81 protein-coding genes and 1 tRNA gene (1 of these 82 running past the window's edge) are annotated in these 115,343 nt (G+C 57.6%); 42 read left to right on the forward strand and 40 right to left on the reverse strand.

Features of this window, described 5'->3' with window-relative positions:
* The coding region (locus HDF15_RS25520) for a hypothetical protein (protein WP_221314370.1) at nt 1-198 on the forward strand (198 nt) is incomplete at its 5' end.
* Nucleotides 199-382: 184 nt separating this feature from the next.
* On the opposite strand, the gene HDF15_RS10450 is transcribed toward HDF15_RS25520, so the two are convergent.
* Both HDF15_RS10450 and HDF15_RS10455 read right to left on the reverse strand, forming a co-directional pair.
* A complete protein-coding gene (locus tag HDF15_RS10450) occupies nt 383-832 on the reverse strand; it encodes a hypothetical protein (RefSeq protein WP_184255287.1) in 450 nt (149 codons plus the stop codon).
* Nucleotides 829-2,298, reverse strand: coding sequence for an RHS repeat domain-containing protein (locus tag HDF15_RS10455; RefSeq protein ID WP_184255289.1), 1,470 nt, complete (start codon nt 2,296-2,298; stop codon nt 829-831). The genes HDF15_RS10450 and HDF15_RS10455 overlap by 4 nt, the downstream gene beginning before the upstream one ends.
* 630 nt (nt 2,299-2,928) lie before the next feature.
* On the opposite strand from HDF15_RS10455, the gene HDF15_RS10460 reads away from it, so the two are divergent.
* Nucleotides 2,929-3,786, forward strand: a complete 858-nt coding sequence (locus HDF15_RS10460) for a TIGR03435 family protein (protein ID WP_260331013.1) — start codon at nt 2,929-2,931, stop codon at nt 3,784-3,786.
* 431 nt (nt 3,787-4,217) lie between these two features.
* Here the strand turns inward: HDF15_RS10460 and HDF15_RS10465 are convergent, their stop codons facing one another.
* On the reverse strand, nt 4,218-5,069 hold the full coding sequence (locus HDF15_RS10465; RefSeq protein WP_221314371.1) for a dolichyl-phosphate beta-glucosyltransferase: 852 nt from the start codon (nt 5,067-5,069) through the stop codon (nt 4,218-4,220).
* A 183-nt stretch (nt 5,070-5,252) separates the two neighbouring features.
* On the opposite strand from HDF15_RS10465, the gene sppA reads away from it, so the two are divergent.
* Together sppA and HDF15_RS10475 are read left to right on the forward strand one after the other, a co-directional pair.
* The gene (gene sppA, locus HDF15_RS10470; RefSeq protein WP_184255293.1) at nt 5,253-6,308 is read left to right on the forward strand and encodes a signal peptide peptidase SppA; all 1,056 of its coding nucleotides are present in this window, start codon (nt 5,253-5,255) and stop codon (nt 6,306-6,308) included.
* Nucleotides 6,309-6,373: 65 nt separating this feature from the next.
* Nucleotides 6,374-6,727 (forward strand): HU family DNA-binding protein, encoded by a 354-nt coding sequence (locus tag HDF15_RS10475; protein WP_184255295.1) that lies wholly within the window; start codon nt 6,374-6,376, stop codon nt 6,725-6,727.
* 225 nt (nt 6,728-6,952) lie between these two features.
* Here the strand turns inward: HDF15_RS10475 and HDF15_RS10480 are convergent, their stop codons facing one another.
* On the reverse strand, nt 6,953-7,108 hold the full coding sequence (locus HDF15_RS10480; protein WP_184255297.1) for a hypothetical protein: 156 nt from the start codon (nt 7,106-7,108) through the stop codon (nt 6,953-6,955).
* A 37-nt stretch (nt 7,109-7,145) separates the two neighbouring features.
* On the opposite strand from HDF15_RS10480, the gene HDF15_RS10485 reads away from it, so the two are divergent.
* The 3 genes from HDF15_RS10485 (at nt 7,146) to HDF15_RS10495 (ending at nt 11,478) form a co-directional block, all read left to right on the forward strand.
* On the forward strand, nt 7,146-8,840 hold the full coding sequence (locus HDF15_RS10485) for an NHL repeat-containing protein (RefSeq protein ID WP_184255299.1): 1,695 nt from the start codon (nt 7,146-7,148) through the stop codon (nt 8,838-8,840).
* A gap of 110 nt (nt 8,841-8,950) precedes the next feature.
* On the forward strand, nt 8,951-9,763 hold the full coding sequence (locus HDF15_RS10490; protein ID WP_184255301.1) for an ABC transporter ATP-binding protein: 813 nt from the start codon (nt 8,951-8,953) through the stop codon (nt 9,761-9,763).
* Nucleotides 9,751-11,478, forward strand: a complete 1,728-nt coding sequence (locus HDF15_RS10495) for a hypothetical protein (protein WP_184255303.1) — start codon at nt 9,751-9,753, stop codon at nt 11,476-11,478. Before HDF15_RS10490 ends, HDF15_RS10495 begins: the two co-directional genes overlap by 13 nt.
* Nucleotides 11,479-11,584: 106 nt before the next feature.
* Here the strand turns inward: HDF15_RS10495 and pgeF are convergent, their stop codons facing one another.
* Nucleotides 11,585-12,406 carry a peptidoglycan editing factor PgeF gene (gene pgeF / locus HDF15_RS10500; protein WP_184255305.1) on the reverse strand — a complete coding sequence of 274 codons (822 nt, stop codon included), beginning with the start codon at nt 12,404-12,406 and terminating at the stop codon, nt 11,585-11,587.
* A gap of 423 nt (nt 12,407-12,829) precedes the next feature.
* Between pgeF and aroE the strand changes: the two genes are divergently transcribed.
* The 4 genes from aroE (at nt 12,830) to HDF15_RS10520 (ending at nt 21,080) form a co-directional block, all read left to right on the forward strand.
* The gene (aroE, locus tag HDF15_RS10505) at nt 12,830-14,608 is read left to right on the forward strand and encodes a shikimate dehydrogenase (RefSeq protein WP_184255306.1); all 1,779 of its coding nucleotides are present in this window, start codon (nt 12,830-12,832) and stop codon (nt 14,606-14,608) included.
* Nucleotides 14,609-15,427: 819 nt separating this feature from the next.
* The gene (locus HDF15_RS10510) at nt 15,428-16,591 is read left to right on the forward strand and encodes an efflux RND transporter periplasmic adaptor subunit (RefSeq protein WP_184255308.1); all 1,164 of its coding nucleotides are present in this window, start codon (nt 15,428-15,430) and stop codon (nt 16,589-16,591) included.
* Nucleotides 16,588-19,737: an efflux RND transporter permease subunit gene (locus tag HDF15_RS10515; protein ID WP_184255310.1), complete on the forward strand. Its 3,150-nt coding sequence runs from the start codon at nt 16,588-16,590 to the stop codon at nt 19,735-19,737. Before HDF15_RS10510 ends, HDF15_RS10515 begins: the two co-directional genes overlap by 4 nt.
* 11 nt (nt 19,738-19,748) lie before the next feature.
* Complete coding sequence (locus tag HDF15_RS10520) at nt 19,749-21,080, forward strand: TolC family protein (RefSeq protein ID WP_184255312.1); 1,332 nt, start codon at nt 19,749-19,751, stop codon at nt 21,078-21,080.
* 103 nt (nt 21,081-21,183) lie between these two features.
* On the opposite strand, the gene HDF15_RS10525 is transcribed toward HDF15_RS10520, so the two are convergent.
* The gene (locus HDF15_RS10525) at nt 21,184-23,178 is read right to left on the reverse strand and encodes a M3 family metallopeptidase (RefSeq protein WP_184255314.1); all 1,995 of its coding nucleotides are present in this window, start codon (nt 23,176-23,178) and stop codon (nt 21,184-21,186) included.
* 120 nt (nt 23,179-23,298) lie between these two features.
* Between HDF15_RS10525 and HDF15_RS10530 the strand changes: the two genes are divergently transcribed.
* From HDF15_RS10530 to HDF15_RS10550, 5 genes are all read left to right on the forward strand, one after another.
* Nucleotides 23,299-23,769: a vitamin K epoxide reductase family protein gene (locus tag HDF15_RS10530; RefSeq protein ID WP_014267395.1), complete on the forward strand. Its 471-nt coding sequence runs from the start codon at nt 23,299-23,301 to the stop codon at nt 23,767-23,769.
* A 28-nt stretch (nt 23,770-23,797) separates the two neighbouring features.
* Nucleotides 23,798-24,187: a hypothetical protein gene (locus HDF15_RS10535; RefSeq protein ID WP_184255316.1), complete on the forward strand. Its 390-nt coding sequence runs from the start codon at nt 23,798-23,800 to the stop codon at nt 24,185-24,187.
* A gap of 17 nt (nt 24,188-24,204) precedes the next feature.
* Entirely contained in the window at nt 24,205-25,380 is a 1,176-nt protein-coding gene (locus tag HDF15_RS10540) for a CocE/NonD family hydrolase (RefSeq protein WP_184255318.1), read from the forward strand.
* Nucleotides 25,381-25,659: 279 nt separating this feature from the next.
* The gene (locus HDF15_RS10545) at nt 25,660-26,694 is read left to right on the forward strand and encodes a threonine/serine dehydratase (RefSeq protein ID WP_184255320.1); all 1,035 of its coding nucleotides are present in this window, start codon (nt 25,660-25,662) and stop codon (nt 26,692-26,694) included.
* Between the two features lie 10 nt (nt 26,695-26,704).
* On the forward strand, nt 26,705-27,715 hold the full coding sequence (locus tag HDF15_RS10550; protein WP_184255322.1) for a hypothetical protein: 1,011 nt from the start codon (nt 26,705-26,707) through the stop codon (nt 27,713-27,715).
* Here the strand turns inward: HDF15_RS10550 and HDF15_RS10555 are convergent.
* The 4 genes from HDF15_RS10555 to HDF15_RS10570 form a co-directional block, all read right to left on the reverse strand.
* On the reverse strand, nt 27,712-28,680 hold the full coding sequence (locus tag HDF15_RS10555) for a formylglycine-generating enzyme family protein (RefSeq protein ID WP_184255324.1): 969 nt from the start codon (nt 28,678-28,680) through the stop codon (nt 27,712-27,714). The two genes, HDF15_RS10550 and HDF15_RS10555, sit on opposite strands and share 4 nt — an antisense overlap.
* A gap of 281 nt (nt 28,681-28,961) precedes the next feature.
* Nucleotides 28,962-30,416 (reverse strand): sulfatase-like hydrolase/transferase, encoded by a 1,455-nt coding sequence (locus tag HDF15_RS10560; protein ID WP_184255326.1) that lies wholly within the window; start codon nt 30,414-30,416, stop codon nt 28,962-28,964.
* 9 nt (nt 30,417-30,425) lie between these two features.
* Nucleotides 30,426-34,031, reverse strand: a complete 3,606-nt coding sequence (locus HDF15_RS10565) for a TonB-dependent receptor domain-containing protein (protein ID WP_184255328.1) — start codon at nt 34,029-34,031, stop codon at nt 30,426-30,428.
* Between the two features lie 545 nt (nt 34,032-34,576).
* The gene (locus tag HDF15_RS10570; RefSeq protein WP_184255330.1) at nt 34,577-35,677 is read right to left on the reverse strand and encodes a LacI family DNA-binding transcriptional regulator; all 1,101 of its coding nucleotides are present in this window, start codon (nt 35,675-35,677) and stop codon (nt 34,577-34,579) included.
* 179 nt (nt 35,678-35,856) lie between these two features.
* Here HDF15_RS10570 and HDF15_RS10575 point away from each other — a divergent pair, with 179 nt between their 5' ends.
* The 4 genes from HDF15_RS10575 (at nt 35,857) to HDF15_RS10590 (ending at nt 44,008) form a co-directional block, all read left to right on the forward strand.
* The gene (locus tag HDF15_RS10575; protein WP_184255332.1) at nt 35,857-39,414 is read left to right on the forward strand and encodes a carboxypeptidase regulatory-like domain-containing protein; all 3,558 of its coding nucleotides are present in this window, start codon (nt 35,857-35,859) and stop codon (nt 39,412-39,414) included.
* Between the two features lie 111 nt (nt 39,415-39,525).
* Nucleotides 39,526-41,049 carry a GH39 family glycosyl hydrolase gene (locus HDF15_RS10580; RefSeq protein ID WP_184255334.1) on the forward strand — a complete coding sequence of 508 codons (1,524 nt, stop codon included), beginning with the start codon at nt 39,526-39,528 and terminating at the stop codon, nt 41,047-41,049.
* 93 nt (nt 41,050-41,142) lie between these two features.
* The gene (locus HDF15_RS10585; RefSeq protein WP_260331000.1) at nt 41,143-42,723 is read left to right on the forward strand and encodes a GH39 family glycosyl hydrolase; all 1,581 of its coding nucleotides are present in this window, start codon (nt 41,143-41,145) and stop codon (nt 42,721-42,723) included.
* Between the two features lie 4 nt (nt 42,724-42,727).
* Complete coding sequence (locus tag HDF15_RS10590) at nt 42,728-44,008, forward strand: glucoamylase family protein (RefSeq protein ID WP_184255338.1); 1,281 nt, start codon at nt 42,728-42,730, stop codon at nt 44,006-44,008.
* A gap of 253 nt (nt 44,009-44,261) precedes the next feature.
* Here the strand turns inward: HDF15_RS10590 and HDF15_RS10595 are convergent, their stop codons facing one another.
* Nucleotides 44,262-44,420, reverse strand: coding sequence for a hypothetical protein (locus HDF15_RS10595; protein ID WP_184255340.1), 159 nt, complete (start codon nt 44,418-44,420; stop codon nt 44,262-44,264).
* Between the two features lie 405 nt (nt 44,421-44,825).
* On the opposite strand from HDF15_RS10595, the gene HDF15_RS10600 reads away from it, so the two are divergent.
* Nucleotides 44,826-45,731 (forward strand): class I SAM-dependent methyltransferase, encoded by a 906-nt coding sequence (locus HDF15_RS10600; RefSeq protein ID WP_184255342.1) that lies wholly within the window; start codon nt 44,826-44,828, stop codon nt 45,729-45,731.
* Between the two features lie 174 nt (nt 45,732-45,905).
* On the opposite strand, the gene HDF15_RS10605 is transcribed toward HDF15_RS10600, so the two are convergent.
* Complete coding sequence (locus HDF15_RS10605) at nt 45,906-46,814, reverse strand: LysR family transcriptional regulator (protein WP_184255344.1); 909 nt, start codon at nt 46,812-46,814, stop codon at nt 45,906-45,908.
* A gap of 157 nt (nt 46,815-46,971) precedes the next feature.
* Between HDF15_RS10605 and HDF15_RS10610 the strand changes: the two genes are divergently transcribed.
* From HDF15_RS10610 to HDF15_RS10620, 3 genes are read left to right on the forward strand one after another with little or no spacing between them, the layout of a single operon-like run.
* Nucleotides 46,972-50,142 (forward strand): efflux RND transporter permease subunit, encoded by a 3,171-nt coding sequence (locus HDF15_RS10610; protein ID WP_184255346.1) that lies wholly within the window; start codon nt 46,972-46,974, stop codon nt 50,140-50,142.
* Nucleotides 50,143-50,201: 59 nt separating this feature from the next.
* Nucleotides 50,202-51,464 carry an efflux RND transporter periplasmic adaptor subunit gene (locus HDF15_RS10615; protein ID WP_184255349.1) on the forward strand — a complete coding sequence of 421 codons (1,263 nt, stop codon included), beginning with the start codon at nt 50,202-50,204 and terminating at the stop codon, nt 51,462-51,464.
* Nucleotides 51,461-52,936, forward strand: coding sequence for an efflux transporter outer membrane subunit (locus HDF15_RS10620; protein ID WP_184255351.1), 1,476 nt, complete (start codon nt 51,461-51,463; stop codon nt 52,934-52,936). The genes HDF15_RS10615 and HDF15_RS10620 overlap by 4 nt, the downstream gene beginning before the upstream one ends.
* A 281-nt stretch (nt 52,937-53,217) precedes the next feature.
* On the opposite strand, the gene ligA is transcribed toward HDF15_RS10620, so the two are convergent.
* Entirely contained in the window at nt 53,218-55,389 is a 2,172-nt protein-coding gene (ligA, locus tag HDF15_RS10625; protein ID WP_184255353.1) for an NAD-dependent DNA ligase LigA, read from the reverse strand.
* Nucleotides 55,390-55,494: 105 nt separating this feature from the next.
* Between ligA and HDF15_RS10630 the strand changes: the two genes are divergently transcribed.
* From HDF15_RS10630 to HDF15_RS10650, 5 genes are all read left to right on the forward strand, one after another.
* Nucleotides 55,495-55,767: an oxidative damage protection protein gene (locus HDF15_RS10630; protein ID WP_014267413.1), complete on the forward strand. Its 273-nt coding sequence runs from the start codon at nt 55,495-55,497 to the stop codon at nt 55,765-55,767.
* Between the two features lie 152 nt (nt 55,768-55,919).
* Nucleotides 55,920-55,996: transfer RNA gene (locus HDF15_RS10635), tRNA-Pro, on the forward strand.
* A gap of 750 nt (nt 55,997-56,746) precedes the next feature.
* The gene (locus tag HDF15_RS10640) at nt 56,747-57,796 is read left to right on the forward strand and encodes a hypothetical protein (RefSeq protein WP_184255355.1); all 1,050 of its coding nucleotides are present in this window, start codon (nt 56,747-56,749) and stop codon (nt 57,794-57,796) included.
* 109 nt (nt 57,797-57,905) lie between these two features.
* Nucleotides 57,906-59,123, forward strand: a complete 1,218-nt coding sequence (locus HDF15_RS10645; RefSeq protein WP_184255357.1) for a putative sugar O-methyltransferase — start codon at nt 57,906-57,908, stop codon at nt 59,121-59,123.
* Between the two features lie 112 nt (nt 59,124-59,235).
* Nucleotides 59,236-60,189 (forward strand): transcriptional regulator, encoded by a 954-nt coding sequence (locus tag HDF15_RS10650; RefSeq protein ID WP_184255359.1) that lies wholly within the window; start codon nt 59,236-59,238, stop codon nt 60,187-60,189.
* A 258-nt stretch (nt 60,190-60,447) separates the two neighbouring features.
* Here the strand turns inward: HDF15_RS10650 and HDF15_RS10655 are convergent, their stop codons facing one another.
* The 3 genes from HDF15_RS10655 to HDF15_RS10665 all read right to left on the reverse strand — a co-directional run bounded on the left by HDF15_RS10655 (nt 60,448) and on the right by HDF15_RS10665 (nt 63,079).
* Nucleotides 60,448-62,241, reverse strand: a complete 1,794-nt coding sequence (locus tag HDF15_RS10655; RefSeq protein ID WP_184255361.1) for a DUF6345 domain-containing protein — start codon at nt 62,239-62,241, stop codon at nt 60,448-60,450.
* A 155-nt stretch (nt 62,242-62,396) separates the two neighbouring features.
* Entirely contained in the window at nt 62,397-62,831 is a 435-nt protein-coding gene (locus HDF15_RS10660) for a hypothetical protein (RefSeq protein ID WP_184255363.1), read from the reverse strand.
* A 2-nt stretch (nt 62,832-62,833) separates the two neighbouring features.
* On the reverse strand, nt 62,834-63,079 hold the full coding sequence (locus tag HDF15_RS10665; protein ID WP_184255365.1) for a hypothetical protein: 246 nt from the start codon (nt 63,077-63,079) through the stop codon (nt 62,834-62,836).
* Between the two features lie 575 nt (nt 63,080-63,654).
* On the opposite strand from HDF15_RS10665, the gene HDF15_RS10670 reads away from it, so the two are divergent.
* Nucleotides 63,655-65,700: a YncE family protein gene (locus tag HDF15_RS10670; RefSeq protein ID WP_184255367.1), complete on the forward strand. Its 2,046-nt coding sequence runs from the start codon at nt 63,655-63,657 to the stop codon at nt 65,698-65,700.
* Nucleotides 65,701-65,761: 61 nt separating this feature from the next.
* Here HDF15_RS10670 and HDF15_RS10675 read toward each other — a convergent pair whose 3' ends face one another.
* The 4 genes from HDF15_RS10675 to HDF15_RS10690 all read right to left on the reverse strand — a co-directional run bounded on the left by HDF15_RS10675 (nt 65,762) and on the right by HDF15_RS10690 (nt 70,467).
* Nucleotides 65,762-67,681, reverse strand: a complete 1,920-nt coding sequence (locus HDF15_RS10675; protein WP_184255369.1) for a CHAT domain-containing tetratricopeptide repeat protein — start codon at nt 67,679-67,681, stop codon at nt 65,762-65,764.
* 539 nt (nt 67,682-68,220) lie between these two features.
* Nucleotides 68,221-69,093 carry a hypothetical protein gene (locus HDF15_RS10680; protein WP_184255371.1) on the reverse strand — a complete coding sequence of 291 codons (873 nt, stop codon included), beginning with the start codon at nt 69,091-69,093 and terminating at the stop codon, nt 68,221-68,223.
* 29 nt (nt 69,094-69,122) lie between these two features.
* Nucleotides 69,123-69,833: a zf-HC2 domain-containing protein gene (locus HDF15_RS10685; protein ID WP_184255373.1), complete on the reverse strand. Its 711-nt coding sequence runs from the start codon at nt 69,831-69,833 to the stop codon at nt 69,123-69,125.
* Nucleotides 69,834-69,870: 37 nt separating this feature from the next.
* Nucleotides 69,871-70,467 (reverse strand): RNA polymerase sigma factor, encoded by a 597-nt coding sequence (locus HDF15_RS10690; RefSeq protein WP_184255375.1) that lies wholly within the window; start codon nt 70,465-70,467, stop codon nt 69,871-69,873.
* 184 nt (nt 70,468-70,651) lie between these two features.
* On the opposite strand from HDF15_RS10690, the gene HDF15_RS10695 reads away from it, so the two are divergent.
* A complete protein-coding gene (locus HDF15_RS10695) occupies nt 70,652-71,098 on the forward strand; it encodes a hypothetical protein (protein ID WP_184255377.1) in 447 nt (148 codons plus the stop codon).
* 281 nt (nt 71,099-71,379) lie between these two features.
* Here HDF15_RS10695 and HDF15_RS10700 read toward each other — a convergent pair whose 3' ends face one another.
* A complete protein-coding gene (locus HDF15_RS10700) occupies nt 71,380-73,311 on the reverse strand; it encodes an alpha-amylase family glycosyl hydrolase (RefSeq protein ID WP_184255379.1) in 1,932 nt (643 codons plus the stop codon).
* A 95-nt stretch (nt 73,312-73,406) separates the two neighbouring features.
* Nucleotides 73,407-76,940: a TonB-dependent receptor gene (locus HDF15_RS10705; protein WP_184255381.1), complete on the reverse strand. Its 3,534-nt coding sequence runs from the start codon at nt 76,938-76,940 to the stop codon at nt 73,407-73,409.
* Nucleotides 76,941-77,170: 230 nt separating this feature from the next.
* On the opposite strand from HDF15_RS10705, the gene HDF15_RS10710 reads away from it, so the two are divergent.
* Nucleotides 77,171-79,393, forward strand: coding sequence for a winged helix-turn-helix domain-containing protein (locus tag HDF15_RS10710; RefSeq protein ID WP_260331001.1), 2,223 nt, complete (start codon nt 77,171-77,173; stop codon nt 79,391-79,393).
* A gap of 407 nt (nt 79,394-79,800) precedes the next feature.
* Nucleotides 79,801-82,332 (forward strand): TIM-barrel domain-containing protein, encoded by a 2,532-nt coding sequence (locus HDF15_RS10715; protein WP_184255644.1) that lies wholly within the window; start codon nt 79,801-79,803, stop codon nt 82,330-82,332.
* Between the two features lie 337 nt (nt 82,333-82,669).
* Here HDF15_RS10715 and HDF15_RS10720 read toward each other — a convergent pair whose 3' ends face one another.
* Nucleotides 82,670-83,809 (reverse strand): VWA domain-containing protein, encoded by a 1,140-nt coding sequence (locus HDF15_RS10720; protein WP_184255385.1) that lies wholly within the window; start codon nt 83,807-83,809, stop codon nt 82,670-82,672.
* A 140-nt stretch (nt 83,810-83,949) separates the two neighbouring features.
* Between HDF15_RS10720 and HDF15_RS10725 the strand changes: the two genes are divergently transcribed.
* The 3 genes from HDF15_RS10725 (at nt 83,950) to HDF15_RS10735 (ending at nt 87,098) form a co-directional block, all read left to right on the forward strand.
* Nucleotides 83,950-84,564 (forward strand): GNAT family N-acetyltransferase, encoded by a 615-nt coding sequence (locus HDF15_RS10725; RefSeq protein WP_184255387.1) that lies wholly within the window; start codon nt 83,950-83,952, stop codon nt 84,562-84,564.
* A 108-nt stretch (nt 84,565-84,672) separates the two neighbouring features.
* Nucleotides 84,673-85,722: an L-threonine 3-dehydrogenase gene (gene tdh, locus HDF15_RS10730; RefSeq protein WP_184255389.1), complete on the forward strand. Its 1,050-nt coding sequence runs from the start codon at nt 84,673-84,675 to the stop codon at nt 85,720-85,722.
* A gap of 170 nt (nt 85,723-85,892) precedes the next feature.
* Nucleotides 85,893-87,098 carry an alginate lyase family protein gene (locus tag HDF15_RS10735; protein WP_184255391.1) on the forward strand — a complete coding sequence of 402 codons (1,206 nt, stop codon included), beginning with the start codon at nt 85,893-85,895 and terminating at the stop codon, nt 87,096-87,098.
* A 64-nt stretch (nt 87,099-87,162) separates the two neighbouring features.
* Here HDF15_RS10735 and HDF15_RS10740 read toward each other — a convergent pair whose 3' ends face one another.
* Complete coding sequence (locus HDF15_RS10740) at nt 87,163-88,155, reverse strand: hypothetical protein (protein ID WP_184255393.1); 993 nt, start codon at nt 88,153-88,155, stop codon at nt 87,163-87,165.
* A 151-nt stretch (nt 88,156-88,306) separates the two neighbouring features.
* Here HDF15_RS10740 and HDF15_RS10745 point away from each other — a divergent pair, with 151 nt between their 5' ends.
* A complete protein-coding gene (locus HDF15_RS10745) occupies nt 88,307-89,527 on the forward strand; it encodes a glycine C-acetyltransferase (RefSeq protein WP_184255395.1) in 1,221 nt (406 codons plus the stop codon).
* 73 nt (nt 89,528-89,600) lie between these two features.
* Nucleotides 89,601-89,993, forward strand: coding sequence for a LysM peptidoglycan-binding domain-containing protein (locus HDF15_RS10750; RefSeq protein WP_184255397.1), 393 nt, complete (start codon nt 89,601-89,603; stop codon nt 89,991-89,993).
* Nucleotides 89,994-90,343: 350 nt separating this feature from the next.
* Here HDF15_RS10750 and HDF15_RS10755 read toward each other — a convergent pair whose 3' ends face one another.
* The 5 genes from HDF15_RS10755 to HDF15_RS10775 form a co-directional block, all read right to left on the reverse strand.
* Nucleotides 90,344-92,842: a bifunctional (p)ppGpp synthetase/guanosine-3',5'-bis(diphosphate) 3'-pyrophosphohydrolase gene (locus tag HDF15_RS10755; RefSeq protein ID WP_184255399.1), complete on the reverse strand. Its 2,499-nt coding sequence runs from the start codon at nt 92,840-92,842 to the stop codon at nt 90,344-90,346.
* A 197-nt stretch (nt 92,843-93,039) separates the two neighbouring features.
* Entirely contained in the window at nt 93,040-94,230 is a 1,191-nt protein-coding gene (locus tag HDF15_RS10760; protein WP_184255401.1) for an alpha/beta hydrolase, read from the reverse strand.
* 160 nt (nt 94,231-94,390) lie between these two features.
* Nucleotides 94,391-95,329: a tRNA (adenosine(37)-N6)-dimethylallyltransferase MiaA gene (gene miaA / locus HDF15_RS10765; RefSeq protein ID WP_311733078.1), complete on the reverse strand. Its 939-nt coding sequence runs from the start codon at nt 95,327-95,329 to the stop codon at nt 94,391-94,393.
* The gene (locus HDF15_RS10770; RefSeq protein WP_184255405.1) at nt 95,326-95,553 is read right to left on the reverse strand and encodes a hypothetical protein; all 228 of its coding nucleotides are present in this window, start codon (nt 95,551-95,553) and stop codon (nt 95,326-95,328) included. Before HDF15_RS10770 ends, miaA begins: the two co-directional genes overlap by 4 nt.
* Nucleotides 95,554-95,557: 4 nt before the next feature.
* Nucleotides 95,558-96,667 carry a TonB C-terminal domain-containing protein gene (locus tag HDF15_RS10775; protein ID WP_184255407.1) on the reverse strand — a complete coding sequence of 370 codons (1,110 nt, stop codon included), beginning with the start codon at nt 96,665-96,667 and terminating at the stop codon, nt 95,558-95,560.
* Nucleotides 96,668-96,851: 184 nt separating this feature from the next.
* On the opposite strand from HDF15_RS10775, the gene HDF15_RS10780 reads away from it, so the two are divergent.
* The 3 genes from HDF15_RS10780 (at nt 96,852) to HDF15_RS10790 (ending at nt 99,735) form a co-directional block, all read left to right on the forward strand.
* Entirely contained in the window at nt 96,852-97,391 is a 540-nt protein-coding gene (locus tag HDF15_RS10780; RefSeq protein WP_260331002.1) for a molybdenum cofactor biosynthesis protein B, read from the forward strand.
* 143 nt (nt 97,392-97,534) lie between these two features.
* Entirely contained in the window at nt 97,535-98,194 is a 660-nt protein-coding gene (locus HDF15_RS10785) for a YqaA family protein (RefSeq protein ID WP_014267441.1), read from the forward strand.
* A 170-nt stretch (nt 98,195-98,364) separates the two neighbouring features.
* On the forward strand, nt 98,365-99,735 hold the full coding sequence (locus HDF15_RS10790) for a trypsin-like peptidase domain-containing protein (RefSeq protein ID WP_184255409.1): 1,371 nt from the start codon (nt 98,365-98,367) through the stop codon (nt 99,733-99,735).
* Between the two features lie 273 nt (nt 99,736-100,008).
* On the opposite strand, the gene HDF15_RS10795 is transcribed toward HDF15_RS10790, so the two are convergent.
* Complete coding sequence (locus HDF15_RS10795; RefSeq protein ID WP_260331003.1) at nt 100,009-103,554, reverse strand: carboxypeptidase regulatory-like domain-containing protein; 3,546 nt, start codon at nt 103,552-103,554, stop codon at nt 100,009-100,011.
* Nucleotides 103,555-104,340: 786 nt separating this feature from the next.
* Between HDF15_RS10795 and HDF15_RS10800 the strand changes: the two genes are divergently transcribed.
* Complete coding sequence (locus HDF15_RS10800) at nt 104,341-104,754, forward strand: REP-associated tyrosine transposase (RefSeq protein ID WP_184255413.1); 414 nt, start codon at nt 104,341-104,343, stop codon at nt 104,752-104,754.
* Nucleotides 104,755-105,281: 527 nt separating this feature from the next.
* On the opposite strand, the gene HDF15_RS10805 is transcribed toward HDF15_RS10800, so the two are convergent.
* The 10 genes from HDF15_RS10805 to HDF15_RS10850 form a co-directional block, all read right to left on the reverse strand.
* On the reverse strand, nt 105,282-106,181 hold the full coding sequence (locus HDF15_RS10805; protein ID WP_184255415.1) for a hypothetical protein: 900 nt from the start codon (nt 106,179-106,181) through the stop codon (nt 105,282-105,284).
* Between the two features lie 138 nt (nt 106,182-106,319).
* Entirely contained in the window at nt 106,320-106,604 is a 285-nt protein-coding gene (locus HDF15_RS10810) for a hypothetical protein (RefSeq protein WP_184255417.1), read from the reverse strand.
* Nucleotides 106,605-106,763: 159 nt separating this feature from the next.
* Nucleotides 106,764-106,967, reverse strand: a complete 204-nt coding sequence (locus tag HDF15_RS10815) for a hypothetical protein (protein WP_184255419.1) — start codon at nt 106,965-106,967, stop codon at nt 106,764-106,766.
* Nucleotides 106,960-107,208, reverse strand: coding sequence for a hypothetical protein (locus tag HDF15_RS10820; RefSeq protein ID WP_184255421.1), 249 nt, complete (start codon nt 107,206-107,208; stop codon nt 106,960-106,962). Before HDF15_RS10820 ends, HDF15_RS10815 begins: the two co-directional genes overlap by 8 nt.
* Nucleotides 107,195-107,434, reverse strand: a complete 240-nt coding sequence (locus HDF15_RS10825) for a hypothetical protein (RefSeq protein WP_184255423.1) — start codon at nt 107,432-107,434, stop codon at nt 107,195-107,197. The genes HDF15_RS10820 and HDF15_RS10825 overlap by 14 nt, the downstream gene beginning before the upstream one ends.
* A 223-nt stretch (nt 107,435-107,657) precedes the next feature.
* Nucleotides 107,658-110,930, reverse strand: coding sequence for a vitamin B12-dependent ribonucleotide reductase (locus HDF15_RS10830; RefSeq protein WP_184255425.1), 3,273 nt, complete (start codon nt 110,928-110,930; stop codon nt 107,658-107,660).
* A 712-nt stretch (nt 110,931-111,642) separates the two neighbouring features.
* Nucleotides 111,643-113,178, reverse strand: a complete 1,536-nt coding sequence (locus HDF15_RS10835; protein ID WP_184255427.1) for a hypothetical protein — start codon at nt 113,176-113,178, stop codon at nt 111,643-111,645.
* Nucleotides 113,175-114,110, reverse strand: a complete 936-nt coding sequence (locus tag HDF15_RS10840) for an ABC transporter ATP-binding protein (RefSeq protein WP_184255429.1) — start codon at nt 114,108-114,110, stop codon at nt 113,175-113,177. Before HDF15_RS10840 ends, HDF15_RS10835 begins: the two co-directional genes overlap by 4 nt.
* Nucleotides 114,110-114,535: a GntR family transcriptional regulator gene (locus HDF15_RS10845; protein ID WP_184255431.1), complete on the reverse strand. Its 426-nt coding sequence runs from the start codon at nt 114,533-114,535 to the stop codon at nt 114,110-114,112. Before HDF15_RS10845 ends, HDF15_RS10840 begins: the two co-directional genes overlap by 1 nt.
* Before the next feature lie 59 nt (nt 114,536-114,594).
* Nucleotides 114,595-115,343, reverse strand: partial view of a hypothetical protein gene (locus HDF15_RS10850; RefSeq protein ID WP_184255433.1) — the 3' portion only. It continues 73 nt past the right edge of the window; 749 of the gene's 822 nt are visible here — the last part of the coding sequence; its start codon lies beyond the right edge, outside the window; the stop codon is at nt 114,595-114,597.

Raw genomic sequence — 115,343 nt, forward strand, 5'->3', positions numbered from 1 at the left:
CAACACCTTGCGCCGAAGATCATCGCTATACGCTCGCGCCATCTCCTAACAATCACCCAAACCCAAACAATTGAAAAGTATCTAGATCTATACCCCAAAGTAAAATGGTCTAGGTTTGCTTGGATTGAAGAATCCAGCTCCGATTGCATAGTAGGCGAAGTTCCCCGCAAGTCCCATTTGAACGAAGGTTTAGCCTGATTGGCCCTTTTTGAAATCGATTGGGCCATTCGGTGCGACTATGGAAATGAACGTACCATATCGCCTTCCGATATTTGAGTCTAATAATGTGCTGTAAGTAGTTGCCATCAGCGCCCTTTGTTGCCGAATCACGCTGCCAAGCGTTGTCCCGTTTGGGAGAACGGTATTGCAGTTGATGGGTGTGTTACTTGGGGCTCGGAGTCGAATTCACGTCCGCAATATTCACATACTTGATTGACACGTTGTCGCTGTGGGACTGTTCTCCATTTATCTCATCTTTTGAGATAGTATTTCCTGCGCAAGAGATCTCGAGATGAAGTGGATCTTGCCATTTTAAAGTAATGCAATCATGATCTGTTGAGAAAATGACCGAAGGCCCATGTAAAGCGTACCTAAGTTCAACGGGCGAAAAAATATGGTCTCCCATAACTACAAAGATCTCGTCATTATTGAGCGCGTCATTATCTGAGCGCTTTGCGACCATCGCAAACCTACCCGAGGAAGATCGTTGGGTAGACAAAACACTGAAGTCGCCGTGGTCGAAATAACCATGAAAGAGCCCGTAAAGGGCGAATGCTAATACGATCACCGTTGTACAGGCAGCGATTAGTCCCATTCCTAAGGTCTTGTTCACGAATGGCATCCGGCTGCCCTCATCGCTTGCCCTTGTCGAATCTGAGCGTTATCTGCCGGGGTGTCAAACCCCGTTTTCGGCGTCCCCCTGAAATCTGGCCTTCCAGCCAGAGTCTGGGCTAGGCCTGCCGCAAACTGGCAAAAGGCCGTTCCGAAAGAACAGGTGACCCCGAAGCTGATGTTCCCAGCAGCTACCGCATTCGGAAGCGGTCCGAAGATTGAGTGATTTTGGGAAAGGCTCTTATCGTCTTGTGGACCGCCCGTACGCACAAGGGATGCATATCCAAGTAGCCCAAAAAGTGCGGATGCTTTGTTTGCACTGCTCATTCTCTTCCTTAATTGCGCCGGCCCCACTCCCGCTGATGCTAACGCGCTGTTATAGCAGGGGTCTTTACTTGGGGCGCCGGTAGAAGGCAGAGGTCTTGCGCCTTGGATAAAGCCAGGAACTAATGAAGTAGTCAGAGAGAAGACAGGAGTGCTAACGTGTACTTTCATGCAAAAGGTAGTGGCATCAGTCCCACATGGATTTACTGTAACAAGATTCGGGTCGAGAGCCCAACCTCCACCCGAACTGGTCTGCTCCTCGCCATCAAGTACAGTGAGACCAGATGGATCAACATTACTCAGCGGACTGTTCAACGCATATGCATATCTATTCAAGCTCTGGGGATTGGAAAAATCATAGCTTCCCATGTATGGGTCGGAACTGAACATGCGTCCCTGGATCGAGGAGTATTGGCGGAAGGTAGCGTGTTCGCTGGAAGTTTCGGAGTCATGGTCGAGCATAGCGAAATGGGTTTCGTTGGTATCAGCCCCGCTTGAAGTCAGTGCATCGCCGAACGGCAGCGAGGTAAAAGCGCTTTCCACCGAGCCGTTAAAGCTCGTATGCAGTCGCACTGTGCCGAGCCAGTCCTGATGCACGAAGTGGATATTCCCATCGGAGGATGACCAGTAGGCTACGGGCTGCGAGCCAGCGTAATACTGTGCCTGGTCAAGGTTCGTACTGTTGTCCTGCCAATTCGTTGAACGCCTACCTGCGATATCAAAGCCGTAGCGCTCTGTTATTCCATTGGCCATCACCTTCACACGATGATTCAGAGCGTCGTAGAAATATGTGGCTGTTGCCCCATTGTCGACGCTAATGACGTTGTTCTCGGCACCATACAGCACATTAGCGTTCGGTGTGACCGTTATCGCCGTCGGCGCATTATCAGGCCGGGGAAGCGTTGCAGCGTTTCCACTTGAATCGTAAGCCGTAACAGAGAATGTGTGCGTGCCAGGAGATACATTCCCTATTGAGGTGGTAAAGGTCCAACCGCTATGCAGATAGGCGGAATTATTGTATGCCGCAGCTACATCCGGTCTCTCTCCACCGAGCGTTGCGTTGCCCAGAGGAACGCCATCGAGCGATACAACCACCGAGGCAACCGGAGCACCATCTTGTGTGTCGGCAGCCCAGCCAGCCAAGATACGAAAGCCTCCGATAACAAGAGAAGGTCACAAAATGGAAGTTTCTTGTCTATTAATAGCGACAAGATCCTTTGGTATGTCACTCATCCTACAACCCACATCTCAAAAGCGAGATGTGGGGCACCCTTTTTGCTTCCGATTCAGACCTGGGCCACCCGCCTAGGGGCCTTATATCTGTTTCGTATATGCAACACAGGACTAAAACCGGCACGTGCAACACGTGAAGATTTTAAACGTTAGCATCCATATGTAACTGCCAAGTCTAACTACGTAACAGCACGCGTAATCTACGAAGACATGGATATAGTATTTTTTATCAACAGTATTAACGATTACGTGTAGAGCGCCTTTATTCGCCTGTCGATAGGCATAGCAACGGCCAGCCGTGATCTCTCTATCAGCTAAAGGTAGGTCGCTGATGCTAGGTATAGGAAAAGGTTGACGTACATCTCAAATGCATGAGAGTCTCGGCCTTAGCTGTTTCCGCCATAAATTGATTGCCTCATGTATGAATCCAGCAAATTAATGTAAGGACCTAGCATCATGCAGAACCTTGTCCTAAAGCAGGATTGCCGCAGATTTTTTTCGCTCCTCGCAATCACATGGGCGACTCTTGTCGCTCCGACCATGAGCGCCCAGGTAAGCGCAGCGCCACATACAGCTCTTAGTTCAGCTAGAACTTTGTCGGATGCTAAGACGGTCTCATTTGACGCGGTTTCGATCCGGCCGAGTGAGCACGATGGCCCAGATGAAGGTGGGGGCGGGGTGACGTCCTATGGATACACCGCAACTGGGATAGCGTTGCGGACGGTCATCATGTACGCCTACTATCCGCATCCGTACGGATATTGGAGAGATCGGCTTTTGAGTGTGCCGCCATGGATGGCGAAGGCTCGGTATGACATTAAGGCTAAGGTGGATGATGCCACTGAGAAGGAGTGGAAGGGCCTGTCCACTGCGCAACGGCGAGAGAGAGTAAAACCTATGTTGCGAGCAATGTTAGAAGACCGCTGCAAGCTCGCGCTGCATAGCACCACAACCGAAGCTCCAATCTATGCGCTGATGGTTGGCAGGCATGGGCCGAAACTAAAGATATCGAATCCTGGTGAGCTGCTTCCTGTAGGCCGTGTCAAGTTGCAGCTTGCTGCAACTGGGGAGGGACCCGGGGTAATCGTTCCATTTATCCCTGGCGAAAAGCAACAGGACCTCTTTTTCGGAACACCGATGGCGTCGTTGGCAGCGTTTATGTCGAACTTTTCTGACCGTCCTGTTTTGGATAGAACCGGCCTCACCGGTCAGTACGACTTTGTACTGTCGAAGCGGGAAAATTCGCCTCCTCCGACGGAGCATTCGAATGTATCGGCCAGTGATCCGGACCCCGCAAGTATTTTCGATGTGGAGGGGCTTGGCTTGGTGTTGAAACCCGCAAAGGGCTTGGCGGAAACGCTGGTGATCGATCACATCGAGCAGCCTTCAGAGAATTAGCGGTCAAACGATCGGAAATGAGAGCCACTTGCAAGATTGATTTGCAAGTGGCTCATAAGAGATTGGGCAACAAATACGCGCTGTCCAACCAGGAGTGCCCGTTACAGGCATCTCCTCGGAAACGTCACTCGATATTTTGAACTCGGATGTCAATTATTTACGCAACGCCACAACTGGAAACAGAGGAATAAAGAACCCCGCTCCCTCTCACTCAGATGTTTCCGCGTACGTGTGGGCTATCCACCGATAGATCGCCCTTTCAGGACTCATCTTCTTGTTGGGCATTGTTATCCGGGGTTTTACCCTGGGCTATGATGGCATCGCCTCTGCGGGGCTTAGTTTTGTGCCAAGTCTCCAAGGCGCATGTCATCCAACTGCAGGCGTCGCGTGATTGGATGACATGCCCTACAGAAGTAGGCTGGGACCAGGTTTCACCGTGCTTCGACGTGCTCAGCGTTTTCGACGCGGGCTACCTGCGGGGTCACCATGTTGCTGGTATCCTTCATCGCGGCGATCGCCTCGTCGTAGCGTCCGCGCAGGGAGTTTGCGCGGATCTCTGCCATCTCTTCCAGCATCTTCATGCCGTCCTTGAGATAGCTGATGCGGCTGCGCTCGTCGTGGCCCCAGGTTACGGGGACCTCCGAGATTCTGTACTTCAGCCTTTGAGCAATAAATAAGATCTCTGGATCGAAGCCCCAGCGTTCGATCGTCTGCAGACGGAAGATCGTCTGCGCGGCCTCGCGCTTGAAGGCCTTGAAGCCGCACTGCGTATCCTTGAACGGCAAGCCAATCGCCAGCCTCGTCACCGCGTTGAAGCAGCGTCCGAAGAACCGGCGATACAAGGGCTGATGCACCGTCTGTTTCTGCTTGTCGAGCCAGCGCGAGCCAATGGCTACATCCGCGCCCGCGTCGAGAGCCGCAAATAGCCGCTCCGCCTCTTCTATCGGTGAAGAGAGGTCGGCATCGGTAAACATCACGATGTCACCCGCGGCCTGGAGCAATCCATTGCGCACCGAGTAGCCCTTGCCGCGATTGCCCGGATTCTTTACCAGGTGCAGCCGGGAGTGCGTCTCCATCCAATGCTGCACGATCGCTACCGTCTCGTCGGTCGAGCCATCGTCGACGACCAGCACTTCGGCATCCCATCCGAGTTTCTGCACGCAACTCATCACGCGCTCGAGTGTGCCCTCGATGCGCGCGTGCTCGTTAAAAGCCGGGATGATGATGCTCAAAGCTGGATGCGCCACGTTGTCTCTCTGTCCTTCTTCGCCTGTCGGCTCCATTCGTGCTCTTTCCCAAGCCAGCAGCGGAGGAGACGCCGGAAATACGCGCCCAATCATACGCTATCCATTTGACGCTTTGATATCTCTATCGCTCCAAAATTATCGCAGCCATCAGGCCTTTTGTGCACTTCGGCTCGGTTATTCCCTATCTCCCTCCTTTCGCGCCCTGCTACACTCCACCTCATGCCGGAAGATTTTCCTCAACAGCCGCCGCCATCCGCTCCTTACACCCCTGGAAGCTATGCCCCGCCAGCAGGCCAGCCGGGCGACCCCGCTTTCTATGGACGCGCGGCCTATGGAGCTCCTCCACCGTATGGACGTCCTCCCGCTCTGCGCCGGTCCGGCTGGTTCTGGGTCGCACTGCTCGGGGGCATCGCAGCGGTCGTCATCATCGCGATCTGCGTTACTGTTGCGTCCCTGGCGAAATCCCTCGGCAGCGATTCCGACAGCGCCTCGAGCCTCGATTCCGACTCGATTGCGGTCATCGACGTCTCCGGCGTGATCCTCGACGCCGATAAGGTCGACAAGCAGCTCCAGAAGTTTGGGGACGACGACAACGTAAAGGCCATCATCCTGCATATCGACTCGCCCGGCGGCGGAGCGGCGGCCTCGCAGGAGATCTACCATGAGGTCCTGCGCATCCGGCAGGAGAAGCACAAGAAGATCGTCGCCTCCATCGAGAGCGTCGGCGCCTCCGGTGCGTACTATATTGCCTCTGCCTGCGACAAGATCTATGCCAACCCGGCTTCGGTCGTCGGCTCCGTCGGCGTCATTATGGAGTGGACCAACTACGGTGATCTGCTGCGCTGGGCCAAGATGAAGAACGTCGTCATCCATGCCGGCGAGCTCAAGGACGCCGGCGATCCGACCCGCGACCTTACCCCCAAGGAAGAGGCTTACTTCCAATCGCTGGTCGACAATATGTACGGCCAGTTCATCCATGACGTCGCCATCGGCCGCCATGTAGGCGATGACAAGATCAAGCCGCTGGCCACCGGCCAGGTCTGGACCGGCGAACAGGCGCTTCCCCTCGGGCTGATCGACGCCCAGGGCGGATTCCGGATTGCCCTCATCGATACGGCTCGTTCGGTGGGCATTAAGGATGAACCGCATATCGTCCGCCCCGCAAAAGAAAAGCATGGGCTGGCGGCTCTACTGAGCGACGGCACGGACGAGATCTTCCCAAATCCGTCGAAACTGCTCGATCGCGCTCCCGGTTTTTACTTTCTTTGGAAGTGATGGCATAAACTGAAACCGTCGGCGGGTTTCTGCCAGCCGGCACTTTCATTCCCGGAGTCCTTGCCATGACCAAAGCCGAACTCGTCGACCACGTCATAGCCCTCGGCGATCTGACCCGCCGCGATGGCGAGGTTATCGTCGATACACTCTTCGACTCGATTATTGGAGCCGTCAAATCGGGCGACAAGGTTGAAGTCCGCGGTTTTGGAAGCTTCCGGACGCGCCAGCGCAAGCCGCGCACCGGACGCAATCCGAAGACCGGGGCCTCTGTCTCGGTCCCCGCCAAGCGCGTCCCTTACTTCAAGCCGAGCAAGGACCTGCGCGACCTGATCAATCCAGGAGAGACGAAACCTGTCAGGGCTGCAAAGGCTCAGGAGCCTCACCAGCCTATCGATCCCCACCATCCGCCCGCAATGTAGTTGCGTTGCGCGGCCAGGATCATGAGCGGGCGGCGAAAGTACGTGGAGCCGTGCGTTTAAAGTAAGCGGTAACGCTCAAATTTTCCAGGCAGCACCATCACTCCTCATCACAGTAGGGCAAGCCCTTTGCTATTCTGTCAGCCCCATGCAAATGAGACTGCTCGCTGCCATTTCGCTCTTCGCATTCCTCACTCTGGCCGGATGCAGCAGTGCCCCTATCATTCCTCATGGAACATCCACTCCTCCACCGGTAGTCACTCCACCACCACCACCGCCACCTCCTCCGCCACCTCCTCCGCCGCCACCACCGCCACCGCCACCGCCACCGCCACCGCCGCCGCCGCCGCCTCCATCAGGATCCGGAGTCGGTTTTACCGGCAAGGTCCAAGGGCGTCAGCAGGCGATCGTTGGGGCTTCGGTGCAACTTTACGCGGCGGGCACTTCGGGAAATGGTTCTACCCCACAGGCGTTGCTGTCCGGCGCGGTCACGACTGACGCAACCGGCGGCTTTACCGTGCCGTCCGGGTACACCTGCCCTTCCTCAACCGCTACCACTTATTTACTGGCAGAAGGCGGCCAGGTCGCAGGCGCCTCTTCGGCAAACTCCGATTTGTGGCTGATGGCTCCGATCGGCGCCTGTGGAGATATCACAGCATCGACCACAGCCGTTCTGAACGAGGTGACAACCGTGGCCTCGGCCTGGGCGCTGTCGCAATTTCTCGCGCCCGAAGGCAATCTAGGCGCGACCTCCACCAATGCCCTGGGCCTGGCCAATGCCGTTATCGTTGCGAATAACCTGGTCAATATCGCCACGGGAACCTCACCAGGAGCAGCGGTGCCTGCCAACGTTACGGTTTCCACCGCGAAGCTGAATACGCTGGCTGATGCACTCGCATCGTGCACCACCTCGGCAGGAGAGACAGCCTGCGCAGCGCTGCTCTCCGCTGCGACTCCAACAGGCGGAACTGCCCCCAGCAATACGCTGGACGCGGCGCTCAATATCGCACGCCACCCAGCCAGCAACGTGGGCAGCATCTATACGCTGGCACAGGCGAATGCCATCTTTCCATCCTTGGCCGCCGCTCCGCCGGACTGGCTGCTCTACATGACGATTACCGGGGGAGGCCTTGCCCAGACTCCAGAAGCCATCGCCATCGATTCCGACGGGAATGTCTGGGTATCGACGTACTTTGGTGCGGTTGCGAAGTTTTCGCCGGACGGAACACCTGACGCTGCGTCAGGCTTCACAGGTTACGGCATCAACGAGTCTTACGCCATGGCCCTGGATGCCACTGGCAACGTATGGATCGCCAACCGCGAAACAACACCAAACAACGGTTCCGGCGATGTTACCGAACTTACCTCCTCGGGTTTGTCACTCTCCGGCACAAGCGGCTTTATTGCCGGCGGCATCGATTTTCCCCAAGCCATCGCTACCGATCCGACGGGGAATGTATGGGTAGCAAACGCCGGCGACTCTACTGTCACCCTGCTCAATAACAGCGGGGTGGCTCTCGCTTCCTCGATTGGCGCCGGTTCGGGATTGATCTCGGAACCCGAGGCTATTGCCGTGGACTCCGCCCGTAACGCCTGGATTGGCAACACTGGCGCTGGCCCGACGATCACTCGAATCTCTCCTGACGGCTCCCAGATGATGAACATCACCTGCTGCGACCATCCCGTGGGAATCGCTATCGACCAGAAAGATAATGTTTGGACGGCGAACTTTCTCGACGACAGCATCAGCTTGATTACGAACTCCTCTGCAGCGAGCCCCAGCGTCAACAACTTCACGGACAAGCATAGCGGGCTCTACTCTCCTAATGGCATCGCCGTGGATGGTGCAGGGAACGTATGGGTGACCAACTATTATCAGGACCCCGGCTCTCTCACCGAGCTTGCGGGCGCCACTGCCTCCGTACCCGGCGCGTTTCTATCGCCACCGGATGCTGGTTTCGGAAGCGATGCTTCCATGCTGGATCCCTACGGCATTGCAATCGATGCCAGCGGAAACCTCTGGGTCTCCAATAGCGGAGACTTCTCGGTGACCCAGTTCGTCGGCGCAGCGGTTCCGGTTAAGACTCCCCTGGTCGGACCGTCGCAACTTCCCTGACCAGCCCTTCTCTTGACGTTTGGGTGGCACTAGAAGCAGATTCCCCTTCGGGAATGACAACAAGAAAAGCAAGAGCAAAGGCAAGGGCTTTGCCGTACACTCGAACCCATATGCCCCCCGCGATCGCCGCCCACTCCCTTACTCGCAGCTTCGACGGAGGATTCACCGCCGTCGACCGCATCGATCTGGCCGTTGAGCCAGGACAGTTCTTCGGCTTCCTCGGACCCAACGGCGCGGGCAAGTCGACCACCATCAAGATGCTTACGGGACTGCTGGCGCCGACCTCTGGCAGCATTCAGATCCTGGGCGAAGACATGCTGAACAATCCGGTCGAGGTTAAACGCCACATCGGCGTCGTGCCCGAAGGCATGGCGCTCTTCGGCAAGCTCACCGCAACCGAGTACCTGCACTTCGTCGGCCGTATGTACGGGCTCGACAAGCAGGTAACGCAGCAGCGGACCGCCGAGTTGCTGGAGTTCATGGGGCTGGCCAACGAGCAGAAGAAGCTCCTCACCGACTACTCGCATGGCATGGGTAAGAAGCTCGCCCTGGCCGCCGCCGTCATTCATGGCCCCAAGGTGCTGTTCCTGGACGAACCCTTCGAGGGCGTCGACGCCATCGCCGCGGGGACGCTGAAGAGCATGCTGCAGGGCATGATCGCACGGGGCGCGACGATCTTCCTTACCTCGCATGTGCTGGAGATCGTCGAGCGGCTCTGCTCGCACATCGCCATCATCGATAAAGGCCATATCGTCGCCAAAGGCTCGCTGGATGAGTTGCGTGCCGGCGTTCAGGCGCGCCTGGCGCATGGTGAAGTCGCCGATCCCAATGCCAAGCTCACGCTCGAACAGATCTTTATCAATGTAGTCGGCGGCGAATCGGGCGCCACTCATCCCGAGCAGGAGCTGCAATGGCTGGGGTAGGCCTCACTCCCAACGACGGACGCTGGACTGCCGCGCAGACTCGCGCCCAGTTCGCCGCTATCGCGCAGTTGCGCTGGCGCATCACGGTGAATGCCTTCCGGCGCAAGGGCGGAGCGGGCGAGATGATCGCCCGCATCATCACCTATCCCCTCTTCGCGGGGTTCGCGTTCGGTCCCACCATTCTTGTGGGCATCGGCGCGTATTACTTCGCGCTCAACGGTCATCTCGACCACATCTCCTGGCTGTTGTGGGGGACTTTTGTCCTCTGCCAGTTGCTCAACATCAATCTTGGACAGCCCGGAACGACCTTCGACCCGACGCAGCTCATTCGCTTCCCACTGAGCCTGGGTAACTACGTCGCTGTCCGCCTGTTCTTCGGCCTGCTGACCCCGGCCAACGTGATCGGCTCGCTGATGGCCCTGGCGGTCGCCATCGGAGCCACCGTCGCCCTTCCCGCGCTCTGGTTTTATGCGCTGCTGTCTCTGGCGATCTTTGCGGCAGCCAACGCGCTCTTCTCGCGGATGGTCTTTGCCTGGGTCGATCGCTGGCTCTCGACGCGACGCGCGAGAGAGATCTTTACCGGGCTGATCTTCTTCTTTTCGCTGGGCTTTCAGTATCTAAACTTCACCTTTAATCCCGCCTATAATCACCATCATCAGACCAACGCAGTCTCCGCAGCTCGCCTGAATGCCGGGATCAACTTCTACCACCATGCCCTGCCATTCCTGGCCGCACTTCCACCCGGGCTGACCGGCTCCTCACTCGTCGCCGCCCATCGCGGACAACCGCTCGCTTTTCTCGGATTCACACTCGGATGCGCTGCCTTCGCCGCAGCCTTCTTCGCAGTCTTCGCGTTACGCATGCGCACGGAGTTCCGTGGCGAAGACCTCAGCGACCAGGCCAATGCCGTCTCGCACAAAGCCAAGTCGCCGGCAAAGTCAATCGCCGCTGCGCCTGCGTCTTCTCCAGCACAGCCAGAGAGCCGTTTTCTGGGGCTCTCTTCGGTGACCACAGCCGTACTCGGCAAAGAGCTGCTCTACGTTCGCCGCAATACGGGCATCTTCTATAGCCTGGTGGCGCCGGTCGTCATGGTCTTCCTCTTCGCCGGCAGGCTGGCGACGCACAGCAATGCTACCTGGCTCTTTCCCGCAGCCATGGCCTATACCCTGCTGGGTGTCGCCCCGCTGGCGTATAACTCGTTCGGCCTCGAAGCCGCGGGCTCACAGTTCTACTTCATGGCTCCGGTACGTTTGCGCGATGTGTTCTTCGCCAAGAACCTGATGAACTTCCTTCTTGCCTTTGTCGAGATTGCCGCTGTTTTTATCATTATTACGGTGATCGCCAGGATGCCCTCCCTGCTGAATGCCGCCAGCGGGCTGCTGTGGGCTGCGGCCACTCTGCTGTTCAGCACGACGCTGGGCAATCGCCGCTCGATCACAGCTCCCAAAAAGATCACGGTCGCCAAGATGGGGTCCGGGAAGCAGGCGTCACCCCTGAGCGCGCTCATCAGCATGGGCCTGTTGATGGGATCGGCAGGAATCGGTGCTGGATTGCTGTTTCTGGGGATCTTCTTCGGAATGCCCTGGTTGCCCTTGCCGATCTTTGCGGTACTCGCGGGCGTCGCGGTGTTCGTCTATGTACGCAGCCTGGATTCCATCGATAGGTTTGCCCTGGCGCATCGCGATGAGCTGTTTGAAGAGCTCTGCAAGAAGTAGCGGTAGTGCTCCTGTGTGGTCGAGGCGGGTGGGCTCTGTAGAGCGGAGAGCGAAGGGGAGTTGAGCGGAGAGGGGTTGGGATCGCTTCGAGAGGTCGTTGCGGAAGCTATATCACCCCGATGACGTTCAGCATGCGGCCCGTAAATCCGTGTTCGCTACGGTGAGAGAAGTATTTCCGACGGCCATCGCTCAGCCGCGTGCAAGCCGTGCATTCGCCAACGAGGCTGATCTTCCCGGTCGCAACGCCCGCATCGAGCAACTGCCTTCGATTGGCCTCAAACAGATCGAGATGAATCTGCGAGCCAACTTCGGAAAAGAGCTCCGGCGCATAGGAGAATTCGTTCTCAAACGCTGATCGAACCTCTGGACCTACCTCAAAACAGCAGGGACCAATCGCCGGACCGATTGCCGCAATAAGATCACTGGAACGCGAACCATACCGGAGCTTCATCGCCGCAATGCCCTGTTCTACGATGCGTGCCAGCGTTCCTCGCCAGCCTGCATGGAACGCCGCAACTACCCGGGCCTGCGTATCTGCCACCAGTACCGGCGTGCAGTCCGCGGTCTGTATTCCGAGTAGCACGTCTTTGAGATTGGTGATCAGGCCGTCGCCCTGCAGGGTCGCCTTGCCTTCTTCCGTAGCCAGCGGGCCATGGCCGGCCTCTACCGCGCAGACCACGTTGCCGTGGATCTGGCGAATCGTGACCAGTTCCAGGGAACGATCCCCCGTGACGGCACTCGCAAATCTTCTACGGTTGTCGGCTACCGTCTCCGGATTGTCCTCAGGCGTCCAGCCAAGGTTCAGCTCTCCTTCACCGTAGGGACTGGAGCCGCCGCCCTGCCGGGTGCTGAACCCCGCATGCAGCCATGGAAACATCGCCCACTCTTCGATCCTGACGACACCGGGAGTCTGCTCGAAACCTGCCATCTGGCCATTCTACCCAGCCCCTTAAAGAATCTGGGCCCGCTTTCCGGCGGGCCCGAGAGAGGCATAGGGGGAGGGAGAAACTGAGGAATCGTTGGAAGAGCCCAAAAACGGGCGAATGTGGAATCAACTTCGGTGGGACAGAATGGAATTGCCTCTCAGTTACTGGATTAGACGTGCAAGTTTCAAAATGGACGCACAGTTTAGTAAATAAAATTACAAATCTTTTCATGAAGACTTTCACCCATTCCAACAGCCTTCTTTTCAAGCAATTCCGAGACAGTAAAGAAACGTTCGCGCCGTTCCCGCGTCTAATCTGTCGATTGGCCCATAGCCGGCAGGTTTTTTCCACCATGGACCGGCCAAAGTCACATTAAACCCCTTGCATTTGAAAGGTTTCCGGGTTACGATACCGCGATTGCCTGCATGACAACTGCCAACCAAATCGCCTCCCATCTCCTCCGCTCCCGCATCGGCAAGATCTGTGTTGCCGTTACCGGAGCGACGCCGGACGAACTCATAGAAAAGGCTACAAACGTCCTAAAAGAGACGACCTTTCTGGAATTTCGCCTCGATTACCTGCCAAAACCCATGGCCGCACTTCCGCTTCTTAAAGAGTTCCTTGCGGAAAATGGCGCCGCCACGGTGATCGCCACCTGCCGATGTAAAGAGAATGGCGGACGCTTCGAAGGTTCGAATACCGGTGCACTCGACGTTTTATTGAAGGCTGCTGAAAGCGGATTTCAACTTGTCGACATCGAACTCGAAGCCATCGAGAAGCTTCCCAAGACGACGATGGATCGCCTGCGCGAAGCCGGTGCCGCCGTCATCATCAGCCACCATGACTTTCACGGGACCAAAGACCTCGATGCCGTTTACAACCGCATCGAACCCTTCGCGCCCGACTTCGTCAAGGTCGTTCCGACCGCCAAGTCCCTCTCTGACAACCTGACGCTGATGCGCTTCCTGGAGCGCATGGAAGACCGTTCGAAGTCCAGCATCGTCGGCATCTGCATGGGCGAGGCGGGCATTATCTCGCGTGTTCTCGGACTGCGGGCGGGTTCGGCCTTTACCTTTGCCGCGGCTAATGCGGGTGAAGAGACGGCTCCCGGTCAGATCGCTGCGCGTACCCTCATCGAGGACTACCGCATCGACCAGGTAGACGCCGCGACCAAGGTCTACGGCGTAGCCGGAAACCCGATCCGCTCCTCGCTCTCTCCCCTGATGATGAACACGGCCTTCCGTCGCGAGACGGTGAATGCGGTCTATCTTGCCCTGCAAGCGACCAAGGTCGACGACCTCTTCAAGCTTGTGCGGGAGATTCCGATCCAGGGTCTCAGCGTCACCATGCCGCTGAAGGAAGCCATCATGCCTTTGCTGGAGCGCACAGACCCGCTCTCAGCCAAGATCGGCGCCGTCAACACGGTTCTTCGAGCACAGGACGGCAAGTTCTACGGCTTCAATACCGACGTTGCTGGAATCGTCGGCCCCCTGGAGCGGCGCTTGAGCCTCAAGGGCGCAAAAGTGCTCGTTCTGGGCGCAGGCGGTGCGGCACGGGCTGCCGTCTTCGGTTGCCGCGACAAGGGCGCTGAGGTCTGGATCCTGAATCGCACCCCCGAGACGGCACAGAAGCTCGCCCGTCAGGCCGGAGCCAAGACCATCAAACGCGACGCCGTCGCCAAGATGGGCTTTGACGTGATCATCAATGCGACGCCGGTGGGCATGACCGGGCAAAAAGCGGCTCCGCTGCTCCAGCCCGAAGATCTTGTCGCCCGTATCGTCTTCGATCTGGTCTACAACCCCATCGAGACCCCGCTGCTGCGCCTGGCGCGGCAGAAGGGCCTGACGGCTATCTCCGGAGTGGAGATGTTCGTGCAGCAGGGAGCACGCCAGTTCGAGATATGGACTGGCAAGCCCGCACCCGAGGAAGAGATGCTGCGTGTCGTTCTGCACGCTCTGCGCCAATCCGCAGAGGCTGCAGGGGAGACCGCCGCACCGCAGACCACCGCAACTCCTGAACCGGAAGCGAAGGCAACGCCCAAGGCTCCCGCAAAGGCTGCGGAGGCGCCAGCGAAAGCCGTCGCGAGCACTCCGGCAAAGACTGCCGCCAAGGCACCGGTAAAAGCATCCGCAAAGACCGTGGCCAAGCCAGCCGCAAAACCGGCAGCGAAAACAGCAACCAAGGCCAAGCCGAAGGGTAAGTAACGCCCTTCGGCCTGGCAGCCGCTTGTAGGCAAGGGCGGGCCATTCAACTGTGCTCCAGGCGAAGTCGGTTGGTGCAGTTAGCTTGCTGAGATACGAATCGGAAGGGCACGGTTTCAACCGTGCCGCAAAAGTGGGCACAATTCCCTCTTTCCACTCTGCCGAAGGCTGAGCGGAGGCGTAGCCGGAGCGACTGAATTGCTTTCCTGAATCCCGCCAAGGCTGTACAAGGCTCACAGGGATGTATTCATAACGGGGGGACGGGGTTCGCCACGATTAAAGAAGGCAATTCAGTCGTTGCGGCTGCGCCTCCACTCCGGCGTTACCACCCTGTGAGCAAAAGCGGCTCACAGGGGCCCGGTTCTTCGGCAGAAAGGTATGGCCTTTGGCCTGCTATTTATGGCATGGCTGAAGCCATGCCATAAACGAAACAGTGGCGCAGCAAGCGAATTGCACAGTTCGGCCTCACGCCAAGGGTAGTTTGGTGACACGCCGTAAAGATCTTTCGTTTCAAATGACATCTGTAGCAGAATCATCGCGATAGCCGTCATCTTTTCTGCCTTGTCACTCGTCCAAGGAGTTGTTGAGTCTTTGCTCCTGCCGCTTCTGAAAGTCAAACCTTGTCTCCCTGGAGACTATAACTACAACTACCAGGCAGACGATTAGGCAGACTGCATCTACTACATAACATTTCATCGCCCTGCGTTACACTAACCCTCCGCTGGTGCAACGATCCGGCAAGCCACACGTCTCTCCCCAGGTCTTCCTGCTGCTTGCCGCAGGCGATCACGAGAGGAAGAATGGAAAGGAACAAGTCTGAGGATGCGATCGGCCAATGCGGTACGCTGCCCTATAGCCTGCACATCTGCGCTCCTGCTGCTCTTTGGGCTGGCCGGCTGCAAACATAACGAACCTGACCACACGGCCCAGGAGGCTCCTGTCGCCCAGCCCCAGGTGGTCGATGTAGGAAGCAACGATATTGTCCGGGTAGAGAATCCCGGCCGGTTCCCCCTTCAGTCGTCGGTAGCGCGGCCGGTTGTCAGCACGCTCGAGGTCACAGGCTCCGTCAGTCCGGATGTCTCGCGCGAGATTCCTGTCCTCTCCCTGGCCAATGGCCGCGTAGCTGCCCTGCATGTGGGCCTTGGCGACACCGTCCACAAAGGCCAACTGGTGATGGACGTCCAAAGCCCGGATGTGGCAACGGCCTTCAACGCCTATCTAAAGGCCGTCAACGACGAGCACCTGACCATGATTACCCTGGAGCGCGACAAGCTCCTGTACGACAAGGGAGCGATTCCCCAGACCCAGCTTGAGGGTGCCCAGAACGGTGAGGACGACGCCAAGGCCAACCTTGTCGCCGCGGAACAGCAGTTGAAGATCCTCGGAGTCGACAAGGATCATCCCGGCGATATGGTGAAGGTCTACGCGCCCGCCACGGGTATCATCATCGCGCAGAACGTCACCGCGGCCGGTGCCGCGGGCATTACCTTTGCCGGAGCGGCAGGCTCGTTGACCATCGCCGACCTCTCGCACGTCTGGGTGATCTGCGATGTCTATGAGAATGACCTGGCCAATGTGCACCTCGGCCAGCACGCCGATATCCGGCTGAACGCGTTCCCCGGCAAGGTATTCTCCGGCACCATCAGCGATATTGGAGCGCAGCTCGATCCGAGCCTGCGCACGGCAAAGGTGAGAATCCAGGTGCCGAACCCCGGCAATCAATTGCGTCTCGGCATGTTCGCCACGGCGTCGATCCTGGGTTCGCGGCCCGTCGACAAGACAGCAGTGCCTGCGGAAGCGATCCTGCAACTGCACGACCGCTCCTATGTCTTCGAGCCTGAGGCAAATGGCACCTTCAAGCGGGTGCAGGTAAAAATCGGACGGACTCTCGAGGGCAATCTGATCGAGGTGCAGTCGGGTCTGAACGTCGGACAGCAGGTAGTGCTGCATGCGCTTGACCTGCAGAATACGGCAGACCAGCAATGATCAAGCGTGTGGTTGATTTTGCGCTGAACAATCGCTTCATCATCCTCATCGCCGCCGTGCTGCTTTTTGGCTGGGGAGCGATCTCATTCCATAACCTCCCCGTCGAGGCCTATCCCGACGTCGCCAATAACTACGTCAGCATCATCACGCAATGGCCCGGCCGCTCCGCTGAAGACGTGGAGCAGCAGGTCACCGTGCCGCTGGAGATCGGCATGGCGGGCATTCCGCACATGGCCCACCTGCGCTCGACCACCCTGGCCGGGATCTCCAGCATCATGATGATCTTCGACGATGAGAGCGCGGACGACTGGAACCGCGAGAAGGTTCTGGAAAGGCTCTCCCAGGTCACGCTTCCAACCGGTCTTCAGCCGCAGATCGGAACCGACTGGAGCCCCGTCGGGCAGATCTACTGGTACACCCTGAAGAGCACGAACCCCGAATACGACGACATGGCCCTGAAGGGCCTGGAAGACTGGCAGCTCGAAAAGCAGTTCCGCAGCGTGCCCGGTGTCGTCGATGTCTCGAGCTTTGGCGGCATCACCCGCGAGTACCAGGTAACTGTCGATCCGGAAAAGCTGATCGCCTACGGCCTGACCATCGCGCAGGTGCAGCAGCAGCTCGCCGCCAACAACGTCAACACCGGCGGCAGCTTCATCGAACAAGGCCAGCAGCAGATTAACGTGCAGGAGGTTGGTCTCTTTACCAACGTGCACGATATCGAGCAGACGGTGCTCAAGGCGTCCAACGGCACCGCGCTGCGCGTCAGCGATGTAGCGACCGTCGCGCAGGGGCCGAAGATTCGCCTCGGCCAGATCGGCAAGACCTATCGCAGCGTCGATGGCAAGCTCATCAACGACGGCGACGCGGTGGAGGGCGTTCTTCTGCTCCAGAAGGGCGAAAACTCCGACGCTACGCTCGCGCGTATCCACGAGAAGGTAAAGGAGCTCAACGAGCGCATCCTGCCAAAGGGTGTGACGATCGTTCCCTTCCTCGACAGAAGCACGCTGCTCAAGCTGACGACCACCACGGTTCTGGACAACCTGACCAAGGGCATCCTCCTGGTCGTGATCATCCTGTTCTTCTTCCTCGGCAATCTGCGCGGCGCGCTGATCGTCGCCATTACCATTCCGTTCGCGCTGCTGTTCGCTTCGATCTGCCTCGATCTCAACCACATTCCGGCCAACCTGCTTAGTCTGGGTGCGCTGGACTTCGGCATGGTCGTGGACGGCGCCGTGGTGATGATCGAAAACATCGTCCGCCACCTGAGCCATAAGCGCCAGCCGGACAAAACTCCGATCCAGATCATTCGCGAGGCCGCCCACGAAGTACAGCGCCCTGTCTTCTACGCCATCGCGATCATCATCACGACCTACCTGCCGATCTTCACCCTGCAATCGGTGGAGGGCCGCCTGTTCAAGCCGATGGCCTGGACGGTCGCCTTCGCGCTGCTGGGTGCACTGATCTTCTCGATGATTCTCGCGCCGGTGCTCGCGAGCTTCCTCTTCCCCAAGGGCACGACCGAATGGGAAAATCCGGTGATGCACTGGCTTACCAAGCGGTATCGCCACGATGCCACCTGGGCCATCGAGCATAAGACTGTTCCCATCGTTGCAGGACTCGCGCTGCTGGGCCTGGGGGCGTTTCTTATGTTCAGCGGCGCCATCGGTTCAGAGTTCCTGCCGCATCTCGACGAAGGCGCCATCTGGGTGCGCGGATCGCTGGCACCCAGCACAGGCCCCACGGAGAGCCGCACCATCGCCGATAGAGCCAGGGTTGAGCTGGCGGCCTTCCCTGAGGTTACCCAGGTAGTTAGCCAGATCGGCCGGCCGGATGACGGCTCCGATACTACCGGCTTCTTCAACACGGAGTACTTCGTCGACCTGAAACCCAAGGACGAGTGGCGCCCGGTCTTCCATAAGAACAAGGAAGAGCTGATCGCGGCGATGGACCGCGAACTGGAGAAGATGCCCGGCGTCATCTGGAACTTCTCACAGCCCATCTCGGACAACGTGGAAGAGGCTGTCAGCGGCGTCAAGGGCGAGCTCGCCGTGAAGCTCTACGGCACCGACCTGAAGACGCTGGAACAGAAAGGCGACCAGATCGTCCAGGTGATGGGCTCGGTTCCCGGCGTCGCCGATCTCGGACTCTTCCGGGTCATCGGCCAGCCGAACCTGAACTACGTCGTGGATAGGCAGGCAGCGGCACGTTACGGCATCAACGTCGCCGACATCCAGAATGCAATCGAAGGCGCCGTAGGTGGCACCCTCGGAGGAGCCCCTGTCACGCAGGTGCTGGATGGCGAAGCCCGCTACGATGTGATGGTTCGCTATAGCCAGAAGTATCGGGCGACTCCCGAAGCCATCGGCGACATTCGCCTGCTCGCTCCCTCCGGCGAGCGCGTTTCGCTTTCGCAGCTCACGCAGCCCAAGGTGACCGACGGCGCGGAGGAGATCTACCGCGAGGGCGGCAGCCGCTACGTGGCCATCAAGTACAGCGTTCGCAACCGTGACCTTGGCAGCACGGTGGAAGAGGCGATCGCGAAGGTCAACAAACAGGTCTCCCTGCCGCCCGGCTACAAGCTGGATTGGGCTGGTGAGTATGAGAGCCAGAAGCGCAGCTCGCGGCGCCTGATGCTCGTCCTGCCGATCACCGTCATGGTCATCTTCATGATCCTGTATGGCATGTTCGGCTCGTTCAAGTGGGCGATGCTGGTGATCTGCAACGTCATGATCGCCCCGGTTGGCGGCATGGTCGCGCTGTACCTGACGCATACGCACTTCAGCGTGTCGTCGGGAGTCGGCTTCCTTGCCCTGTTCGGCGTCTCGGTGCAGACCGGCATCATCATGCTGGAGTACATCAACCAGATGCGCGTCAATGGGCACCCGGTCGAAGAGGCCGCGGTCGAAGGGGCAGTGCTGAGGCTTCGCCCCATCGTGATGACGATGCTGGTCGCCATGCTGGGCCTGCTCCCAGCAGCGCTCTCGCACGGCATTGGATCGGACTCACAGCGGCCCTTCGCTATCGTCATCGTCGGCGGCCTGATGGGCGCGCTGCTGTTCGGCATCTTCATTCTGCCCTGCCTGTATGTCTGGCTGGCGCGCAGCACGGATATTCTTCCCAGACCAGACTACGAGTTCGAGAATTGAGGACCTTCGTCATGTTTAAAACTCAATCCGTCCTCCCGATTCTCGCCGGCGTTCTCGTACTCCAGGTGACACAGAGGCCTGCACTGTTTGCGCAGACACCTCAGAGCCCTGCCGCCGCTTACGCAGCGGGAACCGCTCCTACCCCTGATCCGCGCAGACCGCCTGTTTCACGTCCGGGAGCCTATACCCTGGCCCAGATACTCGATCTGGCTCGCTCCAAGAACCCCACGCTGCTGGCCGCCGAACAGAACCTGCGCGCGGTCCGCGCCCAGGAGTTGCAGGCCGGCGTACGCGTGAATCCCTCGCTAACGGCGAACGGAACCGACGTCACCGAAGGGGCGAGCGCCGTCACGCCCTACAACTACACGGTGCAGGTCTCACGCCTCTTCGAGCGTGGCGACAAACGCCACTGGCGCCTCGACGATGCCCGTGCCACCACAGCCCAGACGCAGGCACAGCTGAACGACACCATTCGCCAGACGAATCTGGCCGTCAAACAGGCCTTTACGCACATGCTGATCGCGAAGGAGGCCCTGGAACTGGCGAGCGCCAGCCTGAAGGACTTTCGCCACGAGGTAGACATCGCCTCCGACCGCTACAAAGCAGGCGATCTGGGCAAGCTCGACTACGAGCGCCTCGATCTGCAGTTGGGCAGCCTCGAAAGCGATGAGTCGAACGACATCGTCAATCTGCGCCAGGCCAGCGACCAGTTGCAAACGCTAATCGGCATAGCCACCCCGGGAGCGGACTTCGACGTGACCGGAGACATTATTCCGCCCCTCGTTACGCAGACTCAGGAAGCGCTCGTACAGGCAGGCCTGGACAATCGCCCGGACTATGCAGCGGCTAAGTTTGCGGTGACGGCAGCGGAAGCAAACGCCCGGCTGGCGGTAGCAAACGGCACCACCGACCCGACCCTGGAGGCGGAGTACGACCGCAGCGGAACGGAAAACTCCGCTGGCTTCTCCGTCAACATTCCGTTGCGCATCTTCGATCGCAATCAGGGCAACAAGGAGACGGCGCGCTTTCAGGCGACGGGTTCGCAGTTCGCGCAGACTGCGGCTCGCAACCAGGTGGTCTCCGATATCGACCAGGCCTGGATTGGCTATACGCAGGCCAAGCGCCTCTCCGACCGCTTCGGAGAGCACTACCTCGATGAGTCGCACGACGTGCTCAGCATCGCACAGTTCGCCTTTGAACACGGGGGCATTGCGCTGATCGATTACCTCGATGCACTGCGCGATGCGAGGTCCTCCACGAACGACGCTCTCAACGCGTATCAGCAGACCTGGCTGGCGATTCATCAGTTGAGTGCGGCGAGCGCTACGGAAGTGGTGCCGTAAAGATTCGTGCAGGACGGTAGTGCTTTGAGTCTCGAGATACGAGAGGTGAGTTTCGAGATGTTTTGCTCGTATCTCCGATCTCGTATCTCGTGGCTCAAAGCTGTTATCCCTTTTGAATCCAGCCTCGCAGGGCTTCCATACTTACCTCGCGGCCAAGAAACGCCTGTACCAGCTCCCGAGCAGGCTTTGATCCGCCGGGCTCCAGCACCTGCCGCCGATAACGCATAGCCGTATCGCCAGCCAGCACATCGCCCTTGCCGTCCTTTGCGAACTCGGCGAAGAACTCCAGCGCCATCACCTTGTCGTAGAGATAGGTGTAGTAGTTCGAGGTGTAGCCGACGAGATGCGTGAACGCCGCATACATGCGGTTGCCGTCGACGAACTCGTAGCGGCTGAAGCGGTCGTAGCCTTCGCGCAGCAGCACATCGAGATCGAGCTCCGCAGCGCGGCGGTCGTGTGTCTCCATCGAGTAGGTCGCGTACATCACCTGCGCCAGCGTGCTCAAAGCCCGGCCATGCGCGCTGGCCTTGGTCATGCGGGTGACGGTCTCATAGGGAATCGGCTCGCCCGTCTCGTAGTGCTTCGCAAACGTCCGCAGCAGGTCGGCGTCTTCGAAGAACTCTTCGAGCATCTGTGAGGGCACTTCGACGAAGTCTCCCTCGGTCGCGATGCCGCTCTGCCCTGCCCAGCGCTGCCGTCCGCCAAGGACCTCGTGCATCAGGTGGCCGAACTCATGGAAGTACGTCCCGACGTCGGAGTACTGCAACAAGCCTGGGTCGTTGTCCTTTGGTTGGGGGAAGTTGCACACCAGCGAGGCTTCAGGAACCTGCGCACCGAGCACGCCGCCGACCAGCGAGCACTCGCTGAACCACTTGCTCTTGCCTTCGCGCGGATGCATGTCGAGGTAGATGCGTCCGACGGTCTCACCCTTGTGCGCCGAGGAGCTGTCGTCGTCAAGCACGTCGAATGCTTTGACGGCGGCGTCCCACACTGGGGCATTCGAGACCCGCTCGAAGCGCACGCGGAAGAGCTTGCCAGCCGTCGCAAGGATGCCGGCCTCGACCTGTTCGTACGGGAAGTAAGGCCGCACGCTTTGAGAGTCGAAGTCGTAGTTCGCGCGGCGGAACTGTTCCTCCCAGAAGCGTGCATCGCTCAACGTAAGAGGCAACGCTTTAGGATCGCGCGCACGGACAAATGCCTCCAATTCGACGAACTCATTCTCCCCTGTCTCTCGTGCGGCTTCTTCTACTTCGCCGAGAAACTTCCGCATGTTCGCCGCCGAGCCCATCATCTGGTCAACCGTCGCGATGTCCGCCCAGCTGCGAAAGCCGAGCAGCTCGGCCATCTCTTCGCGTGCGGCGAGCAGATCCAGCAGCACCTGTTTGTTGGCCGGATAGCCACGGTCGTTATAGGCAAGGTACATCCTGCGCCGCAGCTCAGGGTTGATCGCATAGCTCATCACCGGCGACATCTCCGGCGGGTCGGTCGTGAGCACCACGGGCGCGTCGGCCTTCAGTTCAACGCCGTTCTCGCGGATGCCGTGCCGTGCCAGGTAGTCGGCTGGCAGCCCGAGTAGCTGGTTCGGATCGTCGACGGAGATCTTGCGGACGTCGTCCTGCACCGTGCGGCTGAAGCTCATACTCAGTTCAGTCATGCGTTCCGAGAGGGCGCGCACCTTCTCGCGGGTCGCCTCGTCGCGATCTACGCCGGCGAGCCGGTAGCCGAGCAGCGTGCGCTCCAGGTAATAACGGGTTGCCTCGTCCTCAGCGCTGGCATCGACGGCCTCAAGCGCACGGTAGACCGCCTGGTTCAGGCTGAGTTCGACTCCTGCAGCGCTGACCGTCTGCGACAGCTCCTGCGCGGCGTCCCGGACAGCGGCGGCAGGATGCACCATGAACATCACACCGGTCTGGCTTCCGGCCATGCGCAAGTGCCACTGCGCCTTATCGTAGAGCGCCAGCGTATTTTCGACGGTGCGAGTTCCTTCGACAGCCAGTAGCTCGGCTACTTTCTCTCGCGAGGCCGCCAGATGCATCTCCGTCCATTGCTTTGCGGTATCGGCCGTTCCGCCGCCATTCCATAGATGTAATGTGTCCATGTTGCTTCGTTCCTTCCAGCCGCCGTGGAGAGCGGCATCTCTGCATGATCGCATTTCCTGCGATCTGGTTCAGATGCAGCCGAGCCAACAGACGGACCATACCCGTAAAATAAGACAGCCATGCGCTACCTTATCGTTCTGCTCGCCATCGCCGGAATCATCGACTCCTCCCTCGCGCTTCGCATCCACTACCAGGATCCCAGCCAGGCGCCGCCATGCGCAGTCACGGAACGGTTCGACTGCGGCGCGGTCAATCACTCGCGCTTCGCGGTCTTTCCGCCGAGCAGCTTCGATGAGGACCCTGCTTCGAAGAAGGTCCATGTTCCCGTGGCGCTCTTCGGCATCATTGGCTATGCGTTGATTGCCGTTCTGGCGCTCGCCAACCGCCCGTGGCTCACCCTGCAGGCCGCCGAGATCGGCTTCGCCTTTGCCGCCTTCCTCAGCTTCATGGAGGCCTACATCATCGAGAAATGGTGTATCTACTGCCTGTGGTCCCAGGGCATCATCACGGCGATTCTGCTCTGTGCCATCGTTGCGCTCATCCTGCAGCGCAGGAACAAACAGCAATTTGGCAACATAGCTACGCAATAGGCACGGGATCACGGCTACAATCCGTAGCATGTGGCCCAAAGCTTTTGCACAACTGATCGAGCTCGCTCCGCACATCTCCCGGCTGATTCCCGTAGCCGACCGCTTCTTCCAGAGCAAATCGGCCAGTGAGGAGACTCACAGGCGCGCCATGGAAGCGCTGGCCGATGGCCTCCGCAGCGACATCGGCCAGGCGACAGCCGCCCATGAAAGTCTTTACCGCCAGTTCAACGATCAGAACGAGAAGCTGGCAGGCATCTCCACGGAAGTGCGCGCAGCAAAAGCGGCCATAGTGGCTTCAGAGGCGCGGATCATCCAGCTTGAAAAGTCCTTGAAGAGCAACACCGAGATGCTTATCGGCGTGTTGGCCATCAATGTGGCGCTTCTGGTGATCTCCCTGTACTTCATACTGCACCACTAAGGACGATGCCCTTCCGCATGCCGACACCTGCACCACCCCCTCAAACTGCTACTCGATTGCCGCACAGAACGCTGGTCGCGGTCCTGGGATTACTCGTTATCGCGATCCCAGCTTGCGCCTGGCCTGCGGTCAAGGCCCATCTACAGGCAGTCGCGGTCCTGGACCTCGTGGCCAACCAGCCGGTGCCCGCACCGCTGCAGGCCCTGGCGACTGAGCCCATCACCACCAGCGAGATAACAATCAACACGAGCCAAGGCTCCGTGCGCGCTCGACTCTATACGCCGCTGCATCATCCGAAGGCGCCCGCGCTGATCGTGCTGCATGGAGTGCATCATCTCGGCATGGATGAGCCGCGATTGATTGCCTTCGCCTCAGCCATGGCCTCCTGCGGCCTGCGTGTACTCACGCCGGAGCTACCCGACATCAAGGATTACCACGTCGGCGCGAACTCCATTGCAACCATCGGCGACGCGGCTACGTGGCTCGCGCAGCAGGATGGAGGACAACCTGTAGGGGTCATGGGCCTGAGCTTCTCAGGCGGGCTGTCGCTCCTCGCCGCCTCTGATCCAAAGTTCCAGCCGAGCATCAAATTTGTCGTTGCCGTTGGTTCGCAGGATGAGATGTCGCGTGTGGCCGAGTACTATCGCACCGGCAAAGATCTGCGCCCCAATGGGACCGTAGAGCTGCTGGCCCCGCATGAATACGGTGCGCTGGTGCTGGAGTATGAGAACCTCGAAGACTATGTTCCGGCTCCCGATCTCGAGCCTCTGCGCGCCGTGCTGCGCGCACATCTATACGAAGACATCACCGCCGAGAAATCTGCGCTGGCGAAGCTGACTCCGGCACAGCTTGCGGAAGTGAAACAGCTGATGGACACGACTTCCACGACAACCCATGACCGGCTGGCGGCTGCGGAGACAAAGCACATCGCGGAGATGGCCGGCGTCAGCCCTCATGGACACCTGCGGCAACTCACGACACCGGTCTACCTGTTGCATGGCGAAGGCGACAACATCATTCCGTCCGCGGAGACTCTATGGATGGCCGATGAGTTACCGAGCGAGATGCTGAAGGCTTCGCTGGTCTCGCCTGTGCTCACCCACATCGATATTGATAACCATGGTCCGACAGCGATGGATCGCTGGCAGCTGGTGCATTTCTTTGGGTTGATTCTGGATGCGGCGGCCCACTGACAACTGTTGCTTTTGTTTTTCTGGTTTGTCATTCCGAGCGTAGCGAGCGAATCTGCTTCCTCCCGTTCTTCGCCTGTATCGCCTCAAATCCTGGGTAAGGCCCAAGGAGCGTCATCTGTACGGGCATGGGGTAAAAACGGGAGAAAGCAGATTCACTCGCTGCGCTCGGAATGACAAGCAAGAAAGGCAACAGCAAGAGCAGAAGCAGATTCCCTTCGGGAATGACAACAAGAAAAGCAAAGGCCAAAGCAGCGACGAACTACAATCGAAGTCAACGCTATGCCAGACCTCATCACCCTCACCGACATCCACGCCGCTCAGGCACGCATCGCAGACACCGCCGTACGCACTCCTCTGGTACGCCTTAGCCGCGCGCGATTGCGCATGGCCGGCTTCGCCGAGTTCGCAGAGAGCACACCGGACATCTATCTGAAGGACGAGTCGGCGCAGCCCATCGGCAGCTTCAAACTACGCGGCGCGTACAACAAGATCGCCCAGCTTTCCGCGGAGCAGTTGCAGCGCGGCGTTATCACCTACTCCTCGGGCAACCACGCGCAGGGAGTGGCGTTCGCGGCGCGAGCGCGGGGAGCGAAGGCCGTTATCGTGATGCCCTCGAACGCACCGCAGTTGAAGGTAGAGGCCACCAGGGCACTTGGCGCGGAGATCGTCACCGTTGGCCCGGCGAGCCTGGAGCGCAAACAAAAGGCTGAAGAGCTCGAAACACTGCACGGTTACACGATGGTGCCTCCCTACGACGACGAGGCCGTCATCACTGGACAGGCGACATGCGGCCTGGAGATTCTTGAACAACTGCCGAACGTCGATCTCGTACTGGCACCTGTCTCCGGCGGAGGCTTGCTTTCAGGCGTGGCCAGCGGGATCAAGCTCGCGGCGGACGCGGCAAATCAGGTCGCGCCCAACATCTGGGGCTGCGAGCCGGAGCTTGCTGCCGACGCCAAGGAGTCCTTCGACACGCGCACACTCGTCGAGTGGCCCGCTGCAAAGACCACCCGCACCCTGGCCGATGGGCTGCGCACGCAGTCGCTCGGCGAACGCAACTTCCAGCACATCCTGCAGTTTGTCGACGGCATTGTGACCGTTACAGAAGACGAGATTCGCACCGCTCTGCGCGTCATTCTGAGTGCAACCGCACTGGTTGCCGAACCCTCCGGCGCAGTCACCCTGGCAGCGATCCTCTTTCATGCGCACGAGCTTCCCAAGGCGGACAAGGTTGTCGCCGTACTCTCCGGGGGAAACCTCGATCCGGCGCTACGCGCTGAACTTGAGGCTGAAACGAAGGCGATTAACGGCTAAAATCTCAGCCATGCGTTTCTCCTCTGTCACTGCGGCGTTCCTGCTCGTGCCGGGACTGCTGTTTGCGCAAAAACAGAAGAGGGACAACCGCAGCGGCTATGACCGATCGGCGCGTTCGACCGTGCTGCATACGGCCAACGTCTACGCCACTCCCGACAGCAGCGCCCCGCCGATCGTCACGGTTACTCCCGGCCATGAGATCGTCGTGACAGCGCACAATGGCCCGTGGGTGAACGTCTTTGCCAACACCGACACCAAGGAAGACGTAGACCCCGACTCCAAGCCCGAGTTCGAAGATCCCGAGGCCAATCCCGATCCAAGCTCCGGCTGGATTCGCGACAAGGGCATTGTCGGCCCAACCACACCAAACGGCGATGTACTGATCTATGGCGCAGCTGCCGAGTATGAAGCGCAGGCGATGCGACCGCACGCGCCTAAAGGAGCCGACCAGGCCGCGCATCTGCTCTATCATCGCGTCGCCAACTACTTTCCCGACTCGCCGCTCGCGCCCGAGGCCGAGTTTCGCGCCGCTGACATTCGCTGGCAGCTCGACAAGCTTGATATCTCCACGCTACCCAGCGCGCATGAGCAGGAGGCCTTCCTGCGCCCTCAGTTATATGAAGGCGAGTTCAAGCATCTGATGAAGCTCTATCCGAACTCTCCGTTTACAGCACGCGCGGCGTTCGAACTGCTCGACAACAAGCTCTGCGGCGACTGGCAGGGCCTTCCGAAGTGTCCGGAGATGGAGACGCAGCTTTATCTGAAGTACGCAGACCGCTATCCCGATGGCCCGAAGTCCGCCGAAGCGCTCTATAACGCGGCCTATCGCCAGGGTGCGCTGGTGACGATGTACACGCTCGATGAGAATAAAAAGAATTCAGAGGCCGCGGCGAAGAACTGCCAGTCGATTGCCGATGAGTTACGGCAGAAGTATCCGCAGTCGGACTTCGCGGCTCGCGCGGCGACCGTTGCCTTTCGCGTGAAGCAAGGTATCCCGGTCTATGGAAACGATCGAGACTAAACGATCTTTGGATTAGCCTTTCCTACGCATCGAAAGCCAATATTCGAGGCCGAACTATCAGGAGTATTGGAGGTCCGCGCCGCCACCCTGTAGCGATTGCAGTAGGACGCGTGGCACAGAAACGAACCACCCTTCATCACCTTTGCCTCGCCGGCCGGCGGACCCACAGGATCTTGTGAGGTAGAAAACGTCGTGCCGAACCAGTCTGCACACCACTCCCACACGTTGCCGGTAACGGAGTACAGGCCATAGCCGTTAGGCGGAAAACTGTCGACAGGACAGCTTCCGGCATAACCATCTTCGGCTGTATCTTGTCGCGGAAATTGCCCCTGCCAGATATTGCACAGATGCTTTCCCTTGGGAGTCAGTTCATCGCCCCACGGGTAGAGCTTCCGTTCGAGGCCGCCACGCGCGGCGTACTCCCACTGGGCCTCGGTGGGCAGCAACCTCCCTGCCCACGCAGCGTAGGCTGCAGCATCGCTCCATGAGACGTGCACTACCGGATGGTTCTGCCTGTCTTTCACATCCGAGCCTGGGCCTTCCGGGTGATCCCACGTAGCACCGGGGACCTTGCACCACCAAGGCGTCATCGCGACGGTGTCTTCTACCACTTCTTCGAAACGCTCCTCAGGAATGTGCGACCAGAAGACGAACGACCAACCAAAGACTTCGGCCTCGGTACGATGGTTTGTCGCTGCGATAAAGGCAGCGAAGTCGGCATTCGTAACCGGGTAGGTATCGATGTCGAAGGCCGAGAGCGAGACGGAACGAACCGGGCCTTCGCCATCGGCAGGAAAGCCTCGTTCGTAGTTGGTGCCCATAAGAAAGGTGCCGCCGGGAAGCGGGATCGTCGTACGGCTTGGAGCTAGACCGGGGGTATAGACCAATGGGGCTTTGACGGGAGTTGAAGCTTCGCGGACGGATGTCGGCGTGCAGCAGGATTTGGGGTTGTTGTCAGTACTCATCGCACGTCCGATAGCAGATCGAAATCATCACTATAGATTGTAGGTCGTGAACAGAGCTCACATTCAATTTCAGACTCCCTGGAGTGTGTCACCTAATTAGCGCAGGGTATGTTCTCCCGATGCTTCAAATAAGCCACGATAGGTCGCCCCTTCAGGGCTCTGCCTTCGAGGGGCCCATAACCCAGGGTTCCAGCGGCACGGCGAGCAAAAAACGCTCGCCATGCCGCCTCCACCCTGGGCTGGGATATACCGCCCCTTTGGGGCTCTACCAGAGACCTGCCCTACGGATAGAGCTTCGCTTCCACGATCTCAGGCTCAGGCTCTCCAGCCGCCACAATCAACTTCTTCAACTGTTCGCGTAGTTCATTGGCCTTCTCGCGATACTCTTTGCGACCAGCGAGATTGACCAGTTCGTTGGGGTCGGCGCGCTGGTCGTACATCTGGTACTCGGTATAGGTCTTGGCTGCCAGCTCCTTGCCGCCCGATATGTCGGCGACACAGTAGGTCCAATCCGGCGTACGGATCGCGCGCCCGGTCATCGACTCGCTGATCTGGATGAGCTGCTGATTCGGCCAATGCTGACGCGCCTCAGGATCGTTGAGCAACGGCAGCACGCTGTGGCCCTTCCAGGTCGAAGGCACGGGAACACCCGCCGCTTCGAGCAGAGTTGGCGCAAGATCGATGAGACCAATCAGTTCGGGGACCTGTTGTGTTCCTCGGAAGCCGGGGCCATCGATTACCAGCGGGACACGGATCGAGCTATTGTGGGTGCTGCGCTTGTACTCCTGGTTGCGCGTCATGAAGTGGCAGCCATGATCGCTGATGAAGACAAAGATGGTGTTCTCGGCCAGATGCTCTTCTTCGAGGATGCGGCGCACGCGGCCCACTGAAGCATCGATGGACTCGATGCAGCCGTAGTAGTCCGGAAGCTGCGCCTGCCAGGTGCCGGGCAGCGCGCGAAGATCGTCGGGCACGACCGAGTTGACGTAGCGCGCAGCCGCGCCCTTGGGGGCGATGGGCTGGTGCATATCGTTCTGCTGGTGAGGCTCTAACTGCGAGATAAAGAGAAAGAACGGCTTGTCGTGCTTCTGGCGAAGAAACTGCTCGGCGCGGTCGGTGAGGAAGTCGACGCGATACTCGTCCTTGTAGGTGATCTCTTTTCCGTCGCGATCCCAGATCGTTCCTTCATACGGGTGCGAGGTATTTTCAATCGCGTTGGCCCCTTCCCAGAGGTCGAGAAAACCGCCTCGGTCTTCGGCCTTCACCGCTCCCGGGCTGCCACCCTGTGCAGGGTTCTCCAGAGCGAGATGCCACTTGCCGATAAGGTTCGCCGAGTAGCCCGCCTTGCGCAGCTCCCCTGCAAGTGTCGGCAGCGACTTATCCAGCTCCAGGCCGTTGTGCCAGACTCCGGTCTCCGTGGCGTAGCGGCTGGTAAAGATCACAGAGCGCGCTGGAGCGCATACCGGTTGATTGGTAACCGCATGGGTAAAGTTCTTGCCACGCGCGGCGATAGCGTCGATGTTCGGTGTGTGCGTCGAACTATTGCGACCGTTGGCTCCAACAAAGTCCGACCGAAACTGATCGGCGAGATACAACACGATGTTGGGCCGCGAGGCAGGCTTTGCTGCAGCGCCCTTGGACTGTTCCGCCTCAGCGGCACCCGACACAGCAGCAGCTACCGCGGCTGCCACGGTGCCCTTCAAAAATGATCGGCGACTCTCTATCGTTTCCGGCATCTTCAACTCCTACCAGTAAATCTTTGCAGCGAACTGCAGTTGTCTTGAATTATCACGCGTGCTGGTGATCGACGCGAACGTAGAGGGCGTTGTAAAAGTAAGGCTTCCCGGGGCCGAGAAGTTTGGCGTATTGGTGATATTGAAAGCTTCGGCACGAACTTCCAACCGAGTTCCTGCGACGAGGGGAATCTGCCGGAAGAGCGAAGCGTCGAGCTTATGGTAAGCCGGTCCACTGACCTGTGTGGGAGAGCCTCCCAATGCCGCCAATCCGGTAGCTGTCGTAGCAGGATTGGCAAAGGCTGCGGGGTTCAGGAACTGCGTCGCGTTGTGAGGGCCCGCATAAGGGTTCTGTCCTGCTACTTTGAGAGCATTGCAACCCAAACCAGCAGCAGTGGTAACCGAGCAAGCTACGGTGAGAGGCTGACCATCCTGTACCGTCGCGATTCCCTGTAGCGACCATCCGCCTGCCACATAAGCCGCAGGCCCATGCGTGAGCAGCGCACGCCCGTGACCGAACGGCAGAGCATAGGTTCCATTCGCATGGAAGATATTGCGAACATCGGTATCGCAGAGAGCATAGTCAAACCCGATGCCAGCCCCCGGAACATAAGGCGCGCGATAACTGCCGATATTGTTATCGAGCTGATCCCGCGCATCACCCATGCACTTCGACCACGTGTAGTTGGCATCGAGCGTCAGCCCGTTCGACCAGCGGCGAGTGACATCGAGTTGCAAGCCGTTATAGTTTGTTACGCCTGACGGAGTGATGAAGGTACCGCCACGAGCGAAATCAGGGAAAAAACTATTTGTCTGCGCGTTAGCGCTTGCGGGAAGAACCGTATCGAGCGTGTTGGTATTGATCGGAGTTTGCAGGTGTCTCGATACCGACCCCGCATAGCCGATCTTCAGAACGGTTGTCGAAGTAAGTTGATATTGGACCTGCAGGTTGTAGCCCTCGGTATAGGCACTCTGCCAGTTGTACTGTCGGCCAAGAAGAGTGATGCTCGACAGGTTTGCGTTGGCTGCGTTGAGTGGAACGTTCGTCAACCCATTGGCCAGCGTGCCGATCGAGTTATCCGGCGTTAGCGGAGTAACAGGATTGCCTGCGGTATAGCTCGTCGCGATGTTGAATGGGAAGTTGGCTCCTGGCTGTGCGCTCAAACCATAATTCTCATAGCCACCATAAAACAGGCCAAACCCGGCATGAATGACAACGCGTGAATTCGCCTGATAGGCAATACCGAAGCGTGGAGCGAAGTTTTCTTTCTGCGCCGTTCCCAATCCCCTGTTATCGGTCGGGACAAAAGCGATATTGTCTTTATTCAGCAACGCAATAAAGGCTTGCGGCACCGAAGCTACCTGTGATCTTGGAATGAGAAATTGAGCACCGACCGCTGGATTGCTCAAAGGCCCAGGGAGGAAGTTAGCCTGCCGATCGTCACGCTCGGTCGGGACACCGTAGTGCTCCCAGCGCAGGCCGAGGTTCAACGTGAGACGCGAGGTGGCGCGCCAGTCGTCCTGGACGTAAGCACCCACGTAACTCCGGTGAAGATTGCTGATAGGAGGAAAACTGGAGGCGCTGACAGTGTTCGCGCCGCCTATGTTGTCGTAAGCGGTCGAGCTATTGCCGACCGTATTACGAGTCGGGTTCAGAAGGAACTGCGCGCGGTCAGTGGAGCCGTCCGTCTGGCTCACGATGGAGGTATAGATGCCGCTATAGCCAAACGAACCGCGCGACGCGGAAGGCGTCGACGTGGGATACAGGAGGCTCTGGTAGAGCACCCCGGTGCGCAGCACATGGTGGCCGCGCGAGATCGTCACGTTGTCGGAGAACTGCGTAATGTCACTCGCCTTGTTACTGGGCAGCGATCCAGACTGCCCCAGGTTCGCCAACGCGCCGAACGTCAGGGTAGGCAAGCCACCGTTCCCTGGAAACTGCGGAATACCACCAATCCCATACTGCGCTGGAATGCCTAACTGACTGGCAAAGGGCTGCTGGCGAATGTCGACCACACGGCTATAGCCGACGCGCGCTTCGTTCACAATCTGAGGAGTGAAGATGTGGGTCTCACTCACGGCAACATTCTGCGCCTGTGTCCATCCATTGCCGGGACGGCTCGCCTGGCCATCTGCAATGCCCTGGAAAGGCCCGGGGTTCAACTGGTCCGTATCGAGATAGCTGTAACGCACAAACGCCGAATCGCGGTCGCTGAAGTGCTGGTCGACACGCAGGTCGATGCCATCGCTGTTATTCGTCACCGTGGGGAACGAGGTGAAGTTATTCGTTACACCACCAGCGGTCGGCGAAGGGAATAAATTCAACAAAGCGATTGCGCTGGAACTCAATCGGCCGCTGGGCAATCTATTGAGCAACGCCACTTGTCCGGCGTTGGTGAAGTTTGTCTGCCCTGCAAGAGACCCTGAGTAAAAAGGATCGCGCACATAGCCGGTGCTGGTCGCCTTGAGTCCAGTGGTTGCGTCGATTTGTCCGCCTGTGATGGGGCGGCTAGTCGCCGGATCGAAGATCGTACCTACGTGAAAGACTCTGCCCAGCAAGTCGGTCTTGGTTCCGCTCTGTCCCGTAATCAAGTCGCCGAAGTTCGTAAATCCAGATTGATTTTCGGCAGCGGTCGGTACGGTAACAACCTTGCTGCTGTCCTGCGCGCTGCGCAGGCCTTGATAGTCGAAGAAGAAGAACGTCTTGCCACGGCCGTTGTACAGCTTGGGGATGACTACCGGTCCACCAAGGGCGAAGCCGAACTGATTCTGGCGAAAGGCAGGCTTGGCCGCTGCCGTCGCAAAGTAGTTGCGCGCATCCAGAACATCGTTGCGGAAGAACTCCCAGGCATCGCCGTGGAAGCGATCGCCGCCTGACTTCGTCGACACATTCAAGACTGCGCCCGCAGAGTGGCCGAACTCCGCCGTGTAGTTGTCGGTCTGCACGACAAACTCCTGCAGCGCATCCGGCGGAGGCATGATGACATACTGCGTCTGGTTTACGTAGTCCGCAATAGCCGCATTGTTATCGATGCCGTCGAGCAGGTAATCGTTCTGCCCGCGACGCGCGCCGTTCGCGCTGAAAGAGCCACTGGCAGCCAGGCCGCGTGAGTCCGCCTGTGCAATCGTGACACCGGGAGCGGTCTGGGCCAGGAACGTTACATTGCGGCCGTTCAACGGCAGATCGTTGATGCGGCGCGCATCAACCAGTTGCTGCAGCGCAGAGGTCTGCGTCTCCAGCAGCGGCTGGGTGGAAGCGACCTCTACCGTTTGCGTTACCTCGCCTACGTGCAGGGCTACGTCTTCGCGCAAGGTTGACTGGGCCGTGATCGCCAGGCCCTTCTGCACATAGCGCTCGAAGCCTTCCTGCTCCACTGTGAGCGAATAGGTCCCGATAGCAAGTGGCGAGAAGGTAAAGCTGCCATCGCTGCCTGACTTCGCGGTGCGCTCGACACCGGTCTCCTCACTGCGCAACTTGATCGCGGCACCGGATACTCGCTGCTGTTGTGCGTCGGACACAGTGCCGACGATAGCGCCGGTATCTACCTGGGCCCAGGCCGCAACGTGAAGAGATGCAATCAATACCAATAAAAGTGAGATGTTCCTGCGCAGGGACACGGAGCCTCCGGTGAGAGAAGGAAGACACGCTTATTCCGGCGGGGAGAAAGTACGCACGCAGAGATAGCTCGTCGTTCGAAAAATAAATTAGAAAAGGGGAGTTAGCTGGCTAGTAACTTAGCGGCAACAGGTACAACAACAACCGGTGCGGGGAGCAACCGGGGAGAGGCCGGTGGAGGCCATCATCACGAATTGTTGGTTACTGCATGACATCTTTGCCTGCCTGTCTGCAAAGCATAGGAGGAATATATTCGTATGTCAACTTTTGAGCTTTATTGAGCGACCTACTCAGGCGATTATTTTGCAAAAAGCGAAGGGGTGGCTATATCCCAAATCTGTCCCTGGTTGTGCCTGTGCAGCCTGGGCCGCCCGAAGGAAGGCAATTCAGTCGTTGCGCCCTACGGGCTTCACTCCGGCCTTCGGCAGAATGGTATAGGTTCTGGATCGTGCTTTTCGGCACGGTTGAAACCGTGCCCTTCCGGGCTTGCCTCAACAAGCTATTTGCACGGTTCAATCACTTTCTCAGTGCAGTTTGATGACATGCCCTAGGACTTCGCACGCTTTTTCGCCGGCGGAGGACAGGTAGATTCCCGCACCACTAACTCCGGGTCGACGACCAATTGTTTAGAGGGAGGATGGTCCGGGTGAGCGGTGATCTGCCGCACGAGCGCTTCAGCGGCAAGCATCCCCATCGTGCGCAGAGGCTGCCGCACTGTCGTCAAGCTGGGATTCTGGAAGGCTGCCGACTGTACGTCGTCGAAGCCGACGACCGAGACATCCTGCGGCACGCGCAACCCCGCCTCACGCAGAGCACGGATGGCTCCAATCGCCGAAACGTCATTGAACGTAAACAACGCGGTAAAGGGTGTATCCGATGCCAGCAGCCGTTGGGCCGCGAAATAACCGGGCTCATGCGAGGGCGCATCCCCTTCAAGCTGGGCCACGAGTTTGGGGTTCAGCTTAATCTGCGCCCGCGATGCCGCGTGGCGAATCGCCTGCCAGCGCGGTTCCGTATCCGAGCTGAAGCTCTGCCCCTTGATGATGGCAATCTCGCGATGCCCCAACCCCACCAGGTGATCGAGCGCCAACTCCACGGCACGGCGCTGGTTCAGCATAATGTTCGTCACACCCTCCTGCTCGTCGGGGCAGGAGACGGTGATCGTCGGCAGCCGCGAGTGCAGCGGCATGATGGTATCGATGGCAATGATGCCATCGACGGAGCGCTCCATCAACAGCGACTGCGCCCGCTCAATCAGCTCGCTGCGATGGTGATGGCTGATGAGGAAGTAGATGTAGCCGGACTGCAGCAATCCCTGTTCGATTCCGGCGAGCACCAGCGTCGCATAGCCCTCGGAGACCTCCGGAACCAGCACGCCGACCATCATCGACCGGCCATGCCGCAGCGATCGCGCCAGCGCATTCGGGCGGTAGTTGAACTCCTTGGCGGCGGCAAAGATACGGTCCTGTGTGGTCTTCGGGATCGACTTTGCCGCCGGAACGCCGTTCAGCACGCGCGAGATGGCCGCTACCGAAAGCCCCAGATGCGCCGAAAGAGTCGCCAGCGAAGCGGGTGCGCCATGCCGGGAAGTTGCATCTGATAGATCAGTCTTATCGGATTTGTTTACTTTTTTCGACGAAGGTGCCACCTCGTGAGTCTTTCACAAGTGGGCACCCGCGCGAAAATCGATTGCCGAGGCTTGACAGTCGTTATCGAGACGGAGCATAGTGCCTATTTGCTCAAACGTTTGCCTAATTGGGCAAACGTTTGCTCAGGCGCTATCGCAAACGCCAAATATTTACGTTGTCGGACTTTCCTGGAGGCAGTATGAAGTTGATCTCTACCATCTTTCCCCCTCAGCGCAGGGCCTTTCGGTGGCTTGCGCTCGTGGCAATTCTTTGCGTCGCTTCCCTGGCCGCGCATGCCCAGTACCGAACGTCGGTCCAGGGTGTTGTCACTGATCCGCAGGGAGAGGTCGTCCCTGGCGCGACCCTGACACTGAAGAACACCACCACGAACGGAACGATCGTTCACACAAGCGACGCCAATGGCGTCTTCAACTTCAACGCTCTGCCGGCCGATCCCTTTATTCTGACGGTCGCACGTAAAGGTTTTGCGACCAAGGTCCTCAGCGACCTCCAATTCGTTCCTGAAGAGGCCAACGCCTTGAACGTGCAGTTGGCCGTTGGCGGAGACACGCAGACGATTACCGTCGACGCCTCGACACAACCGGCCCTCAATACAGAGAACTCAAACCTGGGCGTCACGATCAGCAGCAACGACATCGCGCACCTGCCATCCTCCGGCCGCGACGTATTCACCCTGAGCCAATTGGCGCCGGGCTCGATTAATGATGGGTCGCAAGCTACAGGGGGTGGTGTCTATAACACTCCGGGTAACCAGGGTGTTGGCGGTTCAGGGTCAGGCGGACAAGAGCCAACCGAAAATAAACCTCAAACCTTCGCCAATGGCAACCAGAATTCGGCCAATGGCATTGCGATCGACGGTATCAGCACCACCAGCGCGGTCTGGGGTGGAGCCAGCGTCATCACTCCTGATCCGGACTCCATCGCTAATGTGCGAATCGTTACCAATCAGTACGACGCGGAAAACGGACGCTTCAGTGGTGCCATCACAGAGATCACCTCGAAGAGCGGTACGAACCAGTTTCATGGAAGCCTCTTCATCGACATTCACCGTCCTGGCTTGAATGCCTACCCTCACTTCTCCGGAACCGGCTCTGATCCTAAAACCGGTAGAGACAACTCCCGTTTCAACCAATATGGCGGCAGCGTTGGCGGCCCGATCTGGAAGGACAGGGTCTTCGCCTTCTTTTCCTATGAGACCTCCCCACAAGGGAATGCCCCCACGACAGGAACCGGTTGGTACGACACTGCCGCCTTCGATGCTCTAGGACGCAGCGGAAGCATTGCATCAACGTATCTGACCTTTCCCGGAGCAGGCGTCAACGCCACCGGCCTTGTCCCGGGCGTGACCTGCGCAACTGCCGGCCTGGTTCAAGGTGTCAATTGCAATGCCGTCGCAGGAGGCTTGAATATCGGCTCTCCGTTGACCTCCGCCTTGGGAACTCAGGACCCTACGGCCACTGGAACCACTGCCAATCCAGGAGTTGGCAGTGGACTGGGAAATGTAGCGGATATTGCAGAATTCGCTACAATCTCGCCGCATAGCTCGTACTACAAGGCATACAACGGGCGTCTCGATGCCGATGTCACGAAAAGCGATCACCTCAGCTTTGCCATCTATTGGGTGCCTCAAGGGACTACAGGCGAACAGGGTGGATCCCGCAACTATGACCTCTTCTTTCACGACCAGATCAATGATGCTTTCTCTGTAATTTGGAACCACACGTTCTCGCCAACATTCCTCAATGAAGCCCGTGCAAACGCCGCAGGCTGGCGCTATAACGAAATCACCTCCAACCCTCAGTCGCCCGTCGGTTTGCCCCAGGACGATATTAACCAGATCGGCTCTATCACTCTCAATCAATTCGGCCCTTCCGTTGGCAGCGATCTGAACCAGTGGACCTACGGCTACAAAGATGTCGCAACCAAGGTCTGGGGACAACAGACCATTAAATTTGGTGGCGATTACACGAATCTTCACTACCTCAATAATCCGACTTACACCTTTGTTCCCACCTACGATTTTTATAATGTCTGGGATTTCCTGAACGATGCGCCACACCAGGAGCAAGGACAGTTTAATCCGGCAACAGGTTTCCCCGGTGGCGCCCGCCAGGACGACCGCGAAAACCTCTTTGGCTTTTTTGTGCAGGATGACTGGAAGATTCGCAAGAACCTGACCATCAACCTGGGCCTGCGCTATTCCTATTTCGGCTCACTTTACGACAAGCAACACAATATCGGTGTGGCTACTTATGGTCCGGGGGCTGCGACCTATACGGGTCTTACCGTCAGGACTGGCGGCAACGTCTGGACACCACAGAAAGGTAACTTCGGACCCCAGATTGGGTTCAACTGGAGCCCGGAGACATTCCACGACAAGCTTGTCGTTCGTGGCGGTTACGGACTGAGCTACAACCAGGAAGAGATCGCCATTACATCGAGTGGCGGCAGTAATCCTCCGCTGACGTTCAACGCTAACTTCGCCTTCGACAGCCCCTCCAACCCGGGGGCTACAGGTGGGAACATTCTTTATGGAATTTCGAGCAGCCCGACAAACTTGTTTGGTTATGCTTCGAATCCCCACACCATCGTCTCGGTCGACAACGCTGCAGGCATACCGGCCTCGGGTTCAGCCAACATCACAGTCTTTCCTTCTCATCTGCCTACCACGTACGTTCACCATTACTCACTGGACTTGCAGTATGACCTAGGACACCAGCTTGTAGCGACATTGGGCTATCAAGGCAGCTCGTCCCATCACGTCATCGAAAACTCCAACTCCAATGCCTTCGCACTGGCTAATGGCCTGGCGCTGAACCCTCTGGTTACGAGTGGAAATTACTGGTGGAATGGCGGCTCTGCCAACAACAATGCTCTGCTCGCAGGCTTGAAGCACCAATTTGCGCATCACTTCTCTGCCGAAGGCCAGTTCTCCTGGGCAAAGAGCCTGGATAATACCTCTGGGCCGTACGAAGAGCAGCCGTATACCCCCGTTAATTCAAGCTATGACTATGGCCGTTCCGATTTCAACGTTGGAAAATCCTTCAAGGCTTTTGGCCTCTGGCAACCGGTTCTCTTCCACGGCAGCAATCGCTGGATGGAAAAGATTGCTGGCGGCTGGTCGCTGAGCGGCATCTACACGGTTCATACCGGCTTCGGCTGGACACCTAACTACGGAATCCCGCAGTCGCTCTACTGCTCCAACTGCGGCTACCAAAATCTGCGTCCCTTCTACCTCGGAGGCTCTCCACGTTCTACGAAGAATAGTGCTTTCGAGCCCAATGCCGCAGGTGTTTCTTCAAATTACCCAGGAAACCTAACCGGGGTTACACAGACGGCGACAGTCAACGGAGCTACTGGGACACCTGTTCAGTACTCCAATCAATACTTCAGCGTGCCTAACTTTGCTGCGGCTATGACAGCAGCCAGCGGCACTGGATTCCCAGCAGTGAACGCGGCTCTCCCACCAGCACCTGGAATTGCACGTAATTCATTCAACGGCCCTGGATACAAGGATGTCGATGCCTCTTTGGCAAAGGCATTCGGTCTCCCCAAGATGCCAGTTCTAGGCGATCAGGCGAATATTGAAATCAGCATCAGCGCCCTCAACCTGTTCAACAACTTGAACCTCAACCCATCCAGCATTGCAACGAATATCAACTCCTCAAACTTTGGAACGGATAATGCACCTCTCGGTGCACGGTCCGTTACCTTTCACGCGCGGTTCAGCTTCTAACTCGCGTTTGTAGTCCTTTGCAAACAAGAGGGTGCTCCTCAAAGGGCACCCTCTCTTTTCACTCAACATCTGGATTTTGATCCCGCGTAGTGTGAGCAGCCGGGGGCTCCCATGGAAGACATGCTGCATCGATGGAAATATGGCACGTTTCAGTTAGGACTCGTAGCTGCATTGGCTACAAGCGTATTCACAGGTTTTAAAGTTCAAGCCCAGGAACAGATACAGATTGACGCTGCGGCACCCACAACTCCCTTCCCTCACTTCTGGGAACAGATGTTCGGCTCAGGACGAGCCATTCTTTCGCTGCGCGAGAGTTATCGCGATGATCTGCGCGCAGTAAAACAAGTTACTGATTTTCGCTATGTGCGCTTTCATGCCATCCTGCACGATGAGGTTGGTGTCTATAACGAGGACGAGCACGGCAACCCGGTTTATAACTTCACCTACGTCAATCAGATTTATGACGGCCTCCTAAAGAATGGCGTGAAGCCTGTCGTCGAGATCAGCTTTATGCCGAAGAAGCTGGCCTTCAATCCGGATGCCCTCCATCCCTTCTGGTACAAGCAGAATGTCTCGCCGCCGAAGAGCATGGAGCGCTGGGACGACCTGATGAAGGCGTTCGCGCAAAATCTTGTAGACCGCTATGGGATAGATGAAGTTTCAACCTGGTACTTCGAAGTATGGAACGAACCGAACATCGATTTCTGGGGCGGCATTCCGCGGCAGGAATCGTACTTTGACCTGTACGCTCATACCGCGCGTGCGTTGAAGGCCGTAGATCCTCGTCTTCGCGTAGGAGGCCCGGCAACGGCTGCCGCGGCCTGGATTCCAGCCTTCCTGAAGTACACGGCAGAGAACCACGTGCCGGTAGACTTCGTCTCCTCGCATGGCTACGACGACGAACCGGTACAGAGGCTGCTCGGCACAAATGAAGATATTCGTGAAGAAGATCGCACCTGTGCAGCAGCGGCAAAGGTGCGCCACCAGATCGATGCCTCGGCGTTGCCACATCTACCTTTGCTCTGGACGGAGTGGAACGTTCCTGGCCGCGATCAACTACGCGATACAGCTTACGTTGGACCGGCGCTGGCCGAGGCTGTTCGCACCTGCGATGGTGTAACCGACTATCTCTCCTTTTGGACCTTCTCCGATGTGTTTGAAGAAGGTGGCCCGGCGACAAAACCCTTCGAAGGCCAGTTCGGACTACGCGCTGCGGGCGGTATCAATAAACCGAGCTTCTACGACTTCGCGCTCTTACACCAACTGGGGACGCAACGCATCGCCAATCCATCGCATGACGTGATCGTTACGAAGCTGGCAAATGGCTCCCTGGAGATTGCTGTCTGGAATCTGCCTGATCCCGGCGCGGCTCCTCAATCCAAACAGGTAACACTAGCCATTCAAGGGGTAAAGAAAAACGCGCAGGTCACAATCGAGCAGGTTGATGACGAGCACAGCAACACGCTCAACGCCTATGCGAAGCTGGGCAGCCCACGCTATCCGAAGCCCGGACAAGTCGAGCAGATGAATCGCGAGACGGCGCTCACTTCCCCTGAACACCGTTCGCTTACCAATGGAAGTCTCTCGCTCGAACTTGGGAAGAATGCGCTCGTACTGATCGAAGTTCGGCCATAAGTGCTTTATCCCCTACGTTCAGCGCGAACCTATCAATCATCCGTCCGGAAGAATCTATCCGGCAGCACTGAAAGGAATACCATGCGGAAACAATTGAAACTTCGCTCTGTTGCCCTGGCGGCGGGAGTGTTTCTTTTTTCAAGCTCCATGCTTTGCCTCCAGGCACAGGAGCAGGAACACATCGCTATCGATGCCAAGGCAGCGACTACACCCTTTCCTCATTTCTGGGAGCAGACATTCGGCTCAGGCCGGGCCATTCTTTCGTTGCGCGAGAGCTATCGCAATGATCTGCGCACAGTGAAGCAGGCGACTAACTTTCAATCCGTACGCTTCCACGGAATCTTCCTCGATGAGGTTGGACTCTACGACCCGGATCGCCAGACGAAGAACCCTGGCCTGGCCGCGCAAGCTGCTAATGATGCCTCAATCTATAACTTCTCCTACATCGATCAAATCTATGACGGCCTGCTGGCTAATGGAGTAAAGCCCTTCATCGAGTTGAGCTTCATGCCGAAGAAGATGGCCTCCGATCCCAATGCGCTACATGCATTCTGGTATCACCCGAACGCATCCCCACCGAAGGACTATGCCACCTGGGATGCCATGATCCGTGCGTTTGCCGAACATCTCATCAAGCGCTATGGCATTGAGGAAGTAGCCACATGGAAGTTTGAAGTATGGAACGAGCCCAACCTGGACTTCTGGATGGGGAATCCGAAGCAGGCCACTTACTTCGAGCTCTACGATCACACAGCGCGCACGCTGAAGGCCGTCTCTCCGCGCCTGATCGTCGGAGGACCTTCTTCCGCACAGGCCGCGTGGGTTGCACCTTTTCTCGCGCACGTGAAGGAGAAGAACGTTCCGATCGACTTCGTCTCGACCCACGTCTATGCCAACGATACGGCGGACAATGTATTCGGCACGACCGAGAATATTCCGAGAGACAAGATGGTGTGGCGTGCTGTCAAAAACGTCCACGAAGAGATCCTGAACTCGGCCTTTCCGAAGCTGCCGCTCATCTTCTCCGAGTACGGGGCCAGCTATTCCAATGAGCCGAATGTCACCGACTCCACCTATATGGGCCCATGGATGGCGAATAACATCCGCCTTTGCGACGGCCTGACCGAGAGCATGGACTACTGGACCTTCTCAGACGTCTTTGAGGAGCAGGGCGTCGTACGATCGCCCTTCTATGGCGGCTTTGGCCTGCTGGCTGCCGACAGCATTCCCAAGCCTTCGCTCAATGTTTTTCGCACGCTGCACAAGTTGGGTGACCAGCGCATCTCCGTGGCTTCAGAGTCAGCACTGGCAACGACTACAGCGAATGGCGGACTCGCGGTTGCCCTATGGGACTACGCTCCTCCCACAGGTACAGGCGCTACCTACACGATGCCCACCGGACCCGCTGGCCCGGCGAAGACGTTCGATCTTGACCTGAAAAATGTACCTGCGAATGCCTCCGTCCAACTGTGGCGCGTGGACGATGACCACGGCAATGTGCTGAAGGCGTTCGACGCTATGGGACGTCCCGCTGGCGATCTCACCCAGGAACAGGTTATAAAGCTTCGTGCAGCCGGAGAGATGGCTCCTGCGGAGCACGTACACCTCAAACAAGGAAAATTACAGGTCACAGTTCCGGCTCATGGCCTGGCGCTCGTGGTGATAGAAAGGTAGCTCGATGCAACGGCGCACATTACTGAAGTTACTTGCCGGATCGGCACTGCTACCGCAGATTCCGGCATTCGCACGTACGAAGAAGCCTAACCATAGTCTTACCCAAGAGGATGACTCCTTCCTCGACGAGATGCAGCGGCGCGGCTGCCTGTATTTCGTCGAGCAGGCTGGGGCGAAGACCGGCCAGGTGCTTGACCGGGCCGCGTCGGCTAATACCGATGGCAAACGTGACCCTCGCCTGATGGCCAGCATTGCGGCTACAGGCTTCGGCCTTTCGGCGTTATGCATCGCGGAAAAACGTGGCTATCAGCCTCGGCAGAAAGTCATAGAACAGATTCGCAGGACACTGCGCTTCCACTACGAGCAGATGCCGCACGAACATGGGTTTCTCTATCACTTCAACGATGTCGAATATGGCGCAGCCTACATCGGCAGTGAGGTCTCGTCGATCGACACCGCGCTCCTGCTGTGCGGCGTTCTGACGGCCCGGGCCCACTTCCATGAAGACGCCGAGATCAAACGGCTCGCAACGGCCCTTTACGAGCGCGTCGACTGGCCCTGGATGCTCAACGGAGGAACGACCTTCTCCATGGGCTTCTCTCGCGGCAAATTCATCCCATCTCGTTGGGCCCATTACTGCGAACTGATGATGATCTATCTGCTCGCCATGGGGTCCCCAACACATCCTGTCGAAGCTTCAGCCTGGGACGCCTTTGATCGTCCAAAGATCACCTACAAGGACTACACCTACATCGGGGCGGGCGATCCGCTCTTCGTGCATCAGTACAGCCATGCGTGGTTCGACTTTCGCGGCAAGCGCGACAAGTACGCGAACTACTTCGATAACTCCGTCATCGCGACCCAAGCCCATGAGGCCTATTGTCTTAGCCTGGGTAAGCCCTACTCGCCTGATTACTGGGGCATCAGCGCTTCGGACTCCGAGCACGGCTACACCGCCTGGGGAGGGCCTCCGGGTGAGGGCCAGATCGACGGCTCCGTCGTACCCAATGCTCCTGCGGGATCGCTTCCCTTCCTACCTGCAGACTGTCTCCGCGTGCTGCGCTCTCTGAAAGAGAAGTATGGAGAAAAGGCCTGGGGTCGGTATGGTTTCTGCGATGCCTTCCATCCGGAGGCAAAGTGGTATGACCCGGATGTGCTTGGGATCGACCTGGGGATCGGTGTGCTGATGTCGGAAAATCTGCGCTCCGGCTTTGTTTGGGAGACCTTTGCGCGCAATCCGGAGGTTTCGGTTGCGATGAAGAAGGCTGGATTCCGGGCTGTCTAGAGCTGTAAGCCTATAGTTCATACAAGAACATTCCGGGGCAATTCAAATGCTGTCATGCTCCGGTTGAGATGACAATTTTATAGGGAATTTGAAAAGAATAAAAATTCTATACCTATACGGAAACTGCTCTAAGGGGCCTGCTAGAGCAAATCTCCTGTTACTGGGTAGTGGAATCGGGCTTGCAGTACCGTTTTTCTGGGGAAAAACGGCCATAAGTGTCGTGGTTTCGCTATACACCTACAGGAAATTTGCTCTAGCTGCCACCACTGTTCTGAATCCGCTTCCGGCTCTCACGCAACAGCGTAAGAAAATCACGCAGAGATACTCCCTGATTCTTCGGGTTCCACGACACCGATAACCCCAACGACAACGTCTCCGGCAGCAGCGGGCTGAAGGCAACATACTTTTTCAACGTAGGGGCTTCGAGTGCGGCACGCAGCCCACTCCATCACGCTGCTGTCTCGCCGCGTCATATGATCTGACAAATATATTCCACAATCTTCAGTCCCACTCCGCCGTCCTGCGGGCATGGACAACGCAGAAATACATATATTTTGGGTGTGATTCAAATAATGGGAATAATCCGCGCTTCCGCGTGTTTAGTTGTCGTACGGCAACTAAAAAGCCGTGGAACATACAGCACGTCAGCAATCACATTGTCTTGTTGATTGAAAATTGCCATCACTGGTTGATAAGTTCTGCAGATACTCCCGCCTGCAGTTCGATTCCATCCTTAAAAGTTGCAACTGCACATAGGATGACTGCCACCAACTGCAGGGGCTTGCCGTTTAGGGCAAGGCAAGAAGGAGAATTCTCATTGTCAGGCAAAGTTGATCCGCAGGTAAAAAACATTCAGCCCTTTCAAGCCATGACGGCACAGCAACCTGTATCCACGGAAAAGATGCAATACGTGCTGGAGTCTGAGAAAGAACGCCACCGCTTGGAAGTACAGGCTGTTGTGCTTGAATCATTCACTCGACGCTTTCTAATCAGTGCCGGACTTGCAAGCGGCATGAGCGTTCTTGATATTGGCACAGGCGCCGGAGATGTTGCGTTACTTGCAGCTGGAATCGTGGGTCCGACAGGTAGAGTTCTCGGTGTTGACACCGAAGCGGGCATGGTAAATCGCGCACAACAGCGGGCGCAGGCAAAGCAGATCGAGAATGTTCAGTTTCAACAAAGCTCCCTGCTGCCAGACGAAAAACTGGGCGAGTTCGACTTCGTCATAAGCCGGTTGGTTACAGCCTTCCAGCCGGACCAGGTCAACTTTCTTCGCCGAGCTGCCTCCCTGGTGAAGGCGGGTGGAAGCATCGTCTCGATAGAGGCCGGGTGGAATCTCTGCGGCCAATGGACGAATCCCGCAATTCCCGTTTACGACGAGCTGACCAGGAGCGCCATAAGCCATATGGAAGCATTTGGCTTTGATTCCAAGCTTGGATCTCGCCTGATTCAGCTATTTACCCATGCAGGGCTTGGCAGGCCATCGGTTGCCGCAGAGTTTCTGGTCGGCGGCCCTGACTCGATCTTACTCGATTACACCCTTCTTAACTTTGAGAGTCTCTTTATGATATTCAGAGGAAAAGGACTCGACGTTCCAGATGAGGACGATCTAAACAGAAAGTATGCCGAGATACGAGAAGCTGCAGCATCATCACATGTTCAGTTCAACGGTCCTTGCATTGTCGGCGCGTCTCTAAAGATTGAACAGACCTTTATCGAGTAGATGGCCTGCAATGGCGCAGACATCGCTCCCCCCACCAGGAGCGATGTCTGCGTCATAGTGCCCGATCCAAGCGTCGCCGAATATTTATGTCAACGTTCGTAAAATAATCTTCAGATTTCGTCCCGCCTACTTCCTCTTCCTTCTGCTTATCAGCGCGGAGCGCTGATAAGCACTCTAGCTGCCCCCACTGCTCTGAATCTTCTTCCGGTTCTCACGCAGCAATGTCAGAAAATCACGCAAGGCCACCCCCTGATTCTTTGGGTTCCACGACACCGATAGTCCTAGCGACAGCGTCTCCGGGAGCAGGGGGCTGAAGGTGATCCCCTTGGCGCGCAGATGGCGCATGCCTGCCGGAACCAGCGCGATGCCTTCTCCCGACTCAACCAGCGTCAGCACACCCGGCCACGACGACGAGGTGTTTGCGATGTTCGGAGAAAAACCCTCCGCCGCGCACAGCGAAACGATACCGTCAAACAGAAATGGATTGGAGTTGCGATCAACCAGCACCAGTGGTTGACTCTGCAACAGGCTTACCGGAACATCGCGACCGGCAAACGGGTGGTCGAGGCGCATGGCCACCACGATGGGGTCGCGATACAGAAGCTCGGAGCGCAGCGTGCGGTCGAACGGTGGCTCGAGCGGCCGCGTCAGTCCCACGTCGATGCGGCCTTCCTCCAGTGCCGCGACCTGCTCTATGGCGCGCATCTCGATCAGTGAAAGCCGAATTCCCGGCCGGGTTCGCCGGTACTCCCGGATGATGCGCGGAAAGAACCCTCCCGCGCCCCACATAAAGAACCCAATCGACAGCGTTCCCACTTCGCCGTGCAGCGATTGGCGCGTGAGATCGACGGCCCGCTGCGCCGCTCGCAGCGTCTTGCGGGCTTCCTCCAGAAACACGTGGCCCTCTGCGGTGAGCTGCACCCGACGGCCGGAGCGATCGAGCAAAGCCCCGCCGATCTCGGCTTCGAGATCGGCCATCTGCTCGCTCACAGACGACTGCGAGACATTCAGCCGCTGTGCCGCCGCCGAGAGGCTTCCGAAATCAGCAACCGCCGTAAAGTAACGCAGATGACGCAGTTCCATGAGGTCAATCTACCGATCTTTCGGTGTCAAAAATACCGATCTTCCGATCTCATTCTATCGGTTTTACCGATAGGACATGGAGGAAAGAACTGCGAATCGGAATAGGAGGAGTTAGAGTCCTTATTACAGGATCTTTTTTGTCCGTGGAGTCCCTTTCATGTGGATTGTTCGACTTGCGCTGACTCGGCCCTACACGTTCATCGTGCTGGCTCTGCTCATTCTGATCGCGGCCCCGGTCGTGATCCTGCGTACCCCGACCGACATCTTCCCCAACATCAATATCCCGGTCATCTCCATTGCGTGGCAGTACACGGGATTGAATCCGGAAGAGATGGAAGGGCGCCTGACCTCCCCGTACGAAAAGGTCCTCACCACGCTGGTGGACAACATCGAGCACATCGAGTCGACCACCATCAATGGCCAGGCGATCATCAAGGTTTACCTGCAGCCGGGAGCTTCGCTGGACACAGCGAACGCCCAGGTTTCAGCGGCCTCTGAGTTTCAGCTCCGCTCGCTGCCACCGGGAATTCTACCTCCCCAGATCATCAACTTCTCCGCCTCGAGCGTTCCCATCCTTCAGCTTGGTCTCTCCGGCAAGGATCTGTCCGAGCAGCAGTTGAACGACATTGGCCTCAACTTTATCCGGCCGCAGTTAGTAACTGTTCCCGGCGCCGTCGTTCCGAGCGTCTACGGCGGCAAACAAAGATCGATCATGGTCAACCTCGATCCCAGGCGACTGCAGGCCGAAGGGGTCTCGCCTATCGACGTGCTCAACGCGATGAACCAGCAGAACGTGGTTCAACCCGGAGGCACCGCCAAGATCGGCTCCGCGGAGTACGACGTCCGGCTCAATGGCTCCCCTCTTACTGTCGAGGGCCTGGAGAACCTTCCGCTTAAGCAGGTAAATGGAACAACGGTCTACGTGCATGACGTCGCCAGCGTCGTTGACGGAAGCATTCCGCAGACCAATATCGTTCGTCAGGACGGGCATCGCGGCGTACTCGTCTCCATCCTCAAGTCCGGCTCTGCCTCTACGCTGGACGTCGTCAAAGGCGAATTCGCTCTTCTGCCGCGTATCAAGTCTGGCCTGCCCTCGACCCTCAAGATCACCCCCATCGGCGACCAGTCGATCTTCGTGCGCTCCTCGGTGAATGGCGTCATCCGTGAAGCGGTCATCGCAGCGACGCTCACCGGACTGATGATCCTGCTGTTCCTCGGCTCCTGGCGCTCCACGATCATCATTGCGGTCTCCATTCCTCTCTCGATCCTGACCTCGATCATCGTTCTTGGCCTGGTGGGACAGACGATCAACATCATGACGCTTGGCGGCCTGGCGCTTGCCGTGGGTATCCTCGTCGACGATGCCACCGTCACGATCGAAAACATCGAGCGCTACCTGGAAGAGGGCCACCCGCTGAACGAGGCCATCCTCGAAGGCGCGGCACAGATCTCGGTGCCCGCGCTGGTCTCCACACTCTGTATCTGCATCGTGTTTCTGCCGATGTTCTTTCTCGCAGGTGTGGCGCGTTACCTGTTCGTTCCGCTGGCCGAGGCCGTCGTCTTCGCGATGCTCGCGTCCTACATGCTCTCGCGAACCCTGGTGCCGACGCTGGCGATGTATCTGCTGAAGGCCCACGATCACCACGCACCCCTCTCACGCAATCCTCTTGCGCGCTTTCAGCGGGCCTTCGAGCGTGTCTTTGAGCGCGTGCGCTCCACCTACGAGTCTCTGCTGGAGCGTCTCGTCGCAGCCCGCAGGATGTTCATCCCGATCTTCCTCGGCTGCTGCGTGCTGGCCCTGCTGCTGGTTCCGACGCTCGGCCAGAACTTCTTTCCCGCTACCGATAACGGCTCGTTCATTCTGCATGTTCGCGCCAAGACCGGCACGCGTATTGAAGAGACAGCCAAGCTCTGCGATCTCGTAGAGCAGTCCATCCGCACCACCGTGCCCGCAGGCGAGATGGATAACATCCTCGACAATATCGGCCTGCCTTACTCGACGCTGAACACGCAGCACGCGACCAGCGGTTTATTTGGCGCGGCTGACGGAGACATCCTCGTCTCGCTCAAGGAAGATCACCACCCCACCGCCGATTACATTCGTACGCTGCGCGAAAAACTTCCCCGGGAGTTCCCCGGAACGGTCTTCTACTTCCTGCCCTCCGATATCGTCACGCAGATTCTGAACTTCGGCCTGCCTGCTCCCATCGACGTGCAGATCGACGGTCCCGATGCCGTCGGTAATCGCAAGGTAGCCGACACCATTCTGCAGCAGTTGCGGCAGGTACCGGGCCTTGTCGATCTTCGCCTGCAACAACCTGACGACTATCCCGTGCTCAATATCAACGTGGATCGTACCAAGGCGGCGCAGGGCGGCTATACGCAGCGCGATGTGGGCACCTCGGTGCTCAACATCCTCTCGGGTTCCACGCAGCTCACGCCGATGTTCTTCCTCAACTATCGCAATGGCGTGGTCTACAACATCGTTGCCCAGACGCCGCAGTACCAGGTGCAGTCGCTGCAGGACCTGCAGAACATTCCAGTGACCGCGCCGGGCGCGAAGCAGCCGGAGATTCTCGCGGACATCGCTGACTTTGGACGCTCCACAGAGTTGCCCGTCATCAGCCACTACAACATTCGCCGCACGCTGGACATCTACGGCAACGTGCAGGACCGCGACCTGGGCACGTCGGCACGGCAGGTGGAGCGCATCATGGATGCCAATCGCGGCTCGCTCGCGAAGGGCAACTTCATTCGTATGCGCGGCCAGGTGGAGACGATGCGGAGCTCCTACACCGGCCTGATCTTCGGCCTGCTGTTCTCGATCGTTCTCGTCTACCTGCTGATCGTGGTGAACTTCCAGTCGTGGCTCGATCCCTTCATCATCATCACGGCGCTGCCTGCGGCGATCGCCGGCATCGTGCTGTTTCTCTTTCTCACGCACACCACGCTGTCGGTGCCTGCGCTGATGGGAGCCATCATGTGTATGGGTGTGGCGACGGCCAACTCGATTCTCGTGGTCTCGTTCGCGAAGGAGAGACTCAATGACACCGGCGACGCCATCCGCTCGGCGATCGAAGCCGGAGCGACGCGCTTCCGTCCTGTTGCCATGACGGCGCTCGCGATGATCATCGGCATGATTCCGATGGCGCTCGGCGCAGGCGATGGCGGAGAGCAGAATGCGCCTCTTGGCCGCGCCGTTATCGGCGGCCTGGGTCTTGCGACTGTCGCCACGCTGATCTTCGTTCCCGCCGTCTTCGCGTTGCTGCATGGACGCGACGGCGCTAAAGCAAAGCCTGAAACCGCACAGGAACAAGCCACCGCCTAGCCCGCGAACTTGTGCCGAAGCTGGTTGCGAAAACTGATGCCCGTACTGGAGACCGAAATATGTCGACCGACATCAACACCGAAATGACGACTCCCTCAACGACTCAGCCCGGGGGATCGACACCGCACTATCCCCCACATCCCGAACCGCAGCATGGTCTGCCGGAGCCAAAGGGCATTCCAACAGGTGTGTGGCTGGCCGTTGCCATCCTCTCTATCTTCCTGCTGGCGGCTATCGTCTATGGCCTGCTTTCGCGCGCTGCCGCGGCACGCCACCTGGAGCAGACGACAAAAGCCAGCTCCGTTCCGACGATCAGCATCACGCATCCGGCGGTACTGGGTATGAGCTCCGAGATCGCGCTCCCCGGCAACACGCAGGCCTACAATGACACGCCCATCTACGCACGCACCAACGGCTATCTCAAGCAGTGGTTCGTCGATATTGGCCAGCACGTCAAGCAGGGTCAGCTCATGGCCATCATTGAGACGCCTGAGGTCGACGAGCAACTGCAGGTAGCGCAGGCGGATTTGAAGAGCGTACAGGCGGACCTGGCGCTGGCCAATACGACCTCCGAACGCTACCAGAACCTGCTCAAGAGCGACTCGGTCTCCAAGCAGGAGACCGATGTCGCCGTCAGCGGCGCACTCGCCAAGCAGGCCGCCGTAGACGCGGCTGAAGCCAACGTCCGGCGTCTGCAGCAACTGCAATCCTTTGAACGCGTCTACGCGCCCTTTGCCGGCATCGTTACGGTTCGCAATACGGATATCGGAGCCCTGATCGACTCCGGCTCGGCGACCACCAGCAGCACGGCCAAGGAGCTCTTCCGCATCGCCGCCATCGGCAAGCTTCGTGTCTACGTCGCGGTGCCGGAGACCTATGCTCCCGCCATTCACGATGGCGGTACCGCCGCGCTGACGCTCGATGAGTATCCCGGCCAGGAGTTCACCGGCACCGTCGTACGTAATTCAAGCGCTATCGATCAGTCCTCCCGCACGCTGAACGTCGAGGTCGACGTCGAAAACCCGGATGGCAAGCTGCTGCCTGGCGCTTATGTCTTCGCGCACTTCAAGATCCCGCAGCAGGTGCGCCGCCTCTCGGTGCCGGCCAACGCGTTGCTGTTCCGCGCGGAAGGCCTGCAGGTTGGCGTCGTGCGCAATGGCCGTGTTCATCTTCAGCGCGTTACGATCGGCAAGGACAACGGCAGCACCCTGGAGATTGCAACCGGCCTTACGGCTGAAGATGAGATCGTGCTCGACCCTTCGGACTCACTCACAGAAGGCCAGCAGGTACAGATCGCGAATACCGGGACGGTGACGCCATGAACGTCCGCTCTACCTCACTCATTACGCTGAGTGGAGGCATGCTGCTGAGCGTGTTTTCACTCACCGGCTGCATGGTCGGGCCGAAGTACAAGGTCCCCTCTGCGCCTGCGCCTCCTGCGTACAAAGAGGCCTCGCCCGATGCGTTCAAGGAGACCGCCGACTGGCACATCGCCGCACCCAACGATGCGGTCATACGCGGCGCATGGTGGACTGTATTCAATGACGCCGAGCTGAACAAGCTGGAACCGCAGGTAGAGACCGCCAACCAGACACTGAAGGCCGCTGACGCCAATCTGCGCGCGGCACGCGCCAACATCCGTGTGCAAAACGCCGACCGCTATCCGACTATCGGCGTCTCTCCGCTGGTGCAGGGCGAGCGTGAGTCCGCCAACCAGCCCTACTTCAACTCAGCCATTGCCAACAACGGGGAGGCCAACCTTGTGGTGCCGCTCCAGGTGAACTACGAGGTCGATCTCTGGGGCCGCATTCGCCGGAACATCGCTGCGGCGAAAGAAGAGTCGCAGGCTACTGCCGCTGACCGCCAGAATGTACTGCTTTCACTGCAGTCGGAACTCGCCCTGGACTACTTCGAGTTACGCTCCTCCGATGCGGAACAGAAGCTGCTCGACGATACGGTCGTGCAATACCAGGAGGCCCTTCGCGTCACGAGCAATCGCTTCAGCGGAGGCATCGCACCGAAGTCCGATGTGACGCAGGCACAGACACAGCTGCAGGCCGCGAAAGTGCAGGCAGCCGACGTCGCCGTTCAACGTGCGCAGTTTGAACATGCCATCGCGATCCTCATCGGCCAGCCGCCGGCTTCGCTGACGATTCCTGCCGCACCGATATCCGTCGAACTGATGCCACCGGTCATTCCGCCAGGACTTCCGTCACAACTGCTGGAGCGCCGTCCCGACATCGCCGCGGCGGAGCGCCGCATCGCTGCTGCCAATGAGCAGATCGGAATCGCTCGTGCCGCATACTTTCCCACCCTTTCTCTCAGCGGGCTGGCGGGTTACCAGAGCACGTCGATCACCTCGCTCTTCACGCCTTCCAGCTTCGTCTACGGTCTGGGACCGACGCTGGGTGAGACCTTCTTCGATGGAGGCCGTCGCCGTGGCGTCTCGGAAGAGGCTGTTGCGGGCTACGAACAGAACGCCGCCAACTATCGCCAGAGCGTGCTAACGGCGTACCAGCAGGTCGAAGACAATCTCGTCGCGCTGCGGGTGCTCTCTGACGAAGCCCGGCAACAGCGCCAGGCTACGGCCTCGGCGGTGGAGTCGGAGCGGATCTTCAACAATCGTTATGTCGGTGGTGTTGATACTTATCTCCAGGTGATCACCGCGCAGACCACGGCGCTCAATAATGAGCGCAACGATATAGACATCCTGCGCAGGCGCATGGATGCGACGGTGTTGCTGATCAAGGTGCTTGGTGGCGGATGGGATCGTACGCAGTTGCCTGCGCAATAACGGGCAGTCCTACGTGGGCACATCAAGTACGTGAAGTAGTTCAGGGCCAACGGCCCGGTTCATACCAGCCTGGGGTGAAGTCCCAGGTACAGGGCCGTTAGAGGGCTGAAAGCCTGACTCATCAGTGGCACCACGATGAGTCGGGCCTTCAGCCCTCTGATGTTATGGTGATCCACTCACCTGGGGCTTCACCCCAGGCTGGTATGAATCGGGCCGTTGGCCCTGCGTTGTCTCCGGGGCTCTCTTCCAAGCCCCCGGATTACGGATCATCGACGATTGAATTACCCCTCAATCAACGCCAGCAGCCCTACTTCATCCAACACCGCAACCCCGAGCTGCTGCGCTTTCTCCAGCTTCGACCCCGCATCTTCGCCCGCGACGACATAGCTCGTCTTCTTGCTCACCGAGCCTGAGACCTTGCCACCCGCATCTTCGATGCGCTGCTTCGCTTCATCGCGAGTCAGGGTAGGCAACGTCCCGGTGAGCACAAAGGTCAACCCGGCGAACGTCGTTCCAACAACACGCTTTTCCGCTGTGAAGGTAAGCCCCGCAGTGCGTAACTTCTCCACCAGCTCGCGGTTTTTCTCCTCAGCAAAGAACTCGACGATAGCCTGCGCCACCCTCGGACCTACTTCGTTCACAGCTTCCAGATCGTCCGCAGAGGCCTTCATCAGGTCGTCGAGGCTGCCGAAGTGCTCCGCCAACAGACTCGCTGTACGTTCGCCAACAAAGCGAATCCCCAGACCAAAGAGCACACGCGCCAAAGGCGCTTTCTTCGACCGCTCAATCTCCGCCAGAAGCGCATCGGCGGTCTTTTCGCCGACACGCTCAAGCGTGAGCAACTGTTCGCGCGTAAGCGAGTAGAGATCGGCAATGCTGCGAATCAGCGGCTCATGCAATGTCTTCATCGGCGCAGCAAGTCCAGCCTGAAGCCCCTCATCACTCACTTCTAACTCATTGCTCGCTGACTCGCCGGCTTGCTGACTTGCTGACTCGCTCTCTTCCTCCGCCTGGCCGAGCAACTGTGCCACCATCGACTCGCCAAGCCCTTCGATATTCATCACGCCACGCGCCGACCAGTGCAGCAGTTCCTCGCGTACCCGTGCCGGGCACACCGCATTGATGCAGCGCCAATCGACCTCCCCCTCAGCTCGCACCAGCTCGCTGTCGCAGACCGGGCAATGGCTCGGGAAGACGATCTCGCTTGTGCCGCGCGGATGCTTCGCGTCTTCGACGACCTCCGTGATCTTGGGAATCACGTCGCCACCGCGCTCGACGGATACGAAGTCTCCAACCCGAACGCCAAGCCGCGCGATCTCGTCAGCGTTGTGCAGGGTCGCACGCGTCACCGTCGTTCCCCCGATGAATACAGGGGCCAGCGCGGCTACCGGTGTCACCTTGCCCGTGCGGCCTACCTGAAACAGCACATCGTCGAGCCGGGTTATCGCGGCGCGCGCGGGAAACTTGTAGGCGATGGCCCAGCGAGGAGCTTTGCCCGTAAAGCCAAGGCGGCGCTGCTGTGAAATAGCGTCGACCTTGATGACCACACCGTCGATCTCATAGGGCAGCCCGTCGCGCAGGGGTTCGGCTTCGTTGATGAACGCGAGAACATCCTCGATCGAACCAACCGGCCGTGCATGTTTATTGACCAGGAAGCCGGCTTCACGAAGAGCCTGCAAGGCCGAGCTCTGCTCCGCGAGCAGCGGCTCTCCCTCTCGCAGCAGGAAATACGCGAAGAACTCCAGCCGCCGTTGTGCAACGATATTGGGCTCAAGCGTACGGATCGTTCCGGCCGCCGCATTGCGAGGGTTCGCCGCAGGAGCAAGACCGGCAGCCTCACGCTCGGCGTTCATCTTCTCGAAGGCCTTCTGCGGCAGTACGACCTCACCGCGCACCTCGAACTGCTGCGGCAGCCCGGCCTTCGCCAGCTTTGCGGCCTGAATGTGCAATGGCACACTGCGAATGGTGCGCACGTTCGTCGTAACGTCCTCACCGATGGTTCCGTTGCCACGCGTGACACCCGTCTTCAGCACCGCTTCATGCTTTGCTCCGGCGTCGTACTGGAGAGCGAGCGAAAGACCGTCCAGCTTGAGCTCACAGACGTAGCGCACGACCTCACCACTGGGAAGACCGGACATCACGCGCTCCGCCCAGGCGCGCAACTCGGCCTCGTTATACGCATTGTCGAGCGAGAGCATGGGCCGGGAGTGCGCGACCTTCGCAAAGCCCTCTTTCGGCTTGCCGCCAACGCGTTGTGTCGGCGAGTCCGGGGTCACCAGCTCCGGGTGCTCGGCCTCCAGCCGCCGCAGCTCATTCATGCGCGCGTCGTACTGCGCATCGGTCAGTTCCGGCGCATCGAGCACGTAATAGAGGTGCTCGTGGTGGCGCAGATCTTCGCGCAGGGCTTCGATCTGCTGGTCGGGTAAAAGGGCGTTGGGGGGTGTGTGGGCCATCGCCCTGATTATAGAAAGGCGGGGGCTGCAAAAGGAGGATTCTTGTGGGCACACCGGCGTCGGGTAAACTGGAGATCGTAACTGAGATCAAGGAGCATTCGACAAATGGCACACATGGTTTTCTGCACAAAATACAAAGCCGAAATGGAAGGCCTGGACGAACCACCCTTCGACTCCGACTTCGGGCAGAAGATCTACAAGAATGTCTCGCAAAAGGCCTGGGGCGAGTGGGTCGAACGGCAGAAGATGCTGCTCAACGAGTACCGCCTGCAGCCCTGGACGCGCGAGGCACAGGAGTTCCTCGTCGAGCAGATGAACGAGTTCTTCTTCGGCTCCGGCGGCGAACTGCCCAAAGAATACGTAGCTCCTACCCACTAAAGCGGGAAACAGGAGTAGGAAACAGCAAACAGTGCAGACACCCTCAATCCTGGTTTTCCTGTTCGCCAATTCCTGTTTCCTGGCCGTACTGGTGTAGACTAGAGGTACCCCAGCCGCTGGCCCGCAAGGCGCGAGCGGCTTCCGTAACAAGTCGGGACGTGGCTCAGCCTGGTAGAGCGCACCCTTGGGGTGGGTGAGGTCGCTAGTTCGAATCTAGTCGTCCCGACCATTTACTTTCAACAACTTCCAAGCAAAGCAACGAGAAACGGGTCCAGCACTCGGTTCCTCTTGGGGCCCAGAAGGTCCAATAGCATTGAGCGGCTGCTTGCTTGACGCTTGTTGCAGATCGCCAGTGAGCATGCGCCAGCCACATAGAGTTCCATCCTACGAATCGCCATGAGTGAATCGGCTGAATCGATCTCGATGGTATGGTCTGTTTTGTTGTTGCGGTATCCGCATGGAACATGACCGGGATACACGTCTTGCGAGGCCTTCTCGTGCTTACCCTTCTTACCTCATCACGAAGATTCTCTGAATAGTTCGCCGACATAAGATTGATGCCACGGATGAGCTTCGCCGGGACTAAACAACTAGGTTCATCATCAGCCTCGACAAACTGACTGGGCTGCTGATGCGTTCTTGTCCTCCCCGGAGGCTCTCAAAAGACGTCACGCCTAGACTCTCTAGTTGGCACAGCGTTTCGGGCTCTCCAAGAAAAGCCGGTGACCCTAAAGTGCTGACAATCCAATGACAAATCAAAGACAAAGGGCTGATATAGCCATATCGCTGGGGTGATATGTTTGGAATCGTTATAGGCTTCTAAGCTCTGTCATCAAGTTAGAAGCGAGAGCCAGATCGTTCGATCAATGCCTCATCATCGATCCTATAGCTCTTCAAATCGAATTGATCGAATATCAACTTGTAGCTTTCGCGAAGACATTGTTCGAAGCTGTATTGTCCTTCGGAGGAGAGGTTAGCGTTGGGGACTTCGAGTCGAGTGCGCGAGGCGATCAAGAAGATTGTGTTCGGGGAAACTCTTGTCCCACAAGAGTTTACTCTTGGGCTTCCTGACCCTCAAACGGAGATCAGCGTATGGCTGGACTGCGCAGGCGTACTGACGGATGTAACGGAGCGCCACTCTATCGTGTGTGCCGCCCCCATGGTTGTCTGCGTGGGGTTCAATTCAGAGCAGTTGCCAGACAAACACAATCTATCGCAAGTGAAGTTGAGGCTGAGACGCGAGGATGGAGCGAAACAGATCTTAGGCGAGCTTGTGCTTATACAAAAGTCCGTCGTTTCGAAAGATCAATCGCATTTTGTCCTGTTCGAACCACACAGTTCCAGGAATTTCTGCCTTTCCAGAATGAGGCTAGGCACTCATTATCTGCTACACGCCTATCGGCAACGGAAACACGATAACACCAATGGCATCGTCATGACCTTCCTTGAAAGGCGAGCGACGATGGTGATGTTTATTCGTCCTCACCCTATCGTATTAGGGAGTGTCGGGAACAAAGATAGTGGCAATATCTTCCCGATGAATCTATTCGGAAATCTTGGCGAAGGATATTTTGGTTTTGCTTTGAGAGCAGACAGAATCGCTGGGGAATTAGTAGAGGATGCCGGACGCATCGCAATCAGCACTATGCCGCTGTCACAAGGATCCATGGCCTATCGACTCGCGAAAAATCACACAAAACCGTTGATTGACTGGAATCAGCTTCCCTTTTCAGTAAAACCTTCGCCTGAATTCAGTATTCCAATTCCTGAATTCACCGTAAGAGTAAGAGAGCTGAAGATTGAGAAAATCACAAAAGTCGGAAGCCATCGTTTCTTTCTGGCCAAGATGATCAGAGACGAAACACTATCGGAAGCTCCAGCGTTCTGTTCGATCCACGGGTTCTACCAGTCCTGGCGACTGAAACAAATCCAGGAGCGCAGAAAAGAGTTAGAGAGTTCACTTGCAATTGATGCTTTGAGCAAACTCGGAAGATCTCAATCACCGACAATCAAGGATACCCAGCAGTAGCTGCTCCCGAAATTCACCGGCTGACAGCGGTTCCTTCCAAGACCACCAATATGGGTGTTCGTAGCGCGTATTGCACATTTGTAATCCTCATTGTCTGGATGAAAATTTCATGCTCAAGCTGAAGTACTTACGACATCCTTTTCGTACAGCGAAAACTGCGAAAAACCTCTTTGCTGCACGTTGGAGCATGTGGAGATTTGCAAGTTATGGCGAGCGTCGCTTTCGAGGGGATGCCCGCTTCGATTTGAATTCTGTCACAAATGGATTCCGATCGCGTATAGACAGTTCATCCGACGATACCGAGATCCTGAAGAGGATCTGCGCAGCTTATATCAAGGCAACAGAGCAGCAGAGCTTAGCTTCCGAAGCGTATAACGCCACAGGGTGGTGGCAAGAGGTACGGCAACGAAGTCTAGGGCCGGTAATACAAGCGCTCGTGACGGAAGACATCGATTCCTTGCGAAAGATGTATCGTAACTTTTACCGCGATGCCTGCTCTACAGGCCTTTTGAGTGCTCCCTATGGCATGGCAAAGGAATACTTTGGCGGCCAGATAAAAAACGTTCACCGTCGCTTTTATTTAAGTCATGTACTGTGCCGGTTTGATTACTGGATGGATCAAACGAATAGAAGATTTACATTGCGCGACCTGAAAGGTCCTGGGGTAGGAAATCCCTTTGGAGTAGTGATCGATGGAACCCATATCAGCATTGGGTCGGAGTATGCGCATAGCTGCGCACAACAGATCAGCAACCTGCTGGGCGCTGAGAATCCAGTTGTTGCCGAAGTAGGGGGAGGATTCGGGGGAATGGCTTACTATCTGCTCCGCGACTTGCAAGGGGTAACCTACCTCGATTTCGATGTGCCAGAGAGTATTGCACTAGCCACCTACTATTTGATGAAATCCTTTCCAACTTTGAAGTTTCTGCTTTACGGCGAAGAAGATTTGAACGCTATCACACGAGCGGATGTCGTGCTTTTGCCTGTGTTCGAACTGGCGAAGATGCCCAGCCAAAGCGTTGATCTTACGTTCAGCTCTCATGCGATGTCCGATGTATCTCCTGAGGCGATGACGGAGTATTTACGAAATATCGATCGCATGACACGGGACTGTTTTTTTTACATGGGTAAGCAGCGAGGCAGCGAGGCCATTGGTGCGCTCATCAAAAAAGAACACACATCCTTTGAACTGGCCGAAACGCACACGTCGGGATGGCATAGCCATAAAGTCTCGGGTGTCGGTGTCGGAGGAGCAGCAGGATTGGCAGATTCTACGATCATGGAACAGCGTTATACGAGATCCAAAACTTTTCCTGATAGCCTGTAGTACGTTGAATCCGGGCCTACCGACATGCAATGACGATATTGTGACATTGCAGTGACAACTTGAGCCATGTTCAGAACTAGCCTCATCTTTGAGTCTTGGCAAAGGAGATTTGATGGCCGCCACGAGCGAACGATTTGTTGATTGCGATCCCGAGTTATTTACCAAGAACTTTAATCGCCTGCCGCATGAAGTTCAACACAATCTATCCACCAATTCTCTCTTTCAGCTCTCTGCGCTCGCTGAACTATCACAACGTGTTGCCAGCCGGGAACGTCCTCATCATTCTCAAGGCGACATTCACATCGATGAAGGAACAGCAGAATCGATGTCCAGTTCCAACCTGCGCGACCAAGCAAAGACAAGAGCCCCGGAATTGGTGGAGAAGATTGAACAAGGGCAAACCTGGATCATCCTCAAACATATTGAAAGAGAACCCGGGTACAAGGAGATCTTCGAAAACTGCATCTCTGACATCATGCGGCTTACCGGCAAGCAACTTCTGGAGCAGGTGAAGTGGTTCGAAGCGATCCTCTTTATCACTTCACCCAACCGGGTCACGGATTATCATATCGACCGTGAATGCTCCTGGCTCCTCCAGATTCAGGGCAATAAGGACATGCATTTTTTCAACCGGGCTGATAAAGATGTGCTTCCGGATGAAGAGCTGGAACAATACTGGATGGGAAACAATCTTGCCTCCGCTTACAAACCCCAGTTCGAGTCGCGTGCGATGGTTTTTCGTCTGCGGCCCGGAGTTGGCGTTCATAGTCCGGTAAATACTCCTCACTGGCTGCAAAATGGCGACAACGTCTCTATCTCGTTGAATATAAATTTTCAATTTCACGAAGGAGCCTGGGAGAACCTTTTCCGAGCGAATCATTATCTTCGCCGCGTCGGTCTGACACCATCCTCTCCCGGCAAATATCCTTTGGCGGACAATGCCAAGAGGCACACCTATACAGCGCTTCAAGATGTACGGCGTCTCTTAAAGGGTCAGCCTCGCGTTCCTGCCACAGAGGCTCGGAAGCAATATCATCAAATCGTGAAGATGCTCGCTTCACGATAGTTTTACTCCGCGGGCTAGGCAGCCGATCTGTTTGCTATTTCTTAATTAAGAGACAGATCTGGGACGCCAACCTTTCTTTCAATTACTTAGCGGCCCTCTAGATGTCGATACAGCCAAACAGCATGCGGTCGAAGAGCAACGCGTCGATTCTACGAAGTGGTTTCTTCGAGAACCGACGCGTTGCCCTTCGACCGTATGCTGACGGTGTGAACTTGCCAGCAAGCTTCAAAGACCTGGCAATGCTGGCGATGCCATCCTTCAGTTCGGCTGCCAGTAGTTGGTCAGGCAGCTAGCGGCAGGCAGCGCCGAGGTATTGAAGACGGTATCCGGTTCATGTCCGCAGACAGTGACAGCGGAGGGCCGGTCCAGCGGTGGCTGCTCCGAGGCCGGATAGTAGCTGAGGCTCGCATTGAACCAGGCAGAGACGACAGACGCTCCGTTACCGATGTTCTGACCGAAGGGCTGATTGATCGCTCCGTTGTCGAACAACATCTCCGTGCGCGACCCCATTACCGCATGCAGCCCCTGAAAGACTTTGAACCACGGCGTCCACCACTCTGCGTTGTCTTCCGCGGAAGGAACGACATCGCAGGAATGGATAATCCAGTAGTCCAGCTTGCCGTGGTTCGCGGCTCCGTAGCCTTCGGTCGCAGGAATGTCATTGATGTGGACTACGTCACAGCAATTCGACTCTGTCGTAAACTCCCACGGAGAGCCATGTGCCTCCGTCAAAGCCACGTTTACATTGTTGACGAAAGACTGCTCGTCCGTGGTGTAAACGAAAGGCTCTGCCCAGTAGTACTGAGAGTTGGTGAACTGGCTGGCATTATGCGAGCTCTGCAGCCCGCTCCAGAATCCGTTGGCCTCGGAGACGAAGCCCGACTGTGCGTCGCGGACCACATACCTGCCAACCGTCGGATCTCCTGCAGGAATAACAGCCTGCCTCAGAGCGGAACGATTCGCAGGCGCGGCAGAAGGCGCAGGTCCGGAGCCTGGAACAAGTTCGGCCGGGAGCTGCCCGTCGCCATAGGCCATGTACGTTGCAACGTAGTCGGTGGTTTGGAGCAGTTGTGCATCGGCGCCTGCCGATGGAAGCGGATGCAGACGCGACACTACCCGATAGACGGGAGTCATGGAGTCCAGATTGCCGTCGTAATAGGCGATCTCAACGGAGATGACTTCGACATTCGAGTTACTCGTCAAAGGTTTCAGCGTCTCCGAAAGTGCTTCCTGAATCTGGGCTTTACTGCGACGCTCCGTCACGGTGGCTGCAAAGCTTCCGGCCTTCCAACGATTGACTAGCCCATAGACATTGCCATCGGTACCAATGGCAACCGCTGCGTGGGATCCAGTGCCATATACCTTGTAACCACTTACAGTGCGAGAGACTGCCACGTAGGTGAGATAGAGTTTCACGGCAGAGACCGTAGGTTGTCCGCCGCTGGAGGCAAGTTGTGCTGTGCTTCCAACAACAGGACGCGGGACGCCCAGTGTGTACTGCGTTACATCCTTGGGAAGAATCTCTGAGCTTGCAAAGATCTGCCGAGCCAACGTCGAAGCCTGCGTCAGATGTTCATCCCTGGCGCCGGCATAAGTGACCGTAGGAAGCTTATCGAACTGCGGAAGAATCTGGGACTCACCGGTCTGCGTATCCCAGGAGGCAATCAGATGATCTTCCTGCACAAGACCTACAGAGGTCTCCGGCGCAGCCTTCAACTCGGGAAGTGTGCTGTGAGCGAGTGGCTGAATATCCTCTATCTTAGCTCCTACCTTGACCAGGCTTGAGCGCAGGAACGTATCCGGTGGCGCCTGCACAGTAAGCTTGACTACCCGTAGCGAAGATGGCACCGCTGGAATCAGTGTTGAGGGGAAAGTGATCTTGCCGCCTGTAGTTCTTATTGCTACTGGCAGTGTCGGCACTCTGCGTGTGGGCGTCTGACTCACGGCATAACCTAAGAGTACGGGTCCCATCAAAATCAGGCCCACGAATATCTTTGCGCCGAGGAGCACAAAGTCAGGGCGTGTCCTGCGCAATGCGTTATATGAATGCATGGTGATTCTCCTTTGCAGGGACGTCCCATAAAAATTGCGCCGCAGTGCGACACTCAGTTTGTAATCCCTGTTATCTGGATAGTGCTGATAAGTCAGACATCGTTACATCTAGAAATTTCTTTTTTGCGATGCTTGCTCTATGGCTCACCGCAGATCTATTGCTCAGTAGCTCTACCCGCCGGAACGGTTAAGGATGCCATCTGCTCATCACGCACAAACTCATCCGTGACGATCTGATCGCACCGCATGCAGGCTGCCCTACCGCGCTGGCTGAACCACCGGCAGTTTGCACGGATGGCACAAGACGGCAGTGCGGAATCGGTTGCAGGCATGATCTGAACGATGCGGTCCACAAGGGTGCAGTCCGTTCCATTGAAGTGACCACAGGCTCCTCCCTGACAAGGTGCAGAGATACGAAGCACCTGGGTAGGCAGAAGCGGAGCTGTCATAGCGAGCAGCTCCGGTGTTACCGGCTCGGGGGTGGAGAGATGCTGGATCTTGCCGGATGCAGCATCCACAACACCGTGGATAACCGCACCCGGCATCGCGGGTTGAGCACTTGGACACTGAACTACGCTCGGCCCCTTCACGGCTAGATCTCCTTAAGCGTTGAAGGATTGCGAAGGGCTTCGAGGTCATGCGCAGCATAACCAAGTGGTTTTAATTTCACAACTTCGGTGCGCTCTGCCAGTCCCAGTGCGGGCTCCGGATAGATACCGATCGTGAAGGGTTTGTGAAGCAAGGTCTGCAACGTCTCGTCTGTAATCTGCTTGGTGGCGATTGCGTGTTTAACGGCTGCCGCAATCAGATCGGGCAATTCACTGGTTTTAATCGACATCACTCTCTCCTTGGCCAGGGCTTTCCATCTGGCCGAAGCCAAGCCCCGGTTCCCTGTTGTTTGAATGGTGTAGCGGAGAGGAGGAGCGTTACAGATTAACTGAAAAATAAGAACTGGTGTGGTGAGTCATTAGTTCCTTGAAGAAGGATGTCTGTTCAGCGAAGCGCATTCCGTGACGCTTCAGTGTCGCGGGGCGGAGGGAGCCGTAGCCTTTAGGCTACGGATAAGGGGCAGGCGAGAATTGGACTTCAGCCCCAGGCCTTTTGCTCGCAGCCCAAAGAAGGCCCGGGCCTAAAGGCCACATCTTTGCTAAGCCTCTATTCCGTAGCCTGAAGGCTACGGCTCCCTCCGTCTCCCTGATGCTGAAGCATCAGGGAATGCGCTTCGCGCTATAGGTGGTCGCACTGATTCTTCAACGAACTAAACACTCACCACTCTGCCTACTTCAATCCCTTTGCATCGCTTCACCCAGTCGATGTGTTTGCGAATATTTCTCGCTAACACTGAAACGCTTTGCGATGACTCATCACTATGAAGACATCGCCTGCAAAGGTAGATCTATCTGGAGAAACCCAATGCCAACCACAACACAACTCGCCACCGGCCTCGGCGGCGCAATTGGATGCGATTTTCGCAACGCACAACAACAACTTGTTTTCGTGGAGTACTCGGGAAAGCTGTCCGCAGTCAACCTGTTCCCTGCCGCGACCACCGTAGACAGTGGCACGAATACAGTGTTGAAAGGTACCTTTACCTTTGACTTCGATACCGGCGTCCAGGGCGGACCTGCAGCGAGTGCCGATGTCCAGTGGGTGCAGGACACTACCGTCATACGCCAGATGGCGCCACTCAACAGTGCCAAAATCATCAACCTGGGAGCCGTAAGCTTCAACGGTATTACCGCGGCCAATCTGCAGGACCTGCCTTACGCAACGACTCCCATCATAGGCAACAACAACCCCTCCAATGTTCTTACCGTGAACGATGTGTTCGCTGTGCTGACCACGAACGGCAACTACACGAAGGTGCAGGTAGTCGCCTACGGCTATGACCTGACCATCAATTGGGTTACCTACCGTATCGCGTCAGGCTACAGCGTGCTCGGGACCGGCTATAACCAGCCGGAGGATGTAAAGCTGAGCACCGACGGCGTACACGCCTACGTGACAGAGCGCAGCGGCGATCTGGTCAAGGTCGCGCTCACGAAAGCAAATCGCAGTGCCGCGACGGTGATCGCCACAGGGCTGACGGCACCACAACAGATGTTCCTCGATGAAGCGCATAATGCGGCGTACGTCGTCGAATACGCTGCTCCCGGTTCGATCGTCAAGGTCAACCTGACCAACGGACAGAAGACGACGGTTGCCACCGGGCTCGTCAATCCCGTTGGGATCGTGCTCAGCTCCGACCTGCAGTACGCCTATGTCAGTGAACAGATGACCGCGCCCGCCGTCGGACGAATCAGTTCCATTCAGTTGAGTAACGCTGCGCGAACCACGGTCGCTTCAGGCTTAACCGAGCCATTCTTCCTGACCTGGGCCGATGCGGGACAAGATGCGCTACTGGTTCCACAGCGAGATCCTGCGAACTCCATCGTGAGTGTAAACGTCACGAGTGGGGCTACGAATGTCGTTGCCAGTGGCGTGCCAGTGCGTCCCTCCAGTGTAGCTCTGCCGAATCCGGGTGAGATGCTGATCTGCTCCAACACGGAGGTTGAAGAGATCGCCTTCACCACCTTTGCCGCGACCGGTGATCTATTGATTGGCATTGGTCTGATTCCCTTTGACAGAATCAACCAGGCTGCTGGCCCGCTCCAGGGTATGGCGAACACTTCCGTCGATGTCGACCCACCCTATTGGGTCAAGAACGTTCCCTTCGGCGGCACGCTGCCAATCATGGTCAACTACCAGGCCGCGGCGGATGCTGGCGCCGCCTACTACCAGGTCAAAGTAGACAGCGTCCTGCACACCGATAGCTGGACGAACTACTTCTGGGACGGAACGGGGAATGTGTTGGAGACCATCACCGCCACCAAGATTGGGTCGTCGACTGGATGCTATCCCGTGCATCCTGTCAGCGAGCTCTTCGTGTGGGAGTCTCCGGCGCTCGGTGACATGCTCGACACCACGGTGCTGAGCAATGGGCCGCATACTCTGCAACTGGTCTTCCTCGACACAGCCGGCAATCCGATCTCGGGCCTGGTGAGCGCACCGCTCATCCTCCTGGTGAACAACCAGTCCTGCATCGCCTCGATCTCAGCGCCGGTGCTTCAGGTGGCTCCGCCCGTAACCGCGGATACCTGCGGAGTCCTGCACTATGGAAGCAACACAACGGCTAATGTTTCCATCGGCTTTACAGCAAGCCAACCAGCGGGGTTTGGCGACTACTCCACTGAGATTGTCCGGGGCGGAACACAACTCTCGTTCACGCCTGCTTTGCCAAGCGGCCAGGTCGGCTCACTGACGTCAACCTTCACCGCACAAGTCGGCCAATTGCTGGGGACCTGCCCCACCGCGGGCTTCGCGGCGGCGCTTTATGTTGCCGCCACCATGACCAACGGACAAGGCAGACAAAGCCAGTACGACGCCTCGGCCCTGACTGCGTTTGTACTCACCACGTAGTCTTAGCCTCACGACCGAAGGACAGCCCCGCTCCTGCAGTGATGCAGGAGCGGGGTTCGTTCTAAGAACCCGTATAGAGCTGGAAGGCCGCCCAATACAGCGGTTTCCGAAACACTCCCTGCGAATGCAGCATCGACAATTTAGCGGCGCGCAGCGCTTGATCCGGCTGCTCGCCTTCTGCGAGACCGTGATACATCTGCTCCATCAGTTGGGGAGTAGAACTGTCATTCACCTCCCACACCGCTCCGATCACCTGATGCGCGCCTGCGCGCAGAAATGCCCAGGAGAGGCCCACCAGACCTTCGCCATCATAGTTACGCAGCCCCGAGCCATAGCAGGCCGAGATGGTTACCAGACGAGCGTGGAGCGGCCGATGGATAACGTCCCGGGCATACAGCTTGAAGTTGTCCGGATCGGTATGCGGAGGAGAAAGCACGATGGCGGAGTCCAAAGGACGCAGGCTGCTGGCTATTCCATGCGCGACAAAGTGTATGTAAGAGTATTGCTCTGGATGAGAGTCCGCATATGCCACCGGCACTGCAGCCGACTGGGTCAGCACGGTTCGATCCCCAGGCGGGAAATATCGCTCGACACTCTCCACCTCAGAGGCCGCATTCGAAAGCGGAGGATAGCCTTCCCCTGTAGCCACAGGATCTCCGATGAGTAGCAACTTATTAGCAGCTCTCTCTTTACCTGGTGCAAGCCTAGAGAGCAGTTGAATGGAGCTTGCCATACTCAGGCTGACATCTTCAATCCAGTAGTGTGCTCTCTCTTGAGATCCAGACTGCCCAGGCTTGAGGAGCATCTCCATGTTGAAATCATTGAGACTGCCGCTCGGAACGATGAAGACACGAGACTCCTTCGGGATGAGAGCCTGGGCAGGTGCGACCAGTGTTGCGTAAAGCCACTGGGCCTCCGAATTACCCTCACGCAATGGATCATGCGACTTCAGAACATCGGCTTGATAACTCTTCACCCGCGCGGTGATCTCTGCTTCGGGCGGCAGCACAAACAGATGCGTGCCGTTCCGATCGATAGCCCAGAGATAGGATCTCTGCGGCCCCAACGAATAGAACAGGATGACAGCGTCCAAACGGTGAGCGGTATGGGATGGCGTCTCGGGCTGCACCTGCGTGGCTTGTACGGACTCACCCAGACCTTCCTTCAACGTTCGCGCACGGGCTCCATCGAGGAACTGTAGTGCCTCGTCGGAGCGGTGGGACGCGATCAGAAAGTCGGCATAGTCGCGATACAGTTCATCGCCATTGGCAAAGAACGGAAGCCTGAGTTCTTCATCCTGCACGGAAGACCGCTGCGTCTCAAAGGTCTGGATAGCCCTGCGATACCACAAGCCTGCCTGTCGCACCTCGTGCCTGCTCGCATAGAAATCGGCAAAGGCATTCTCGGTCTCCCACTTGAGAGAAGGCGTCCCGGCAGCATCGCGATAGACCTGCGAAAAGATCCGCTCCGTATCAGCCCCACTCGATGCACGCGCGGCGATCTGACCCTGCAAGAACAAAGCATCCAGCTCGCTGGCTTTGTCCCCTATCTGTTGGGCTGTCTTCAACGCCTCATCAACACGAGCCTTTGCGGCATCCAGTTGACCAAGCTGCAACAAGAGCTGCGCAAGCGATGTGTCGGTTACTGCTTTTCTGGCTGCGTCGTGGCTTGCATCGGCAGACCGTAGCGCCTCTTCGTAGTAAGACTGCGCTTGCTTCAGATCTCCAAGGCGATACAGTGACAGGCCAGCACTCTGCAGCCAGAGAATTTCATTGTCTGTAGCGCCCAAATTCTTGGCCTGTATCTCGGCTTGTTGAAAACTGATTAGAGCCTTCTCGTAGTCTCCAAGGCTGAAGTAGGCCCAGCCCGCGTTCCCGAGGGCTTCTTCCAAAAACAGATTGGCATGAATGGCGCTCGCAATGTCCGACGATGCACGGAACCTATCCAGAGCTTCGTCAAAACGCTCCCCGTGTAAGGCCAACGTTCCTAAATCCAATAAGTCGGTCGACTCTATGAAGAAGTTTTTCTGTCTTCGGGCTAGGTCCAAGCTCTTGCGGAATGACTTTTCCGCATTTAATTCTTGCCCGTAATGGTCTGCGAGCAAACCCTCCATACAAACTACCTCGCTCTCCAAAGGAGAGTGCGTTGTAGAAGCAAGGTATAGCGCGCTCTGAAGTTCCTCGCTTGATCGTTCCGATTGTCCAAGACGGGCATGTGCAAGACTAAGCAGCATCTCCTGTTTGATGAGAAGATCTCCGCGAGGAGAGAACAATCGAGCCCCATCCCCTAGTACGTCCACGACATCCTGACTGCGGCCTTGAGAAGAAAGAATCTCAGCGTCGAGAAGACAGAATTTGAAGTTCCACTCTGGGTCTCTATTCAAAAGATCTCGACGCGCAGCAGTTGCTTCCCGCTGCGCGAGATCGAGATGCCCCCCAAGAAAATCTGCATGAATCTGTTCGAACCTAGTGGCTAAATCGGTAGGATGAGGTGCACGACACCCAATGCTAAAGCAAAGCCCTAAGAGCCCGGCAATAAGATATTTGGAGGTTGCATTGTGCCATTGCTTGCTACCGATGCCGCACTGGCCTGTCCCGTAAGAGCGCAACCCAACTCGGCACGAAGCATCGTGAGCGTTACAGCCTGGGGAAAGATCGTCACCTCTCCCAGAAAGATCCTTCCGAGGTCGGGCACGTCGATAGAATGGCCAGAACTCCGGTCTGCAGTGAGGCCATCGAGCTTGTCCACCAGAGAGCACAGTGTGTATCCCTCGAGGCTACCTTCACCAGAATTTTCCTTCGCCGCAATCCAACCGTAGCGAGCGCGAACCCACTCGGGAATGGACCTGTTCTCCAACAGATCGACGCCCTGACGGTGCGCTGCCTGCCAAAGCGTGGGCCAGGCCAGTTCAGGATTGACGGATGCGTCACGATTATAAACGTCCTCAGAACGATGCTGTTCCGGCAGCAGCGTGGCGTTCAAGACGGGGGTTACCGGCCTGCCGTCGACGCGAAGATTGCGGATATGCGAACCGGCAAATGAGATCTTCCGTGGACCGCCGCCGGCCTCAGGATGCTCAATAAATACCTGCGCTGCGAGGCTGTCCGCAGTAACCCTTCCCAGCAAATTGAAGCCTTCCACCACGCTGGAGACGCGCTGCGTCCACGGCCCATTTCTCTTCGCAGGCCTTCCTGAGACATGCGTGTAAGAGGCTTTTGCGTGGATACGATCTTCGAAGTGGAAGGGCTCCGCCTTTTGCGTGACGCTGCCTCCGGTAGAGGACAGAGCAACCGAACAGGGTGTCGGTATATAGCGGAACGGCTCCTCAAGGAACCCGCCCAACGAGTTGGCGTCTGCATGAAAGTAGAAAACCTGTTTTACGTCCGTTTGCATGGCATTGACTCCTGGTGAGATGGCATTGGTTACTGGCCCGACCCGGTGCTCAACGAAAAGCTGTATGTCGCAAGATCGGCGCCGCTGCTGGATGCGGTTCCTTCCTGATTTCCTTTGACAGCCAGGGAGTAGATACCCTCCCTCCTGTTCGCGAAAGGAACGCGGATCGAGACCGTGTCCTTCGCCTCCTGGGCCGACACCTTAACCGTCCAAAGCAGTTGATGATCTGGTGAATACAGCAGACAGGTGTAATCGGAAAAGCGGTCCTGCGTTGGAATATCTACCAGCAGCAGGAGAGCCTGCGCATCGCCGGCCTTCGCGGACACAATGTTTCCTCCGCGGCTGTTCCCGTTGACCAGGGAGACTGTAGCTAAGACCTCGGGCTTCTCCAGGCCTGCGACTTCATTTCGCAGCCGAGGATAGATAACCGTGTTTTGATACACAACGACCAACAGGCATGTCGCGAACGCTGCGACTGCGAACCACTCCCTCCACAGGAACAGCCAGTTCTGCTTAATCTTTGGCGGCCTGGCATCACTCAGACTTGGGCTGCTTGTCGGCGCCGGCTTCTTGAACTCGCTGCGTGCCGCGTCCATGAATGCGGAGGTTGCGCGAACTTCGGCCGCACACTCCGGGCATCCGAAGTAGTGGTCCTCAAACTCCTCGCGCAACTCTGGCGACATCTCATTCAGCAGATACTGTTCAACCAGATGTTGATCGACGATGCGGTGATGATCCATCCGAATTCATTCCTCGAGTTAATAGTGCGTTGGGGGACTAAAACGTTTCACGCCTGGGGATAGGTTCTTCTGGAACGGGCGGCCGGTCATAGGTCGACCTGAAGGACTGCTTGGCCCGGTGAAGCAGAACTCGCAGGTACTCGCGGCTCACACCCATCTCTGCACAGACAGCATCCTTGTCGCGGTCTTCCATCAGGATGGCTCGCAGCAGGTCCCGGTCGCGGCGGGGCAACTCCTCCAAGGCCTGCTGCACAAGACGCGCCCTGTCCTTGGCCTCTAACAGATTGAGCGGGCTGGGGTTACGGTCCACATAGACCGTCTCGGGCTCTTCCTCCAGCGAAGATCCAACCTTCTTCTGTGCCCGATAGTGCTCCTGCAGTACATGATTGCAAACGGAGTTTACGAACGATCCCAGCCGATCCGCATCGCGCAACCCATCGCTCTTCCGCAACATCAGGAAGACGCGCGTAAAGGTCTCCTGCCTCACATCTTCGACAGCCTCGCGGGAGGCCAGGCGCGAGCGCAATTTCAGGTGGATCAACTCACTAAAGTAAGCAACGAAATGCTTTTCGGCAAACGGGTCCCCTAGCTGGAGCTTTTCCAGATACTCGGCATCGAACGTGAAGAATTCCACTCGCCTGCTCCTCTGTTATGGGTTGCTCTGGGAAGTCTACTTGATTCAGGACAATTGCTGACGATACTCCGGAGCATAAAAACCAAAGCAACCTATTCACAAACGACGATTATCTTCCGCAGCACGTCGAACGAGATCTTCCACACTGGGCCAACTCTGGAGTAGCCTCTACCTGAGGTGAAACATGCGCATTTCCAAATTTCTCAGTTTGCTCATTCTTGCTGCTGGATTTTTGTTCGTCAGCAGCGCTAAAACACCGGCTCAGGTTTCAGTGGATATCGGTGTAGCCCCGGTTTGCCCCTACGGATACTTCGACTACGCTCCGTATGACTGTGCTCCCTACGGTTACTACGGCCCGGATTGGTTCACCGGCGGCATCTTCATAGGAGCCGGCCCGTGGTTCCACGGTCATCGTGGTTTCTACGGCCACGTCGATAACCGCTTCGATCCTCGGAATGGCTATCATGGCCCGCTGCCAGGCCGCGGCGAGTCGGCGTTCAACCACTTCCACGCGAACGAGGCACGGGACGGACAAGGCCACATCGGCAATGCCGGTCATGATGCAGGCGGCGAACACGCTGGCGGATTCCAGCGTGGCGGTGGTGGCCATGGTGGCGGCGGTCACCGCTAGATCGTATTCAACGCTGTCGTGACAGCAAACGTACAGGACCAAGCCACATCGTTTAAATATGAGGAAAGGCAGGGCTGATCGATAGCTCTGCCTTTCTTCTTTGGAGGATGTTTCTCTTGAGGCAGCCTGTATGGAACATTTTCAGCCCTAGTGTGATGTAAGGATGATGATCTGTTCAGCACAGCGCGAAGCGCGTTTCCTGATGCTTCAGCGTCATGGTTTGCGCTTCGCGCTAGCTATAAGGTAACCCTGGTTCTTCAACGAACTAAACACTCAGCACACTAATGGCACGCCGCAATTAGAACATCGTCGCTGCCCATCTGCAGCTTCAACTGCTGCCCGTCGACCTCGACCGTCGATGTTCCCTCGCCAAGCTCTGTTTTTCCAACCCGGCATCCCGAAGCCCAGGTCTGAGTCAGATCGATTGCCAGCGTATCCGTTTTGGAACCGCGATGCACGGCGACTAACATCCGCCGCTCGTCCGCTGCAGCGCTGCAACCTGGGGTAGCTGCGTGGGAGCTATCGCGCAAAAAGACCAGCCAGTCCTCTTTGCTGCTCAATACCTGCAGTCCCCCACAAGTCAGCGCTGCGTGGTCGTGCCGAAGAGCCATAAGCCGCGAGACCCAGTCGAACATCGCCGCTTGTTCGGGAGAGCGTACCTCCGCAACAAAAGCACTCGCGTTGGCCCCGGGGAAGCCTCCGGGAAAATCCTTGCGATTATCCGGATCGTCGCCGCCTTTCATCTCGATCTCGTCGCCATAGTAGAGCTGAGGCATGCCGCGTAAGGTAGCCAGCAGGCCAAAGGCAAGATGGAGCCCACCGGGACTTGCTCCTGGCTCAGATAGAAACCGCTTCGTGTCATGATTCCCGATAAACGTCACCAGGCGCTCCGGGTGGGCGTACAGCCCATCCGACTGAAGTACATCGGCAATGGCGGTCATCGGTTCATGGTGCGTGAGCGCCGCACGCAAGGCGAAGTACATCGGATAGTCGAAGGGAGTATAGAGCAGCGTGTCATAGGTCCCATCGCTACCCGCATGAGCTCTTCCGCCTGCAAAGAAGCTGGTAAGGTGTGGGTCCTTGTTGAAGACCTCTCCGACTTCCGTCAGGTGAGGATAAAACGCCTGTAACTGCTCGTTGTAGTTATGCCAGAAGCTGCGCGGAACATAGGGGAAGGTATCAATGCGCAGACCGTCCAACCCTGCCGATTCGATCCACCAGACAGCATTTTGCGTCAGGTACTGCGCGACGAGCGGGTTGTCCTGATTCAGGTCAGGCAGAATATCGGCGAACCAACCATTGAGCAGCACGTTGCGCCGTGCAGCACTGGCGGCCGGATCGGTAACGCTCGCGAAGTCATCGTCTACTTTGATGTGGGAGGCAGCCGTTCCGTGAAACCAGTCTGGGGTTGGAGAATCTTTCACCCAGGGATGAGCGGGTCCCACATGATTCGGCACGGTGTCCAGCACGACTTTCATCCCGCGCGCATGGGCTGCAGCTACGAGCGCTCTGTAGTCCTCCATGCTGCCGAAATGCGGGTCGACAGCATACATGTCGGTCGCGCTATAACCGTGATAACTCTGTCCGGACTGCGCAGCGCTGTTATCGTAAAGCGGCGTCGTCCACAACGTTGTAACGCCTAGCTGCTGTAAATAATCAAGGTGTTCCTGGATACCGCGTAGGTCGCCACCATGATACGAACGGCTAAGGCTGCGGTCGTCCGGATCGCGGAAGTTGGAAAGCTTATCGTTCGCCTTGTCTCCATCTGCAAATCGGTCGGGCATGATGAGGTACATCACATCCGAAGAGTTGAACCCCTTGGGTTGATCCGCCGCACTTCGCCGTGCCGAAAGCGCATACGGCACAGACGTGCTGCCATGCGTGTTCGTTGCCACGACTTCGAGCGTACCCGGCTGTGCGGTCGCGGTTACAAAGGTGAGAAACGCCCAATGCCCATTCGGAGAGATCGTCTGTTCCGTGAGCCGGGCAGAAGTATTGTGCAAAGTAAAGGTCGTGTTCTCCAGGTGCTCCCCGTGAACTAACAAGAGCGAGTCGGGAACTCGTGTAAACCAGTTCGGCGGATCTATTTTTGTAATGACTGGCTTTGCACTTTGCGCAAAGCTGACAGAAGAACAACAAGCCAGAAACAGCGTCACGACATACAGAGTACGAATAAATATTTGCAGGTTCGTTTTGTGCTCGTGACGGTACATAGACTTCAACCCTTCTTGAGATTCAGATCAGTTGTCAGAAAGAAAGCCGCCGCATGACTGAGGTAAGCCATACGGCGGCAGGGTTGCAACGAACGTTAGAACGTGACCCGGTAAGCCAGTTCTACCTCACGAGCACTGCGGAATCGGACGGTGTTGATCGTGACATTGCTATCGACAGCGTCGATTAGATTGCTGTTGGAGTAATCGGCAACGGGATTGCCGAATTGCGGATGGTTGAAGAGGTTATAGGCCTGCCCGCGAAGCTGCGATGTCACACGCCCGGCAATAGGAATGTCCTTGAAGACGGAAAGACCTGTTGTGTTGTAGCCAGGACCGTAGAACTGATTACGCCCGACGGTTCCAACACGAGAGTAGACACCTGCAGTATTCAAAGGCGGTGCCGCAAAGGCAGATTTATTGAGATAGGTAAAGCCTGAACCCGTAACATTGGAAAAGTTCTTGATCAGACCGGTATGGGGAATACCGACTAAGTCCGGCCGGACGATCACGCTATCCGTCGGACTGCCCGGAGCGACGATATCAAAGGGTGTGCCTGAACCGATGCTGACAAACGGGCTGAACTGCCAGCCTCCAACCAGATAGTTCAAGCCTTTGTTGATGCTGGCGCCGTAACGCCGTCCGCGACCATAAGGAACTTCAATCAGCGCTGAGAAGGTCGCCGCGTGGCGTTGGTCGTCATCAGCATTTCCATGGTTCATACGGAGCTGTGGCCCCGCAGCGGTAATAGGAACAGGCGACTGATTTCCCCCCGCATAGGCGTCGGGAACATTATCGGTATTGTGCGACCAGGTATAGGCAGCCGTTACCTGAAGCCCATTCGAAAGCCTGCGATTAAGACTGGTCTGCAGGCCGTTATAGTGCGACGCCCCTTCAAACAGATTCTCTGTCACATTGAGGCCCTGGGCATGGAAGAACTGAGTACCGGTTCCGAGTTGCGGACCGCTGTAGTTCAACGATGCAAGCAGGTGATCCGATTTTGTGCCGACATACGAGATCGTGACCGTAGTGTTATTGGCTATCTGCTGCTGCAACGACAAGTTGTATTGCTGGATAGCTGGGATGTGGCTGTTTACGGGGTAAGAGATAACATTGGCATTTGTAGGTGCCGCCTCGTTGATCACGTTTCCAGGAGCCGGAAGCGGAGTCGTGGCCAAGGTGCTGTTGTTGACCGCATAGGGTCCAGGAGTGGAAGTATTCGGCATCATCGTGCTTGTCTGGCCGGAGAGCGTAATGCGATACCCCGCATAGTCGCTATAGGCCGAAGAGCCGTTGAAGTCCGGGTTGTTGTTCAACTCGTTGCTGACGCCGCCACGGTCAAGAAAGTAGTAGATGCCAAAGCCGCCGCGCAGTGCGGTCTTTCCATTGCCGTACGCATCCCAGGCAAAGCCGAGGCGTGGAGCAAAGTTTGTCTTGGGTGTGTTGATCAGCGAGCGGGAGTTACCATTCTTGCCGGCAACATCGAGTTCTCCTGTTGCGATATTAAAGTTGGACTGCTGGTTATTGACCTCGTACGGGAAGTTGTACAAGTCATACCTCAAACCTATGTTCAAGGTAAGACGAGGAATCACCTTCCAGTCGTCCTGGACAAAATAACCCATCTCATAGGTGCGTGTGTCGAAGAACCCACTGGAGTTACCCAGAGTGTAGGTATTGACGAAACCTGCCAGCACCTCCGCGGTATCAAAACCGGTATAGTCGCTACCGGTGCCCTGGTAGTTGAAGAAGCCCTTAGCATTGTTTCCCTGGGTAAAGTCAACGTGCCGGAAGAGAACATTTCCTCCGAACTTCAAGGCATGCTTGCCGAGATTCAGGCTGACTGTGTCGAGGTACTGGTACGAGTGCTGCGGTACTTCGTACGCTCCGCCGTCGCCAGTGTAGGAGAGGTTTGTATTATTTCCTCCGATGAGCGCGCCGCCACCAAGAAGGGAGTTCCGATTGGCATTCACGATGCCGAGGTTTTGCGAGAAGGGCTCGCCCTCAAAGGGAGGAATATAGCCATAGAAGGGGCGGCTATATCCAAAGCGGAATTCGTTGACCAGGTTGGGCGTGAAGATGTGCGTTTCGCCCGTTGCGATACCGCGAGGATGCGTGTTGTTTTCGCCTGCTCCAAAGCCCGACGGCACACCAACCACGGTGATTGTCTTGTTGTCGTTGTCCTGCCCATAGCTATAGCGCACGAACATGACATCGCGGGATTTCAGATGATAGTCAAGACGAGCATCGAAGTCGTTGTATTGATTTACGATCTGCGACTGATGCGCGTAGTTATCCAGCACATTGCTCGTCGGCGCGCGATTGGGCGCCGGAAACGCCTTCAGATACGCGAGACCTACGCTGTTGAGACGGTTCGTGGGAATGACGTTAGGAGCAGCCAGAGTACCGAACTGCGCGCATGTCAGTGGATCGAAGATAGCTCCATTGTCTACAGAGGCATTCAGCGCCGATGTGCTGTTGACCTTGACGCCATGCACGGTAGTGAAGTTGGTGCAGCCTGTCGGATCGAAGCTACCGAGGCCGTTATAGGGAACGCTGGTCAGCCCACTGCCGAGCAGTTCGGAGAAGTCGCCTGACTCCATCTTGGCCGTGGGAACGGTGTTGATCGTCGCACCGCCATTGGGAATGGCTTCCCGAAGACCCTGGTAGTCAAAAAAGAGGAAGAGGTTGTTCTTCAGGATCGGCCCACCGATCGAAGCACCAAACTGATTGCGATGAAAGTGGGCCTCGGGAATGTCGGGGCTGAAGTAGTTTTCGCTGGCTCCGCCCAAGGCGATGTCGCGATAGAAGGCAAACGCCGAACCATGGAACTGATTCGTTCCGCTCTTGATAGCAGCCTGAATAATGACGCCGCCTGCACGGCCGAACTCTGCCGGAGCCAGGGAGTTCGTCACACGAAACTCGCTCATGGCTTCTACCGGCGGAAAGAAGTTGATGGTATTGACCAGGGCTTCGTTGTTATCCAGGCCATCCAGGATGAAGTTGTTGGCCTGCGGACGAAGACCGTTGGCCGACAGCGAAGCGCCGCCGGTATCGTTGTAGCGTAGCGTCTCCGTATTGCTGGCGGTACCCGAGGCCTGGTTGCCATAAGCACCACGGGTTACACCGGGAACCAGCAGCGCGAGCTGGGTAAAGTTGCGGCCATTGAGCGGCAGATCGGTCAACTGCCGGTCATTGATTACCGTTCCGGTCTCTGAACTCTGGGTCTGGACGATGGGAGCTGCGTCCGTTACTTCAACGGTCGTCGAGGTAGCACCCACCGTGAGCTTGAAGTCGAGTTCCTGAACCTGAGAGACATCCAGGGAGAAGGACTGCACAACGGATGAGAATCCATTGGCCTTGACCTCCACGCGATACTTACCCGGGAGCAGCGCATTCACGGTAAAGTTGCCGTCACCCCCTGAAGTAACCACCCGGACAGCGTTGTTCTGCAGGTTGGTAACGGTGATGGCTGCTCCGGGGATTGCTGCGCCGCTTGGGTCAGTCGCGGAACCAGTGATACGTCCGGTATCGGTCTGTGCCTGCAGGCCGGACCAGCCCGCCAATAGACATATTACGAGGAGTGCGCGGAATATGATTTTCCCCGTCGAACTCGATCCAAAGTTTCCTTGCATAGTAATGCCTCCAAAACGCTCTAAATCCTGCATGTCTTGCACCATCTCTGGCGCGACGCTATGGACTGTCAAGCTACGTCGCACACCTTGGAAGATTCCTTCCCATCAGCGCAATCCTTTCGCGTCCCTTTGTCTTTCAATTTTTCATCCACAACTAAACTATCTGCAATCAATTATTTGAACCCGGTTAATCATCCGGTAACAAGGGTGGGTCCGGGATGATAAAGTCTATGACGCACCTGTTTCATATCCCAATGCAAACCCCGATTGCCAATTCGAGACTTACCTTCGGACTCTATGAAGTCGATCTTCAGGCGGGGGAACTTTGGAAAGCAGGCTTTCGCATCAAGCTGCAGGGACAGCCCTTTAAAGTCCTGACGGCACTTCTTGAACGGCCAGGCCAGGTCATTACCCGTGAGGAACTTCAGCTTCGGCTTTGGGGAAAAGATACGGTCGTCGATTTCGACCACTCGCTGGGCACAGCTATTAATAAGATCCGCGAAGCCCTGGGCGACTCCGCCGAAAATCCCCGCTTCATTGAAACGCTCGCGAGGCGGGGTTACCGATTCATCGCGCCTGTCGGCTATGTACCAGTAGAGGGGACGCCCCCACCTGTCTCCGAACCGGATAAAGAAGCTGCAGCTACTGAAAGCGCGGCCCCGGCTTTAGCTGCCATCGGAGTTCAGGCAGATTCCCGCGCTTCGGTTGTTGTTCCGGTGATTCAAACCTCCACCGCGCGGCCCCTCTGGTGGGCGATCGCTGCTGTGGCTCTCGTTTCGGTGGCAGTAGCCGGATACCTCGCAGGCACCTCCCGAGCTACGACGGCCCCACCCCACATTACGCAGATCACCCACGACGGCCACCTGGCTCCCAGCGTCAACACCATAGAAAATCACATGGCAAGCGCAACAGACGGCGTTCGTTTGTTTGCTCCCACATTAGAAAGCGGCCATGCAGGGTTGGCTGCCGTGTCTCTCTCGGGAGGCTCGGTCACCCCCATGAGCATTCCGCCCGAGGTAGCGAGTCCAGCGCTGGGGAACATCTCTCCCGATGGCTCTCAGTTGTTACTGCGCGACCATCTCTCGCCGGAGTCCGAGCAACCGCTCTGGATAGTTCCCACGCTCGGCGGTTCGGCCCTGCGCGTGGGGAATATCCTGGCCCACGACGCTACCTGGATGCCCGACGGCAAAGAGATTCTCTACGCCATCGGCAACGATCTTTACCTGACCCACCTGACCGGCAACAAGCCTGAACTCTATGCCTCGCTTCCAGGCCGCGCCTTTTGGCTGCGCTGGGAGCCGAACGGCAAGCTGCTTCGGTTCAGCATGATCGACCCCATCTCGCACACGCTCTCGCTCTGGCAACTGGCCGCGTCCGATCGCAAGCCGGAGCCCGTGCTCGCAGGATTCAGCAACCCCTCGTCCGAGTGCTGCGGGGTCTGGGCCAATGGGGGACGCACCTTCGTCTTTCAGTCCTCGCACGGCGGAAATACCGATCTCTGGAAGCTCTCGGGCGAATCGACAAAGAACCCAGTGCGCCTGACCGATGGGCCGCTCGAGTTCCAGTCTCCCGTGGCCGCTCCCAACGGCAGCCGCGTCTTCTTCCTGGGAGTCGATGCGCGCTCGGAGCTTGAACGTGTGACTCCCAGTGGCGAGCTCGTTCCCGAAAAAGGCTTCCTCTCCTCAGCGGTTCGGGTCGACTACACCCGCGACGGCAAATGGGTCGCCTGGACCGACAGCGCCGGTCAACTCTGGAGAGCCAACGCAAGCGGTGAAGAGAAGCTGTTGCTTACCCCCGACACCTTCGATGTCTTCCTGGCCCACTGGTCGCCGGATGGCTCACGACTCGCCCTGATGGCGCGCGAGCCCGGCAAGGCATGGCAGATCTACCTGGTCGGCGCAAACGGTAACGATCTCGCGCCGCTCCTGCAGGAATCGCGCAACGCCGCCGACCCCTCCTGGTCGCCCGACGGGCAGTCGCTTGTCTTTGGCCGCATCAACGACGCGATGGGCAAGGAAAATGCCTCTCGCACACTGCATATCTTTCACCTGAAGACGAACCAGATGGAGCAGGTCCCTGCCTCGGAGGGGCTCTTCAGCCCGCGCTGGTCCCCGGACGGTCACTACATTGCCGCGCTTACGCTCGATCAGCGGCAGGTCAAGCTTTACGACGTTGCGGATCATACATGGAAGGCGCTCTCCGTTCCCTCCGGCGCCGACCCGGTCTGGGCATCCGACAGCCGCTCGCTCTACGTGCATGGCTCGCTCGTTCCGGCACAGCCTATCTACCGCGTCAGCATCCCCGATGGCCACGTGCAGGAGATCGTCCGCCTAGCCGACTCGCGAGAAAACGATGCGGTTGATTACGTCTTCGGCGGCCTGACTCAGGACAACACCCCCCTGATCCGCGCTCGAATCTTTGCCGGAAACTTCTACTCGCTCGATCTGAAGTAATCCTGCCAGCCCTTTTCACTGTCTTTGAAGTAGAGCCGAGCAAAGGACAAAATCACCCAGGAATTGTCATCTCGACCGGAGTCTCGCGGCTTTATGCGAGGCGCAGCGGAGAGAGATGCAGCTTGTTCCGGTTGGCGATAGTGCCTGCATAGGCAAACTGCAGGTCTCTCCACTCCGCATGACGATAAAGCCATCATGCTCCGGTCGAGATGACACGGTATGGGGGACGCAATACCCGTCCCGTAGACATCCGTAGGCAAGCACATTGAAAGGTCAGGGCCTCGAAGGGCTTAATCTATCCCCCTAACCCACTGATCCTAAAACGCTTACCTGTTGACTCAAAAATGAGTAACTGAGGGAGAACCTTGCATTGCAGTGATCCACGACGAATGCCGACTCTATTGCCCATGTCTGCATTCCTACCGAGGAAGACCACGCTCTGCTTCGCTCTCTCCGTTCTTTCGCTGGCGAGTTTAAGGGCCGCCGCGCAATCCGCTCCCGCTACCCTTAGCGGATTCCAGGCCACGGCACCGCTTACCGGCCTCACCCATACCGCCAGCGGCATCGAGCTATCGAATGCGGTCTCGACGCTGAAGATCGACGCCATGCGCCCGGATGTTCTGCGGGTGCGGATCTATCCCAACGGACATCCCGCCGAAGACGCCTCCTGGGCGGTACTGCCGGAGGCCCGCCCATCACGGATCGCCGTGGCAGCAGAGGACACAGGCTTCAGCACCACCGCACTCCGGATAGCGGTGGACGCCGAGCTGCGCATCGTCGTGTCCGACCTTGCCGGCAACGTGCTGCAAAAGGACGCTGCACCGGCCTCGTGGGATGGAACGGGATTTAAAGTCAGCAAGCAGAAGACCGGCGACGACCACTTCTTCGGCCTGGGCGATAAGCCCGGCCCGCTCGACCGCGCCGGGGAGTCCTTCGTCATGTGGAACACCGACACCTTCGGGTGGCAGGAGTCCACCGACCCTATCTACAAGTCAATCCCCTTCTTCCTGGAGATGCACGGCGGCAGAACCATCGGCGTCCTCTTCGACAACACCTTCCGCACCTACTTCGACTTCGGCCACGAACGCGCCGACCGCTATACGTTCAGCGCTCCGGACGGCCCGCTCGACTACTACCTGCTCTACGGGCCTGAGCCGAAACGCGTCATCGAGACTTATGCCTGGCTCACCGGCCCGACACCGCTGCCGCCGCTCTGGGCGCTTGGCTTTCAGCAGTCACGCTATACCTATATCCCACGCGCCAAAGTGGAAGAGATCGCCTCCCGCCTGCGCGCCGACAAGATTCCTTCGGACGCTATCTATCTCGACATCGACTATCAGGACCACAACCGCCCCTTTACCGTCGACCAAGCGAGTTACCCCGACTTTCCCGGCCTCATCCATGAGCTTGCGGCAGAGCACTTCCATACGGTACTCATCACCGATCCGCATATCGCCAACCTGCCCCATCAGGGATATAAAGCCTACGACACCGGCGAGGCGGGCGACCACTTCGTGAAACGCAACGGAGAGAACTATGTCGGCCCCGTCTGGCCCGGCCCCTCCGTCTTTCCCGACTTCACTCGTCAGCAGACGCGCGCATGGTGGGGCACCCTCTACAAGGACTTCGTCGCCGATGGCGTCGCAGGCTTCTGGAACGATATGAACGAGCCCGCGGTCTTCACCTATCCCACCAAGACCATGCCTGACGATGTGCAGTACCGCATCGACGAGCCTGGCTTCTCTCCGCGCACGGCGACTCATCTCGAAATCCACAACATCTACGGACTGGAGAACTCACGCGGCACACGGGAGGGTCTGCTCGCACTGCAGCCGAACGTGCGTCCCTTTGTGCTGACCCGCGCCAGCTATGCCGGAGGCCAGCGCTACGCCGCGACGTGGACCGGCGATAACTCCTCGACCTGGAACCACCTTCGCCAGACCACGCCGCAGCTTCTCAATCTCGGCCTCAGCGGTTTTTCGATGTCCGGTGCGGACGTTGGCGGCTTTGCGGGTTCTCCTTCCCCCGAGCTGCTCACGCACTGGCTGGTGCTGGCGGCGTTTCAGCCCATCGACCGCAGCCACGCCGCGAAAGGCACGCGCGACCACGAGCCCTGGGTCGACGGCCCGGAACAGGAGAACATTCGCCGCCGCTACATCGAAGAGCGCTACCGGCTGATGCCCTATCTCTACACCACGGCTGAAGAGACTTCGCACGACGGTGTTCCGATCCTCCGCCCACTCTTCCTGGAGTTCCCGCACGCAACAAGCGATAGCCATCCGCTCGATCAGGACGCGCCGGGCGAGTTCTTCTTCGGCCCGTCCATTCTGGTTGCGGCTTCGCCTTCGCCGGAAGAGGTCGCACCTTACACGGTCATCCTGCCGTCAGGGCTTTGGTACAACTACTGGACCGGAGAGAAGCTCGATCGTCGTGCGCCGCTCGGCTCACGCGATCTCGAAATCCGCGACCCGACCGTGACCGATACTCCTGCATTGCAGCCCATCATGGTGCAGCCCAGCCTGGGAGAACTGCCCCTCTACGTTCGCGCAGGCTCGATCGTTCCGATGCAGCCACTGGTGCAGTCCACCGAAGAAAAGCCCAGCGGGCCGCTCACGCTGCGCGTCTTTCCCGGTGACAACTGTCATGGCGATCTCTACCAGGATGACGGCAAGAGCTTTGACTATCGCAAAGGTGCGTACCTGCGACTGCACTTCACTTGCAATGTCGAGGCAGATGGTTCGTTGACCGTCAATATTCCCAAACGCGAAGGCAGCTTCACGCCCTGGTGGACAGCGTTTCGCATCGAGGCTGTGGGCTGGACACCTTCGGCGACACAAGCCGTTGTTGGCGGGCATCGTTCCGCGCTCGAGCACACGCCGTTGGGATGGGCTGTGACGATTGGCGATACCGGCAAGCCGCAGACGGTCGTGCTGCGGTAGTGTCCTGAGTCGTTAGTTCGTTGAGTAATCCGTGCGGCCATCTATAGCGCGAAGCGCAAACCGTGACGCTTTAGCGTCGCGGGTCGGAGGGAGCCGTAGCCTTTAGGCTACGGAAATAGGGGCCTAGCGAGAATTGGCCTTTAGGCCCGGGCCTTCTTTCAGCTACGAACAAGAGGCCCGGGGCTAAAGCCCGATTTTTGCCTGCCCTTGATTCCGTAGCCTAAAGGCTACGGCTCCCTCCGTCTCCCTGACGCTAAAGCGTTAGGGAACGCGCTTCGCGCTGTATCGAACTCAATATCCGGACAGGGTGACACCTCTTAGCCAGCGACAACACGCCCTAAGGCTTGTCCGCGGGCGGCGTTGTAACCGTCGTATCGCCATCCACCCAATAACTGCTTCTGGCCTGCACGACAAGATCGGAATAGTTCCTGAGCTGCAACGTGACGGAATGCAGCCCCGGATGCGGCGACTGCGGATGGAAGCTCAGAACGTAGCGATTCGGGATGTGGTTGGAGATCGTGAAGAGGTCGCGCTGCAGAGTCTTGGCGTCCTTGTACTTGAAGTGCTCGCCGCCTGTAAATTTAGCGACGTTCTCGGACGCATTCGAGCGCATCGCATTGGTCGCGGCAATCACGGCCATCTTAATCAGCCGCAAAGGAGGAGCCAGTTCGGCGAAGCAATCGAAGTTCTGCGTCGCGCGACCTTCGTAGGTAGCGGGGTCTGCATTGGGGTCTTTGCTGAAGCACCCATGAGGAGGTCCAGGCTCGTTGGAGCTGAATTTAGAGGCCTCGTGCTTGATCTCAGCCTTGGTGCTCGCAAAGCCCACGCTGTAGATGGCGGTGTTGGTATCGCTGATCGCCTTCAGCGCGTCTTCGAGCTTCGTGTGGCTGCCGTGATCGATCGTCTCGCTCAATAGGAGAATGGCGCGCCGGTAGGTCGTCGGCTGCTTGCGCAACATGTCGACGGCGTAAGAGAGCGCGTCGAAGATAGCCCCCTTCTGGTCGCCCGGATCGAGGTCGGCGAGAACGCCGGCCGCTCCATCGATATTGCGGGTGAAGTTCTGAAGCAGCTGCGGTTCGCTATCGAAACCGACAACAGCTACTCGATGCTCGATGCCCCCCAGCACGTTGTCGAGCATCGGTGCGAGGTCGCGATAATCGTTGAGGTGCTGGGCGCCATCGCTGCCCGTCTCGACGAGGACGACCAGAGCCAGGGGTTGACTGCCGGAATCTTCCTCCAGCGAAAGCTTCTGCTCGACCCCATCGTCCGTAAGCACAAAGTCGTCGGCTTTAAGCGTGTAGACGAGCTGCCCCGATTTCGTTCTGACGAGCGCCGGGACAAGCACCAGCGTCGAGTGCACGGTAAGGGTCGCGGTCTGCGAGTCCGGCTGTTGCTCGGGTTGGGGAGAGGGGGGCGCAGGGGTCTGTGCCAGCAGGGCTGGCATTCCCAGAAGCGCGACGGCGGCAAGGAGCTTCATGAACACGCTGGGATCAGTGTAAACGGAGTGACAGAACCACCCCGAAAGCAGAACGCTTAAATAAATGTGTGGTGCGATTCTTAATCCGGGGATGATGACTAATCCCTCTACAGACAGAAGACTGCGTAACATTAGTCGATATGAAGGCTGAAGACAATCCAGTCCTGATCGATGTTCCGATGCCAATTCGCACGCCTCGCTTGCTGATCCGGCCGCCACAGCCCGGCGACGGAGTCGCCACTGCCTCTGCGGTGAGTGAAACATGGGAAGATTTGCATCGATGGATGGCCTGGGCAGAGAGCCTGGACAATCACAGTGCCGAGCAAATGGAGATTCGCACCCGCCAGATCATGGCGAAGTTCGTTTTGCGTGAAGAGTTCAATTTGCTCGGCGTCGAGATCGCGAGCGGCCAGCCTGTCATCCGGTGCGGCTTTCATGGTGTGGATTGGAAGGCTCGCCAGTGTGAAACAGGTTTTTGGGTGCGCAAGAGCGCGCAAGGATGTGGCTTTGCAACGGAATCGACCAATGCCCTATTGCGCTATGCCTTTGGTGCCCTCGGTATGCGCCGTGTAGGCATCACTCATTCAAGTGGCAATGAGGCTAGTCGCCGCGTCGTTGAAAAACTGGGTTTTGCGCCAGAAGGCATTCAGCGGGCAGCCAATCTGTTACCCGGAGGACGCATTGCGGACAGACACCTCTATGCGCGTTTCGATACGGCCGGATTACCGCCTTTAGATGTGCAATGGGACACGTGATGAATCACTGAGAATGTACTTCGGGACAACTGAAAGCGCGATACCATGGAATGTTTGCCGCTCGCTTTCTCAAATCAGGCGCACAACAGATGGAGCACCAAGACCAAGATGATTCCGAAGACCATGCAGGCCCTTGTAAAAGCAACCGCCGCACCAGGAATGGAGATGCGCGAGATGCCGGTTCCGACCCTTGGAGCCAGCGATGTACTCGTTGCAGTAGAGACAGCCTCCGTCTGTGGCACCGACCTGCACATCTATCACTGGGACGAGTGGGCCCAGGCCCGCATCAAGCCTCCCTACATCCCGGGACATGAGTTCTGCGGCACCGTAGCGGCTATCGGCGAACTGGTACAGGATGTGCAGGTGGGCGACTTCGTCTCCGCCGAGATGCACGTTGCCTGCGGCCACTGCCTGCAATGCCGCAGCGGACAGGCGCATGTCTGCCAGTTCGTGAAGATCCTCGGCGTCGATGCCGATGGAGCCTTCGCCGATTACGTCCGCATTCCGGCAACAAACATCTGGAAGCTCAGCCCGGCGATCCCGCGCGACTTCGGCTCGCTCTTCGATCCGTTCGGGAACGCAGTGCATACGGTCCTGTCAGGGCCCATCGCCGGACAGACGGTTGCGGTGACCGGATGCGGCCCCATTGGGCTGTTCTCGATCGCCGTGGCCAAGGCCTGCGGCGCCGCACATATCTTCGCCATCGAGCCGAATGCGCAACGCCGGGAACTCGCTCGACGCATGGGAGCCCGCACCCTGCTGGATCCCGCAAGCGGAGATATCGAGCAGCAGGTGAAGACCGCGACCGGCGGCAACGGTGTCGATGTACTGCTGGAGATGTCAGGCCATCCCTCTGCGATCGCACAAGGCTTCCGTCTGCTGCGTATGGGCGGACGCGCGTCGCTGCTGGGCATTCCGTCGCGTCCCGTGGAGATGGACCTTGCAAACGCCGTCATCTTCAAGGGAGCGACGGTGCACGGCATCAACGGACGCAAGATGTATGAGACCTGGTTCCAGGCCGAGGCGCTGCTGCGCGAGAGCGGCATCGACCTCGCTCCGGTCATTACACATCGGCTTCCATTGGGACAGTTCGACGAGGCCATGCATCTGCTTGAGTCGGGTGAGGCAAGCAAGATTTTGTTGACGGTAAAGCGGTAGAACAATTCCACCGTGAATGCAATGGCGCGAAGCGCAAACCGTGACGCTTTAGCGTCAGGAACGCGCTTCGCGCCATCTTCGTGTTCAAACGGTAACGACAGATCAATCAGCTTTACATCACCGAACAAAGCAACCTATCGCATTCAAGCGCGTGACAAGAGCACAAGAAAATGAATAAGCTGCTCTGCATGAGATTCACTGCTTGCGTCGTTCTCTTCGTCCTGGGTGTGCCGGCTCTTGTTGCCCAGGCACCCAAACCGCGCGTCTTTCTTATCGATGCCTCTGCCCTGGCCCATGAAAAGCAGCATCCCAACGCAGACCTCCTGAAGCTGGTGCGGAAAGACGCAGACGCGGCTCTGCAGACTCCGCCCTTGACCATCACGGTCAAGACAAAGACCCCGCCCAGCGGCGACAAGCACGACTACATGAGCATGGCGCGCTACTGGTGGCCTAATCCGGACACCAAGGACCACCTGCCGTACGTACGGCACGATGGCCTATCGAACCCCGAGATCAAAGGCATCACCGACCACGAACTTCTGGATCGTGTCGCCGGAAGCTCGCGAGCACTGGCTCTGGGCTGGTACCTGACCGGCGATGAGCGTTATGCCGCCCACGCGACCCTGCTGCTGCGCACGTTCTTTCTCGACAAGGCGACAGCGATGAATCCGAATCTGGAGTTTGCACAGTACGTCGCTGGCGTGAACACGGGCCGAGGCACTGGCGTCCTCGATGCACGAGGCCTCTCGATCGCAGTCGATGCAGTAGGCATGCTCGCTGGATCGAAGAGCTGGACGCCCGAAGATCAGGCCGCGCTACAGCACTGGTTCGGTGAGTACTACACGTGGCTCACGACCTCGACGAACGGCAAAGAAGAAGCTGCTGCCGCGAATAATCATGGCTCCTGGTATGCGGTACAAGCCGCATCGATTGCCATGTTCCTGGGCAAGACCGATGACGCGCAGAAGATTGCGGAGCGGTTGCGCGATCAGCGGATTCCCTCGCAGTTCGATGCGCAGGGGATGCAGAAGTATGAGCTCGTGCGAACCAACTCGTTCTCTTACAGCGCCTTCAATCTCGACGCCTTGACGAACCTCGCTGCAATCGTTGCGCCTACCGGCATCGACCTCTATAAGCCGGTGAAACCGGGCACTCCGGGCATTCTGACAGGAGTCGATGCCCTGCTGCCCTACGACGCACAGCATCCGTGGCCTCACGACCAAATCAGCAAGGGTAAGGAAGATTCTCTCTGCCCCGCTCTGATTCGTACCGCCGCACATACACAGGATGCAAAGTACACCGAAGCCGAGAGACGGTTCGATTGCAAGCAAACAGCAGTGACACTGCTTGAATCACCCAACGCTCCAACTAACTGAAGATGCAAACGCAACGAGGCCGCCTGCATAGGCGGCCTCGTTGCGTTTGCATCTTCAGTCTTCGCTATGGATTCTGTACAACAAGTTGGTCTGCAAGCCGGAAGCGCACGATGGACTCGGCGGGAATTACGATGTCGCGATTGCCTGTCGTACCGGCGATCAACGTACCTGCACCGGCGCCCGCGGCGCCACCGATCGCCAGTCCTACGCCGCCGGTAGCAATGCCGCCGATCAACATGCCCGCACCGGTCATGCCACCGATGAAGCCTGAAGAACGCCGGCCCTTCCCGCGCTTCGTACGCACGTTGTCATGCGTATCGATTCCATATTGATTGCCATTCAGCGTCATCGAGGTCAGGCGCAGTTCAAGGATCGAGCTGCCTTTGAAGTGACCGCGACGGTGCGAAGCATCCACCCGGCCGGAGACCGGCGTGCCGCGCGGGATCACGACTGTACCGCCCTGCACCACGGGTTCGACGACCTCGCCGGAGAAGCGATCGCCAGTGCGGCTTGTCTTGACACTGATGCGCTGATTGACCCGAATGGACAGATCCGTACCCGCAGGGACAGTGAGTTGCAGAGGAGCCGCCGGGGAAGCCGACGAGGGCTGAGCAGGCTGACTGGCCGCCGCTGCCGATTGCACCGATTCATTCTGCTGAGACGTATTACCCTGCGGAGACATCGTGCCCTGGGGAGACATGGCACCGTTGCTGCCATCGTTGGGAACCGGTGCATTCCCTACCATCTGCCCTCCTGCGGGAGGAGCCCCAACGACGGTGATTACCGGATCCGTTTGATGCGGCTTGGTTCCGGCCGGAGGCGGTGTCGTAGAGGTCTGGACGACTGGCCCCTGCCCTGCTACCGGAGCCTGTACCGTAGTGGTGACAGAGTTGCCGTTTGCATCGACGTAGTTAATCTGCTGAGGAGTATTGGTAGAGGTGGCCTGGGCTTTCGCCTGGTCCAGTGCCTGCTGCTCTTTGTTCTTGCACCCTGCAAGCAGGGCCAGGGTAATAAGCCCTGCGCCTGCCATAAAACGAATCTGTCTGGTGAACGCCATTGATCTTCTCCTCGCCGCATTGAGCCCGTGCGGCCTTTCGGGGAGTTGCTGGCTCGAGTAGCTTTCCTTTGAGTGAGATGCCCTATTTCCGGTCACTGTCGCCTAGTCCGAAGCGAAAGATGGAGAGAAAGAGTTAAGATCGTGAACAGCCATGAGCCCGACATCGACACCCAGCACGCGTCCGCAACTCGCCCACCTCTCCGCACAACTCGACGATCTGCGAGCCCGCGGCACCTACTTTCGTCTGCGTGTTCTGGAGGACGAGCAGGCTCCCGTATGCCACTATGACGGTCGAGAGGTCATCAATCTTGCCTCGAACAATTACCTCGGGTTGTGCAATCACCCGAAGCTGCGCGAGGCAGCGATTGCCGCTACCGAAAAATACGGCGTAGGCTCAGGCGCGGTGCGCACCATCGCCGGAACCATGCGCATTCACATGGAACTCGAAGAGAAGATCGCGGCGTTCAAGGGCGTGGAGGCCTGCGTGGTCTTCCAGTCCGGTTTCGCAGCCAATGCCGGCACGGTGTCGAGCATCCTCGGCAAAGAAGACTTCATCCTCTCCGACGAGCTGAATCACGCGAGCATCATCGATGGAGCCCGGCTCTCACGCGCGAAGATCAAGGTCTTCCGCCACAAGGACGTCGCGCACGCCGAGGAGTTGTTGAAGGAGATTCAGAACGAACCCGGCCGCAAGCTCGTCATCACCGACGGCGTATTTTCGATGGACGGTGACATCGGCCCGGTCGCGCAGCTTTGCGACCTCTGCGACAAGTACGGCGCGATCATGATGGTCGACGACGCGCATGCCTCGGGCGTGCTGGGCCGCAATGGCCGCGGCAGTGTCGACCACTTCGGCTGCACACAGCGCGTCGACGTCCAGGTAGGCACTCTGTCGAAGGCCATTGGCGCACTGGGCGGCTATGTCTGCGGCTCCAGGGACCTGATCGACTATCTCTATCACCGCGCACGGCCCTTTCTGTTTTCAACGTCGCATCCGCCCTCCGTAGCTGCAACCTGCATCGCCGCATTCGACCTGCTGGAAAGTGAGCCAGAGCGCATTGAGCGGCTGTGGTCGAACACGCGCTACTTCCAGGAGCAGTTGAAGACAGCCGGGTTCGACATCGGCGGCAGGAGCACGCCTGCCAGCGAGACTCCGATCACGCCCATCCTCATCGGCGATGGACGCAAGACGATGGACTTCAGCCGTGCGCTCTTCGAGCAGGGTCTGATGGCAACCGGCATCGCCTTCCCTACGGTTCCGGAGGGCAAGGCACGCATCCGCTGCATCATGACCAGCGAGCATACCCGCCAGCAGATCGATCAGGCTCTGGAGATCCTGACGGCCACGGCAAAACGGCTGGAGATTTTGTAGTGAATTTTCATCTTCCAGGGGAGCGCGACTGCATCTCAGTCTGGTAGAAAGTCACTAACAAGGAGATTTCGCAATGGCTGATTTGGATGCTCTGAAGCAGAAGTATGCCCCTGTGATTGAGACGATTGAGAGCTTTTCCGACTATGGCGCAAAGCTGGACTCAGTCGATCTCGATGGAGAAAAGCTGCACCTGAAGGGCGAGGTTCCGTCGACCGTGATCGCGAACCGCGTCTGGGACGTCATCAAGGAAGTCGACCCGACCTACAGCGACCTCGAGCACGAGATTGCCACCACCGGCGGCGAGACGCAGCCCTACACCATCAAGGCCGGCGACAACCTCAGCACAGTGAGCAAGCTGTTCTACGGCCATGCGAACAAGTACCAGGAGATCGCGTCCGCCAACGGCATCGACAACCCTGACCACATCCAGGTGGGCCAGGAGATCAATATCCCTGTGCTGTCGTAGGTTTTGTCTGTACCCCAAAAGGCCGCTTCGGCGGCCTTTTTCATTTGTATCTAGTGTTGTGAGTCGTAAATTCTTCGACGAATCAGAATGTTCCGAATGGCGCGAAGCGCAAACCGTGACGCTTTAGCGTCGCGGGGCGGAGGGAGCCGTAGCCTTTAGGCTACGGAATTAGAGCCAGGCAAGAATTGGGCTTTAGCCCTGGGCCTTTTGTTCGCAGCCGAAAGAAGGCCCGGGCCTAAAGGCCACATCTCTCCTAAGCCTGAATTCCGTAGCCTAAAGGCTACGGCTCCCTCCGTCTCCCTGACGCTAAAGCATCAGGGAACGCGCTTCACGCGATTTGATGAAGATATTTAAATCTTTTGCACGCGCATCACTTCACGAACACCGGGCACTTTGCGCAGATTCTGTGTCAGCCGCGTGAGATGGCGAAGGTCGACCGTCTCAATGACAAAGTCGACATTGACGATCCCATCCTGCGAGGGTCTGGTATCCAGCGAGCGGATGTTGGTGCCGTCTTCGGAGATGATGGCCGTAAACTCTTTCAGCAGGCCGGCGCGGTCGTCGCACACCACGGTCAGCTTTACCGGATAGGTCGTAGGCTTCGGCCCCTGCTTCGTACCGGCTACAACGGGCGCCAGTGCGGCCCAATCGACATCGATGCGGCGATCGGCTTCGTAGAGCAGATTCTGCACATTCGGACAGCTTCGCGCATGGACGGCCACACCCTTGCCGCGCGTGACATAGCCGATAATCTCTTCGCCGCGAATCGGGTTGCAACATCGTGCGCGGTACACCAGCAGGTCATCCTGCCCTTCCACCTGCAGCGAATCCGAGCCCTTGCCGAAGAAGACGCGCTTCACAGCATCGGACATGTGTGCGAGCGTATTGCCCACCGCTCCCGGTTCCGTATGTGCGGCTTCGGCGGTCATCGTGCTGCCGGGCTCCAGCTTGTTCAATACCTGCCGGGCTGAATACTTTCCGAAGCCAATGCCCGCCAGCAGATCCTGCTCGCCGCCCAGGCCATAGTCGTTCGCGATGCGGTCGAAGTCGGCGGTCTTGAACTTGTCGAGCGACAGCTTGTACTTGCGCGCCTCGCGGTCCAGCAGCTTCCGGCCGATCTCAAGGGCGCGGGCCCTCTGGTTCTCATTGAGCCAATGCTTGATCTTGTTGCGGGCGCGCGAGCTCTTCGTAAAACTCAGCCAGTCGCGCGAAGGCGCATGGCCAGCCTGCGTGCTGATCTCGACGATATCTCCGTTGCGCAGCTTGTGCCGCAGCGGAACGATGCGACCGTTCACCTTCGCACCCGTCGTCGTATGGCCGACGTCGGTGTGAATCGCGTAGGCAAAATCGACCGGCGTGCCGTCCTTGGGCAGCACGATGACCTTGCCCTTGGGCGTAAAGGTGTAGACCTCCGCGGGGTACAGGTCGATGCGCAGCGTCGACATGAACTCGTTGGGATCGGTCATCTCGCGCTGCCATTCCATCAACTGCCGGACCCACGCCAGCCGCTGTTCATCCGCGGCGCTGACGTTGTCGCTGGCCTTGTACTTCCAGTGTGCGGCGATGCCCTCTTCCGCCACCTGGTGCATGTCTTCGGTGCGAATCTGCACCTCGAACTGATGCGCGCCTTCGGCGATCAGCGTCGTATGCAACGACTGATACATATTCGGCCGCGGCATTGCGATGAAGTCTTTAAAGCGCCCCGGCACAGGACGCCAGGTGCTGTGCAGCAGACCGAGCGCGGCGTAGCAATCCTGCTCCGTCTGTGTAATCACGCGGATAGCAAAAAGATCGTAGACCTGGTCGACCGGAATCTGGTGGGCCGTAAGCTTTTGCTGGATCGAGTAGAGCCGCTTGATGCGCGACTCCACGCGGGCATTGATGTTCGCCTCGCGCAGCTTGGTCTCAAGCGTGCTCACGATGCGATGCAGAAACGCTTCACCCTCACCACGCAGCGAGTCGACTTCAGTCGTAAGCTGCGTGTACTGGAAGGGATCGGTGTAGCGGAAGGCGAGGTCTTCGAGCTCGCCGCGCAATTTGCCCATGCCCAACCGATGCGCCAACGGAGCGTAGATTTCGAGGGTCTCGCGCGCGATGCGCTGTTGCTTCTCGGGCTTCAGGTGCTCGAGCGTGCGCATGTTGTGCAGGCGGTCGGCGAGCTTGATGATGACTACGCGAACGTCCGTGACCATGGCCAGCAGCATCTTGCGAATGTTCTCGGCCTGGTGATCTTCGCGATTGGCAAACTTGATCTTATCGAGCTTGGTGACGCCCTCGACGATGTGCGCCACCTGCTCGCCAAAGCGCTTGGAGATCTCCTCAGGGGTCACGTCGGTGTCTTCCACCGCGTCGTGCAGCAGTCCTGCCGCGATGGCAGTCGAGTCCATCTTCAACTCCGCGAGCACCTGCGCAACCTCAAGCGGATGGATGATGTACGGCTCGCCCGAGGCGCGCTTTTGCGTCGCATGCTGCTGCATGCAGAAGATCCATGCTGAGCGGATTATCGCGAGATCGTCTGCGGGCCGGTTGGCACGTACCGTTGCGAGCATGCGCTCAAAACGAGCGTCCAGTGCCACATCGCCGGAGAGTACACGGGTGCTGGGCTCTACCGGAGGCAGCGCCGGGTCAGGAGAAAGGAAGACGCCGGAGGGCTCATCGAGATCTGTGGTCTTTAGATCGGCGATATCACTTGCAGACAGAGGATGGCCAAGCGAGGCGGGGGGGAGCGTTGCTTCGAGCTCCACGCCAGTTTCGCTGATTGGTGGCGCGTACGATCTCTCTGAGCCGGCCCCCGGGAAGTGGCCTTCCCCTGATTCAGGACCGGGTACAACCGGCCGCGCTATAGCCATAGGCCATTATACGTGGGCGGTGGTTCGTAAGGATAAGGGAGGAGTGGCAAGTGATAAGTGACAAGTGGTAAGTACAGGGGCAAAAGCAGATTCCCTGCGGGAATGACAACCAGAAAAGCAAGTGCAAAGGCAAAAGCAACTACTGGGCTAGACCGCTCTACCCACTTACCACTTATCACTTATCACTTGCCACTGTCTTATCGCAGCAATCCAGGCGTCGGCCTGGGCCCTTGATGCGTCCATCGCACCAGTTCGTCGAACGCCCGCCCAATCTCTTCCGGGGCAATGACGCAGTGGCCCTCGCGATGCACGTATTTCTGCACGAGGTTTTGTTCGAAGCCCGCGGCCATCACCAGGTGGTCATAAGCCGAGAGTGTCGTAGCGGGGACCAGGGGGTCGTAGATCGTATGGAGCGCGAGCATGGGCTTCGCCAGGTGGCCATTCGGGGTGTAGTGGCGGAAGAGATACTCCTTGGCCTTCGGGTCGGCGGCATAGCGGCGAACGCCGTCGTTCAAAGCATAATCGCTGGCGGACGAAGCAGGATTCGTCCCGGTATAGATGTAGTTGCGATTGTCGAAGGGGTTCCCCCCGGCTCGGCGCTGCATGTCGCCAATCACGAAGGTGAAGTAAGAGATACCACTGGCCAGCCCGGCATCGGTATGCAGTCCCGTGAGGGCCCGCATCTCTTCGGCGGCCTCGGGATTGGCGCGCAGGGCGGCCATAATCTTCTCGTGCATGGCGATCGAATTGATGTAGTCGGCGGGCGTAGGAACCAATGGAGGCATCAGGCCGGGAAAGTAGAAGTCGAAGGCCGCACGCCAGGCAAACCGCCGCTCAAAAGACTCGGATGTTGCCCCCACAGCGCCGCAAAGATCCAGCCCCCCGAGATAGGGCTTCGGATTCAACTCCAGCGTAATCATGGTGAGCGCACCGCCCATCGACTCGCCCGCAACGTACGTTTCGTGCGGCTGGCCATAGGCCTTCGTAAAGTAGCGGCGCAACTGCTCCGTCTCCGGATAAGCCTGCGGCAGGGCCCAGCCGGGCTGCGAGTAGGCGCTCTGCGCGATGGCATAGTGCCGATCGAAGAGCGGTATCTGCCGTGACTCCAGGCGCTCAGCGAGGTGGAACGTCACTCCCTGCGTGGCGTAACCGTGGTAGTAGACGATCAGAGAGTGGTTCCAGTCGTTGGGAATGTCGATGCGGTATGCCGCCCCTGACAGTACACCGATCTCAGTAGTTCCAAAGGGCGTCTTTAGCACCGCAGGCCGGGACTCCGGCTTCTGAGCATGAAGGAGCGATGCGCCGGCCAGCGCAAAGACGATCACTGATTTCAGCGCAGACAGGCCTGTCTTGTGCGTTGAAAGACGATCTCGCGAAGTAAGAAGCATGTAGGGTTCCAACCGATTCTATCGCACACGGTTCTTCCCCTTTGGCATCGCCCAGCTTCGGCTTTCTGCTCTTGTCTTTGCTTTTCTGGTTGTCATTCCGACCCTGAGCGTAGTCGAAGGGGAGGAACCTGCTTCCCGAATCACCCCAAACGCCTGTGCCTCACCCAAACAACTTCCGAGCCAGCGCAAGCGCCTCCGCCTGCACGCCAGCCTCATCCCCGCACCCCGCCAGCCAATGCATCTCCGTCTCTCGGCGAAACCACGTCATCTGCCGCTTGGCATAGTTGCGATGCCCCTGCTGCGCCGCTGCAACGGCAGCATCCGACGTAAGCTCTCCACGCAGAACCGCCACCGCCTGCGCATAGCCAAGCGAGGTCAGGGCACGGCAATCCTCCCCAAAGCGAGAACGCAACATCTCCGTCTCCGCGACAAGGCCGCGTTCGAACATCGCCGCAGCACGCTGGTTGATGCGCTCATAAAGAAGCTCGCGCGGAGGCCCGAGCGCAAACTGCAGCACGCGATAGCCCTGCAGGGCATCCCGCCCGGCCTGCCACTGTTCCGTCTGGGGCTGCTTGGCTGCGAGCGTGACCTCAATACTGCGGATCAGCTTCGGAGTATCGTTCGCGTGGATGGCCCGTGCCGCCTGGGCATCGAGCCGCTGCAGCATGCGATGCAGATACGTCGACCCGCGCTTCGCCGCAAGCTCTCGCAACCGCTCGCGCAGTGCCTCATCGCGAGGAGGAGCGGGCGCGAGCCCCTGCAGCAGCGCGCGCAGATAGAGCCCCGTTCCACCGGCAACGATAGGTACAAGCCCCCGGTCGCGAATATCGGCGATAGCCGCACGCGCATGCCTGGCGTAGTCGCCTGCGGTACAGGCTTCATCCGGCCAGTAGAGATCGAGGCAGTGGTGCGGCACGCGGGCGCGCTCTTCGGCCGTCGGTTTGGCCGAGCCGATATCCATCAGCCGGTAGACCGCGACCGAATCGCAACTCACAATCTCGCCGCCAAGTTGCGCAGCAAGCGCCATCGCCAGGGCTGTCTTTCCGCTTGCTGTGGGCCCTGCGACGACGAGCAGTGGAGTCTCCCCCTGCCCGCTCACGGCCGCCACCATCCAGGAACGAAGACACGTCCCAGCCCAGCCCGTGCCATGCTCACAACCAGCACCAGCGCAGCCAGCCAGAGCAAGCCACGCACCAGGCTGCGATGCTCCAGTTGCTCACGCTCACGAAAGTAGGCTTTTCGCTCCTGCTCCGCGCGCTCCAGCGTGCGCGTGGACGCAGGAATGCGAGGCGGTTCAGCACGGTGTTCAGACTGCTGTGGCATGCGTTTAGCGCTGCGGCTCGTTGACCAGGTAGAGGAACCTCAACTCGAGGTTGGGCAATCCCTTAGGCAGAGGCGGAAACTGGCCTTCGCTGATAATGGAACCCCACGCGGCCTTGTTGATCGCATCATCGTGCGTCGAGCCCTCAAGATGCATAGCGCCGATACGGCCATCGGGGAGAATCGTAAAGCGAATATACGTCTCGCCCGACTTTGACAAAGGCGGCTGAGTCTCCTCCGGCAACAGGGGTATCCAGTTGCGGTAGATATCGTCTTTAAGATGGCGCAGGTACTCACTGATGTTGACCCCGTGCGTATCGGAAAGAACCTCGACACCACCAAAGTTGTCGGCTTTGGACGGGCTGCGGGCAAAGCCCCCGCCACCACCCGCGTTGGCTGCCCCACGTTCCGCGTTCCGAATATTGTCGCCTGCGGTCCCGGAGTTCGTATTGAAGTCCGGCCGGGACGAAGGCTGCGGTGTCGGAGCGTCAGCAAGGGCAGGGGCCGGAGTACGCGGCTGTGGCTGCGGCGTTGCGGGGATCGGCGTTGTTGGAGCTGGATTGATCGGAGTGGGCGCGGTCGGCATGGGAGCCGGAGCAGGGGTCGGCGGCTTCGGCGGGGCCTCTCGCGCCATCGTACGCAGATGCTCCAGCGTACGGTTGTCCACAGACCTCGGCTTTGGCGCCGGCTTGGGCGAAGGCGCGCGGGACGTCAGCACCGGCAAATTCAACTGTGTAAGTTCACGATTTTTCAGGACATCCGTCGGGCTGACCAGCACCGGTGCATGCCACAGATAGCGCGGGCCGTAGAAGACAACCCAGGCCACGACCAGCCAGATGAAGACCGATATGTAGATCGACTCGCGAAATCGTCCGCGCGCGCGCTCGTCCTCAATGCTGTCGAGCAGGCGAACCAGCTCGTGCTCTTCGAGTTCGCCGTAGCGGTTGGTGCGAATGCGGATCGGCTTTACCGGGACCTGACCCGACGGATCGTGCGGCACAAAGGAGAGCGGCGCACTGGAATCGGGCGTGGGAACAGGGGTAGAGGTCTGGGACTCAGGTGAGTCCTGCTCCGGCGTCGGCTGTCCGGGTTCGATCGGGCTTTGGGTAGGAGGCATCAACTGTCTAGAAGTCTGTGACGGTTTCGCGAGCACAAAGTTTCGCCGGCGTACCGGTCGCCAGACCTGAGTGGATGCTGGCTCGTTCTATTTTCGCATCTTTCGGCCTAAGTGAGCAGCAGGGAAAGAGTTCCTCTTCAAGCTCTCCTCTCCCCCAACGCCACCCGTCGTCTATGCTGCCAACATGGCTCTCCCCGCTGACATCCCTGATGCCCTCACAGCCGCCCTCACTGACGCCCTCGCCGGACGTACCGCCGTCGTTCTGACCGCCAGTGACCGCTGCTTTGCCGGAACGCAGACCGACCTCTCCGGGCCGGTGATCGCACAACTGCTGACAGAGGCTGGCGCCAAGGTGCTGGCAATGCAGGTCGTCCCCGATGAGCTGTCAGATATCACGGCAGCCTTGCGCCAGGCAGCCGGACAGGCCTCTCTGATCGTCACCACCGGCGGAACGGGCCTCGCCGCCCGCGACGTCACCCCTGAGGCCACCCTGGCCGTCTGTGACCGGCTGGTTCCAGGCCTGGCGGAGCTGATCCGCCAGGATGGCGCCCGGCACACGCTGTTCGCGGCACTGAGCCGCGGGATCTGCGGCGTTGCGGGTAAAGCCTTGATTCTCAACCTGCCCGGAAGCCCTTCCGGGGCAGAGAGTTCGCTGCGCGCGGTGCTTCCGGTCCTGCCGCATGCCCTCGATCTATTGGCCGGAAACACGGCACATGAAGGCTGAAAACCGGCTCTCGCAAATCTCCTGTAGGGGTACAGCGAAACCACGATATTTATGGCCGTTTTCCCCCAGAAAGACGGTACTGCACGTTCGATTCAACTTCTCAGTAACAGGAGATTTGCGCTCAGGCGGTAGAATAAAACCTCGTGATCATTGGACCTCTTGCACTTCTGCACAAAGTCTCGACCACCTTGCTGGCCGTAATGAAGCCCCTCGGCATCTGGGGTGTTGGCGGGCTTGCGTTTATCGACTCCGCCCTGATTCCGATCCCGGTCTCGATGGACGGCGTGATCATCGGCTACGTTGCCACCAACCACAGCCTCTTCTTCGTCTACTGCCTGATTGCGGCAGTGGCCTCGGCGATCGGGTCACTGGTTCCCTTCTACATCGGGCGCGCGGGCGGCGAGCTGGTATTGCTCAAGCGCATCAACCGCGAACGCTACGAGAAGATTCGCGACCGCTTCGAGCGTCAGGAGTTCTTCGCCATCATGATCCCGGCGATGCTCCCGCCCCCAACTCCGCTGAAGCTGTTCGAGTTCGCCGCAGGCGTCTTCGAGATGAAGCCCATCACCTTCGTGCTGGCGATCTTCACCGGCAAGTTCGTGCAGTTCCTCATCTGCTCGCTGCTGACGATCTGGTTCGGCCCCAAGCTGGTGCACACCATGCACGGCATGCTGCATCGCCACCTGAGCGTGATGATCGGCATCGCCATCGGCGCTCTGTTGATCCTGCTGTTCTACATCACCCGCAAGATCTTCGACCGGCGCAAGGGTGAGAATCTGCCATCGGAAGACGCTGGCGAGTAGACATTTCTTGTCTTAGATCTTTGCTTTTCCAGTTATTCTTCCGCCCCCAGAGCCTAGGCGAAGGGGGAACCTTCTTTCTCCGCATGTCGGCCTCCCCTTTCCATCGCGCCAATCAATGGGCCTGGATTTTTACGCACGCTTGTAGACACGGCCTGCCCCTCGACGCTACTATGGCGAAGAAACGGCGACAATCTAAACAAATTCAAAAGAGGTTACGAATGCAATTTCCACGCAACCCACTGTCCGCCCTTGTGGTGTGCGGACTTCTTTCATTGAGCCATACGGCTTGTGCCAGCGATAGAAAGTTGTTCATCAACTCAACGCCTGAAGGTGCGCAAGTTGAAATCAATGGGAACATCACCTGTACCACTCCCTGCGAGCTGCCTATGGCGAGCACCTATTTCGACCAGACGCATCCCGCAGTTACCGGGCATCTCGACCAGCCTTTTACAATACGGCTTCTAAAAGATGGTTTTATCCCGAAGGATGTCAACCTGACCACAGGTCCTCATCCCTGGAGAAGCCACAATGGAAGAAATTACTTCGAGTACTACACCTTTGCGATCGATCATTTCAATTTTCGTTTAGATCCGGTACAGGCATTTCTGGGGCACGAAACGAAATCGGATAGCACTACAGAGGCTTCGCCGACGACGAGTTCTGAAGCTCTGCCGATAGAACAAATCGTTCGCAAGACGCTGCCCGCAATTGTCCAAATTCGCGCCGGTCAGTTTAGCGGGAGCGGCTTTTTCATCACACCTGCAGGTCTGGTGGCGACAAATGCTCATGTTGTCGAGGGCCAACAAGCGGTGACCGTTATCACCTCCGATGGAATAACCCTCCAAAGCAATAGCATTTATATAGATCACGACCGCGATTTGGCCCTGGTCAAAGTAGAGGCTCACGATGTCTCGTTTCTGACACTAAGCCTCTCACTCCCCCTGCAGGGAGCTGAAGTCATCGCTGTCGGAACGCCCGGAATCAATGATGTAGCCGGAACGGGCTTACTGCCGAACTCCGTCAGCAAAGGAATTATCAGTGGTATTCGAACCTTTTCAGAGACTACTGTCGCAAATGCCCCAGGACGTGCCGGCACCTGGCTCCAAACAGACACGACCATTAACCACGGAAACTCCGGCGGTCCTCTCATTAACCGCTCAGGACTTGTCGTAGGCATCAACACTTTAGGGTTTGCCGGCAGCGGAACACCAGGAATCAATTTCGCATTAGCTTCGTCCGAACTGATCCAGGTTGTTCAACAACGGCTAGGTGTCACGCTAGGCCCCGGTAAGGACGCGGTACAACATTCAGAAACAGCCGAGGAGAAGAGACTTTCTATTACTTCCACCCCCTCAGGCGCAGATATCGAGATAGACGGCGTCTTTCTCGGCAATACCCCCACTAGCCTATCGATTGCCGAAGGGAAAAGAGTTATCAGGATCACGAAGAAGGGGTATCAATCCTACGAGCGAACGCTACAAATACAACCCAACAGCTCGCAGAGAATCTCCGCGGAACTCGATCCAGTTACTACGCCATAAAGAAGTGCTACAAAACCGGTAAGAATTTTGGGGTTGAAAGCGTTCGATCTATATTGGCAAATAGAACTCTTTGAGGTTCCTTCGACTACGTAGTTCGCAACGCAACTCGAACTATTTCGCTCCGGATGACGGATTTTCTGGCGGGTGGAAGAAACAAAGTGAGTTGTACAACTTTTGTACAACTCACCTGACACTGCGACGAAATGAGTAGAAGAGATCGGAACTTAAATAAAAAAGCCGACGCCATAGCGTCGGCCTTTTTATTTAATGCGGTTAGAAGTGGAACTTGCCTGAGAACTGAGCGACCCGGGCATCCGGTGATTCCGCTGCAATTCCCGATCCACCAAAGCGTGTACTGGATATTTGTCCGAAGCCGGATCCTACCGTTGTATTTGGAGGACCGTACGTTGGAGTATTGAGCGCGTTGTACAAATCTGCACGGAAGTCCAGTGAGGTTTGATGCCACAGCAGGAAGGTCTTGGAAAGAGACAGGTCGACGCGGTTGTAGCCCGGCCCATAAACAACCTGGCGCAGAGGAGGGCCATAGGCTGCGATTCCACCGTTGTCAGCAATCGATACCTGATTGGGACCGAGCGGAACTCCAGGCGCAGGAGGTGCAACAGCGACAGGCGGGTTGGTATAGGCACAAGGATTGAACCAGGTCTTCACCGTACGAGTCTTCGTAGCGCAGACTACGCTGGGATCGGGGTTGGAGCCACCAGCCGCGAAAGGATCACTAATCCTTACAGCGTCTGCATTGCCCACCCCATTGGTAGGATTATTGCCTGCGCCCACCAGATTTGGCTGACCAGTCTCAACACGGAAGAGGAGACTCAGGTTGAAACCGCCCACAAGCGCATCCAACACCCTCGACTGATTCAGGTATTTGCGCCCACTCCCAACAGGCAATTGATACTGCGTGTTCAAGACGAAGCGGTGACGAGTGTCTGTTGCGGTTGGGCCATAATCAAAGCCATAGCCCAACTGTCTCCAGTTGCGATAATTCGAGCTGTTTGTTCCACCGAGTGGCTGGGTGGTGTCATCCAGGCTCTTCGACCAGGTGTAGTTGGCCATGAAATACAGACCGCCCCTGGAGCGATGTTCGCCGGTAACCTGGAGGCTGTTGAAGTTGGAGCTGCCTTCGTTGTCTTCAAGGCTCCCTCCGGAGAATTGATTGAACGGCCGGGCATTCTGCACGGAAGCGCCAGGAGCAAGAAGATTAGGGATCTGGTTGGCGCTGGGATTTGAAGTGATGTGAACGCCTAAGGCTCCAACATAAGCAACGGTTACCGTTGAGTTGCCGGCAAGCTGCTCCTGCACCGCAAGGTTGAATCCCTGCGTATAGGCAGTCTTCAACGTCTTGGGATACATATTGATGCCCGGAGTCGTTATGAAATTGGACAGCCCAGCCGCTAGAGCTGCGCTGAATCCATCCTTAAGGGTGAGGCCATTCGTAGCGCAGTTGCCCGGCGTGCAGACACCACTGTTGAAGTTCGAGGTAAAAAGAAACGGAGCATTGAGTGCAAGATTTGGACTAAAGCCCACATTCTCAAAGCCGCCGAAGAAGATCCCGTATCCGCCGCGAACCACCAGCTTGTCCGTTGCAGAGTAAGCAAAACCGATACGTGGCCCAAAATTCGCTTTTTGTGCGTTCGTCAACGCAGGATTACTGTCGTACACAACGGGCACATTGTTAGCTGCGAGTTCGTTGAGAAACGCCTGCGGCAAGGGGTTTTGCTTTGCCGCATTGGGAAGCAGATAGGTCGCAGTGTTGTTGGAGTAATCAATCAAGAAGTTAGCTTGCCGGCCATTCAACTCTACAAAGGGCTGGAAGTAGTCATAGCGAACTCCCATGTTCAGGGTCAGGTTTGCGCTTACACGCCAATCGTCTTGAAAGTACGCACTGCGATACCAGCGTTGATCGTGTACCAACGAGAAGTTTGAAACCGAAGCCGTATCCATCTGGTCGAGCAGGAAGTCAGCCCCGCCAAAGCCGGAGTGGGCTTGATTGGCTTGATCTTCCGTGTACTTGCCGTCGAACTTGTAGTACCCACGTGCCTGCGGTATCTGCAGAGTCTGAATACGGATCCGCTGTAGATTGAATCCGACCTTCAGGCTGTGCTTGCCAATCGTCTTGGAGACGTTATCCAGAAGCTGCGCCACATTCTCGAATTCGTTGGTAGGAAGATACTGTGCTGAGCCGAAGGAGGTAGGGTTCGGATTGGTACTGGTTCCGAGGTTTTGGCCACCGCCAAAATCGAAGAATGGCAAACCGCCATTCCCCGGCTCGAACGGAATGCCTCCGAGCCCAAACTGGGGTGAAAGATCCGTATTGGAGTTTGGCTGTGCGTACTGCGCGTTGATCCAGTTATAACCAACTCGAAATTCGTTGGCCAAAGTCGACGTGAAGAAGTGCGTCTCCGACAGGGTGAACTGGCGCGCCTTGTCCGTGACGTTACCGCTCGTGCCAAAGCCTGAACCATCGAGTATGCCGAAGGGGCTGGGATATGTTTGCTGCTCATTGACTACGCTGTATTTAGTAAAGATCTGATCTTTCTGGCTTAGGTTCCAGTCCAGGCGTCCATCGTACTGGACGGTGTTGTCTAACGCTCCGCCCTGAAACTGATAGTTACTGTAAGTCTGGCCGGGAGCACCGAAGTTCGGGGCTGGTAGAAGGTTGAAAAGGTTTTGCGCTACGGGGTCGATGAGCGCCGGGTCAATGACATTGACCTGACCGTTGTACTGTATTGGTACAGGGTTAGGGTTGATGCTGCTGTTTGTACCCGCTGCATAGAGTGTCTTCGGGTTGCCGCCTGTATCCGCGGCACTGAGCAGTTCGCTGAAGTCACCCGTTCTCATTTTGAGGGTGGGAACTGTATTGATGGAACTCTGTCCGAAGATAACGCGGTTTCCTTCCACATCGCCGAAGAAAAAGAGTTTGTCCTTGAGGATCGGCCCGCCGATGGCTGCACCAAACTGGTTCTGGCGATACTTCGGTTTGGTGGCTTCAAAGTAGTCACGGGCATTAAGAATGTCGTTCCGCCAGTACTCCCACAAAGTGCCGTGAATCTGGTTGGACCCGGATTTGATACTCGCGATCACCACGGCACCGGCTGCCCGGCCAAGCTCCGCGTTGTAGCTCGACGTCTGAACTTTGAATTCAGCAAGCGATTCAGGAATCGGCTTGATGACGTACATGGCACCGCTTGGTTCATCGACCAGCATGGCATTGTTATCGACGCCATCAAAGATGTAGTTGTTTTGTCCGGTGCGTTGTCCGTTGGCCGAGAAATCACCGCCGTTCGTGCCGCGGGTTCCCTGCGCGGCTGGAGCCACTCCAGGAGTAAGTTGTGCGATGAAGATAGGATTCCGATTCACCAAAGGCGTCTGGACGATTGCCGCTGCCGGGATGGTTGCCCCCGTAGAAGAATTGTCAGTCTGTAAGGCTGCAGGGTCGGTGGTGACCTCAACGGTCTCCGTAACAGAACCGGCCGCAAGCGTTATCGGCACCTCAATACGTGCGGAAGCATTGACGACAAGTCCCTTTTGTTCGGCCTTGGAGAAGCCCTGCGCAGAGACAGTGACCTTATAGCTGCCGATTTTGATCGGGGTGAAGGTAAAGATTCCCTCGCCATCGGACTTGCGGACAAGAGAGAGCCCTGTCGCTTCATCGACCAGGGTGACGGTGGCGTTGGGGATGGAAGCGCCGGTACTATCGTGTACCGTTCCAGCAAGCGTGCCCTGATCCAACTGGGCATAAGCTGCAGTTCCGCTCAGCAGGGCGGAAATCATCGCAAAGACGAATATAAAAAGGCTCAATTTAAAAGAGCTTTTTCGGAGATGCAGATTGAGATTGGAGAGAGATTGATTCCACAACGGACGAAACTGCAAGCTTGTTTTAGAGAGCGTGGTCGATCGCGTTGAGCAAGCGATATAAGAAGTTTGCGCAGTCTTTAGATCCCTCATCGATGTTGGGACTCCTGAAAGTTTGAAGAAATCTATTGGCCGGGAGCTTATAGGCCCAGTCAAGTTCTTGTCAATTGCGTAATCGTTTACCCATGTGCAAAACCCCATATCGTAATCGCTTACGTGACTTCTCGGCATCCACCGAAGACCCGCAACAGATGAGTCAGAACTTCCGCCCTTAGATGTCATGGCAGTCCGCATGGCTGTCTAACGTTTTGCTATTTTTAGGTGTCTTATAGGTCGATAACATGCCCGGCATAGCAGCGCATCTCTATGAGCCTCATCCTCTCGTAGAGGCACGAACGAAAGGGTGAGGCTCCTATTTGCCTCGATAGAAGTGAAGGCGCGGAACGGCTCCTATTTCCACGGCGCATAGAGAGGCACGAATCGGAAGAACGAAGAGCATGGTTCAGTCGGCCACGCTGTATCGTGAGGCACGCCCCGGAAGGACATGCTTCCTATTGCCACAATGTATGGGGAGGCACGAACCGGAAGGGCACGGTTTCAACCGTGCCATAAAGCGCGGGCCGAAGGCCCATACCGCTCTGCCGAAGGCCGGAGTGAAGGCGCAGCCGCAACGACTAAATTGCCTTCTTCCGTGCTACCCAGATACACGAGGACAACGGATAAAATGCGCCCATGGCCACCCCGCCGAGAACCGCCATTGCCGGCACCTTCTTCGTCACCGCGATCACCTACAACGGCCGCCGACTCTTCCAGGTAGACACCAACGCCCAACTCCTTATCGCAACCTTGCAACACTATCGCGCCGAAGGTCTCTACAAGCTCTACTCCTTTGTAGTCATGCCGGACCACGTCCATCTGCTGCTAACGACAGACGATCTACCTAAGACCATGCAGCACATCAAAGGCGGCTTCTCCCGCCGCATTGAATCGAAGCTCCCGGTTTGGCAGCTTGGGTTTACAGACCATCTCGTTCTCGATCGCGAGCACTTTGAATCGCGCCGCCATTACATCCACGAAAACCCGGTTCGCGAACGCCTCGTGGAGAGCGCCGAAAAGTATCCGTATTCCTCGGCGTTTCGCGGATGAATCGGCAATCTGTTTCGCCGCAACGAAAGAAACACCCTGAACAGTAATCAGGCAAAACCACGAACCGGAAGGGCATAGCTTCAGCTATGCCGTAAATGCCGCTCCAAAGGAGCCAACCGCTCTGCCGAAGGCCGGAGTGAAGGCGCAGCCGCAACGACTGAATTGCCTTCTTCGACACAACCGATACATGTAACGTCCAACACCACCTGACGCCAATAGGGGGGATTGAAATATAGAGGCATATCTTCTCGTGAACTCCGGGCCTCTTGCCGCAACAGAACAGGCCAGGCTAAAAGATGAGGTGATCGCCACTGCCGTATCGGTGGCATAGCAGAAAGCAATTCAGTCGTTGCGGCTACGCCTTCACTCCAGCCTTCGGCAGAGCGGTACGGGCCTTTGGCCCAGCTTTTGCGGCACGGTTGAAACCGTGCCCTTCCGGTTCGTGGTGGACCTAATCTATCAGCAGGAGCGGTCGCGCTTTGCGCGATGGTCCACATCTCAGAAGTTAGGTATGGGAGTGCATGACTCTACTTAAATGCGTCGGGATAGGCCAACCGAATGCGTCGGGTGTCCACGTCATCAATAACACCATAGAAAATTTCTTGCCCTAGAAGCGATTTTGCCGTCGCTAATTGCTGCATCTGGTACGGGACACTATCTTCGATTTCGCCTTCATACTGCACGAAGTGGATCTGTCCTGGCGACTGAAAGAGGCGTTGTATTTGTTCGCCCTTCTTTCCCATTTTCCCAGGAACCAACTTTCCCTTCTTGGCAGGCCCCTTAAGTGCAAAAGACGCTGGATAACGTCTGCCACGAATAGATATCCGCGAAGTGTAGATGTCAGAAGTTTCCCCAGGCCAGTCCTTAGCTATATGGGGTTCAGCAAGAATTTTGTGAAATCCGACTTTCGTCTTCTCCTCAGATAGACGATCCGTAATCTCCTCAGTATCGCTGGCCTTGATCGTTTTAACTTTAATGAACTGGTCGATATCATCTATGCTAATCATGCGAATTTTCGGTCGACCGATGCCTTTAATCGTCACCGAAGTTGTAACCCGAACGGTCGGATTTGTCTTCGTTGCGTAATTCTTTCGCTTAGTTGGATGCGTCGCGAGACGAAAAATCTCATCTCTGTTTGCGACGAAAAATAAATCCTTGCTGTAAGCAGTCGTCATCTTTCCGTTGATTCTGACGCGACTCTGAGTAAAGATGTGCTGACTTGCCATTGGCCTCGCAATGGTCAAAATATCCTTTTCACTCTTTTTGAGAGCCTCGGCAATTTCGCCAACGGTTTTGATGGCCTTTTTGCCACGATATACAACTCTCGCAATGTTGAGATATCGTGCGCTCTTTGAAAGCAACTCAACGAAATTAGCGATTTGATCGCGGCGGTGAGATGCAGAATCGGATACAGATGTGGACGACATTACAATTGACCACCCTTGCTCTGAAAGACACGCAGCATCTCTGATACGACTTGACGCTTTTTGCCAATAAATTTAGCTATGTTGGCCTGCGAAACTCCAGTGTCCTTCAACTGAAGAACTATGAGCTTTTCTAACAGCTCATTTGTCCTTTGAGCCTCCGTTTTTTGCTTTTCCATTTTTGGCTCCTTTGGTCTTTTGTGCCTGGCTGATCAATTCCGCTACGCTGCCGGGTGTCGATCCAATGATTAACGCGATGTCTGGATTTCGGAACCCAAACGCTCTGAGAAGAACTGCTTCGCTACCCAGATTTCTCTTGAGACCGTCCTTGGCATCTAACCGCGCTCGGAGTTGTAAGGCGATGGCAATCAACGCTTCGATTGGTCGCGCTTCGGTTGCCACAAACGAAGATTCATTTGATTTCATTCTTCTTCCCTTTTTGGAGAGGCTTCAGCATTTCGTTGATGGTACCTTTGCTCTTTCCGACATAGGCCGCAATTGCGTCTTGCGTACACCCAGCGGTGTGCATTTGGAATACGAGTGCTTTCAATTCAAGACTTGTATCCAAACTGGAAACGGATGGCTTCATTTCGTCCCCTTTTTCTTTAACTTAAGTTTTCGGAGGCCGACCGCATTCGCAGTCATCCCCGTTAAATCTGCAACGTCCACGTTCGAGAATCCGGCACGAAGAAGGGTTTCAACCTGCGCGTCTACATCCAACCCCTTGAGAGAGATCAACAGCAAGGCACGCATCGTAAGTTCTAGTGAAATCTTTGGCTCATCAGGCATCTTCTTTAGCTCCTTCTGATTTGAGATTCAATTGACTTTTCTTTCGCAGAGCAGTCAAGGCGACGTTTACCGTATTGGACGTCGTACCTACCAAATCTGCTATCTCCTTCGGGCCCATACCAGCCATTGATAGCAGTTTGATTTGCTCTCTCTGACTCTTTCCACTCACTAACCCAATCGCTACCAAACGCGTGAGCAAATCAATCTTCTTGTCCAACCCCTCGCGGTCACTTGTTGGCATTCTGCTTCCCCTTTTTCTTCTGTTGGTTCATTGAGGCTGATACATAGTTCGCCTCTCGACCGACAATTCGGCCTATCTCTGCCCCCGACAAGCCGTGAGTAGCCAGCAGCGCTATCTGATCACTAATCGCCGGGATCTTGTTCTGGTCCACCAACAAGCATAGAAGGTGTGCAATGACATCCAAGCGATCCCGAATTTGCTCAAATTCCGTATTTTCTCTTGCCATACTAATGATTAGACTCCTGCATCTTACTTAAAGCAAGGAAGTTACAAAATTTCAATTAGGCAATATCAAAACATATTTTCAAAACAAGATTTGAGGCCACTTGAATGTCATCACATACCTTCAACACTTGCGGGTAGGCCAGAACCAATTCCGAACGAAAAGGCCCCGCCTAACGGCGGGGCCCTTGTAACTACGCGAAGCACGTCTAACTGAACAGCTAGTCCTAGCTGCAACCACTCGTGCTTCCGCACTCCATGCAGCGATAGCAAGACCCATTCCTCGTCATGATGCTGCCGCAGGTTCCGCACGACGGAGCATCGCCCATGTCATAGAGATCCTTCATCGCTTCGGCTGCGTGGTAGACACCGCGATCCGCCGTAGCCAAGATGCCTGAACCCGCACCCTCCGTCGTGAGGCCGGAGTTTGCCGTCAGGTCGGGAGCGATTCCCTGCTGCGGCGGCGTGCGATCGTTGCGCTCGAAGGCCTCGCCGAGCATGGTGTGCTGGGCGGGTTCGGCGCTTTCCGAAGCATGGGCAGGAGCAAATACAGGGGTCTCACCACTGCGCTGCGCTTCGGTCGAGATGACAGCGTCAGAGGCAGGCTTGAGGCCCGCGAAGAGGTCCAACTGCGTTCCGCTGAGGAAGCGCAACTGCATCCAGCGGAACAGGTAGTCCATGATCGACTTCGCATAGCCGATCTGCTCGTTGCCCGTCCAGCCCGAGGGCTCGAAGCGGGTGTGCGCGAACTTCTCGCAGAGCAGCTTGAGCGGCACGCCGTGCTGCAGGCACATCGAGATCGCCGTGGCGAACGAGTCCATTAGGCCGGAGATCGTCGAGCCCTCCTTCGCCATCCGGATGAAGATCTCACCCGGGACGCCGTTGGGGTAGAGGCCGACCGTCACATAGCCCTCATGTCCGGAGAGCGAGAACTTGTGCGTGATCGAAGCCCGCTCCGCCGGCAAGCGGTGACGCATCGCACGGGGAGGAGCCTGTGCGTCGAGAGCGTCGGCGTTCTGCGTCGAGGAGAGCAGCAGCGCCGTGAGCTTGGCTTCGAGAGCAGCAACCTGCTGCTTCACCACAGCGGTCTCAGCCTGCGAGGCGGCGAGAGCGGCGGCGGAGATCGTCACCTCTTCGTTCACCTTGGTCGAGTCAACGGAAGTGCCCTTCTTGTCGGCATCCGTCTGCGCCGCGACGTTCAGCGGCTGGGTGCCCTTGGAGTTGTCGCGGTAGATCGCGACCGCCTTCAGGCCGAGACGCCAGGCCTCGGTGTAGGCCTCGGCGATGTCGTCCACCGAGCAGTCGTTGGGCAGGTTCACCGTCTTCGAGATCGCGCCCGAGAGGAACGGCTGCGTCGCCGACATCATCTTGACGTGACCGGTCCAGGCGATCGTGCGGGTTCCCTTCGCAGGCTTGAAGGAGCAATCGAACACGGCGAGGTGCTCCGGCTTGAGGGACGGTGCGCCTTCGATGGTGCCGGTGGCGTCGATGTAGTTGACGATGCCTTCGACCTCGGACTCCTTATAGCCGAGCTTGAAGAGAGCACCGGGGACCGTGTTGTTCACGATCTTGATCATGCCGCCGCCGACCAGCTTCTTGTACTTGACCAGAGCGAGGTCAGGCTCGATGCCGGTGGTGTCGCAGTCCATCATGAAGCCGATGGTGCCGGTGGGCGCGAGCACGGTGACCTGCGAGTTGCGGTAGCCGTGCTTTTCGCCGAGCGCGAGCGCGGTGTCCCAGGCGTTCTGGCTGGCGGCCTTGAGCTCGTCGAGCTGCGGAGCAACAAACGGCTCCTTGGACGACTTCAAGCTCTTGTCGATGTTGTTGACCTCCGCGCGGTGCATGCGGATGACATCGAGGAAGGGCTCACGGTTGACGTAGAAGCCAGGGCAGGCTCCGCCCTGCACGCCGGTCTGCTGCGTGAGCGGGGTGGCTGCGCCGAGCGGCGGGCAGTCGCCGGCGATACGCGCGGACTGCGCATAGGCATCGCCGCAGAGGATCGCGGTCAACGTAGCGGCATAGGCACGGCCGGCGTCGGAGTCGTAGGGCAGGCCGCGGTCCATCAGCAGCGCGCCGAGGTTCGCGTAGCCAAGGCCGAGCGGGCGGTAGTCGTGCGAGTTCTTTGCGATCTGCTCGGTCGGGTAGCCGGCCGCGTCCACGATGATCTCCATCGCGGTGGTAAGGACAGCCACCGCATGGCGATAGCTGGGAATATCGAACTGGCCGCCGGGCGTCAGGAACTTCAGCAGGTTGAAGCTGGCCAGGTTGCAGGCGGAGTCATCGAGGAACATGTACTCCGAGCAGGGGTTGCTGGCGTTGATGCGCGCGGTGTTCTTGCTGGTGTGCCAGCGGTTGATGGTGGTGTCGTACTGCATGCCCGGGTCGCCGCACTGCCAGGTGGCCTCGGCGATCTGGTGCATCAGGTCGCGAGCGCGGATCTCCTTGACCGGCTGCTTGTCCTTGACGGTGCGCGTGGTGAACATGCCGTCGTTCTCGACCGCCTGCATGAACTCATCCGTAACGCGGACGGAGTTGTTGGCGTTCTGGAAGAAGATCGAGGTGAAGGCCTCGGAGTCGGGGCTGGAACCGTCGTAACCCGCCTGCATCAGGCTCCAGGCCTTGCGCTCTTCCTTGACCTTGCACTGGATGAAGTCTTCGACGTCGGGGTGGTCGACGTTGAGGATGACCATCTTGGCCGCACGGCGGGTCTTGCCGCCGCTCTTGATGACGCCGGCGAAGGCATCGAAGCCGCGCATGAAGCTGAGCGGGCCGGAGGCCGTGCCGCCGCCCGAGAGGGTCTCCATTGAGCCACGGATCGCCGAGAGGTTCGAGCCTGCGCCCGAGCCCCACTTGAAGAGCATGCCCTCGGTCTTGGCCAGGGTCAGGATGCTATCGAGGGAGTCGTTCACCGAGTTGATGAAGCACGCCGAGCACTGCGGGCGTGTGTAGCCGGTGACGGAGAAGGCAACCTCGCCCTGCGTCGCGTCCCAGTGCCAGTTCTGCGCGTCGGAGTTCGGCTCGAGGCGGTCGCAGCCGACGTTGAACCAGACGGGCGAGTTAAATGCCGCCTTCTGATTGAGCAGCAGGTGAGCGAGCTCGTCGAAGAAGATGCTGGCAGCTTCCTCGGAGGCGAAGTAGCCGTCGCGCAGACCCCAGTCGCGGATGCTCTCAGCGACACGGGTGATCAGGGCGCGGACGCCGCTCTCGCGCTCCGGCGTTCCAATCCGGCCATGCAGGTACTTGCTGGCGACGATGTTGGTCGCGGTCATCGACCAGTCACTGGGCACGTCGACGTTCTTCTGCTCGAAGATGAGCTTGCCCTTGTAGTCCTGAATGACGGCATCGCGAAGCTCCCAGGTGAGCTCATCGAAGGGCGAGATCCCGGGTTTGGTGAAATGGCGACTAAATTCCAGACCGCGTGCGCTGGACGTGCGTGTAGATGCCATCGCGGCTTGTTTGCCATTCTGGACGGGGGTGGCGGCGGTGATTGTTTTGGCCATGTTCGATCAAACCTTTCGGGTAAAGCTAAAGCTGATTCCTGCAAAATAACGAACACCGATAAACCCGGGTAGCGGGACTTATCGGGTTTAGAAAAAGACTTGGCGGACGAAATCCGGAAGAAAACTTGTCGGGTCGTGATCCGAGAAGAAGACTTGGCGGTCTTTCCAGTGCCTCCAGTGGCGATGCTTTGCCAACACGTTCCTGGCTGCTAAATAAACGCGCTACGATAACTGGCTGGCAGAGCCAACCAAGGGTCGAAGGTTCCTTCTAAGCGGTGTGGCCGTGGCTACGGGCGCTTCACCAGGAACTGCGGGTGAGCTTGAAAGTACCGCCCCATCTGGTACGAGTCAAGTATAAAACAACAAGATCTAGTGGTGTCGAAGTAGATACTCCCGGGACGCGACGATTCACAGGGTCAACCTCGGTTTTTCTGGGGTTTTCTTGTGGAAAGCTCCGGATAGGTGCGCCGTTTGCGGGTTTTTGTAACTCCTCATTCACACGGCTTTCACAGACTATCGCCGTACACAGTCGAGGGCAAGACGCAAGAACAGTGCAATCGCGATTTTTCGGGGTGGAAATGTGGGAAAGGGGGTCGAGATCAGGAAGTAGGAAGCAGCAAACAGGAAACAGCAAAGACAAAGGCCCGAGTTGAGACCTCGAGCCTTGTCGGCGATTTAGCTGTTTCCTACTTCCTGTTTCCTGTCTTCTGCCTTAGGTCCTTGGAGGCAGGAGATAGTGTTGGGGGTCGATGGGAGGTAGCGTGATCTCGACGAGGCGGCGGCGGACGAATCGATAGCGCGTGAAGGTTAGAGGCTCACCTGGACAGACTTCGCCATCATCCGTCTTGCGGCCGAGCGGGTCGGCATTCAGGATGTTGTTGACGGAGACGATCGGACTGAAACCTGTTTCACTAGCCTCTTCGCCGCCGATCCACTTCTCATCGGCACGGTCTGCAGAGGATGAGGCATCACAGGTTGGATGGAGATGCCAGGTGATACGCGTAAGCTGGGGTTTCTTAATCGCGTATTGGCAGTTCACCTCGCCGAACAGCTCGGTCTTGAAGCAGTGGCCGTTCTGGGGTACGTCCATCTGCGCTTCGTTGAAAGGCGTAGTAAAAGACATCGGCTCAGCTTCCAGTTCGGTGACCGCATAGGCGAGGTGCAGAGTGATGGACTTACCTTCGGTCTCGCGATAGATATCTTGCGGCAGATAGATTTCCTCACGGATCTGGGCATCGCCAACCAGCGGGTCACGACTGTCCTGGTACCAGGTCGTCGTCCCGTGGACACCGCCTGCGTCTTCATACGTGATGGACTTGCCGACCACGTCAATCGCGTGGCTGTGCGCGATGCCCAAAACCTTTATGGGGACTAAGAGAGTAACCGACTCCACGCCTCTTTTCGGCAGGCTGCTAATAGCAGCCAACTGGTAGGCCGGATCGGGATTGAACTCCATGCGCAAGGGAGGCGCCTCGCCTGATGCAGAAGGAGGAAAGGAAACGACAACCTTGCGCTTCACATAGACGCTGCCGATGCAGGCGAAGGTAAGTAAGCCAATCAGACCAATGAGAAGCCAGTTCGATATCGGAGTGCGTCTGCGAGCATACTGCAGCAGCGTAACCGCCACTGCGATCACAGGAATCAGGAAGATGAATGCGGCCCAGATCTGGCGATCTCCCATCGGAACCCAGAGAGGAGCAGTGGGGCCAAAGGCGCTGGTGAGATAGATGGCGAGAAGCGCATAGATAATGACCGCGAGAAAGATAAGCAACATGCGGGTCAAGGATGGCGTAACCGTGGAGAGCGCCAGCAGCGGCAGCAGCACAAAGGCAAACAGCAGAACCAGTTTCAACAGCAGGCCGGGAAAGACGACGAGTGGATGAAGCCCGGCCTGATGAAGAATGAAGCACTGCGCCAGCAGGAATGGCAGCAGGATGAAAGTGGCAAGGAAGATGATCTTCGCGCCGAGTACGCGCTGCCAGGAGTAGGGACGAGTGATCCAGAACTGCCTGTCGCCGACGAGCGATTCGTCATGAACGGCGCGCGCGACCAGGAGCCACCAGGAGAGGGGCATCAGAGCGTTCATCCAGGCACTGAGGATCTGGGACTCGCGAAGACCGCTAGATTGGCCGACCTGCCAGCCGAAGTGCTCCGTGGCGGCAAAGCCAGCGGTAAGCGCAAGCGTAAGCAGGACCTCAGGCCAGAGATGGCGGATGTCCTTGGCGACGATACGAAGTGTCTTGCTCACAGGCGGCCTCCTTCCGTCGTGCCGACGGTTCGGCCTGATTTGGCAATGGCGAGGAAGATCGAGCGCAGGTTCATGGGGTCCATGTCAATGGCTGTCACAGAGGGGAAGGCTTCCCTCACCTGCTGCTCGACGGGCTCGCTGTCGGCCCTGGTGTGGATGAAGTGCGCGGTATGGGCTGAGTGCTGGAGCTGCAGCCATGTAGCGGGAGTGGCGAAACCTTTGGCGACTTCCCCCTCGGCTGCCGGCGCCAGCGTGACCGTAACCTCGCGGAAGCGCGCGGAGAGCTCCGGCATCTCCTCGCTGAAGAGCAGGCTGCCGTTGTGCAGAAACGCTACGTGGGTCGCGAAGCTTTCGATCTCGGCGAGATCGTGTGAGGAGAGCAGGATCGTCGTCGGCTGCGATGCAGCGGTGTCGAGCAGGGCTTCGATGAGTTCGTCGCGGACCAGCGGATCAAGACCGGAGAAGGGCTCATCCAGCACGATGAGCGAAGGACGAAACGCAAGCACGCTGGCGAGAGCCGCCTTCATGCGCTGGCCACGCGAGAGGTGCTTGAGCTTGCGGTCGAGCGGTAACTCGAAACGCTGGATGAGCGAGGCGTCGTCCCAGTTTGGATAGAAGCCGCTCTGATATTGCAGGAAGGCTCGAACGGTCATCCAGCCAGGCAGGTCCTGATTCTCGGAGACATAGCCGATGCTCGTGAAGTCGTCACCGGCAATCTGCGAGGACGGGCGGCCAAGGACGGTCGCGCTGCCCGCACTTGGGCGAAAGATGTTGACCAGCAGCTTGATGAGCGTGGTCTTGCCCGCGCCATTGTGTCCGAGCAGAGCGAAGATACTGCCCTGCGGCACGGCAAGCGAGACAGGATGCAAGGCCTGGGTCTTGCCGTAGGTCTTGGCGAGGCCCGAGGTTTCAATGGCAGAGGCGACGGTCATCACTTGGTGTCTCCTGCGATATCGGTAGGCTTGGGGTCCGGCGTGGATTGGGAGAGGCGTTGCCAATGGTCGGAGACGGCTTCCAGAACTTCTTCGCGACGCAGGCCAAGATGCATGGCTTCGACCACCAGCGGCTCGACCTGCCGCTGCAGCAGGTCGCGGCGGGCGCGAAGTGTCGAGTTCTGGGGGGAAGCGACGATCGTGCCGACACCGGGGCGCGATTCGAGAAGGCCTTCCGCGAGCAACGCGGCGATGACCTTATGCGCGGTGTTGGGATTGATGTGCTGCTCTCGACTAAGGGCTCGCACCGAAGGAAAGGGATCGCCTGCACAGAGCTGGCCGGAGACGATCGCACGCTTGGCCGCGTAGACGATCTGCTCGAATACGGGAACGCCGGGCCGAAGCTGGATGCGGAATGGTGTCACATGCGTACTATTACAGATAGTACAGTTGGAGTGCAAGCATTTATTTCGCCGTTAGAGCGTTAAAGTTCGACGGTATGAAGAATTCGCCAGCAGCCAAAGACAATAGCGGCAGCAAAGACAAAGTGCAGCGCAATGCCGAGCGTGGAAGGCACATACGTAAGCGCCGCGCTGCGGTTGACCGAGAGAAAGATAATCGTGGCGAGATAATGCTGTTTGAAGAAACTGAAGGCAGGAAAATAGACCAGAGCGGGAGGGATGGCTCCAAGAATTCGAAGCTTTTTATTCGAGCTGATGAACAACCAGCGCTGCGACGCCATCACCGCATAAAAGCAGAGGCCAATGGATATCCCCGCGAGGTAGCGGCGGGGAAAATCAATGGCGCCAAGCAGCCCGAAGAACGTGGGGTGGGGACCAAGCGCGGCGACGGCCGGCATCTGTTGGATGGTCGCCAGTAGATGGCCGAGCGAGGGAGCGTGAACCAGGCGCAGCCATCCCAGCAATAGAAGTACAGCCAGCAGGGGAATCACCGCAATGGCTACCGAAGCTACGGCGAGCGGGACGAGCAGAGCGGCAGCACGCAGAATAGGGCGTGTCAGCAAAAAGCGCGTGTGTCCGGCGAATGCGTTGGTCTGCGAGTACGCCACTCCAAAGTTAAGACCAAGTACGATTCCGATCAAGACTGCAGGGGCGAAGAATGTGTTCAGAAGGATCGATACGTCGTTCGGATCGACGGGGCACCCGCAGAAGTGGTGCCAGAAAATACCGATATCGGTGAAGTTTTCTGCGCTGACCCAGAAGTGCACGATGA

It is taken from the genome of Granulicella mallensis, assembly GCF_014203225.1.
In the GTDB taxonomy this organism is placed as follows: domain Bacteria; phylum Acidobacteriota; class Terriglobia; order Terriglobales; family Acidobacteriaceae; genus Granulicella; species Granulicella mallensis_A.

Excerpts from the sequence above, each read along its gene's own strand:
- HDF15_RS10775 (WP_184255407.1), bottom strand. The coding sequence starts at position 96,667 with ATGCCTCCTACCCAAAGCCCGATCGAACCCGGACAGCCGACGCCGGAG.
- HDF15_RS10790 (WP_184255409.1), top strand. The coding sequence starts at position 98,365 with ATGGCGAAGAAACGGCGACAATCTAAACAAATTCAAAAGAGGTTACGA.
- HDF15_RS10735 (WP_184255391.1), top strand. The coding sequence starts at position 85,893 with ATGAATAAGCTGCTCTGCATGAGATTCACTGCTTGCGTCGTTCTCTTC.
- HDF15_RS10780 (WP_260331002.1), top strand. The coding sequence starts at position 96,852 with ATGGCTCTCCCCGCTGACATCCCTGATGCCCTCACAGCCGCCCTCACT.
- HDF15_RS10615 (WP_184255349.1), top strand. The coding sequence starts at position 50,202 with ATGTCGACCGACATCAACACCGAAATGACGACTCCCTCAACGACTCAG.
- HDF15_RS10580 (WP_184255334.1), top strand. The coding sequence starts at position 39,526 with ATGGAAGACATGCTGCATCGATGGAAATATGGCACGTTTCAGTTAGGA.
- HDF15_RS10515 (WP_184255310.1), top strand. The coding sequence starts at position 16,588 with ATGATCAAGCGTGTGGTTGATTTTGCGCTGAACAATCGCTTCATCATC.
- HDF15_RS10510 (WP_184255308.1), top strand. The coding sequence starts at position 15,428 with ATGCGATCGGCCAATGCGGTACGCTGCCCTATAGCCTGCACATCTGCG.
- HDF15_RS10755 (WP_184255399.1), bottom strand. The coding sequence starts at position 92,842 with ATGGCTATAGCGCGGCCGGTTGTACCCGGTCCTGAATCAGGGGAAGGC.
- HDF15_RS10665 (WP_184255365.1), bottom strand. The coding sequence starts at position 63,079 with ATGTCGATTAAAACCAGTGAATTGCCCGATCTGATTGCGGCAGCCGTT.
- HDF15_RS10760 (WP_184255401.1), bottom strand. The coding sequence starts at position 94,230 with ATGCTTCTTACTTCGCGAGATCGTCTTTCAACGCACAAGACAGGCCTG.
- HDF15_RS10770 (WP_184255405.1), bottom strand. The coding sequence starts at position 95,553 with ATGCCACAGCAGTCTGAACACCGTGCTGAACCGCCTCGCATTCCTGCG.
- HDF15_RS10525 (WP_184255314.1), bottom strand. The coding sequence starts at position 23,178 with ATGGACACATTACATCTATGGAATGGCGGCGGAACGGCCGATACCGCA.
- HDF15_RS10475 (WP_184255295.1), top strand. The coding sequence starts at position 6,374 with ATGACCAAAGCCGAACTCGTCGACCACGTCATAGCCCTCGGCGATCTG.
- pgeF (WP_184255305.1), bottom strand. The coding sequence starts at position 12,406 with ATGGCAGGTTTCGAGCAGACTCCCGGTGTCGTCAGGATCGAAGAGTGG.
- HDF15_RS10495 (WP_184255303.1), top strand. The coding sequence starts at position 9,751 with ATGGCTGGGGTAGGCCTCACTCCCAACGACGGACGCTGGACTGCCGCG.
- HDF15_RS10535 (WP_184255316.1), top strand. The coding sequence starts at position 23,798 with ATGTGGCCCAAAGCTTTTGCACAACTGATCGAGCTCGCTCCGCACATC.
- HDF15_RS10705 (WP_184255381.1), bottom strand. The coding sequence starts at position 76,940 with ATGCAAGGAAACTTTGGATCGAGTTCGACGGGGAAAATCATATTCCGC.
- HDF15_RS10695 (WP_184255377.1), top strand. The coding sequence starts at position 70,652 with ATGCGCATTTCCAAATTTCTCAGTTTGCTCATTCTTGCTGCTGGATTT.
- HDF15_RS10825 (WP_184255423.1), bottom strand. The coding sequence starts at position 107,434 with ATGGCAAGAGAAAATACGGAATTTGAGCAAATTCGGGATCGCTTGGAT.
- HDF15_RS10715 (WP_184255644.1), top strand. The coding sequence starts at position 79,801 with ATGTCTGCATTCCTACCGAGGAAGACCACGCTCTGCTTCGCTCTCTCC.
- HDF15_RS10490 (WP_184255301.1), top strand. The coding sequence starts at position 8,951 with ATGCCCCCCGCGATCGCCGCCCACTCCCTTACTCGCAGCTTCGACGGA.
- HDF15_RS10560 (WP_184255326.1), bottom strand. The coding sequence starts at position 30,416 with ATGCCGGAAACGATAGAGAGTCGCCGATCATTTTTGAAGGGCACCGTG.
- HDF15_RS10700 (WP_184255379.1), bottom strand. The coding sequence starts at position 73,311 with ATGTACCGTCACGAGCACAAAACGAACCTGCAAATATTTATTCGTACT.
- HDF15_RS10530 (WP_014267395.1), top strand. The coding sequence starts at position 23,299 with ATGCGCTACCTTATCGTTCTGCTCGCCATCGCCGGAATCATCGACTCC.
- HDF15_RS10805 (WP_184255415.1), bottom strand. The coding sequence starts at position 106,181 with ATGTCGTCCACATCTGTATCCGATTCTGCATCTCACCGCCGCGATCAA.
- HDF15_RS10680 (WP_184255371.1), bottom strand. The coding sequence starts at position 69,093 with ATGCAAACGGACGTAAAACAGGTTTTCTACTTTCATGCAGACGCCAAC.
- HDF15_RS10520 (WP_184255312.1), top strand. The coding sequence starts at position 19,749 with ATGTTTAAAACTCAATCCGTCCTCCCGATTCTCGCCGGCGTTCTCGTA.
- tdh (WP_184255389.1), top strand. The coding sequence starts at position 84,673 with ATGATTCCGAAGACCATGCAGGCCCTTGTAAAAGCAACCGCCGCACCA.
- HDF15_RS10670 (WP_184255367.1), top strand. The coding sequence starts at position 63,655 with ATGCCAACCACAACACAACTCGCCACCGGCCTCGGCGGCGCAATTGGA.
- HDF15_RS10630 (WP_014267413.1), top strand. The coding sequence starts at position 55,495 with ATGGCACACATGGTTTTCTGCACAAAATACAAAGCCGAAATGGAAGGC.
- HDF15_RS10460 (WP_260331013.1), top strand. The coding sequence starts at position 2,929 with ATGAGCGCCCAGGTAAGCGCAGCGCCACATACAGCTCTTAGTTCAGCT.
- HDF15_RS10745 (WP_184255395.1), top strand. The coding sequence starts at position 88,307 with ATGAGCCCGACATCGACACCCAGCACGCGTCCGCAACTCGCCCACCTC.
- HDF15_RS10655 (WP_184255361.1), bottom strand. The coding sequence starts at position 62,241 with ATGCATTCATATAACGCATTGCGCAGGACACGCCCTGACTTTGTGCTC.
- HDF15_RS10740 (WP_184255393.1), bottom strand. The coding sequence starts at position 88,155 with ATGGCGTTCACCAGACAGATTCGTTTTATGGCAGGCGCAGGGCTTATT.
- HDF15_RS10685 (WP_184255373.1), bottom strand. The coding sequence starts at position 69,833 with ATGGATCATCACCGCATCGTCGATCAACATCTGGTTGAACAGTATCTG.
- HDF15_RS10820 (WP_184255421.1), bottom strand. The coding sequence starts at position 107,208 with ATGCCAACAAGTGACCGCGAGGGGTTGGACAAGAAGATTGATTTGCTC.
- HDF15_RS10610 (WP_184255346.1), top strand. The coding sequence starts at position 46,972 with ATGTGGATTGTTCGACTTGCGCTGACTCGGCCCTACACGTTCATCGTG.
- HDF15_RS10810 (WP_184255417.1), bottom strand. The coding sequence starts at position 106,604 with ATGAAATCAAATGAATCTTCGTTTGTGGCAACCGAAGCGCGACCAATC.
- HDF15_RS10575 (WP_184255332.1), top strand. The coding sequence starts at position 35,857 with ATGAAGTTGATCTCTACCATCTTTCCCCCTCAGCGCAGGGCCTTTCGG.
- HDF15_RS10550 (WP_184255322.1), top strand. The coding sequence starts at position 26,705 with ATGCGTTTCTCCTCTGTCACTGCGGCGTTCCTGCTCGTGCCGGGACTG.
- ligA (WP_184255353.1), bottom strand. The coding sequence starts at position 55,389 with ATGGCCCACACACCCCCCAACGCCCTTTTACCCGACCAGCAGATCGAA.
- HDF15_RS10650 (WP_184255359.1), top strand. The coding sequence starts at position 59,236 with ATGGCCGCCACGAGCGAACGATTTGTTGATTGCGATCCCGAGTTATTT.
- HDF15_RS10750 (WP_184255397.1), top strand. The coding sequence starts at position 89,601 with ATGGCTGATTTGGATGCTCTGAAGCAGAAGTATGCCCCTGTGATTGAG.
- HDF15_RS10540 (WP_184255318.1), top strand. The coding sequence starts at position 24,205 with ATGCCGACACCTGCACCACCCCCTCAAACTGCTACTCGATTGCCGCAC.
- HDF15_RS10605 (WP_184255344.1), bottom strand. The coding sequence starts at position 46,814 with ATGGAACTGCGTCATCTGCGTTACTTTACGGCGGTTGCTGATTTCGGA.
- HDF15_RS10645 (WP_184255357.1), top strand. The coding sequence starts at position 57,906 with ATGCTCAAGCTGAAGTACTTACGACATCCTTTTCGTACAGCGAAAACT.
- HDF15_RS10590 (WP_184255338.1), top strand. The coding sequence starts at position 42,728 with ATGCAACGGCGCACATTACTGAAGTTACTTGCCGGATCGGCACTGCTA.
- aroE (WP_184255306.1), top strand. The coding sequence starts at position 12,830 with ATGACAACTGCCAACCAAATCGCCTCCCATCTCCTCCGCTCCCGCATC.
- HDF15_RS10830 (WP_184255425.1), bottom strand. The coding sequence starts at position 110,930 with ATGGCCAAAACAATCACCGCCGCCACCCCCGTCCAGAATGGCAAACAA.
- HDF15_RS10620 (WP_184255351.1), top strand. The coding sequence starts at position 51,461 with ATGAACGTCCGCTCTACCTCACTCATTACGCTGAGTGGAGGCATGCTG.
- HDF15_RS10465 (WP_221314371.1), bottom strand. The coding sequence starts at position 5,069 with ATGGAGCCGACAGGCGAAGAAGGACAGAGAGACAACGTGGCGCATCCA.
- HDF15_RS10720 (WP_184255385.1), bottom strand. The coding sequence starts at position 83,809 with ATGAAGCTCCTTGCCGCCGTCGCGCTTCTGGGAATGCCAGCCCTGCTG.
- HDF15_RS10840 (WP_184255429.1), bottom strand. The coding sequence starts at position 114,110 with ATGACCGTCGCCTCTGCCATTGAAACCTCGGGCCTCGCCAAGACCTAC.
- HDF15_RS10800 (WP_184255413.1), top strand. The coding sequence starts at position 104,341 with ATGGCCACCCCGCCGAGAACCGCCATTGCCGGCACCTTCTTCGTCACC.
- sppA (WP_184255293.1), top strand. The coding sequence starts at position 5,253 with ATGCCGGAAGATTTTCCTCAACAGCCGCCGCCATCCGCTCCTTACACC.
- HDF15_RS10545 (WP_184255320.1), top strand. The coding sequence starts at position 25,660 with ATGCCAGACCTCATCACCCTCACCGACATCCACGCCGCTCAGGCACGC.
- HDF15_RS10710 (WP_260331001.1), top strand. The coding sequence starts at position 77,171 with ATGACGCACCTGTTTCATATCCCAATGCAAACCCCGATTGCCAATTCG.
- HDF15_RS10725 (WP_184255387.1), top strand. The coding sequence starts at position 83,950 with ATGAAGGCTGAAGACAATCCAGTCCTGATCGATGTTCCGATGCCAATT.
- HDF15_RS10815 (WP_184255419.1), bottom strand. The coding sequence starts at position 106,967 with ATGCCTGATGAGCCAAAGATTTCACTAGAACTTACGATGCGTGCCTTG.
- HDF15_RS10555 (WP_184255324.1), bottom strand. The coding sequence starts at position 28,680 with ATGAGTACTGACAACAACCCCAAATCCTGCTGCACGCCGACATCCGTC.